Source organism: Gemmatimonadota bacterium, assembly GCA_009841265.1.
Classification (GTDB): Bacteria; JAAXHH01; JAAXHH01; order JAAXHH01; family JAAXHH01; genus JAAXHH01.
Genome location: VXMB01000007.1, coordinates 593,844 through 709,186 on the forward strand (window position 1 = coordinate 593,844; position 115,343 = coordinate 709,186).

General features: G+C 62.2%; 99 protein-coding genes, 2 tRNA genes, 1 other RNA gene and 4 pseudogenes (2 of these 106 cut by a window edge). 73 read left to right on the forward strand and 33 right to left on the reverse strand.

The features are described from left to right. Positions 1 to 335 carry the 5' portion of a hydroxyacid dehydrogenase gene (locus F4X08_04410; protein MYD25040.1) on the reverse strand. It extends 694 nt beyond the left edge of the window, so only the first 335 of its 1,029 coding nucleotides appear in the window; the start codon lies at positions 333 to 335; its stop codon lies off the left edge, out of view. 155 nt (positions 336 to 490) lie between these two features. Between F4X08_04410 and F4X08_04415 the strand changes: the two genes are divergently transcribed. From F4X08_04415 to acs, 23 genes and pseudogenes are all read left to right on the forward strand, one after another. Further along, entirely contained in the window at positions 491 to 925 is a 435-nt protein-coding gene (locus F4X08_04415) for a hypothetical protein (protein MYD25041.1), read from the forward strand. A gap of 133 nt (positions 926 to 1,058) precedes the next feature. Next, entirely contained in the window at positions 1,059 to 3,017 is a 1,959-nt protein-coding gene (locus tag F4X08_04420; protein MYD25042.1) for a hypothetical protein, read from the forward strand. Between the two features lie 93 nt (positions 3,018 to 3,110). Continuing rightward, positions 3,111 to 3,671: an HDIG domain-containing protein gene (locus tag F4X08_04425; GenBank protein ID MYD25043.1), complete on the forward strand. Its 561-nt coding sequence runs from the start codon at positions 3,111 to 3,113 to the stop codon at positions 3,669 to 3,671. Positions 3,672 to 3,868: 197 nt separating this feature from the next. Next, positions 3,869 to 4,114 carry a hypothetical protein gene (locus F4X08_04430; GenBank protein MYD25044.1) on the forward strand — a complete coding sequence of 82 codons (246 nt, stop codon included), beginning with the start codon at positions 3,869 to 3,871 and terminating at the stop codon, positions 4,112 to 4,114. Positions 4,115 to 4,155: 41 nt separating this feature from the next. Then, entirely contained in the window at positions 4,156 to 4,437 is a 282-nt protein-coding gene (locus F4X08_04435; protein MYD25045.1) for a hypothetical protein, read from the forward strand. A 133-nt stretch (positions 4,438 to 4,570) separates the two neighbouring features. Beyond that, positions 4,571 to 6,244, forward strand: coding sequence for a methylmalonyl-CoA mutase (locus F4X08_04440; GenBank protein MYD25046.1), 1,674 nt, complete (start codon positions 4,571 to 4,573; stop codon positions 6,242 to 6,244). Positions 6,245 to 6,422: 178 nt separating this feature from the next. Next, positions 6,423 to 6,869, forward strand: a complete 447-nt coding sequence (mce, locus tag F4X08_04445; GenBank protein MYD25047.1) for a methylmalonyl-CoA epimerase — start codon at positions 6,423 to 6,425, stop codon at positions 6,867 to 6,869. Between the two features lie 118 nt (positions 6,870 to 6,987). Beyond that, positions 6,988 to 7,251 carry a hypothetical protein gene (locus F4X08_04450; GenBank protein ID MYD25048.1) on the forward strand — a complete coding sequence of 88 codons (264 nt, stop codon included), beginning with the start codon at positions 6,988 to 6,990 and terminating at the stop codon, positions 7,249 to 7,251. Beyond that, positions 7,221 to 8,132, forward strand: a complete 912-nt coding sequence (locus F4X08_04455) for a hypothetical protein (protein MYD25049.1) — start codon at positions 7,221 to 7,223, stop codon at positions 8,130 to 8,132. Before F4X08_04450 ends, F4X08_04455 begins: the two co-directional genes overlap by 31 nt. Positions 8,133 to 8,165: 33 nt before the next feature. After that, positions 8,166 to 10,163, forward strand: coding sequence for a tetratricopeptide repeat protein (locus tag F4X08_04460; protein ID MYD25050.1), 1,998 nt, complete (start codon positions 8,166 to 8,168; stop codon positions 10,161 to 10,163). 274 nt (positions 10,164 to 10,437) lie between these two features. Further along, positions 10,438 to 11,154 carry a MotA/TolQ/ExbB proton channel family protein gene (locus tag F4X08_04465; protein ID MYD25051.1) on the forward strand — a complete coding sequence of 239 codons (717 nt, stop codon included), beginning with the start codon at positions 10,438 to 10,440 and terminating at the stop codon, positions 11,152 to 11,154. A gap of 34 nt (positions 11,155 to 11,188) precedes the next feature. After that, positions 11,189 to 11,674 carry a biopolymer transporter ExbD gene (locus F4X08_04470; GenBank protein MYD25052.1) on the forward strand — a complete coding sequence of 162 codons (486 nt, stop codon included), beginning with the start codon at positions 11,189 to 11,191 and terminating at the stop codon, positions 11,672 to 11,674. 6 nt (positions 11,675 to 11,680) lie between these two features. Then, the gene (locus F4X08_04475) at positions 11,681 to 12,199 is read left to right on the forward strand and encodes a biopolymer transporter ExbD (GenBank protein MYD25053.1); all 519 of its coding nucleotides are present in this window, start codon (positions 11,681 to 11,683) and stop codon (positions 12,197 to 12,199) included. Next, the gene (locus tag F4X08_04480) at positions 12,196 to 12,936 is read left to right on the forward strand and encodes an energy transducer TonB (GenBank protein ID MYD25054.1); all 741 of its coding nucleotides are present in this window, start codon (positions 12,196 to 12,198) and stop codon (positions 12,934 to 12,936) included. The genes F4X08_04475 and F4X08_04480 overlap by 4 nt, the downstream gene beginning before the upstream one ends. Before the next feature lie 143 nt (positions 12,937 to 13,079). After that, positions 13,080 to 15,242 (forward strand): sodium-translocating pyrophosphatase, encoded by a 2,163-nt coding sequence (locus F4X08_04485; protein MYD25055.1) that lies wholly within the window; start codon positions 13,080 to 13,082, stop codon positions 15,240 to 15,242. A 46-nt stretch (positions 15,243 to 15,288) separates the two neighbouring features. Further along, the gene (locus F4X08_04490; protein ID MYD25056.1) at positions 15,289 to 16,065 is read left to right on the forward strand and encodes an ABC transporter permease; all 777 of its coding nucleotides are present in this window, start codon (positions 15,289 to 15,291) and stop codon (positions 16,063 to 16,065) included. Between the two features lie 14 nt (positions 16,066 to 16,079). Continuing rightward, positions 16,080 to 17,009, forward strand: a complete 930-nt coding sequence (locus F4X08_04495) for an MCE family protein (protein ID MYD25057.1) — start codon at positions 16,080 to 16,082, stop codon at positions 17,007 to 17,009. 2 nt (positions 17,010 to 17,011) lie between these two features. Further along, entirely contained in the window at positions 17,012 to 17,665 is a 654-nt protein-coding gene (locus F4X08_04500) for an O-methyltransferase (GenBank protein ID MYD25058.1), read from the forward strand. A gap of 8 nt (positions 17,666 to 17,673) precedes the next feature. Then, entirely contained in the window at positions 17,674 to 18,648 is a 975-nt protein-coding gene (locus tag F4X08_04505; protein ID MYD25059.1) for a sugar kinase, read from the forward strand. 233 nt (positions 18,649 to 18,881) lie between these two features. Next, positions 18,882 to 18,986 (forward strand): annotated as a pseudogene (locus tag F4X08_04510) (2-oxoglutarate dehydrogenase E2). Between the two features lie 356 nt (positions 18,987 to 19,342). Beyond that, positions 19,343 to 20,176 (forward strand): methyltransferase domain-containing protein, encoded by an 834-nt coding sequence (locus tag F4X08_04515; GenBank protein ID MYD25060.1) that lies wholly within the window; start codon positions 19,343 to 19,345, stop codon positions 20,174 to 20,176. Beyond that, positions 20,167 to 20,952, forward strand: a complete 786-nt coding sequence (locus F4X08_04520; protein ID MYD25061.1) for an SAM-dependent chlorinase/fluorinase — start codon at positions 20,167 to 20,169, stop codon at positions 20,950 to 20,952. Before F4X08_04515 ends, F4X08_04520 begins: the two co-directional genes overlap by 10 nt. A gap of 64 nt (positions 20,953 to 21,016) precedes the next feature. Further along, positions 21,017 to 22,984, forward strand: coding sequence for an acetate--CoA ligase (gene acs / locus F4X08_04525; protein ID MYD25062.1), 1,968 nt, complete (start codon positions 21,017 to 21,019; stop codon positions 22,982 to 22,984). A 69-nt stretch (positions 22,985 to 23,053) separates the two neighbouring features. On the opposite strand, the gene F4X08_04530 is transcribed toward acs, so the two are convergent. From F4X08_04530 to F4X08_04550, 5 genes are all read right to left on the reverse strand, one after another. Beyond that, a complete protein-coding gene (locus F4X08_04530) occupies positions 23,054 to 23,911 on the reverse strand; it encodes a glucose 1-dehydrogenase (protein MYD25063.1) in 858 nt (285 codons plus the stop codon). Beyond that, positions 23,845 to 24,681 (reverse strand): phytanoyl-CoA dioxygenase family protein, encoded by an 837-nt coding sequence (locus F4X08_04535; protein ID MYD25064.1) that lies wholly within the window; start codon positions 24,679 to 24,681, stop codon positions 23,845 to 23,847. The genes F4X08_04530 and F4X08_04535 overlap by 67 nt, the downstream gene beginning before the upstream one ends. Before the next feature lie 75 nt (positions 24,682 to 24,756). Then, positions 24,757 to 25,791: a hypothetical protein gene (locus F4X08_04540; GenBank protein ID MYD25065.1), complete on the reverse strand. Its 1,035-nt coding sequence runs from the start codon at positions 25,789 to 25,791 to the stop codon at positions 24,757 to 24,759. A 237-nt stretch (positions 25,792 to 26,028) separates the two neighbouring features. Beyond that, positions 26,029 to 26,100: transfer RNA gene (locus F4X08_04545), tRNA-Cys, on the reverse strand. Positions 26,101 to 26,109: 9 nt separating this feature from the next. Continuing rightward, positions 26,110 to 26,181, reverse strand: a tRNA-Gly gene (locus tag F4X08_04550). Positions 26,182 to 26,433: 252 nt separating this feature from the next. On the opposite strand from F4X08_04550, the gene F4X08_04555 reads away from it, so the two are divergent. After that, on the forward strand, positions 26,434 to 26,709 hold the full coding sequence (locus F4X08_04555; protein MYD25066.1) for a hypothetical protein: 276 nt from the start codon (positions 26,434 to 26,436) through the stop codon (positions 26,707 to 26,709). Positions 26,710 to 26,745: 36 nt separating this feature from the next. Here F4X08_04555 and F4X08_04560 read toward each other — a convergent pair whose 3' ends face one another. Both F4X08_04560 and F4X08_04565 read right to left on the reverse strand, forming a co-directional pair. Beyond that, positions 26,746 to 29,322 carry a PBP1A family penicillin-binding protein gene (locus tag F4X08_04560; GenBank protein MYD25067.1) on the reverse strand — a complete coding sequence of 859 codons (2,577 nt, stop codon included), beginning with the start codon at positions 29,320 to 29,322 and terminating at the stop codon, positions 26,746 to 26,748. Positions 29,323 to 29,353: 31 nt separating this feature from the next. Beyond that, positions 29,354 to 30,313, reverse strand: a complete 960-nt coding sequence (locus F4X08_04565) for a hypothetical protein (protein MYD25068.1) — start codon at positions 30,311 to 30,313, stop codon at positions 29,354 to 29,356. Between the two features lie 187 nt (positions 30,314 to 30,500). On the opposite strand from F4X08_04565, the gene F4X08_04570 reads away from it, so the two are divergent. The 20 genes from F4X08_04570 (at position 30,501) to F4X08_04665 (ending at position 49,913) form a co-directional block, all read left to right on the forward strand. Further along, entirely contained in the window at positions 30,501 to 31,958 is a 1,458-nt protein-coding gene (locus tag F4X08_04570; protein MYD25069.1) for a magnesium chelatase, read from the forward strand. Positions 31,959 to 32,156: 198 nt separating this feature from the next. Next, positions 32,157 to 34,055 carry a threonine--tRNA ligase gene (gene thrS, locus F4X08_04575; GenBank protein ID MYD25070.1) on the forward strand — a complete coding sequence of 633 codons (1,899 nt, stop codon included), beginning with the start codon at positions 32,157 to 32,159 and terminating at the stop codon, positions 34,053 to 34,055. 61 nt (positions 34,056 to 34,116) lie between these two features. Next, the gene (locus F4X08_04580; GenBank protein MYD25071.1) at positions 34,117 to 34,599 is read left to right on the forward strand and encodes a translation initiation factor IF-3; all 483 of its coding nucleotides are present in this window, start codon (positions 34,117 to 34,119) and stop codon (positions 34,597 to 34,599) included. Between the two features lie 16 nt (positions 34,600 to 34,615). After that, positions 34,616 to 34,810 (forward strand): 50S ribosomal protein L35, encoded by a 195-nt coding sequence (rpmI, locus tag F4X08_04585; GenBank protein ID MYD25072.1) that lies wholly within the window; start codon positions 34,616 to 34,618, stop codon positions 34,808 to 34,810. 15 nt (positions 34,811 to 34,825) lie between these two features. Continuing rightward, positions 34,826 to 35,182, forward strand: coding sequence for a 50S ribosomal protein L20 (rplT, locus tag F4X08_04590; protein ID MYD25073.1), 357 nt, complete (start codon positions 34,826 to 34,828; stop codon positions 35,180 to 35,182). A 45-nt stretch (positions 35,183 to 35,227) separates the two neighbouring features. Next, the gene (pheS, locus tag F4X08_04595; protein MYD25074.1) at positions 35,228 to 36,238 is read left to right on the forward strand and encodes a phenylalanine--tRNA ligase subunit alpha; all 1,011 of its coding nucleotides are present in this window, start codon (positions 35,228 to 35,230) and stop codon (positions 36,236 to 36,238) included. A gap of 54 nt (positions 36,239 to 36,292) precedes the next feature. Beyond that, positions 36,293 to 38,713, forward strand: a complete 2,421-nt coding sequence (locus tag F4X08_04600; GenBank protein ID MYD25075.1) for a phenylalanine--tRNA ligase subunit beta — start codon at positions 36,293 to 36,295, stop codon at positions 38,711 to 38,713. A 42-nt stretch (positions 38,714 to 38,755) separates the two neighbouring features. After that, positions 38,756 to 39,019: a cell division protein ZapB gene (gene zapB / locus F4X08_04605; protein ID MYD25076.1), complete on the forward strand. Its 264-nt coding sequence runs from the start codon at positions 38,756 to 38,758 to the stop codon at positions 39,017 to 39,019. Positions 39,020 to 39,113: 94 nt separating this feature from the next. Further along, positions 39,114 to 39,464: a cell division protein ZapA gene (locus F4X08_04610; protein MYD25077.1), complete on the forward strand. Its 351-nt coding sequence runs from the start codon at positions 39,114 to 39,116 to the stop codon at positions 39,462 to 39,464. Between the two features lie 53 nt (positions 39,465 to 39,517). Next, on the forward strand, positions 39,518 to 41,074 hold the full coding sequence (gene rny, locus F4X08_04615) for a ribonuclease Y (GenBank protein ID MYD25078.1): 1,557 nt from the start codon (positions 39,518 to 39,520) through the stop codon (positions 41,072 to 41,074). 40 nt (positions 41,075 to 41,114) lie between these two features. Next, on the forward strand, positions 41,115 to 42,422 hold the full coding sequence (xseA, locus tag F4X08_04620; protein MYD25079.1) for an exodeoxyribonuclease VII large subunit: 1,308 nt from the start codon (positions 41,115 to 41,117) through the stop codon (positions 42,420 to 42,422). Positions 42,423 to 42,439: 17 nt separating this feature from the next. Continuing rightward, positions 42,440 to 42,706 carry an exodeoxyribonuclease VII small subunit gene (gene xseB / locus F4X08_04625; GenBank protein MYD25080.1) on the forward strand — a complete coding sequence of 89 codons (267 nt, stop codon included), beginning with the start codon at positions 42,440 to 42,442 and terminating at the stop codon, positions 42,704 to 42,706. A 47-nt stretch (positions 42,707 to 42,753) separates the two neighbouring features. After that, complete coding sequence (locus F4X08_04630) at positions 42,754 to 43,863, forward strand: polyprenyl synthetase family protein (protein MYD25081.1); 1,110 nt, start codon at positions 42,754 to 42,756, stop codon at positions 43,861 to 43,863. Next, positions 43,863 to 44,723 (forward strand): NAD(+) kinase, encoded by an 861-nt coding sequence (locus tag F4X08_04635; GenBank protein MYD25082.1) that lies wholly within the window; start codon positions 43,863 to 43,865, stop codon positions 44,721 to 44,723. Before F4X08_04630 ends, F4X08_04635 begins: the two co-directional genes overlap by 1 nt. Positions 44,724 to 44,755: 32 nt before the next feature. Continuing rightward, entirely contained in the window at positions 44,756 to 46,465 is a 1,710-nt protein-coding gene (gene recN, locus F4X08_04640; GenBank protein MYD25083.1) for a DNA repair protein RecN, read from the forward strand. A 28-nt stretch (positions 46,466 to 46,493) separates the two neighbouring features. Next, positions 46,494 to 47,054 (forward strand): CDP-alcohol phosphatidyltransferase family protein, encoded by a 561-nt coding sequence (locus F4X08_04645; protein ID MYD25084.1) that lies wholly within the window; start codon positions 46,494 to 46,496, stop codon positions 47,052 to 47,054. Continuing rightward, the gene (locus F4X08_04650; GenBank protein MYD25085.1) at positions 47,051 to 47,995 is read left to right on the forward strand and encodes a hypothetical protein; all 945 of its coding nucleotides are present in this window, start codon (positions 47,051 to 47,053) and stop codon (positions 47,993 to 47,995) included. Before F4X08_04645 ends, F4X08_04650 begins: the two co-directional genes overlap by 4 nt. A gap of 16 nt (positions 47,996 to 48,011) precedes the next feature. After that, complete coding sequence (locus F4X08_04655) at positions 48,012 to 48,407, forward strand: PqqD family protein (protein MYD25086.1); 396 nt, start codon at positions 48,012 to 48,014, stop codon at positions 48,405 to 48,407. Further along, positions 48,404 to 49,066, forward strand: coding sequence for an FtsX-like permease family protein (locus F4X08_04660; protein ID MYD25087.1), 663 nt, complete (start codon positions 48,404 to 48,406; stop codon positions 49,064 to 49,066). The genes F4X08_04655 and F4X08_04660 overlap by 4 nt, the downstream gene beginning before the upstream one ends. 94 nt (positions 49,067 to 49,160) lie before the next feature. Further along, positions 49,161 to 49,913, forward strand: coding sequence for an ABC transporter ATP-binding protein (locus F4X08_04665; protein MYD25088.1), 753 nt, complete (start codon positions 49,161 to 49,163; stop codon positions 49,911 to 49,913). 67 nt (positions 49,914 to 49,980) lie between these two features. On the opposite strand, the gene secA is transcribed toward F4X08_04665, so the two are convergent. Together secA and F4X08_04675 are read right to left on the reverse strand one after the other, a co-directional pair. Beyond that, positions 49,981 to 52,998, reverse strand: a complete 3,018-nt coding sequence (gene secA / locus F4X08_04670) for a preprotein translocase subunit SecA (GenBank protein MYD25089.1) — start codon at positions 52,996 to 52,998, stop codon at positions 49,981 to 49,983. Positions 52,999 to 53,210: 212 nt separating this feature from the next. Next, positions 53,211 to 54,011 (reverse strand): RNA polymerase sigma factor RpoD/SigA, encoded by an 801-nt coding sequence (locus F4X08_04675; protein MYD25090.1) that lies wholly within the window; start codon positions 54,009 to 54,011, stop codon positions 53,211 to 53,213. Positions 54,012 to 54,584: 573 nt separating this feature from the next. Between F4X08_04675 and purL the strand changes: the two are divergent. The 8 genes and pseudogenes from purL (at position 54,585) to F4X08_04715 (ending at position 64,231) form a co-directional block, all read left to right on the forward strand. Further along, positions 54,585 to 57,499: pseudogene (gene purL / locus F4X08_04680) on the forward strand (phosphoribosylformylglycinamidine synthase subunit PurL). Between the two features lie 121 nt (positions 57,500 to 57,620). Next, entirely contained in the window at positions 57,621 to 58,457 is an 837-nt protein-coding gene (locus F4X08_04685) for a phosphoribosylformylglycinamidine synthase subunit PurQ (GenBank protein MYD25091.1), read from the forward strand. A 22-nt stretch (positions 58,458 to 58,479) separates the two neighbouring features. After that, entirely contained in the window at positions 58,480 to 59,049 is a 570-nt protein-coding gene (locus F4X08_04690) for a hypothetical protein (protein MYD25092.1), read from the forward strand. Beyond that, entirely contained in the window at positions 59,046 to 61,118 is a 2,073-nt protein-coding gene (locus F4X08_04695) for a S8 family serine peptidase (protein ID MYD25093.1), read from the forward strand. The genes F4X08_04690 and F4X08_04695 overlap by 4 nt, the downstream gene beginning before the upstream one ends. Positions 61,119 to 61,331: 213 nt before the next feature. Beyond that, positions 61,332 to 61,655, forward strand: coding sequence for an iron-sulfur cluster insertion protein ErpA (gene erpA / locus F4X08_04700; protein MYD25094.1), 324 nt, complete (start codon positions 61,332 to 61,334; stop codon positions 61,653 to 61,655). A gap of 72 nt (positions 61,656 to 61,727) precedes the next feature. Beyond that, positions 61,728 to 62,552: an Mrp/NBP35 family ATP-binding protein gene (locus F4X08_04705; GenBank protein MYD25095.1), complete on the forward strand. Its 825-nt coding sequence runs from the start codon at positions 61,728 to 61,730 to the stop codon at positions 62,550 to 62,552. Continuing rightward, positions 62,552 to 63,085: a hypothetical protein gene (locus tag F4X08_04710; protein MYD25096.1), complete on the forward strand. Its 534-nt coding sequence runs from the start codon at positions 62,552 to 62,554 to the stop codon at positions 63,083 to 63,085. The genes F4X08_04705 and F4X08_04710 overlap by 1 nt, the downstream gene beginning before the upstream one ends. A gap of 21 nt (positions 63,086 to 63,106) precedes the next feature. Further along, complete coding sequence (locus F4X08_04715; GenBank protein ID MYD25097.1) at positions 63,107 to 64,231, forward strand: XdhC family protein; 1,125 nt, start codon at positions 63,107 to 63,109, stop codon at positions 64,229 to 64,231. Here F4X08_04715 and F4X08_04720 read toward each other — a convergent pair. The 7 genes from F4X08_04720 to F4X08_04750 form a co-directional block, all read right to left on the reverse strand. After that, on the reverse strand, positions 64,228 to 65,460 hold the full coding sequence (locus tag F4X08_04720; protein MYD25098.1) for a DegT/DnrJ/EryC1/StrS family aminotransferase: 1,233 nt from the start codon (positions 65,458 to 65,460) through the stop codon (positions 64,228 to 64,230). The genes F4X08_04715 and F4X08_04720 overlap by 4 nt on opposite strands. A gap of 15 nt (positions 65,461 to 65,475) precedes the next feature. Beyond that, a complete protein-coding gene (ftsY, locus tag F4X08_04725) occupies positions 65,476 to 66,384 on the reverse strand; it encodes a signal recognition particle-docking protein FtsY (protein ID MYD25099.1) in 909 nt (302 codons plus the stop codon). 173 nt (positions 66,385 to 66,557) lie between these two features. Then, a complete protein-coding gene (gene trxA, locus F4X08_04730; protein ID MYD25100.1) occupies positions 66,558 to 66,881 on the reverse strand; it encodes a thioredoxin in 324 nt (107 codons plus the stop codon). A gap of 106 nt (positions 66,882 to 66,987) precedes the next feature. Continuing rightward, positions 66,988 to 68,598 (reverse strand): sigma-54-dependent Fis family transcriptional regulator, encoded by a 1,611-nt coding sequence (locus tag F4X08_04735; GenBank protein MYD25101.1) that lies wholly within the window; start codon positions 68,596 to 68,598, stop codon positions 66,988 to 66,990. Between the two features lie 21 nt (positions 68,599 to 68,619). Then, positions 68,620 to 70,275, reverse strand: coding sequence for a sigma-54-dependent Fis family transcriptional regulator (locus F4X08_04740; GenBank protein MYD25102.1), 1,656 nt, complete (start codon positions 70,273 to 70,275; stop codon positions 68,620 to 68,622). A gap of 133 nt (positions 70,276 to 70,408) precedes the next feature. After that, positions 70,409 to 71,158: an SDR family oxidoreductase gene (locus tag F4X08_04745; protein MYD25103.1), complete on the reverse strand. Its 750-nt coding sequence runs from the start codon at positions 71,156 to 71,158 to the stop codon at positions 70,409 to 70,411. 32 nt (positions 71,159 to 71,190) lie between these two features. After that, positions 71,191 to 72,162, reverse strand: a complete 972-nt coding sequence (locus tag F4X08_04750; GenBank protein ID MYD25104.1) for an acetamidase — start codon at positions 72,160 to 72,162, stop codon at positions 71,191 to 71,193. Between the two features lie 224 nt (positions 72,163 to 72,386). On the opposite strand from F4X08_04750, the gene F4X08_04755 reads away from it, so the two are divergent. Both F4X08_04755 and F4X08_04760 read left to right on the forward strand, forming a co-directional pair. After that, the gene (locus F4X08_04755) at positions 72,387 to 72,677 is read left to right on the forward strand and encodes a hypothetical protein (protein ID MYD25105.1); all 291 of its coding nucleotides are present in this window, start codon (positions 72,387 to 72,389) and stop codon (positions 72,675 to 72,677) included. Between the two features lie 105 nt (positions 72,678 to 72,782). After that, positions 72,783 to 73,736 (forward strand): branched-chain amino acid transaminase, encoded by a 954-nt coding sequence (locus F4X08_04760; protein ID MYD25106.1) that lies wholly within the window; start codon positions 72,783 to 72,785, stop codon positions 73,734 to 73,736. Between the two features lie 123 nt (positions 73,737 to 73,859). Here F4X08_04760 and F4X08_04765 read toward each other — a convergent pair whose 3' ends face one another. Continuing rightward, positions 73,860 to 75,071, reverse strand: a complete 1,212-nt coding sequence (locus F4X08_04765; GenBank protein ID MYD25107.1) for a hypothetical protein — start codon at positions 75,069 to 75,071, stop codon at positions 73,860 to 73,862. Between the two features lie 96 nt (positions 75,072 to 75,167). Between F4X08_04765 and F4X08_04770 the strand changes: the two are divergent. Beyond that, a pseudogene (locus F4X08_04770) lies at positions 75,168 to 75,246 on the forward strand (chitin-binding protein). 809 nt (positions 75,247 to 76,055) lie between these two features. On the opposite strand, the pseudogene F4X08_04775 reads toward F4X08_04770, so the two are convergent. The 4 genes and pseudogenes from F4X08_04775 to F4X08_04790 all read right to left on the reverse strand — a co-directional run bounded on the left by F4X08_04775 (position 76,056) and on the right by F4X08_04790 (position 79,311). Next, positions 76,056 to 76,628 (reverse strand): annotated as a pseudogene (locus tag F4X08_04775) (PIG-L family deacetylase). A 48-nt stretch (positions 76,629 to 76,676) separates the two neighbouring features. Next, entirely contained in the window at positions 76,677 to 77,552 is an 876-nt protein-coding gene (locus F4X08_04780) for a hypothetical protein (protein ID MYD25108.1), read from the reverse strand. Continuing rightward, the gene (locus tag F4X08_04785; GenBank protein MYD25109.1) at positions 77,549 to 78,748 is read right to left on the reverse strand and encodes a cytochrome bc complex cytochrome b subunit; all 1,200 of its coding nucleotides are present in this window, start codon (positions 78,746 to 78,748) and stop codon (positions 77,549 to 77,551) included. The genes F4X08_04780 and F4X08_04785 overlap by 4 nt, the downstream gene beginning before the upstream one ends. A gap of 68 nt (positions 78,749 to 78,816) precedes the next feature. After that, on the reverse strand, positions 78,817 to 79,311 hold the full coding sequence (locus F4X08_04790) for a ubiquinol-cytochrome c reductase iron-sulfur subunit (protein MYD25110.1): 495 nt from the start codon (positions 79,309 to 79,311) through the stop codon (positions 78,817 to 78,819). Positions 79,312 to 79,464: 153 nt separating this feature from the next. Here F4X08_04790 and F4X08_04795 point away from each other — a divergent pair, with 153 nt between their 5' ends. Next, positions 79,465 to 80,466: a tetratricopeptide repeat protein gene (locus tag F4X08_04795; GenBank protein MYD25111.1), complete on the forward strand. Its 1,002-nt coding sequence runs from the start codon at positions 79,465 to 79,467 to the stop codon at positions 80,464 to 80,466. Between the two features lie 35 nt (positions 80,467 to 80,501). Here F4X08_04795 and F4X08_04800 read toward each other — a convergent pair whose 3' ends face one another. Then, positions 80,502 to 81,521: a Gfo/Idh/MocA family oxidoreductase gene (locus F4X08_04800; GenBank protein MYD25112.1), complete on the reverse strand. Its 1,020-nt coding sequence runs from the start codon at positions 81,519 to 81,521 to the stop codon at positions 80,502 to 80,504. 37 nt (positions 81,522 to 81,558) lie between these two features. After that, entirely contained in the window at positions 81,559 to 82,077 is a 519-nt protein-coding gene (locus F4X08_04805) for a hypothetical protein (GenBank protein MYD25113.1), read from the reverse strand. 248 nt (positions 82,078 to 82,325) lie between these two features. Between F4X08_04805 and F4X08_04810 the strand changes: the two genes are divergently transcribed. The 10 genes from F4X08_04810 (at position 82,326) to F4X08_04855 (ending at position 92,318) form a co-directional block, all read left to right on the forward strand. Next, entirely contained in the window at positions 82,326 to 83,042 is a 717-nt protein-coding gene (locus F4X08_04810) for a hypothetical protein (protein ID MYD25114.1), read from the forward strand. Between the two features lie 42 nt (positions 83,043 to 83,084). Beyond that, positions 83,085 to 83,461, forward strand: an RNA gene (gene rnpB / locus F4X08_04815) — RNase P RNA component class A. 48 nt (positions 83,462 to 83,509) lie between these two features. Continuing rightward, a complete protein-coding gene (recJ, locus tag F4X08_04820; protein ID MYD25115.1) occupies positions 83,510 to 85,219 on the forward strand; it encodes a single-stranded-DNA-specific exonuclease RecJ in 1,710 nt (569 codons plus the stop codon). 14 nt (positions 85,220 to 85,233) lie between these two features. Next, positions 85,234 to 86,172: a methylmalonyl Co-A mutase-associated GTPase MeaB gene (meaB, locus tag F4X08_04825; protein ID MYD25116.1), complete on the forward strand. Its 939-nt coding sequence runs from the start codon at positions 85,234 to 85,236 to the stop codon at positions 86,170 to 86,172. A gap of 84 nt (positions 86,173 to 86,256) precedes the next feature. Next, positions 86,257 to 86,673: a cobalamin B12-binding domain-containing protein gene (locus F4X08_04830; protein MYD25117.1), complete on the forward strand. Its 417-nt coding sequence runs from the start codon at positions 86,257 to 86,259 to the stop codon at positions 86,671 to 86,673. A gap of 74 nt (positions 86,674 to 86,747) precedes the next feature. Then, the gene (locus tag F4X08_04835; GenBank protein ID MYD25118.1) at positions 86,748 to 88,415 is read left to right on the forward strand and encodes an amidohydrolase; all 1,668 of its coding nucleotides are present in this window, start codon (positions 86,748 to 86,750) and stop codon (positions 88,413 to 88,415) included. A 248-nt stretch (positions 88,416 to 88,663) separates the two neighbouring features. Continuing rightward, complete coding sequence (locus F4X08_04840) at positions 88,664 to 89,395, forward strand: outer membrane lipoprotein carrier protein LolA (protein MYD25119.1); 732 nt, start codon at positions 88,664 to 88,666, stop codon at positions 89,393 to 89,395. Between the two features lie 30 nt (positions 89,396 to 89,425). Then, entirely contained in the window at positions 89,426 to 90,850 is a 1,425-nt protein-coding gene (rimO, locus tag F4X08_04845) for a 30S ribosomal protein S12 methylthiotransferase RimO (GenBank protein MYD25120.1), read from the forward strand. Further along, on the forward strand, positions 90,847 to 91,731 hold the full coding sequence (gene bamD / locus F4X08_04850) for an outer membrane protein assembly factor BamD (GenBank protein ID MYD25121.1): 885 nt from the start codon (positions 90,847 to 90,849) through the stop codon (positions 91,729 to 91,731). Before rimO ends, bamD begins: the two co-directional genes overlap by 4 nt. Further along, entirely contained in the window at positions 91,707 to 92,318 is a 612-nt protein-coding gene (locus F4X08_04855) for a nicotinate-nucleotide adenylyltransferase (protein ID MYD25122.1), read from the forward strand. The genes bamD and F4X08_04855 overlap by 25 nt, the downstream gene beginning before the upstream one ends. Before the next feature lie 104 nt (positions 92,319 to 92,422). On the opposite strand, the gene F4X08_04860 is transcribed toward F4X08_04855, so the two are convergent. Together F4X08_04860 and smc are read right to left on the reverse strand one after the other, a co-directional pair. Beyond that, the gene (locus tag F4X08_04860; protein MYD25123.1) at positions 92,423 to 93,013 is read right to left on the reverse strand and encodes a dephospho-CoA kinase; all 591 of its coding nucleotides are present in this window, start codon (positions 93,011 to 93,013) and stop codon (positions 92,423 to 92,425) included. Positions 93,014 to 93,020: 7 nt separating this feature from the next. Next, complete coding sequence (smc, locus tag F4X08_04865) at positions 93,021 to 96,659, reverse strand: chromosome segregation protein SMC (GenBank protein ID MYD25124.1); 3,639 nt, start codon at positions 96,657 to 96,659, stop codon at positions 93,021 to 93,023. Positions 96,660 to 96,885: 226 nt separating this feature from the next. On the opposite strand from smc, the gene F4X08_04870 reads away from it, so the two are divergent. Then, positions 96,886 to 97,587 carry a glycosyltransferase family 2 protein gene (locus F4X08_04870; GenBank protein MYD25125.1) on the forward strand — a complete coding sequence of 234 codons (702 nt, stop codon included), beginning with the start codon at positions 96,886 to 96,888 and terminating at the stop codon, positions 97,585 to 97,587. A 20-nt stretch (positions 97,588 to 97,607) separates the two neighbouring features. On the opposite strand, the gene F4X08_04875 is transcribed toward F4X08_04870, so the two are convergent. Beyond that, positions 97,608 to 98,780 (reverse strand): cysteine desulfurase, encoded by a 1,173-nt coding sequence (locus F4X08_04875; GenBank protein MYD25126.1) that lies wholly within the window; start codon positions 98,778 to 98,780, stop codon positions 97,608 to 97,610. A 225-nt stretch (positions 98,781 to 99,005) separates the two neighbouring features. On the opposite strand from F4X08_04875, the gene F4X08_04880 reads away from it, so the two are divergent. From F4X08_04880 to F4X08_04905, 6 genes are read left to right on the forward strand one after another with little or no spacing between them, the layout of a single operon-like run. After that, entirely contained in the window at positions 99,006 to 99,944 is a 939-nt protein-coding gene (locus F4X08_04880) for a DUF4007 family protein (GenBank protein MYD25127.1), read from the forward strand. 18 nt (positions 99,945 to 99,962) lie between these two features. Next, positions 99,963 to 103,349 (forward strand): ATP-binding protein, encoded by a 3,387-nt coding sequence (locus F4X08_04885; GenBank protein MYD25128.1) that lies wholly within the window; start codon positions 99,963 to 99,965, stop codon positions 103,347 to 103,349. Continuing rightward, on the forward strand, positions 103,346 to 104,188 hold the full coding sequence (locus tag F4X08_04890; GenBank protein MYD25129.1) for a phosphoadenosine phosphosulfate reductase family protein: 843 nt from the start codon (positions 103,346 to 103,348) through the stop codon (positions 104,186 to 104,188). The genes F4X08_04885 and F4X08_04890 overlap by 4 nt, the downstream gene beginning before the upstream one ends. Positions 104,189 to 104,228: 40 nt before the next feature. Then, a complete protein-coding gene (locus F4X08_04895) occupies positions 104,229 to 104,681 on the forward strand; it encodes a hypothetical protein (GenBank protein MYD25130.1) in 453 nt (150 codons plus the stop codon). A 16-nt stretch (positions 104,682 to 104,697) separates the two neighbouring features. After that, entirely contained in the window at positions 104,698 to 106,116 is a 1,419-nt protein-coding gene (locus tag F4X08_04900) for a DGQHR domain-containing protein (GenBank protein MYD25131.1), read from the forward strand. 55 nt (positions 106,117 to 106,171) lie between these two features. Continuing rightward, positions 106,172 to 107,860 carry a DEAD/DEAH box helicase gene (locus F4X08_04905; GenBank protein ID MYD25132.1) on the forward strand — a complete coding sequence of 563 codons (1,689 nt, stop codon included), beginning with the start codon at positions 106,172 to 106,174 and terminating at the stop codon, positions 107,858 to 107,860. Between the two features lie 79 nt (positions 107,861 to 107,939). Here F4X08_04905 and F4X08_04910 read toward each other — a convergent pair whose 3' ends face one another. The 6 genes from F4X08_04910 to F4X08_04935 all read right to left on the reverse strand — a co-directional run. Next, positions 107,940 to 108,791 (reverse strand): sulfurtransferase, encoded by an 852-nt coding sequence (locus F4X08_04910; GenBank protein MYD25133.1) that lies wholly within the window; start codon positions 108,789 to 108,791, stop codon positions 107,940 to 107,942. Between the two features lie 57 nt (positions 108,792 to 108,848). Then, the gene (locus F4X08_04915; GenBank protein MYD25134.1) at positions 108,849 to 110,954 is read right to left on the reverse strand and encodes a hypothetical protein; all 2,106 of its coding nucleotides are present in this window, start codon (positions 110,952 to 110,954) and stop codon (positions 108,849 to 108,851) included. Between the two features lie 174 nt (positions 110,955 to 111,128). Then, positions 111,129 to 111,569 carry a (2Fe-2S) ferredoxin domain-containing protein gene (locus tag F4X08_04920; protein MYD25135.1) on the reverse strand — a complete coding sequence of 147 codons (441 nt, stop codon included), beginning with the start codon at positions 111,567 to 111,569 and terminating at the stop codon, positions 111,129 to 111,131. Continuing rightward, on the reverse strand, positions 111,566 to 113,098 hold the full coding sequence (locus tag F4X08_04925) for a PepSY domain-containing protein (protein MYD25136.1): 1,533 nt from the start codon (positions 113,096 to 113,098) through the stop codon (positions 111,566 to 111,568). Before F4X08_04925 ends, F4X08_04920 begins: the two co-directional genes overlap by 4 nt. Further along, positions 113,095 to 114,141 (reverse strand): PQQ-binding-like beta-propeller repeat protein, encoded by a 1,047-nt coding sequence (locus F4X08_04930; GenBank protein MYD25137.1) that lies wholly within the window; start codon positions 114,139 to 114,141, stop codon positions 113,095 to 113,097. The genes F4X08_04925 and F4X08_04930 overlap by 4 nt, the downstream gene beginning before the upstream one ends. Continuing rightward, positions 114,129 to 115,343: the 3' portion of a GTP-binding protein gene (locus F4X08_04935; GenBank protein MYD25138.1), read on the reverse strand. It continues 132 nt past the right edge of the window; 1,215 of the gene's 1,347 nt are visible here — the last part of the coding sequence; its start codon lies off the right edge, out of view — the gene reads right to left on this strand; it ends in the stop codon at positions 114,129 to 114,131. The genes F4X08_04930 and F4X08_04935 overlap by 13 nt, the downstream gene beginning before the upstream one ends.

Here is a 115,343-nt window from a genome sequence, read left to right on the forward strand (position 1 = left end):
CTCGGATGGTCGTAGACGGCGACGCCGGCTTCGGTCAGGTACGTGCCGCATGCCTCGTCCAGCCCCCGGTCGTAGGCGGCTTGAAAAGTCGCTTCCTCCAGCGCACCGAACTTCCTTAGACATTCAATGGTCACCGCCATGCCGAGGGTGGCCAGCCGTGTCACGTTTCCCGCAAGTTCCGCAAATCCCGCGTCCGCCACGACCTCGCCCAGGGGCCGGTCGTCCCCGTGCGCCGGGCGTATGAGTTCGGCTTCGGGCCAGAGGGTATGGAAATGGTCCGCGGCAAAGGGCCATACCCCGTCGAAGTCTGGATGAACGACGATCAGATCGCCCATGTGGATATCCTCCGAGGTGAGAAAAACAAAATAAGTCACGAGAATGCGAAAATTACGGGCGACTAATCACTATATAGCCGGCATTCATCGAGGTGGCAACGGCAAGAGGATGACCAGCATGGTTATCCTTGAACAATCCACAACGGAGGTTTAAATTGAATAAACCACAAGTACCGGATCACACCGACGACTTCGATCACAGGATATCGGCCCTGGAGTCGGACATGGACACGATCAAATCGAATTTCGAGGGCCTGACCGCCACGCTGCAGAAATCGTTTGCCAAGGTCGAAGAAGATATTCAGGGTGTCCGGGATTTGATTGCAAAGGTAATCGTACATACCAATGAACGATTCAGATCCATGGACGACAAGATACAGTCCATGGATGCCAGGATACAATCCACTCGCGATGACCTGCAGAAAAGCTTCAGGGATGATCTGCGCGATTTCCGCAGGGAAATCAAAGAGGATGTACGAGAAATCAAAGAGGATGTTAAAGAGGATGTAAGGAACAGCGTCAACGGGTTACGGTGGACCGTTGGAATCATCGTTGCACTCGCTGTAGCGGTGATGAAATTGTTGCCGTAAGCAGATTTGGAATTTTCGACGCTGGTGATGCCCGCTCGACTCGGGTGTCGCCCGTTCGATCCGGTTTCGCTCGTCCGATTCGAGTACCGCCCGTTCGAACCGGGTACGCCCGTTTTCTCAGATGTGACATGAAATGATGCGTGACCTTTGCATACTTGCGGGAAGATGGCTTGTCTTCGCCCTGCTTCCCCTGACGCTGTCCGGATCAGTCTTCGCACAGCCCATTGAACAGATGCGATCCGACCACTTGCTGAAAGTAGACCTGCTCTACATAGGCGCCCATCCCGATGATGAAAGCGGGGTCACGGCCACTTTCGCGCGCGAGGTCCTCGACGGCGGCGCGAAGGCGGGTATCGTGCTCATCACGCGCGGCGAGGGTGGCGGCAACGCCATCGGCCGGGAGCTCGGACCCTCGCTGGGCATACTTCGCGAGGCCGAGATCCGACGGTCCGCCGCCGAGTACGGAGTGGACCTGGTCTACTTCCTGGACAAGACCGATTTCTTCTACACGCTTAGCGACCAGGCCACCTTCGACGTGTGGGGCTACGAGGACACGCTGGGCAGGGTCGTGCGGATGGTCCGCCTGCTCCGTCCGGAAGTCATCGTGACCATGTGGCCCGGCCCGGGCACCCACGGCCATCACCAGGTGGCGGCCCGGCTTGCCACGGAGGCCTTCACCGCCGCGGCCGATCCCGAACAGTTTCCGGCGCAGATCGAGGACGAGTATCTGCGCACGTGGCAGCCGGCGAAACTGTACTACAATGCCCGGCGGCTTGGTGCCGTCTTCATACCCACGGGCGACATCTCGCCCAGCCGCTTCATGAGCTACGCGGAGATCAAGTCCCTGGCCCTGCGCAACTTCCGGTCGCAGGGTTTCGACCGAAGAGCCACGGTGCCGCCGCGCGGTGCCGGGGCGGAGGCGTTCATGCTGGTCAAGTCTCTCGTGCCGCCTTCGCCGAAAGGCCTCAAGACCCTCCTTGGCGGTCTGGAGGGCCCGCGCGATCCCGGCATCGCTCTGGGTCCGCCGCCTTCGACGGAACCGCTGTCCATTGGCATGGTGCCCCGTTCGGACATCGTCCGCTACCGCCGCTGGGCCGAAGCACACCAGGTATCATGGGTCGCGGACCTGTTGCCCGCCGCGCTGTCCATCGGATCGGGCATGACCGGTGCCCTGGAGGCGAGGGTCGTCAGCCGGATCCCCGAAGGCGCATCGGGCCGGGTAAGGCTCGATCTTCCCGAAGGGTGGGCGGGCGGCCCCCTGCAGGCGGACTACGAGGTACCGGGACGCGGCGAGACGACGGTCTCCTTCACCGTACGCGTGCCGGATGATGTCGTGCAGGGCAGCTACCCGGTGCGGCTGTCGGCCGACCAGGCGGAAGGTTCGGGTCCGGCCGGCCAGACCGTTGACGGCAGCGGCATGATCGACGTGCTGCCGGTCATGGATCTCGCGCCCGCGGCGGGTCCCGTGGAGATCGACGGTGATCTCGCAGACTGGGCGGGGATCGAGCCCCATGCCATCCCGTCGGACCACATCTGGTCGGGTTCCCTGCCGGGTGGCGACGACGACTGCAGCGCGGTCTTCCGCGCAGCCTACGACCAGACGAACCTGTACGTCGCCGTGGACGTGCGGGACGACGCGGTGGTCTGCAACATCGCGCCGGACGACATCAAGGGCCACTGGCGGTCCGATGCTGTGGAAATCTGCGTCGACCCCTCCGGCCGGAGCGACAACACGCTGTCGGTCTTCAAGGCGGGCATCTTTCCCGGCACCACGGCGGGACGCGAACCCAGGGCGGCAAGGGACGCCGACGCGCATCAGGGTGTGATCGAGAAGACGGCGCCGGGCATGCGGGTGGCGTCCAGGTTCGCCGCGACCGGCTACGTGATCGAGACCGCCATCCCCTGGGCCGACATGCCGGGTGGCGCGCCGCCGCAGATTGGCGAGACCATCGGCTTCAACGTGGTGATCTACGACGGCGACGAGACCGATGCCGGTCCCGGGGCCAACATCGGCAAGGCCCGCCTGGCCTGGTCCTACCGACCGTCCGCCCAGGCCCTGCCTTACTACTACGGCCGGGCCGTGGTCCGGTAGGCCGCCCATTCGACTGGCCGCCCATTCGACTGGGCGCCCATTCGACAGGCCGCCCATTCGATTGGCCGCCCGCCCACCGAGAAGGGAATCGCATTGAACCGCGACGACGCGCTCGCATTGCTGCACGAACACACGAAGACGGACAGCCTGCGGAAGCACGCCCTGGGCGTGGAGGCCGCCATGCGCCACTACGCCAGGAAGTACGTCGAGGACGAGGAGAAATGGGGCATCGTGGGCCTGCTGCACGACTTCGACTACGAAGCCACGCCCGACCCCGAGGACCATCCCATGCGCGGGGCGAAAATCCTGGAGGAGCAGGGCTATCCCGAGGACGTCATCTACGCCATCAAGTCCCACGCCACCTACCTCGGCCTCGAACGGCGCAGCCTGATGGACAAGACGCTCTTCGCCGTGGATGAACTCGTGGGGTTCATCACCGCGGTCGCCCTCGTGCGTCCCTCCGGAAGCGTGCACGAGGTGAGGGTGAAATCCGTGCGCAAGAAGATGAAGGCCATCGCCTTCGCCCGGGCCGTTTCCCGCGAGGACATCGTCGAAGGGGCCGAAAGTCTCGGCCTCGATCTGGGCGATCACATCGCCAACGTCATCGAGGCCATGCAGGGCGAAGCCGCCGCGCTGGGTCTCGCCGGTTCCTAGCCGGCTTCCGGCCTGCTCCTAGCCTGCCGTGGACCGTTCCTCTCCAGCCGGTCAGACTGCCCATATACCCACAATAGTTTTTTTCTTACGAGATATCCGAACTCGATTTCGGCTATTCATTATACAAGGGGTCTGCAACCTGAGGGATTGTACACCCGGTTCTTCAGTCTATTTACCGTCACCATCATGGAGAAACGATGGAACGTAAGGATTGGGTAATGCTCGGTGGTTTTGTCGGAACGATTTTGACGATCATTGTCGTCTTCTTCGCTGGATTGCAGACCATGAACAGTCGTTTCGAGGCGGTAGATCGTCGTTTCGAGGCGGTAGATCGTCGTTTCGTGGCGATTGAAAACCGACTGTTATCTATTGAGGAACATCTCAGGGGTTCCGATGCTTCCATTGATGACGCCGCATCGGCCAATAGGGAGTCAATACCGTAGTTTCATCCTGTTGAACAAGATCGTAGACCTGGAGGCTAAAATTGACTGCAACATCCCGTGACAACTGGACATTCGGCGCACAGATTGCAACCGCAGTCGGGATGTTCCTGGTGACACTCGGAATCCTCTTTATCGCGACGCTCACTTACCTGGATCGGGAAGACAAGGAGTTCAGGGATGAGGTAAGATCGGAGCTGAAGGAGATGCGCACCGAGTTTGTCGCTCTGCGTACCGAGTTCTCATCCATGAGATCCGAGATACATGATATGAATACGCGTCTCGGACGGGTTGAAGGTTACCTGAGGGTGTCCGGAGGGGATTGATTCGATCCCCTGATTGGCCATCCACACCGTGGGGCCACTGCCCCAAACCCGTTGACGTCCGGGTGATTTAGGTGTAGTTTTCAGGGTCCGTTCAGCCACCCTTCTACCCGTTTGTAACGCGGACTTACCGGTCATGGATGCTGGCAAGGAATCCCTTGAAACGGCCCGGAAAGCATGGGAAGAGCAGAAGTTGAAGCCGGCGCTGGAGCGGCTGCCCGAACGCAGCGACCGTTTCGAGACCGGCTCCGGCATTCCCGTGAAGCGGCTGTACACGCCCGAGGACACGGCAAACATCGATCCGGATGCCGATATCGGAATGCCGGGGGAGTATCCCTTTACGCGGGGCATCCGCCCGACCATGTACCGCGGTCGGCTCTGGACGATGCGGCAATACGCGGGATTCGGTTCGGCCGAAGAGACCAACGCCCGTTACCGGTACCTCCTGTCCCAGGGCCAGACCGGGCTTTCCGTGGCCTTCGACCTGCCCACCCAGATCGGCTATGATTCCGATCATCCCGTGGTGGCCGGGGAGGTTGGCCGCACGGGCGTGGCGATATCCACGATCGACGACATGCGGACCCTCTTCGATGAAATCCCGCAGGAGTCGGTCAGCACTTCACTCACCATCAACGCCACGGCCACGGTGCTTGTGGCGCTCTACGCGGCCGTGGCCGAAGAGCGCGGCGTACCGCTGGAGCGGCTCGCGGGTACGGTCCAGAACGACATCCTGAAGGAATACATCGCGCGGGGCACCTTCATCTACCCGCCTGGTCCCTCCCTGCGCCTGGCCACCGACCTGATCCGGTTCTGCGCCGGCAGCATGCCGAAATGGAACCCTATCAGCATCAGCGGGTACCACATAAGGGAAGCGGGCGCCACGGCCGTGCAGGAGGTCGCCTTCACCCTCGCCAACGGGCTGGGGTACGTGAAGGCGGTCACGGACGCCGGGATGGACGTGGACGCCTTCGCGCCCCAGCTCTCCTTCTTCTTCAACGCCCACAACCAGTTCTTCGAAGAGGTGGCCAAGTTCCGCGCGGCCCGGCGGCTCTGGGCCCGGCTCATGCGGGAAAGGGTGGGGGCGAAGAACCCCCGGTCCTGGCAGCTCAGGTTTCACACACAGACCGGCGGATCGACGCTGACCGCGCAGCAGCCGGAGAACAACGTCGTGCGGGTGGCGCTGCAGGCCCTGGCGGCGGTGTGCGGCGGCACACAGTCCCTCCATACCAACAGTCTCGACGAAGCGCTCGCCCTGCCCTCCGAATCGGCGGCGACCCTGGCCCTGAGGACGCAGCAGGTCATCGCCCACGAGACCGGGGCGGCCGACACGGTGGACCCCTTTGCCGGGTCCTATTTCGTGGAAGCGCTGACCGGCGAGATCGAGGCGGCGGCGAGGGCGCATCTGGAACGCATCGACGGTTACGGCGGCGCCCTGGGGGCCATCGAGGCGGGTTATCCCCAGGAGGAGATCAGCCGCAGCGCCTATGCCTGCCAGATGGCCGTCGAACGGGAAGAACAAGTCATCGTGGGGGTGAACCGCTTTACCGGCGATGATGAGGAGGGGCCGGCGCCTTTTCCAATCGATCCCGCCATCGAAGCACGCCAGGTGGAACGGGTGCGCGCTTTCAGGAAGGAGCGGGACGGGCGGGCCTCGGCACGGGCGCTCGAGGCGCTCGAATCGTCGGCCCGCACGCAGGACAACCTGATGCCGCTGATCATCGATGCCGTGCGCGGGCGGGCCACCCTGGGCGAGATCTGCGATACGCTCCGCGACGTCTTCGGAGAATACCGGCGCCCAGAGCGGTTTTGAGCCACGGCCGTGTCGCGACGCCGGCGCGTCCCGAGCGGTTTTGAGCCACGGCCGTGTCGCGACGCCGGCGCGTCCCGAGCGGTTTTTAGCCACGGCCGTGTCGCGACGCCGGCGCGTCCCGAGCGGTTTTAAGGCGGCCCGCTACACTGCCGGCCACATGAAGGAGATGTCGAATACCATGTCGAAGGACCTGCCTGAAAAGTCCGCCCGCGTCGCCCACATCGGGATCGCCGTGCGCGATCTGGACGAAGCGCTTCGCCTGTACCACGAGGCCCTCGGGCTGCCGCTGCTCGGCCGGGAGTCCGTGGAGAGCGACGGCGTCAACGTGGCCTTCCTTCCCGCTGGAGACACCGAGCTGGAGCTCTTGGAGGCGACGGCCCCGGAGAGTCCGGTGGCCCGTTTCATCGAGAAGCACGGGGAGGGCATCCACCATATCGCCCTGGAAGTCGACGACGTGGCGGAATCGCTGAAGAACTTGCGCGACCGCGGGTACCGGCTGATCGACGAGGAACCGCGCATCGGGGCGGGAGGCGTCCGGGTCGCCTTCGTGCATCCACGGAGCACAAGCGGCGTACTGATCGAACTGTGTGAGAAGGGCGGGGACGGCAGGCCGCGACAGCCGTAACTTTTACTTGACAACGTGCGACAGCCTTTCTTATTTAGTTAGAATTGAAACTACAGGTTGAAGTTATGTACAACAATGTCCGTTAGCGCCCGCTCGGTGGATTCCGTTTCACCCGCGTATGATCCGTATTACGTCATTTCGGCAGGCACTCGGCTACGTGGTCGCGCTGGCGATGTGCGTATCCGGCGTACTGGTCCTGACCGGCACTATCCTGCGGGTGTTCATTCAGACGGAACAATTGAGACTGGTTTTCGGCAGCGTGCTCATTCTCTATGGGATCTTCCGGTTCGTGTCCGCCTATTTCACGGATAAGCGGAACGAGGAGACCCGCTCCATCCTTGAGGACGATTCATGGCGAGGTTCGGGGTCCACTTCCGGTTAGCGTTTTCCGGTGCGGCCCTGTTGTTTTTCATGACGGGCTGCGGCCAACCCGACGAAACGGCCACCCGGGGTTACCTCAAGGTGTCCAGCGCCGAGGTCGCCTTCCCGTACATCGAGAGTTCTGCGGTCAAGTACGCGCAGGTCTACAACGAAGCCTTCGTCGATGTGGGCAAGACGACCTCCCGTGAAGCGCTGGTCGACCTTTCCGAGGGACGAAGCCGCCTGGCGGTGTTATCCCGTGAACCCAACGAATCCGAGGTCGAAGCGCTCTCGGCCGGCGAAGCGGACTTCATTACACGGACCGTCGCCCACGACGCGCTGGCGGTTATCGTCCACGGCGACAATCCCGTCGAAGACCTGACGGTGGGGCAGTTGCGGGACATCTACACCGGGAAGATCACCAACTGGCGTGAACTGGGGGGGAAGGACATGGCGATCCGCCCCCTGGTCCGCGATCGGAATTCCGGCACGTACGAGGTCTTCGAGGACGTGGTGCTCGAAGGCGCGGAATACGGCGCCAACGTGTATCCCTGCAGCACGATGGCCGCTCTGGCAAGCATCGCGGGCGCCTATCCCGGCACGATCGGGATCACGGGGCTTCTGATCACGAACGACGTCCAGACGATGGCCTATTACAAGACGATCCGGATCGCCGAGGATGAAGGCGGTCCCTATCTGCTGCCCACGCAGCATAAGTTGCTTCAGGAGTTGTATCCGCTCCGGCGGCCCCTGGTGCTGTGCTACTTCAAGCGGTCGTCGCTGGAAGTCAACCTGGTATCTGGATTCGTAACCTTTCTCACGGCGGTCAAGGGACAGCAGATCGCCATAGACGAAGGCGTCGTGCCGGCGACCATGCCGGTCCGGACGGTCAAACTGCAGTAACAAGGCTCGCAAGAGCATCGGGAGGTATCCAACATGTGGATCGCAGGTGTGAACCGCAGGATAGGCAAAAGCGCTCTGTTCGTACTCGGCGCGCTGCTGCTGGCCGGCCTGGCCGGTACGCCGGCCGTGGCAGGCGCGCAGAGCGTGGATGCCGCCCGGGCGGTCTACGACAGCGGGAATTACGACGATACCGTTGCCATACTCCGGGACGTACTCAGCAACGGGAAGAAGAACACGGACGCCCACTACCTGCTCGGCCTGGCGCTCAAGCGGCAGGGCCACCTCGACGAGGCGTACTCCGAATTCCTGATCGCCGTCGACCAGCAGAAGAAGAACCACGACGCCCGCTTCGAACTGAGCCTGCAGGAGATCCGCACGGGCCGGTTCGAGGACGCGCAGAAGTCGATCGAGGAAGGCCTGAAGCGCACCAAGGATAAGGACGCGCGGTTCTTCTACGCCCAGGGCCAACTTGCCATCGCGCAGGAGGATCTGCGTACCGCCGAGGTGCAATTTACCAGGGCGCGCAGCATCGATGCGCAGAACCCGCTGTACGTACGGGGATTGGGTGACGTCTACGAGGCGCGGAACGTCTGGGGACTGGCGATTACCAACTACCGGCAGGCCCTCGCCATGCAGCCCGATTCCCCGGACGCCGCCATGATCCACTACCGGATCGGCCAGTTGCACTTCAAGGCGCGCCAGTGGAACGAATCCTACGCCGCATTCCAGCAAGCGACGGAATTCGATCCCAATCTGGAAGACGCCTGGTACCAGCAGGGGTACATCCAGTACGTGGCTGAACGCTATCCCCTCGTCGTCGAACCGATGGAGAGATTCGTGGCGCTGGACCAGACCAATGCCGAAGCCTATTACATGCTGGCCGAGTCCTTCAACAAGACGCAGCGGATCAAGATGGCCGTGCCCCACTACATGAAGACCATCGAGCTGGACCCGGACCGGATCGAAGCCTATCTGCCGATGGGGGACGGGCTGGTCGCCGACGGCCGGTACATGGAGGCGGTAAACGCCTACAAGGAAGCCGTGATGCAGAACGCGGACAACGCGGAGCTGCATTTCAGCCTGGGCTGGGTACAGACGCAGCCGGAGGTCGGACAGTACGACGAGGGCATAGTCAACCTGAAGAAGTCCATTGAACTGGACGGCTCGTCGGAGAAGCCCTACATCCAGCTGGCGCTGGTCTATTTCGACCAGGAAAAGTACGAGGAGGCCATTCCGGTCCTCGAAGAGGCCATCAAGGTCAATCCCACCGACCAGAACCCCTATGCGTACTACGGACGCTCTTACATCGCGCAGGGACAGTACGCGCAAGCCGTGACGGCCGTCAAAGCCGTGCTGGAACCGGCGATTCAGGCGGTGGAGGACGAACGGACCCGGATAACGCTGAGTAACGTGTACTACAACCTCGGCAGGGAGATCTATGGCGCCTCCCGCGAGGCAGAGCGCGACCAGAGACCGGCGATCTACGCGGCTTCGCTGGATATGTACCGGGCCAAGGTCGCCCACGACAACACGGACTATTTCGCCTTTCTGAACATGGGTATCACGGGCCTGGTGGCCCAGGACGGCGCGGTGGCCCGGGACGCCCTGCTCCAGGCCCTGGACCTGCGGACCGCAGAGGCCGAGGAGGATCCGACGACCATTCTGCAGCCGCTGAAATACCTGGGAACGGCCTATCTCATCCTGGAGGATTACGGCAACGCGCGCACGACGTTCCAACGCGTGCTTGAAATCGATCCCACGGATCACGAGGCCTACTATCGGCTGGGGTTCGACCGGGTACTGAACGAGGACTGGGGCGGCGCCATCGGCCGACTCCGGAAGGCCATCGAGTTAAAACCGGACGAGGCGTCCTATCATCTTTTGCTCGCCCAGGCCTACACGAACTCGCAGCAGCTCGCTCCGGCGATCCGTCATTACCGGGAGTGCCTAAAGCTGGATCCGAACAATGGAAGGGCGCGCGAGCAGTTGAACACCGTGCAGGCGATTTACGAGCAGTTGCAGGGAGATTGACGGACCGGAATTGTCAAGCCATCTATATTCGACGAATCGAGACGGAGAATCCGGACAACGACATTTGAGAAGACAAGCCTGTTTTCAAGGCGACACTCAGGACACGGATTGAAAGGTGGTGGTGAAGGAAGGCGTTTGTCCCGCCTACGCAAGAGGACGCGTTACGACACAATAGTTTCTTGGTTTATTCGGCAGGGATTATATCACACTTGAGATGATTGTTTCGCTGCTACGTTCACGATCGCAACTGTACAAAGTCTAAGGAGAATCTGATATGCGGCCAGGCGCCTTTATCATGATCATCATCGTCCTTTGCTTTATTGTTTCATGGATTATCTTCGAGTACTTTCTGCCACAGTTCGTAAAGGACGGCGGACCCGTGGTCATCGGCCTCATGGTGCTCACCATGCTGGACATCACCTTCATCATCGAGCGTTCGCTGACGCTGAAGAAAGCCCGCGGTAAGCGGCCGCAGGTGGCTTTTCTCAAGGACGCCATGGGCGCGATCCGCAACAACGACATCAAGCGTGCGGTCAACCTGTGCAACTCGCAGCAGGGCACCATGGCCAACGTGCTGCGCGCCGGTCTCGAGCGTTTCGATTCCATCGCCGAAGAGAACCTGACCAGCGATCGGCAGGTGCAGGAGATCAAGCGGGCCTTCGACGAAGCCAACGCTCTCGAGACCCCGCTGCTCGAACGCAACCTGATCGCGCTGCAGACCATCGCGACCATCGCCACCCTGGTGGGGCTGCTCGGAACGACGATCGGTATGATCCGGGCCTTCGCCGCCATGGCCAACGAAGGCGCGCCGGACGCCATTCAGCTCGCGCTGGGTATCTCCGAAGCGCTGATCAATACGGCGGGCGGGCTGGCCGCGGCCATCATGGGTATCGTAGCGTACAACTACTTCGTCAACAAGGTGGACATGTTCACCTACGCCGTGGACGAAGTGGCACAGGAAGTCCTGGCCATTCTTACCGGCCGGGCCTAATCCAACGGCTTTATGGCGTTAAGGAGTCTTTGATATGGCGCACGCAAAACACAAGCCGGTCATGATCGACATGACGCCGATGGTGGATATCGCCTTCCTGCTGCTCATCTTCTTCATGGCCACGACGCAGTTCAAGGCCCCCGAATCGATTCCCATCCTGCTTCCGGAGTCCCATTCGGCCATCAAGCTGCCCGAATCGGACGTGGTGATCCTGACCGTCGGACCGAAGCCGGAGAATGCGTTGTTCTGGCGGCTGGAACCCCAGCCCGAAGTAGGGATCGAGATGTCGGAAATGGAGAATGCGCTGGTGGAGGCGCGTATCAGGAACCCCCGTCTGCGTATAGCCATCAAGGCGCACAAGGACGCCGAGTTCGGCGTCATCAGCGACATGATGGAGATCCTTCAGAAAACGAACAACACCCGGTTCAACCTGGTCACGAACTTCGAGGACGATACGGAATCCTCGGGCGACGAGCCGACCAGCCTCAGGCCGGTGAACCACGACATGGTAAGGAGGTGATGACACATGGCAGCCGTCCAGGGCACTCAGAAAGCCAGCGACAGGAAGAAGGAAGGTGCTAAGAAGAAAAAGCCTCGCAACCAGGTTTTCATCGACATGACGCCCATGGTGGACATCGCATTCCTCCTGCTCATCTTCTTCATGGTCACCACGGTATTCAGGGCGCCGCAGACCATGGAGCTCAACATTCCGCCCGACAAGGACGACAAGGTCGAGATCGCGGAATCGAACGTGCTGCTGATCTACATGCTGGACGACGACCGCATGTTCTGGCAGATCGGCCGGGACATGACGCCGGAGGAGTTGACGCTGGATGACGTCCAGGAATTCATCAAGGAGAAGGAAGTGGATAACGCCGATATGCACGACGGCGAATCCAAGCTGGTCACCCTCGTGTTGATCCAGCGCACGAGTCCCTACGAGCAGATGGTGAACGTCATGGACGAACTTCAGTTGGGCGCCATCGACCGTTTCAGTATCACGGTTCTGGAGCAGGATAGGTACGAGGAGGTGTTTGGCTCATGATGGGATCGCTGCTCAGCGTCGACCATTTTCCCCTGAAGAAAGAATCCCCCATCAAGTTCTTCTACCAACGGAATGCCAAACGGGGCATTCTGGCGGCCGTGATCATCCACGCGCTGGCCCTGGGGACCTACTGGGGCGTCTGGTGGTACCAGGAGCAGAGCCGGGTCTACGCGACGCGGATCCTGGATTACGCCGATCTGGGACCTCCGCCGGCGCTGACCGATGCGCCGGAAATGCCCGAAGTACCGGTGGAAGCGCCTTCCCAGCCGGTGATCGGCATACCAGAACCCGTGGATGACGCCGAGGTGTCCGCCGAGATGACGATCGCCACTCAGACCGAGATGAGCCAGCAGATCGCCCCGGTGATCCAGGACATCGAGGAGGAGAACATCATCATCGAGGCGCCGCAGGAAGAGAACATCGTCATCGAGGACGAGGCACTGCCTCCGCCCGACGCGTTCACGCCCTACGAGACGCCTCCGGCACCGGTGTACCAGGTTCAGCCCGAGTATCCTGAACTGGCCCGTAAGGCGGGGATAGAGGGAAGAGTCTATATCAAGATCCTGGTCGACAGGGAAGGCAGGGTCCGCGACGCCATACTGTTGCGGGGCGTCGGCGCGGGTCTTGATGAATCGGCACTCGAGGCCGTGCGGCAATGGGTGTATACTCCGGCCATTCAGAACAACCGGCCGGTAGCCGTATGGGTAGCGCAGCCGGTCGATTTCAAGCTTCGCTGATCTCGTGATACCGCGGACCGGCCGGGGCTGGCTGCCGCGGTACAGAACTGTTGAATGTTAACTGCAGAGGGCGGGTTCCTGACCCGCCCTCTGTGTGTGTGGTCATCAGGGCAGACTGGTTTCAAGGGAGAAGGTAAAGGAACATGATCGAGAACGATTTGATGTACGGTGTGATCGTCGCGGGGCTGCTGGGATTGATCTACGCCATCTGGAGAGCGGCCTGGGTCAACGGGCAGGATGAGGGGACGGACAGGATGAAAGCCATCGGCGCCAGCATTTCCGAAGGCGCCATGGCCTTCCTCAAAGCGGAGTACCGGGTCCTGTCGATCTTCGTCGTGGTCGTGGCCGTGCTGCTGGCCATGGCGAACATGGGCAAGGTCGAGTCCAGCGCCCTCATCGCCCTGTCCTTCGTCACCGGCGCCCTGGCATCGGGCCTGGCCGGATTCCTGGGCATGCGCGTGGCCGTACGGGCCAATACGCGGACGACCCACGCGGCGCGGACCGGCCTGGCACAGGCGCTGCACGTGGCCTTCGCCGGCGGGTCGGTCATGGGCCTGAACGTGGTGGGTCTGGGCGTCCTGGGTCTCGGCGGCCTGTTCATCCTCTACACGGGGCTTTTCGGGATCGACGAGTCGGGTATCGGCCGGGTGCTGAACGTCATCTCCGGCTTCTCGCTGGGCGCTTCGTCCATCGCCCTCTTCGCCCGCGTGGGCGGGGGCATCTACACCAAGGCGGCCGATGTGGGCGCCGACCTGGTGGGCAAGGTGGAGGCCGGGATTCCCGAGGACCATCCCCTCAATCCCGCCTCCATCGCCGACAACGTGGGCGACAACGTGGGCGACGTGGCGGGTATGGGCGCCGACCTCTTCGAATCCTACGTGGGCTCCATTCTCGGTTCCATGGTGCTGGGAGCCGGCATCCTCGTGGCGGGCGTATACGATCCGATCTTCATCACCCTGCCCCTCATCATCGCGGGCGCCGGCATCATCATCTCGATCCTCGGCACCTTCATGGTCTCGGTCAAGGAAGGCGGCAATCCCCAGTCCGGCCTGAACAAGGGCGAATTCGGCTCCTCCGCCATCATGGTCGCCGTCATGTACCTGCTCATCGACTACCTCCTGCCCGGCGACTTCACCCTGGGCGGCGTGACCTATACCAGCCTGGGCGTCTTCATCGCGGCTACGATCGGCCTGCTGGCCGGTCTCGGCATCGGCCTGATCACCGAACACTACACGGGAACCCATACGGGTCCGGTTACGTCTATTTCAAGACAGTCCGTGACGGGCACCGCGACCAACATCATCGCCGGCCTGGGCATCGGCATGCGGTCCACGGCCATCCCCATCCTGATCATCGCCGCCGGCATCATGGGCGCCTATTACTTTGCCGGGCTCTACGGGATCGCCATGGCGGCCCTGGGCATGCTGTCCAACACGGGCATCCAGCTGGCGGTGGACGCCTACGGTCCCATTTCGGACAACGCGGGCGGCGTGGCCGAGATGGCGGAGCTGCCCCCCGAGGTCCGGCAGCGGACCGACAAGCTCGACGCGGTGGGCAACACGACCGCGGCCATCGGCAAGGGATTCGCCATCGGCTCCGCGGCCCTGACCGCGCTGGCGCTCTTCGCGGCCTACATGGTGCAGGTGGGCATTTCGAGCATCGACATCGCCAATCCCCGCGTCATGGCGGGGCTCTTCGTGGGCGGCATGCTGCCCTTCCTCTTCTCCGCCCTCGCCATGAACGCCGTGGGACAGGCGGCCATGGCCATGATCGAGGAGGTCCGGCGCCAATTCAACGCCATCCCGGAACTCAAGGCCGCGCTGTCGGTGATGAAGAAGAACGACGGGGTGGACGAAGGGGACTGGTCCCGGGAGGACCGGGTCGTCTTCGAGGCGGCGAGCGGCAAGCCGGAGTACGCCCGTTGCGTGGAGATATCCACCAAGGCGGCCATCCGGCGGATGGTCCTTCCCGGCCTGCTGGCCGTATTGACACCCGTCGTCGTGGGATTCGTCTTCGGCCCGGAGACCCTGGGCGGCCTGCTGGCCGGCGTCACCGTGTCCGGCGTGCTGATGGCGATCTTCCAGGCCAACGCGGGCGGCGCTTGGGACAACGCGAAGAAGATGATCGAAGAGGGATTGACCATCGACGGCGTGCGCTACGAGAAGGGATCGGAGGCCCACAAGGCCGCCGTCGTGGGAGACACGGTCGGCGATCCCTTCAAGGACACGTCCGGCCCGTCGCTGAACATCCTGATCAAGTTGATGTCGGTGGTTTCCCTGGTCATCGCCCCGCTCATCGCGCTCTAGCCGCGTTACTTCGATGTCCTGTAGCCGCGTGGCCCTATAGCCGACTATGACTGCTTTCCTCTCCTTCCTTGGCAGGCGCGTCCTCTGGGCGCTGACGAACATCGGCGACTTCGGCATGATGATGGTCGAAGTCGTCCGGAACCTGCCCCGCATCCGGACATACTGGGGACTGATGGTCCACCAAATGTTCGCGATCGGCATCCACTCCATGCCGATCGTCCTGATCATCGCCTTCTTCGCCGGGCTGGTGACCGCGGTGCAGACCGGGTACCAGTTCCAGGGATACGTGCCCGCCTACCTGGTGGGCAGCGTCGTGCTGTCGTCGGTGGTCCTCGAACTCGCGCCGGTCCTGGGCGCCCTGGTGCTGTCGGGACGGGTGGGCGCCACCATCGCGGCGGAACTCGGTACGATGCGGGTGACCGAACAGATCGACGCCTACGAGGTGATGGCCATGAACCCCATCGTCTACCTGGCGATCCCCCGCATCATCGCCGGAATGTTCATGCTGCCGGTCCTCGTGGTCTTCGCCGACCTGATCGGCACGCTTTCCGGCATGGTCGCGGCGATCGACCGGATGGGGGTGAGCATTCCGGATTTCGAGCGGGGGATGCGGGAGTTCTTCCGGACCCAGGATGCCTTCTTCGGGCTGTCCAAGGCCTTCTGCTTCGGGATAACGATCACCACGGTCGCCTGTTACCAGGGTTTCAAGGTGAAGCCGGGTTCGGGTGCCGAAGGTGTGGGCAAGGCGACCACCAACACCGTGGTGGTCTCGTGCATTCTGATCCTGTGCCTGGATTACCTGCTGGCCAGGACGATACTGTAAACCGGGGGTGTGACGTGACGTACTCAAAAAACAGCCTGCTGCCCGACGAGGCGAAACTGGGCATGGTCTTCCTCCTGGCGATCATCATATTCGTTTGGGGCCTCTTCTATCTGAAAGAATGGCGGGTAACGGGAGATACCTACCTCGTCGACGTGCGTCTGAGCAGCGCCGTCGGGGTCAAGTCCTCCGATCCGATCCTCGTGGGCGGCGTGCGCATCGGCAAGGTGGAGGCTGTGACGCTCGACGACATGTCGCCCATCGTCACCCTGCGTGTCGACGAGCCCTTCGAGATCCCCGAGGACTCCCAGGTGGAGGTGATCTCGCGCAGCGTCATGGGCGAGAAATCCATCAACATCCGCAAGGGCGTCAGCACGGTGATGGTGCCCCCGGGCGGCACGATCGAGGGCACGGCCGCGCCTGGGATTTCCGATATGTTCACGCAGGTCGATTCCGTCACTGTGAACATGCGCAACCTGCTCAAGAACGCCAACATCCTCCTGGACCCCGAGCGGGACAAGTCGATCAAGAGCAGTCTGACCGGCATGCATGACCTGATCATCGAGGTACGGCAGGCGCTGAAACGCGAGAGTGCGCAGTTCAACCGGGTCGTGTCGAACATGGATTCGCTCGTGGTCAACGCGAAGAACCTGAGCGAGACCGAACGGGAAAAGGTATCCAGCATGCTGGACAACCTGGAAAGCACGTCGGGTCGGCTGAGTACTATGGTGGATGATCTGCAGACCACGTCCACGGCGCTCGGCAATATACTCACGCGGCTTGACCGCGGCGAAGGCACGATGGGGAAGCTGCTTCAGGATGACAGGCTCTACGAAGACGCGGTCCGCGTGGCCGGTAAGATGGACCAGTTGGTTACGAGTCTCGACGAACTCGTTGTTGATTTGAAATCCAATCCCGGCCGGTACGTGACGGTCGAGATATTTTAAATATGGAAAACAGGAGCAACAACCCCATGCCCAACGTACTATCGGAAGCGCTGGACGGCTACCTGACGGAGTTGATGCCTGACAGGGACGAGGTCCTGACCGAGATGGAAGAGAAGGCGCAGGCGGAGCGGATCCCGATCGTCGGCCCGCTGGTTGGCCGTGTCCTGCACCAGATGGCCGTGCTGAGCGGCGCGAAACGCGTGTTCGAAATGGGCTCGGCCATCGGCTATTCGACCATCTGGCTCGCCCGGGCCGTGGGTCCGGAAGGTCGGGTTTACTACTCCGATGGCAGCGAGCAGAACGCCGCGCAAGCCCGGAAGTTCATCGAGCGTGCCGGCGTGGCGGACCGCGTCGAGATCCAGGTGGGCGACGCGCTGGAACTGCTGGAGCAGACCGAGGGCAGCTTCGACCTGATTTTCAACGACGTGGACAAGCACGACTATCCCCGCGTATTCGACCTGGCGCTGCCGCGCGTCCGGCCGGGCGGCCTGCTGGTCACCGACAACGTGCTCTGGAGCGGACGCGTGACCGAGCCGTCCGAAGACCGCTGGACCTCGGCTATCCAGGAATACAACCGGAAGGCCTACGGCACCGGCGAGGTCTGGACGACGATCATCCCCTTAAGGGACGGCGTGGCCGTAAGCCTGAAGAGGTAGGGTCCGCCGTGCGGATATCCGAAAGGCCGTCTGGCCCGCTTGAACTGGACATCATCTCGATCGGCGAGTGCATGATCGAGATGTTCTGCGAAGGCCCCCTCGCCACCACCGACACCTACACCCGCACCTTCGCCGGCGACACGATGAACATGCTCGTGGCGGCCTCCCGCCTCGGCGCGAAGACCGGGTACGTCACCCACGTGGGCAACGACCCTTTCCAGGACTTCCTGACCGAAGCGTGGCGGTCGGAGGGCGTCGACCTGCGTTGCGCCACGCCCCTCGATCGGCCCAACGGGCTCTACTTCATCTCTATCCTTCCCGGCGGCGAAAGGGAGTTCACCTACTACCGGGCGGGCAGCGCCGCGAGCTTCCTCGAACCGGCCGACATCGACCCGGATTATATCGCCAGCGCGAAAGTCGTCTATGCCAGCGGCATCACCCAGGCCATATCGAAGAGCAGCCGGGCGGCCGTCCTGGAGGCCTTCCGGATCGCGCGCGAGCACAACGTCACGACCGCCTTCGATACCAACCTGAGGCTCGGCCTGTGGTCCCTGGAGGAAGCCCGGGAGGCCCTGGACGAGATCCTCCCCCACGTGGATATCCTCCTGCCCAGTGCGCCCGAGGAGAGCGCGTCGCTCTTCGGAACGGAGGACGCCCGCTCGGTGATCGAACGGGCTCGTGATCGGGGCGTGGCCATGGTCGCGGTGAAGTGCGGTGCGGAAGGCGCCGTGTTGGGGCTGGACGACTGGATCCACGAAATCCCGGCCTACATACCGGAGCGCGTGTCCGACACCTCGGGGGCCGGGGACGTGTTCAACGGCGGCCTGCTGTACGGAATGACCCAGGGCATGGGCGCCGTAGAATCCGCACGGCTGGGCACCGTCATGGCGGGCCTCAAGGTCCGCGGCCGCGGGGCGACCTACTCGATTCCGTCGCGGGAAGAGGCCTTCGGCGTGTACGAGGGGTTACGCGAAGCCACGTGAGCTTTTGCGGACGAGCCGGTGGAATCACGTAGCATCCGGATCTCCATCCTCATCGGTTGCTTCCCCGGCTGCATCGGTGTCCGCGTCCATGGCGAGATCTTTATCGTCGTCTTCGTTCACCTTCTCTACCTCGACATGGGCCTCGCCCGAGTTGTGACCCGCTTCGTCGTGCCCGTTTACTGATATGTCGCCCGATTCCTCACTCGAGGCGGCATCATGCGCTTCGCCGTCTGCGGCGCTGCCCTCGTCCACCGCGACGCCGTCCACTTCCTCGTCCGACGAGGCGCCGTCTACTTCCTCGTCCGCCGGAACATCGTTCTCCCGCATCTCGTCGATGAGGTGATTTACCTTCGCACGCAGGGCGTCGGCCTGACGTCCCAGCTCGTCCATCTCGTCGAGCAGCTTTTCGAATTCCGCGTCGTCCGCCGCGGAACCGTTTGCCCGCTTGTCTTTGTCTGCCATGTCATGCTCCGGTCAGGGCCGGGCCGGAGTACCTGGCGCCACGGCCGTGAGTCGACGTGGTAAAACTAAACGTATGAGTACCTGTTGTCAATAGAAAGCGCTACAGTACGGGGCGGACCGGGCGAACCGGGCGGACCATGCGGCACGGGGCGGACCGGCATTCCCGGATTGACGGGAACCCGCTGTGCTGTATATTGAAAACTCGTCGATTCAGGAACACGAAAACCCGTGGATGGATATGGCTACTCAACACCGTCCGGCGTCCGACTGGTACAAGACCGCCTTTCGTTACGACTACCTACGGGTTTATCCCCACAGGAACGACGAGGAGGCGCGCCGGCAGGTCGACTTCCTCGTGGACAGACTGGACGTGCCTCCATCGTGCGAGGTGCTGGACCTGGGTTGCGGCGACGGCCGGCACAGCCTGGAACTCGCCCGGCGCGGCTTCAGGGTAACCGGGCTTGACCTGTCGGAGGAACTGCTTGAACGGGCGCGGCGCCGTACCGCGGACGAGGGACTGGACATCACGTTCATCCGGGGCGACATGCGCGATCCGCCCGCGGTCCGCGCATACGACCTCGTGGTCAACTTCTTCACCAGTTTCGGCTATTTCCGGGAAGACGGCGAGAATGCCCGGGTCCTCAAAGCCATATCGCGAGCGCTGCGTCCCGGCGGAAGTTTCCTCATGGACTACCTTAACCGAGAATACGTGATCTCCACGCTCGTTCCGTCGGACCGCCGTACCGTGGAAGGCATGGAAGTCGAGCAACGCCGCTGGATTACGGGGGACCCGTCGAAAGCGGGCGGGCACGTGCGTATCAACAAGCAGGTGCGGATCAGGGAAGACGGAGCGGAGAGAAGCTACGACGAGTCCGTGCGGATGTATACCCTGGAAGAGCTTAAGGCCCTGATGGACCGGGCCGGACTGAAGGTCACGCAGACTTACGGCGATTTTGACGGCCGTCCGGTCGGCGGCGACGCCCCCCGGAATATCCTGGTGGGCCGATCGGAATCGTACGCGGACGCCGCATCCCGCGACGAGAAACCAGCTACGCCATGTCCGTGATCACGCTGCTAACCGATTTCGGCCAACGCGACGCCTTCGTGGGCACCATGAAGGGGGTCATCCTGGGAATCTCCCCGGAGGCCCGGATCGTGGACCTGTCCCATGAGATTACGCCCCAGCAGATCGCAGAAGGCGCTTTCGTCCTGCGCACCGCTTATGCCTACTTCCCGGAGGGGACGGTGCACGTGGCCGTCGTCGATCCGGGCGTAGGCGGAGCGCGGCGGGCCCTGATCGTGGAAACGCCCGGTTACCGGTTCGTGGGACCGGACAACGGCCTTTTCGCCCACGTGTACGCGAAGGAGACGGATCTCCGGGTCGTTTCAGTGACCGAGTCCCGTTTCATGCTGCCGGAAATCAGCAACACGTTCCATGGCCGGGACGTCTTCGCGCCCGTGGCCGCCCATCTCGCCCTCGGCGCGCCCGTTTCGGAATTCGGTCCCGAGATCGCCGACTACGAAACCGGGACAGTTACCGAACCTGCGGCCCATGAGGGCGGGATCACCGGTCGCGTATTGCATATCGACCGATATGGCAATATAATAACGGATATCGGCGATTCCCTCTTCTTGGAGAAGACCCGGGATAAGCGGTTCCGGATCCGGCTGGCCGACCTGGCGCTGGACCGCGTCAGCCCATCCTACGACGAAGCCGCCACCGGCGCGTCCCTGGCGATTCTGGACAGCGCGGGACTGCTCGAGATCGCCGTCAACGGCGGCAACGCGGCCGAGACGCTGGGCGTGTCGACCGGAGACCGCGTGGACGTGGAAGTGGAGTAAGTAGTCAACGATTCCAGACAACAGGCATCACCCGCAAGCATAAACTGAAGACCGGAGACCGAACATGTCCGACCTGTATCAGCCCAATGAAACTTTTCGCAACAAGGCGCACCTGAAGAGCCTGGACGAATACCGGCGGGAATACGAGCGTTCCGTCGCCGACCCGGAGGCCTTCTGGGCCGAGAAGGCGGAATCGTTCCACTGGTTCAGGAAATGGGACCGTATCCGGTCCTATAACTACGATATGCGGAAGGGCCCCGTGTCCATCAAGTGGTTCGAAGGCGGCAAGACCAACATCGTGCATAACTGCATCGACCGCCATCTCGAGACGCGCGGCGACCAGACGGCCATCATCTGGGAAGGCAACGAGCCGGGCGAGGACGCGCGCCTCACCTACCGCGAACTGCACGAGCAGGTCTGCAAGTTCGCCAACGTGCTCAAGTCGCGGGGTGTCGGGAAGGGCGACCGGGTTTCCATCTACCTGCCCATGATCCCCGAACTGGCCGTCGCCATGCTGGCCTGCGCCCGGATCGGCGCAGTCCATTCCATCGTGTTCGGCGGGTTCTCGGCCGATTCGCTGTCGGACCGCATCGTGGATTCGACCTGCACGACGGTCATCACCGCCAACGGGACCCATCGCGGCGACAAGCCGGTCTTCATGAAGCCGGTGGCGGACGAAGCCATGGCCTCGGCGGAGAAGGAGATGGGCGAACCGGTCACCACCTGCATCGTGGTCGACCGGGTCAAGGACGATCCAGACTTTCAGTTTCCCATGGCTGAAGGCCGGGACTTCTGGTGGCATGACCTCATGGCCGGGGCCGACGCCGACTGTCCGTGCGAGGAGATGGACGCCGAGGATCCCCTGTTCATACTCTACACCTCCGGTTCCACGGGCAAGCCGAAGGGCGTTCAGCATACCGTCGGCGGATACATGGTGTATACCGGCGTCACCCACCGCTACGTATTTGATTACCATGAGGGCGACATCTATTTCTGCGGCGCGGACATCGGCTGGGTCACGGGACATTCCTACATCATCTACGGCCCCCTGGGCAACGGCGCCACGACGATCATGTTCGAGGGCATTCCGACCTATCCGGCGCCCGACCGGTGCTGGGAGATCATCGAGAAGTACGGCGTCAACCAGTTCTACACGGCGCCGACCGCCATCCGGGCGCTGGCACGGGAAGGCGAAGACTGGCCGGCGCGGCATCCCATGCCCACGCTCCAGCTCCTGGGCACGGTAGGCGAGCCGATCAATCCCGAGGCCTGGCGGTGGTACCACGTCAACGTGGGCAAGGAGCGGTGCCCGATCGTGGACACGTGGTGGCAGACGGAGACCGGCGGGATCATGATCTCCCCGCTGCCGGGCGCCATCCCCACCAAGCCGGGTTCCGCCACCCTGCCCTTCTTCGGCGTGAAGCCCGTGCTGCTGGACGGCGAGAGCGGAAGAGAACTCGAGGGTAACGGCATTATGGGCGTGCTGGCCATCCGGGAGCCCTGGCCCGGGCAGATGCGGACGGTGTACGGAGACCACCAGCGGTTCGAGGAGACCTACTTTCAGCAGTACAAGGGGTATTACTTCACCGGGGACGGCTGCCGAAGGGACGAGGACGGATACTACTGGATCACGGGCCGGGTGGACGACGTCATCAACGTCTCCGGCCACCGGATGGGCACGGCCGAGGTGGAAAGCGCCCTGGTGGCCCACGGCTCGGTGGCCGAAGCGGCCGTGGTCGGGTTCCCCCACGAGATCAAGGGACAGGGGATCTACGCCTACGTAACCCTCAACGTGGGCGAGGAATACACGGAAGACCTGCGCGGCGACCTGAAGAAGCAGGTGCGTTCGATCATCGGCCCCATCGCCACGCCCGACGTGATCCACTGGGCGCCGGCCCTGCCGAAGACGCGTTCCGGAAAGATCATGCGCCGAATCCTGCGGAAGATCGCCACCAACGAGCTGGACCAGATCGGCGATACGACCACGCTGGCGGACCCCGCCGTGGTGGACCAGTTGATCGAGAACAGGTAGGGGACGGCAACGCCGGCGCTTCCGGCCACGGGCCGAGGTAGGGGCGGCGGCGCGCTGGTTACGGGCCGCTCAGCTTCGCCCGCCGCAGGCCGTGACGGTCTGGCCGGTCACGAAGCTGGAGTCTTCCGAGAGCAGGAACCGGATCACCGAGGCCATTTCCCCGGGCTGGGCTATGCGGCCCATGGGCGTGGAAGCGATGAGCCGGTCGATCATGCCCGGGTTGCCTGACCCGGCCAGGTCGGTATCGGTCAGGCCCGGGGCCACGCAGTTCACGCGGACGTTATGGGGCGCGAAAGCCTCCGCGCAGTGCCGCGTGAGGGAAATCACCGCCGCCTTGGTCGTGGCGTAGTGGATCATGTCCTTCTTCAGGATGATGCCCGCGAGCGAAGCCACGTTGACGATGCGACCGAATCCACGTTCGATCATCTCGTCCTTCACCGCCCAGGTCGCCAGGAACACCCCGTCCACGTTCACCTCGAACATGCGTTTCCAGTCCGCGAAGGCGAGTTCCGAATGGGGCTGGTTCTTCGCGATCCCCGCGTTATTCACCAGCAGGTCGACCGGTCCCAGGCGCGCCCTCACTTCCGCGGCCATCCGGTTCACGTCGGCTTCCGATGATACGTCTGCCTGTACGATCATGCCTTCCGTGCCGGTCTCCTCCACCATGGCGAGAGCCGCTTTCGCCGCTTCCTCGTTGCGCGCGTAGTTGATCGCCACCCGGGCGCCGTGTTCCGCCAGCATGCGGCACGTGGATCGGCCGATCCCACGGGAACCGCCGGTCACCAGGGCGGTGCGGCCCGCAAACTCCGCGGTCTGTTCGTACTGATCGGGTTTTTCGGACCCTGTCGATGCGTCAGCCATCAGCCGTACGCTCCCTTGCTGTGCCGGCCCAGCATGCGCTGCAGGCGGGGCGACGCCTCGGCCCATACGTGGCCGGGCATGCGATAGTCGATGAAGGGGTGGAATTTCTGTGCGATGAACCGCTTGCTGTAGGTGACGCCGGCCATCAGCCTGGCGCGGTCCGACGCGTTCGGCGCCCCGCGGTGCCAGACCTGGTTGTTGAACATGTAGGCGTCACCCTTCCGGACGAGGAAGGAGTGGGGCCCCCGGCCGTCGAATGTGGGCCGATCCTGCTCATGGGGCAGATGGGGCTGGCGTCCCGCGAAATGGCTGCCGGGAACGACCTGTGTGGGACCGTAGCGCACCGCTTCCACGTCGGTCAGTGGCGTGAAGATCTGCATGACGAAACAGGGCGGGGGTACGGCGGAGTCGTGGCGCGGCACGCCATCCGGCAGGGGGAAATGGACCAGGTCGTCCAGGTGCCATCCGCCCGGGCCGTCTGGGGCCGCCTTAGGATTGGGCGGTGTGTAGAGCGCGTTCTGGGACATGCAGTGGCAGTCGTCGCCGAGAATGGCCTCCGCCAGACTCGCGAAAGGCTCGCGCACGATGAGGTCGCGGAAAGCATAGGAATACTCGAACATGCGCATCAGGCTGGTGCCGCGGATCTGGTCCCGCGCCGGTTCGTGCATGCGGGGATCGTCCCACTTGCGCTGCATATCCGTCCGCAGAGCCTCCACCTCTTCGTCTTCCATCAACCGGCCGAAGGCATAGTAGCCATCCCGCTGAAAGCAGCGGCGGATATGCTCGGTCTCCTCGCCGGTGAACCGCTCGCCGGTCTGAATAGCGCTCAGTGCCATGGCAACTCCTGATTTGTTTCCAGGGACGTGAGCCGGGGCTCTTGCCGGGGCTCAAGGATAGGGCCCGGACCCGCCCTACAGCCTGACCTTGGCCAGGTAAATGTTCGACGGATAGAGAAAGTGCTGCTCGCCCGTCTCCACCTCGTGCTGCGAGTAGTAACTGAGCAGCAGTGCGCCGTCCTCATGGTGTACGGCGCCTGCGTAGGACGTGTCGCCGCCCGAGGGCAGGTCGAGGACATGGACCACGCCGTCCTCCTCCACCCGCCAGATGCTGGTGCGCCGTTCGACGATCGGTCCGAGGTCATCCGCATCGCCCGGTCCATCCGCACCGCCCTGCTGGCTCGGCTTGCCCGGTCCGCTTGGCTCGCGCACGTGCTGCCGGCCGATGACGTATTCCCGTCCGCCGGCCACCACGAGCAGGGGCGCGGGGATCACGTACCCCATGTCCTGAAGCCGCCAGTCCGTGTACGGGGGTTCCGAGGAAGCCAGGGTGAACCGGTTATCGTCGCCGCCGCGGATGGCGATTCGCATGGTGTCGGCGTCGGTGATGCGGAAGGTGGCTTCGCTCCCGTTCCGCGTGACCACGGACACCCGTTCCCATTCCAGCCCGTCCGCAGACTGCAACAGGTGAAGCTCGGTCGGTTTCCTGTCCCATTCCGCCGGTTCGTTTCCATAAGCGAGCCCGTAGAACCGGTTGTTCCCTCGCCCGATGCCCCAGAGCCAGTACCCGTCCCGGTACACCTGCCGGGGTTCCGTCCACGTTTCGCCGTCCTCGCTGAATGAACAGACGGACCGTATGAGGCGCGGCCCCTCATCGCCGTGCTGCACCGGGTCGGGCCGGGTGACGTTTCCGGCATAGACGAACAGCCGGTCTTCCGTCGCGACCATATGGGGGTCCCGGTCGTCGCCCGTGGTGTTGACCGGCACGCCCGTGCGTCGCCAGTCAACCAGGTCATTGCTGGAGATCACGACCGCCTTCCCGTCGGGACTCACGTGGGAAAGGCCGTTGCGGAAGCAGATGTAATACCGGCCCTTGAAGAACTGGAAATCCGTAAAGGCGTTGTGCCAGCCGTCTTCGTAGACGCGCCGGACCCATTCGATTTTCGCCATGGTTCCCGTGCCTTGATTCTAGTTGTGTTGGTCGGTTCGAAGGTGCGTTCGATGGCTATTATACTGCGGTGATTCGGGGGGTGCAAGAAGGAATGACAGACCCGGCGGCGCCTTTGGCGCGGTACGGGCGTACCGCGTGAAAGCACGCAAGTCGATGACCGAAAACGAGGTGTTTCCGGGAAGCCTGGCCACGATCGATTGCAGATTGGATTGGGGAGTTGGAAGCTGGAAGTCGCAAGGCGGCAGCCGGATTCGAACCGGCGATCGAGGATTTGCAGTCCCGTGCCTTAGCCACTTGGCTATGCCGCCACGTCCGAAGGCGGGAGACGGGGCTTGAACCCGCGACCCTCACCTTGGCAAGGTGATGCTCTACCGCTGAGCTACTCCCGCTGATAACACGCAAACCTTCGAAGACTGTGTAGCAAACTTCCCCGAAAATATCATTATCGGACCGCCCGGTGTCAAGTGTTTTGTTCCCCCACGGCGGGACATCGAGCCTTGACCCGTGACGGCGATCGATATATGTTACAACTCATAAAAGCGTCCTGTAACAGCGACGTGCGAGTCGGATTCCGATCCGCGGCTTCCGGGAGTTTTCAGGACCGGCGGGCTAGAGCGGATCGTCTTGCCTTCGTGTGCGCCATGGACAGTACGACCCTTTTGCAGGAATTCGAAGACCTGGCGGAACGGATGTCGATCCGGGTCCGCTACGGGAAGCTGGACGGCGACGGCGGGCTGTGCCGATACCGCGGCAGGTACCATATCGTCATCAACAAGCGGCTCGACACCGACGGCCGGATCAACCTCCTCGGCCGCGCTTTCTCCGAGTTTCCCCTGGAAAACGTCTTCCTGATTCCCGCGGTCCGGGAAGCGATAGACCGGAACCGGTCCGGGCCTGAGCACCCGTACGGGAACTGATCCTCCGTGTAGTCCCACGACCTCTCAACATCAGCCCTACTGATCGACCGGACCGCCTGGTACGCCCGGTAAGCCTGATCCCATCTCTTCGGTTCCGGTCCGGTCCGCTGGCTTCAGCAAACCAGTCTCTTCAGGTGCGGCCCCGTCCGCTGGCCCGCCTGGCCCCAGCAATCCGGTCTCTTCGGATGCGGCCCCGTCCGGCGGGATCATCTCCGTCCTTACCCTGGGATTCGTGCCCCGGACGGTCACGACCAGCGAGCGCTCCAGGTCCTGAGACAGCCGGCCCGTGCGGAAGTCGACGCGGATCTTCTCGATGCCCAGCGGCATGGGGAAAGCCGGTGGCGGTTTCGCTTCCTCGTCCACGGTCTTTTCGACCCCGGCTTCCGGTCCGCTATCCTCACCGCCGACGCCTTCCGCCGGAAGAACGGCCAGCCGTCCGCCCGCGGAATCGGCCGCCGCCATCGTCGCCTGGACTTCACGCTGTTCCTGCAGCGCCGCGGCCTGTTTCATGAAGGGCGCCCAGACGGGTATGGCGCCCGAAGCGCCGGTAATCTCTTCGTCTTCCACGATGGACAGGAGGGGCCGGGCATCGTCGTATCCCACCCAGACGGATGTCGCGAGGTCCTTCGTAAAACCGTTGAACCAGACGTCCCTGGATTCGCTTGAAGTCCCCGTTTTCCCGCCGCTCGGGGCCGTGAAACCATACCTGTAGCGTGCGCCGACCCCTGTGCCGCCGCTCATGACGCCACGCAGGAGGTCGAGCATCAGGTACGCGGACTGCTCGCTGATCACGCGACGCGATTCCGGTTCGGTTTCCTCGATCACCCTGCCCTCGGAATCTTCCACGCGGGTTATGACGTAGGGCCTGTGGTAGATCCCGCCGGTGGCGAACACGGAGTAGGCGGAAGCCATCTCCAGGGGAGAAACGCCGTTGGTGCCCAACGCCAGGGAGAGTATGGGCTCCAGCGGGCTGGATATGCCCAGCCGGCGGGCGTACTCGATGACCGTCGAGGGACCGACTTCGCTGACCAGTTTAGCGGAGACCACGTTGATCGACCGCATGAAGGCGCGCTTGAGGATGACGGGCCCCTCGTACTCCCGGGTGAAGTTCTGCGGTTCCCAGAGATCTCCCAGTTCGGTGGTATAGGCCACGGGCTCGTCCACCACGACTGTTTTGGCAGAATAACCCAGGTGGTCCAGCGCCGCAAGGTAGACGACCGGCTTGAAACCGGACCCCGGTTGCCGGTTGCTCTCGACAGCCCGGTTGAATTCGCTTGCCGTGTAGTCGCGGCCCCCGGCCAGGGCCCGTACCGCCCCGGTGCGCGTGTCGACGGCGACCAACGCCGCCTCGAGCGCCTGTTTACGTTCTTCCGTCGTGGCCGTATCGTAGGCCGGATCGCCGACCAGGGAATCCACGTAAGTCATCCGGGTGCTGATGGTCTCCTCGGCGAGTTCCTGCAAGTCCAGGTCCATGGCGATGTGCACGGTGAGCCCGCCGTTGAAGACCAGGTTGCTGCCGAAGCGCCGGATCAGCAGGTCTTCGACATAATCGAGGTAGTACGGTCCCCTGGCCGGACCGATGCTCGTTCCTTTGAGCGTGATCTCTTCCTCCCGGGCCAGCGCGGCGTCTTCTTCCGTGATGTACCCGTTGTCCATCATGCGGCGGAACACGGTCTCTCTGCGGCTGAGCGCACGGTCCATGCGGTAGTAGGGGTTGTAGTCGCTCGGCCGCTGGACCAGCCCGGCGAGCAGCGCGGATTCGCCCAGCGTGAGCTCGCTCGCGCGCTTGCTGAAGAACCGTTGCGCGGCCTCTTCCACGCCGTAGGCGTCGGCGCCGAAATACATATTGTTGCAGTACGCGGACAGGATCTCGTCTTTGGTGAACCTCGCCTCGATCTGCATGGAGGCCATGGCTTCGCGGATCTTGCGGATCCATACCTTCTCACGGGTGAAGAAGAGGTGGCGCGCCAGCTGCTGGGTGATCGTGCTCGCGCCCTGACCCAGGATCTGGCCCTCGCGGAGATTGGTCACGAAGGCTCGGACGATGCCGGGCTTGTCCACGCCCCGGTGATGGTAGAAATCGGCGTCCTCGGTGGCGATGATCGCGTCCCGGAACACCGGCGCGATCTCTTCCAGCGCGACCCGGCGATGGCCGCCCAGGGTATGCACCAGGCGGGGATTGCCCTCCTGGTCTTCGGCATAGATCCGGGTCATCTGTCCGAAGATGTCGTTCAAGTCGTCCGGAAGGCGGGGAATGGAGGGCACGGTGAGGTAGAACATCACCACGGCCACGAGCGCACCGAACATCAACGCGGCCGATCCTGCGTATACCATGCGCCTGATAAATCTGAATGACCGCGCGATGGGGGTTTCCCGGACTTTTACCGCTGAGGCGTGGGCACCTTCCACTCCCGGGCCGCGATGGCCGGCGTTACCTGGTGCCGCGAAGCCGTGGTCTCCCGCACTGCGCCGTCCGCCGTCCGCCGCGCCGCGAGCGCGCATCCGCGGGAAACTTCTCAGGATGCGCTGCAGGATGTTTCCCAGGAATCTCCCGAGGCGATTCATCCAGTCATTGTCGGGGAGTCTATCCCGGAGGTCTCGTAAGAAGTCCATCGCCTTTCCCGGTCCGTCCGCAGTGGACGGATCAAAGCGCTCCGAGCGCCACGTACAGTTCCACGAACAGGTCCGCGGACACCGGTATGGTGACCACGGCGATCTGGCCGTCGACCAGCCGTTCGATCTGGATGATCCGCTGGTTCTCCGATACGCCTACCCGCTGCGCGGTCTCTTCCAGGTCACTGAACCTGATCGGATCGATGATTTCGTCCCGCATTTCCATGTCCAGGCTTCGCAGCGTGTCGAAGAACACACCGGCCTCGTACACGTGCTCCATGTCTTCGTGCATCCGTCCTTCGGACGCCGATGCGTATGCGTCGATGAGATCGAATTGCCCGGCCGATATGGGGATTCGGTGCAGGATGTAGTTGTCGTCGTCCACCATGTAGACTTCGCCCTGTCGAATCCACCCCGGGCGAATGACGACCGTGCGCGTCCAGGCTGCAAGGGAATCGGGTTCGAAGGCTGACGGTGGCAGGGAAAGTGAATCCGCTCTCGTGGCAACGGGCGCGTCGGCGGGTGTGTCGGCCGGCTCATCTGGCCCCGCGGCAACGGGCGTGACCACCGGCTCATACGGCCTGAAGCCGGCCCGGTCCGCGGTGCGCGTCCCGGAAGGGTAGGCGGCGCCGGTCAGCCATTCGGGCATGGCCAGGAACCGGTCCCGGGTCATGATCAGCTTGTGCCCGCGTTCCAGCCGGACGACGTCGGACGGGGGGGCGAACTCGATGTCCGGCCGGCCGGAATCCGCTACCTCGTCCAGCGCGACCATGCTGCGCTGCTCGATCAATTCGTTCGCCTTCTCCAGCGCCTGGTTGGTCCGGCTCTCCTGGTCGACGAACCGCTCCAGCCGGTCGCGGGAATCGTTGCGGGCGTCCATGTACGCGCCGGCGAACCGTTCGATGACATGCCAGCGCAATTCGACCAGGAACACGGCAACCAGCGCGATGGCCAGCAACGCGATGAGCACTGCGTGAATCACGTTCTTCATGACCTTACAACATAGCCAACAAGCCCTCCCAAGTCAAAGAAAAAGGCGGTGCGCCGGCCCCCGGGAGAAGCCAAAAAAGGGTTGACAGGACGGGCCTCGCGGGATAGAATCCGTCGACTGTCGGAAGGGAAATCCACGCCACGGATCCTCCCCTCGAATCCATCCCTTTTCGGACGCCCGGGAGCACATGGACTACACCGCTGCCACGACCATCGGTGCGCTGCGCGGAATGGGATATCCGCAACGGACCGTCAAGGACGAGATGCGGGACAACCTGATCGTCAAGCTTGCCCGCGGCGAGCAGGTCTTTCCCGGCATCGTCGGATACGACAAGACCGTCATCCCCGAACTGGTCAACGCGATCCTGTCCCGGCACGACTTCATTCTCCTCGGGCTGCGGGGACAGGCGAAGACCCGCATCCTGAGAGCCCTGGTCACACTGCTCGACGAATACCTGCCCGTGATCGCGGGCTGCGAGATCAACAGTTCGCCCTACGCGCCCGTCAGCCGGCGCGCCCGGGACCTCGTGTCCGAACACGGGGACGACACCCCCATCGAATGGATCGGCCGGTCGCGGCGTTACGGCGAGAAGCTCGCCACGCCCGACGTGACCATTTCCGACCTGATCGGCGACATCGATCCCATCAAGGCGGCCTCCCAGCGGCTTCACTACGCCCACGAGGGCGTGATCCACTTCGGCATCATCCCGAGGATGAACCGGGGCGTTTTCGCCGTGAACGAACTGCCCGATCTACAGCCTCGCATCCAGGTCGGCCTGCTGAACATCATGGAGGAGAAGGACATCCAGATCCGGGGATTCCCGGTGCGGATCCCCCTGGACGTGATGATCGTCTTCTCCGCGAACCCGGAAGACTATACCAATCGCGGGACCATCATCACTCCGCTCAAGGACCGGATCGATTCGCAGATCCTGACCCACTATCCCGTCAGCCGCGAATACGCCATGGCCATTACCGACCAGGAGGCCTGGACCGAGCGGTCCGGCGGCGTGCGGGTCGACATGCCGTCCTTCCTGCGCGAAACGGTGGAGGAGATCGCCTTTCAGGCCCGGAGCAGCGAGTTCATCGACCAGACCTCCGGCGTAAGCACGCGCATGACCATCGCCGCCATGGAGAACCTGGTCAGCCAGGTCGAGAAGCGATGCATCCTGCAGGGCAAGCGGTCCGTCGTGCCCCGCATGTGCGACCTGTCCGCCGTGATCCCGGCGATGACGGGCAAGCTGGAACTCGTTTACGAGGGCGAGCAGGAAGGCGAGGTTAAAGTAGCCGAGGCGCTGATCGGCCGGGCCGTGAAGGAAGTCTTCGGACACTATTTCCCCGCAGCCTTCGGCGAAGATGAGGAACGCGACGCGTGCTACCAGGAAGTCCTCGCCTGGTTTGAAGAAGGACAGACGGTCGAGATTTCAGACACCATGGACGACAAATCCTATTATGGCGCGCTGAACGGCGTCGACGGGTTGCGGAAGCTGGCCGGCCGGCACGTCCGGACGGAAAACCGGGCGGAACTGTCCGTTGCAATGGAGTTCCTGCTCGAGGGCCTGCACCAGCATTCGAGGATCAGCAAGAACGTCGCCGACGGCCGGCGATCCTACAGCGATATGATGGGCAGTCTGTTCGAAGGCTGAGCGGGATATTCGGGGCAGGTAAATCTATTGACAAATCCCCGCGCGCGCATTATTTTTTTCTGTTTGTCCGGTAGGTAGAAAGGCCTTGTGGAATCGGGTGGTACAGCCTTGAATAGCACTGACATAGCACTGGATCAACGCAGGAGTCAGTCATTGAAAAACGTCAGGATCACGCTTCCCGACGGCGGCCAGATCGAAATGGAACTGGGATCGACGGTCATGGACGCGGTGGCGCGCATTGGTCCCGGTCTGGGCAAGGCGGCGCTCGCGGCCAAGATCGACGGCGCCCAGGTCGACCTGGACCATCGGCTGGACGGGGACGCCTCCCTCGAGGTGCTGACCTTCAGCAATCCCGAGGGCCGGGAGGTCTACTGGCACAGCACGACGCACCTGATGGCCCAGGCCACCAAGGAGCTGTTCCCCGAAGCGCAGCTGACCATCGGTCCGCCGATCGACGAGGGATTCTACTACGACTTCGACAAGCCGGAGCCATTCACGACCGATGATCTCGAGCGCATCGAGGGCCGCATGGTCGAGCTGTCCCGGGCGGACATGCCCATCCGGCGCCGCGAGCTCACCCGGGAGGATGCCCGCGCCCTGTTCACCGAGCGGGGCGAGTCCTACAAGGTCGAGATGATCGACGACCTCGAGGCCGACGAGGTGATCAGCATCTACGAGCAGGGGGATTTCATCGACCTCTGCCGGGGCCCGCACATCCCGTCGACAGGCAAGATCAAGGCCTTCAAGCTGCTCAGCGTCGCGGCCGCCTACTGGCACGGGGACGAGAACAACCAGAGTCTGCAGCGGATATACGGCGTATCCTATCCCCGAAGAAAGGACCTGGACGAGTACCTGGAACGGCGCGCAGAGGCCGAGCGGCGGGACCACCGCAAGCTGGGCCGGCAACTCGGGCTGTTCATGTTCCATCCCTATGCGCCGGCGTCGCCCTTCTTCTTCCCGAAAGGCGCCCGGGTCTACAACACCCTGACCGACTACGTGCGCGATCTATACAAGAAGCACGGGTACGACGAAGTCATCACTCCGCTGATCTACGAAGCCGGTCTGTGGAAGACCTCCGGCCACTACGAGCATTTCTGGGACGAGATGTTCACCATAAACGCCGACGACCGGGAATACGCGCCCAAGCCGATGAACTGTCCCAGCCACTGCCTCATGTACGCGGCGGGGCACCATTCCTACCGCGATCTGCCCATCCGGTACGCCGATTTCGCCCGGCTGCACCGGCACGAGCGTTCTGGGGTGACGGCCGGCCTGATGCGGGTGCGCTCCTTCTCACAGGACGACGCCCACATCTTCTGTCGCCCCGATCAGATCCGGGACGAAGTCGACGATTTCATCAAGATGCTGTCGGACGCCTACACTACGCTGGGGTTCGAGGACACTGTCATCCACCTGTCCACGCGATCGGAAAAGCGCGCCGGTTCCGACGAGCTCTGGGACCAGGCGGAGGAGACCCTCGCCCGCGTGCTGGACGACCTGGGGGTCGATTACGAGGTGTCGCCCGGCGAGGCGGCCTTCTACGGACCGAAAGTGGATTTTTTCGTGAAGGACGCCCTCCAGCGCCCCTGGCAGCTGGGCACATGCCAGCTTGACTTCAACATGCCGGAGCTTTTCGACCTGGAATACATCACCGAATCCGGCAGGCCCGCCCGGCCCGTCATGATCCACCGCGCCATCCTCGGAAGCCTGGAACGGTTCCTCGGCGTGTACATCGAGCACTGCGCCGGCGCGTTCCCGACCTGGCTGGCGCCGGTCCAGGCCGTCGTGATCGGCATATCGGAACATCAGACCCATTATGTCCACGGCGTGGCGCGCAGGCTCGAAGACGCGGGGATCCGGGTCGAGATAGACGTGAGAAACCAGAAAGTTGGATACAAGATCCGCGAGGCGGAGACGAAGAAGATCCCCTTCATGGCCATTGCCGGGGCCCGCGAGATGGAGGCCGGCGACGTGTCCGTGCGCCGTCACGGCCAGGGCAACCTGGGGAATATGCCGGTGGAAGCCCTGATCGGCGCGGTGAGAGAAGAAATCGACCGGACCGTCCGGACAAGCCGGACCGTCCAGGCGGCGGAATAAACCGAATTCACAAGGATCCGGGAGGAAAGCCATTCAAAAGAGAACCGTCAGAGTCAACGGAATGATTCGCGTGCCCCAGGTGCGGGTGATCAGCGCGGAAGGCGAGCAGGTCGGCATCATGGAGACCAGGGAGGCCATGCAGCTTGCGTCCGGCGCCGACCTCGACCTCGTGGAAGTGTCGCCCGATGCCCGCCCGCCCGTCTGCAAGATCATGGACTTTGGCAAGTACAAGTACGAGCAGAGCAAGCGGGTAAAGGAATCGCGCAAGAAGCAGCACGTGACGCAACTGAAGGAGATCCGCTTCAAGACGCCCAAGATCAGCGAACACGACCTGGAGTACCGGGCCGAACAGGCCCGCGATTTCCTGAAGCACGGGAACAAGGTCAAGGTGTCCGTGCGGTTCTGGGGCCGTGAAATGACGCACGTGGAACTGGGCCAGCGGAAACTGGAGCACATGGCGCAGATACTGGAAGACGTGGGCACCATCGAACAGCGGCCCAGGCTGGAAGGCCGCAGCATGTCGCTGGTCCTCATGCCGAGGTAGAAACCAGGAGTAGATCATGCCGAAAATCAAGACGTTGAAAGCGGCGGCGAAACGCTTCAAGCGGGTAGCCTCCGGCAAGTTCAAACGCAGCCATTCCCACGCGACCCACAATAAGTTGTCCAAGAACGGCAAGCGCACGAGAAGCCTTCGCGGTACCGCCATGGCGAGCAAGGCCGACACCCCGCGCCTCAAGCGGATGATGCCGAACTAAATTAAGGAATAAGACATGCCACGCGCCACGAACGCCACCGCCTCGCACAGGCGGCGCAAGAAAACCATCAAGCTGGCCAGGGGATACTGGGGCCGCCGCAACCGGCTTTACCGGACAGCCCGCGAAGCCGTCAACCGGGGCTGGGCCTACGCGTACCGCGACCGCCGCCGGCGCCGTCGCGATTTCCGCCGTCTGTGGATCACCCGGATCAACGCGGCGGCAAGGCTTAACGGCCTGACGTACGGTCAACTCATACACGGCTTGAAGCTGGCCCGGATCGAAATCGACCGGAAACTCCTTGCCGAACTCGCCGTCAACGATCCGCCCGCCTTCGCCGTGGTGGCAGACGCAGCCAAAGCGCAGGTCTCCTGACGCTAAACCACCGTAGACCGCTGAAGGACCGGGACCGGACCATCCATGGTACAGGAAGCAGAAGCGATTGAAGCCCGGGCGCTGGAGGAAATCGCCCGCGCCGCCGACCCGTCGGACCTGGAAGATATCCGCATCAGGTACATGGGGAAGAACGGCGACCTGACCCGCGTCCTGCGGTCCGTGGGCAAGGCGGAACCCCGGGACCGCCCCCGCATCGGCCAACGGGTCAACCAGGCCAAGAAGACCATCGGCGAAGCCCTGGAAGCGCGCAGGGCGGCGTGCGAAGCGGGTGGGGAAACCGCGGCAGGCGTCCTGGACGTCACGCTGCCGGGACGCCCCCCGCCCCTGGGAAGCAAGCATCCCCTGACCCTGATCCGCGAGGAAGTCACCGAGATCTTCCGGGACATGGGTTTCTCGGTGGTGGACGGTCCCGAGGTGGAGTGGGACTACTACAACTTCGAAGCGCTGAACATCCCGCGCGACCACCCGGCCCGGGATACCCAGGACACCTTCTACCTCGGCAGCGACATCGTGCTGCGGACCCATACCTCGCCGGTGCAGGTCCGGGTCATGGAACAGCAGAAGCCCCCGGTGCGCGTGATCGTGCCGGGACGCACCTACCGCCACGAGAACCCCGACGCCACCCACGCCTTCACTTTCCACCAGTGCGAGGGCCTGTACGTGGACAAAGGGGTCACGATGGCGCAGCTCAAGGGCGACATGACCTACTTCGCCCAGCGGCTCTTCGGCGGGAAGGTCAAGGTGCGATTCCTCCCCGATTTCTTCCCCTTCACCGAACCCAGCGTACAGTACGACTTCTCCTGCGTCGCGTGCGGCGGCGGCGGTTGCCGGATCTGCAAGTATTCGGGTTGGCTGGAGATCTCGGGCGCCGGCATGGTCGACCCGGCCGTCTTCGGATTCGTGGACTACGATCCGGAAGTATACACCGGCTACGCCTTCGGCATGGGGCTGGACCGCCTCGCCATGTTCAAGTACGGGATCGACAGCATCCATATGTTCCTGGAGAACGACCTGCGCCAGCTCGAAGGCGACTGAGCGCGGTGCGTCCGGCAAGGAGCCAGGTGTTTCCGGCAAGGAGCCAAGCGTCCCATGGTGATTAAAGTACCCCTTTCGTGGCTGCAAGCGTACTGCGACATCCCGTGGCCCGTCGAAGAACTGGTGGACCGGCTGGTCATGTCCGGCCTGGAAGTCGACGGCGTCGATACAGTCGGCAGCGACTTAGAGGGGTTCGTCGTCGGACACGTGAAGCGCGTGGATCGCCATCCCAACGCCGACCGGCTTTCACTTTGCACCGTGGACGTGGGGGGCGAGTCCCTGCAGGTCATCTGCGGGGCGCCGAACGTGGCCGCCGGCCAGAAGGTGCCGGTCGCGCGGGTCGGCGCGGTGCTGCCCGGCGGCATGGAGATCCGGAAAGCGAAGATCCGCGGGGTGGAGTCCTTCGGGATGATCTGCTCCGAGGCCGAACTGAACCTGTCCGACGACCACGAAGGCATCATGGTGCTCAATGCCGGCGTCGAACCCGGACAGCCCCTGAAGGACATCGTGGGCGGACTGGAAACGGTGCTGAGCATCGACGTGGGCACCAACCGCCCCGACTGCCTCTCGCTCATCGGCGTGGCCCGGGAGATCACCGCCCTGTCCGGCGGCGAACTGCGCCTGCCGTCCGGCGGCGTCGAGGAAGCGGGTACTCCCGTCGATACCCTGGCCAGCGTCCGCGTCGACGCCCCCGATGACTGCCCCCGGTTCGTGGGCCGCGTGATCACCGGCGTCCGGATCGGGCCTTCGCCGGACTGGCTGAAGAGCCGGATCGAAGCCGCCGGTATCCGGTCCATCAGCAACGTGGTCGACGTGACGAACTATGTCATGCTCGAAATGGGACAGCCGCTGCACGCCTACGACCTGGACCGGCTGGCGGGACGGGGGATCGTCGTTCGCCGCGCCGGGGAGGAGGAGGCCTTCACCACCCTGGACGGGGTGGACCGTACCCTCGACGGCGAGGTGCTGATGATCGCCGACCACGAAACGGGCATCGGCATCGGCGGCGTGATGGGCGGACTGGATACCGAGATCACCCCGGAAACCGACAGGGTCTTCCTGGAAGGCGCCTGTTTCGACGCGGTGCGGGTGCGGCGGGGTTCGAAGGCGCTGCAGTTACAGACGGACGCGTCGCGCCGGTTCGAACGGGGCATGGACCCGGAACTGCAGGGCGAGGCCGTGGGCAGGGCCGCGGGACTGATCGCCGAGGTGGCCGGGGGCGTGGTGGCGGAAGGCATGATCGACGTCCGGACCCCGGCCGGGCCCGATCCGGCGATCCGGTTGCGCACGAGCCGCGTAAACGGGTTGCTGGGCACTGGCCTGGACCGCGACGAGATCGTCGCGTTGCTGCGGCGGCTGCGGTTCGACGTGCGGACCGACGGCGCGGATCTCGAGGTCGGCGTGCCGTCGTTCAGGCGGGACGTGGTTCGCGAAGTGGATCTGATCGAGGAGGTCGCCCGCCTCTATGGTTACGACAGGATCGAACCGGTGGCTTCGGCGCCGCCCCGCGACGATACGGCCGAAGCCCGGGAACGTGAGGAGGCCCTCCGCGGCAAGCAGGACGACCAGCGGCGCCTGCGCGACGCGATGGCCGGGTTCGGCTTCACGGAGGTGGTCACTCACAGTCTACTGCACCCGGACCTGAACCGGCTCATAGATCCAGACCGCCCCAGCGTCATGATCGACAATCCCCTGAGTCCCGAACTCTCCGCCATGCGCACGAGCCTGGCGGCCTCGGTGCTGGGCATCGTGCGTTGGAACGCCAATCGCAAGGTACGAGACATCCGCATATTCGAGGCCGGGCGCGTTTTCTGGTCGAAAGAAGAAGGCCTTCCCGACGAACCCGAACACCTCTGTTTCGCCGTCACGGGGCAGCGCCACAGCCCGCACTGGGACGGCCCTCCGGGGGCCTTCGATTTCTACGATTTGAAGGGTCTGGCCGAGGCACTGCTCGGCCGGTTAGGACTTGACAGGTTCGAAACCGTCCCGTATGATAAGATCGATCCTCTGTTCGATGCAGACCGGACCGGCGAACTGCTCGCGGACGGGGTGCGGACCGGCCGTTTCGGCGCGGTGTCGCACCGGGTTCTCGACCATTACGAGATCCGGGAACCCGTATGGATGGGGGTGATCGACTGCGGCGTCCTCTTCGACCAGGCGTCCGATAGAAGGACCTATCGTGCGCCGCCCAAGTACCCCGCGGTCGAGAGAGACCTGGCTATTGTCGTACCCGAAGAGGTTACTCATCGGGACATACTGAATGAAATCCGCGCGTGTAGCGGCGACCTCCTGGAATCGGTCGAACTGTTCGACGTGTACCGGGGGACGCAGATCGCGGCCCAAAGCAAGAGCATGGCGTACGCCATGCGGTTCAGGTCCGGAGAACGGACGCTGACGGACGCTGAAGTCACGCGGCTTCAGGACAAGGTGCTGCGGCGGTTGGTGAGCCGGTACCGGGCGGAACTTCGCTCCTAGCGTCGTCGAGGCGCGCTGGAATACACCTTTGCGGAGGGATTCATGCAAGAACAATCCATAGAGCTGTTGCTGGGCCGGATCGAATCGATGATCGACATGATCCAGCGCCTGAAGGACGAAAACGCGGATCTGCGCGGCCGGAACCAGAACCTCGAGACGCAGGTCCAGGAACTGCAGCAGCAGCAGGAGCAGTCGGTTACCTCGAAAGAAGAACTGGAACAGGAAAACCAGGCGCTGCGCGTCAAGCAGGACGACATCAAGGCACGTATAGACACGATGCTGTCGCGCCTGGACGTCATCGAGTAAGATCAGTCCGGCTCAGTCCCTGTTTTGACCGTCGCAGTTCGCCTGGCCCCCGGCATGCGTTTGCTGGCCGGTTGCTCACCGGGATGGACCCATTATGGATGACGAGAAAGTCACCGTACGCGTCAACATCTGCGGGACCGAATATCCGATCCAGGCGGAAGAGGAAGCCGAGTACATCCAGCGGATCGCCGCCTACGTGGACGAGCGCATGCGCGAGGTGCCCGTCAGCGTGACCATGCAATCCCTCACCAGCGTGGCGGTCCTCACGGCGATCAGGATAGCCGACGAACTGCACAAGGAACGTGAAAAACAGCAGAACCAGGTCGAATCGGAGTCCATGCATCACGATCGGATCGCGGAACTGATCCGGCGCATGGACGAGTTGATGGAGCACCAGGTTCCTGAACAGGATGAAGAGAAGGAAGACCATGACCGATCTTGTTGAGGAACGGACCATGTCCGGAACAACCGTAGTAATTGAAGAAGGTGGTTGCCACTATGCTTGTGACGATCAGTCTCTACGCAGGCACCGCCCTGATCATGTTTCTCTTCGGATGGTTCATTCGAAAGCGTGTCGAAAAACGTAAGACGGACAGTATGGAGCGCTTGGCAGAGAGCATCCTCGCAGAGGCGGTGGAAGAAGCTGAAACGATAAAGAACACGGCCAGGATCGAAATGGAGGAGGAATCCTACCAGGCCAAGGCAAAATTCGAGCGAGAAAGTAACCAGTCCCGCCAGGACATCCAACGCGTCGAAAAACGGATCTCGATCAGGGAGCAGAACCTGGAGCGCAAGGCCGACTACGTGGCCAAGCGCGAAAAAGGCATTCAGAAGCAATTCCAGTCGCTGGAGGAGCGGGACGAGAAACTGGTGGAATCCGAAGAGCGGCTGGACCAGCTGATCCAGCGGCAGACCGAACAACTCGAGCAATCCGCCGGCATGACGACGGAGGAGGCGAGAAAGGCGCTGCTCAGCAATATCGACGCCCGGATACGCGCCGAAGCCGGCCAGCAAGCCCGCAGCATCATCGAAGAAGCCCGCCAGAACGCGGAGGTCGAAGCCCGGGAAATTATCACGCACGCGATGCAGAAGTACACGCTGGATCACGTGACGGAAACGACGACGTCGGTCATATCCCTCCCCGATAACGAAATGAAGGGACGCATCATCGGGCGCGACGGACGCAACATCCAGGCGTTCGAAATGTCAACGGGGATCGACGTCATCGTCGACGACACCCCCAATGCCGTCGTCCTATCCGGGTTCAACCCCATGCGCCGCGAAATCGCGAAGCTCTCCATGGAGAAGCTCATCCAGGACGGGAGAATCCATCCCGGATTCATCGAGCAGGTCGTCTCCAAGACCCAGGAAGAAATCAGCGATCTGATCCAGGATACGGGCGACCAGGTGCTCTTCGACCTGGGCATTACCGGCGTCCGTCCAGAGTTGGCCATGCTGCTCGGGCAACTGAAGTACCGGATGACCGGCGGTCAGAACGCGCTGCATCACTGCCGCGAAGTGGCCGAGCTGGCGGGAATCATGGCGCAGGAACTGGACCTGGACGTGACCCTGGCCAGGCGCTGCGGACTGCTGCACGACATCGGAAAGGCCGTGGAAGGCGGCCCGGAAGGCGCGCACGGGGAACTGGGAAGATCGGTTGCCGAGAAGTACGGAGAACCGTCCGAAGTGCTGGAATGCATTGACGCCATCCACGGAAATCCGGAAGAGACCACCCCCATGGCCGTCGTGGTCAGAACCGCCGACAGCCTCTCCATGTCCAGGCCCGGCGCGCTCAGGGAACCGCTGGAAAAGTACGTCCGCCGGCTCCGGGAGATGGAACGGCTGGTGAGCTCCTTCGACGGCGTATCCAGGGCCTTCGTCATGAAGGCGGGAAAAGAAGTGCGGGTCATGATCGATCACGAGGAAGTCGACGACCTCCGCGCGGTCCAGCTCGCCACGGAGATCGCCCGCAAGATCCAGGCCCGGATGGAATACTCGGGCCAGATCAAGGTGACGGTCATCCGGCAGACCCGGGCGGTCGAAATCGCCAGGTAGGGGTGTTGCCGGAACAGGCGAGGGAGGAAGGCCAGGCTTGGTGAACGAGGGCGACAACGGCGTACTGACCGTTACCGAACTGACCGCGGGGATCAAGACGCTCCTCGAGGAAGCGTTTCCCTACGTGTCGGTATACGGTGAAATCTCCAACTACAAGCGGCACTCGTCCGGTCATGCCTACTTCTCGCTGAAGGACGACCGCAGCCAGCTGCGTTGCGTCATGTGGCGGTCGGCGAACCGCAAACTGACCTTCGAACCCGAAGACGGCATGGAGGTCCTGGCGCGGGGCGCCCTTTCCGTCTACGACGTGCAGGGGCAGTACCAGCTCGTCGCCCAGCAATTGAAGCCCGTGGGCGCGGGCGTGCTCCAGGCGGCCTTCGAGCGGTTGAAGGCCAAGCTCGAGAAAGAGGGCCTGTTCCGCGAGGAACACAAGCAGGCGCTTCCTTCCTTCCCGGAGCGGGTGGGCGTGGTCACCTCCGCTTCCGGCGCCGCGATCCGGGACATCATCCAGGTCCTGCGCCGACGCGCGCCGTGGGTCTCGATCATACTCCGGCCGGCGCCCGTGCAGGGCGAAGGCGCCGCGGCGGAAATCGCGGCCGCCATCGAAGAGATGAACGATTACGGCGAGGTGGACGTACTGATCGTCGGCCGGGGAGGCGGATCGGTGGAGGACCTGTGGGCGTTCAACGAAGAGGCGGTGGTCCGGGCGGTCTACCAGTCCCGGATCCCGGTGGTCTCCGCCGTGGGACATGAAACGGACTACACGCTGACCGACTTCGCGGCCGATCTCCGGGCGCCCACGCCGTCGGGCGCGGCCGAAATCGTCGTCCGCGACCTGCGGGAATTGAAGGACCGGTCGGAGGCCGTGTTGAGACGGCTTTGCGGAAGCATGACGGGGTACCTGGACCGGTCCCGCCAGCGCGTTGTCACGGCACTGACCAGTTACGGACTCAGGCGGCCCGTCGACCAGATCGGCCAGTACGCCCAGTTTACCGATGAACTGACCCGCCGCCTGGCCGACCGGTGCTTCCACGACCACGAAACACGCGTCCAGCTGGTCGGCGGACTGGCCGGACGGCTCCAGGCCCTCAGCCCGCTCTCCGTCCTGGAACGCGGATACGCCGTGTGCCAGCGCGCGTCGGACGGGCGCATCGTCCGCGACGCGGATGAACTCAGCGTCGACGACCGCGTGAACGTACGCCTGCGCAAGGGCGAAGCGTTCTGCCGGGTCGAGCACCTCCATGACGGGGCGGAACCGACTGAGCCCGCCGCCCGGGGGAAACGGCGCGAGGAAGCGCCGGCCACATTCGGCCTGTTCGATGAATCGAATACCACCGAAACTGCCTGACCGACGGGATACCGAGGATGAACGAGAAGGAAAAACCGACTTTCGAGGAGGCGCTGAAGCGCCTCGAGCACATCGTCGAACGCATGGAACAGGGCGATCTCCCGCTGGATGAATCACTCGCCCTCTTCCAGGAGGGCATCGAGCTTTCCCGGATCTGCACCCGGCAGCTGAACGCGGCGGACGAACACGTGCGCAAGCTGGTGCGCGTGGAGAACGGCCGGTTCGTCATCGAGCCCTTCGAACCGGAATCGCCGCCCAGCCAGGGCAACGACCTGCAGTTCTAGATTCCGGCGACCCCCATCGAGCGTTCCGACAGGACCGCACCAGATGAATGGCGTCGTATATGACCGATACCCCGGGGAAGCAGGACTTCCTCGACGCGCTGGCCGTACGAAAGGAATGGGTGCGCGAGTACCTGGAGGCTGACCGCCGTAAAGTCCTGTTCGTTCCGGAGGACATACACGACGGGGTGTTCAGCTACCTGAAGGCGTCCGGCAAGGTGCTTCGTCCCTGCGTGCTCTACTTCTCCTGCGGTGCCGTGGGCGGCAGGGAGCGGTCCGCAACGCCCGCGGCGGTCGCGGTGGAACTGTTCCACACCTGGACCATCGTGCATGACGACATCATGGACCGGGACGCGCTGCGGCGCGGCACGCCCACCGTCCACGAGGAGTTCCGGCGACGGGCGCTGGCCGGCGGGGCTTTCGACGAAAGAGAAGCCGCCCACTACGGCCTGTCCATCGGGATCATGACCGGCGAGGTCCAGCACGGGTGGGCTACCGGACTCCTGACCGAACTGTACGACGCGAACGCGGACAACGGCGAGGTGGTGATCGAACTCATCCGCTACCTGGAGACGGAAGTTCTCCTGGCCCTCGTAGGCGGACAGGCACTGGACATTCAGTACGCCAAGGCGCCCATGGACAGCCTGGACGAAGCGTCCGTGATCGACATGTTCTGGAGAAAAACCGGCGCGCTCTACGCCTTCGCGGGCGCGGCCGGCGCGATGATCGGCCTGAATACGCCGGACCGGAACCACCCCATGGTGCGGGCGATTTCATCGTTCACCGGGGAATGCGGCGTGGCCTTCCAGTTGCAGGACGACATCCTGGGCCTCACGGCCGACGAGGCCACGCTGGGGAAACCGGTGTGCTCCGACCTCCGGGAAGGGAAGCGCACCCTGCTGCTCGTCCACACCTACCACAAGGCTTCGCCCGCCGAGCGGCGGTTTCTGCTCGACGTCGTCGGAAAACCGGGGGCTACCGACGAGCAGATCGCGGAGGTCCGCGACCTCATCCTGGCACACGGCGGTCTCGACCACGCCCGGACGCTCATGGAACAGCGCGTGGCCGATGCCATTCGAAATCTCGATGCGATTCCCGACTCTTCTTATAAGGGGTACCTGGTCAATTGGGCGGAGTACCTGATCGGAAGGACCTTCTGATGCATCGCGTGGGCATCATCGCCAATCCGGCACGGCCTGTAGTCGCCGGACTGATTCCGGAACTCGTTCGAATGGTCACGTCGCGGTCCGGAAAGCCAACGCTCGCGGCCGACCTGGCGGCCACGGCCGGCGAGGCAGTGGCCCGCCGGGAGTGCGTGGTCGTGGATTCGGACGAACGCGCGGTGGAAGACGTCGACTGGGTCATCGCCATCGGGGGGGACGGCACGCTGCTCAAGACCGCGCGCCTGGTGGGCGCTTCCGGCACCCCCATTCTCGGCATCAATTCCGGAAAGCTCGGATTCATGATGCAGACGACGCCCGGCGATCTCGACGACGCCCTCGAACGCGTCTTCGACGGGCGGTACACGCTGGACAAGCGACTGGTCCTGCAGGGACGGATAGCGAACGGGTCATTTTCGGCGCTGAACGATATCGTAATCGACAAGGGCGCGATCTGCCGGGTCATCGAACTGGGCATCTATATCAATGACGAATACGTCAACGACGTCATGGCCGACGGTCTGATCGTGTCGACCCCGACCGGTTCCACGGCCTATTCGCTGGCGGCGGGAGGCCCGATTCTGGCGCCCGACATGGAAGCGATCGTCGTGTCGCCTATCTGTCCGCATACGCTTTCCAACCGCGCCATGGTGCTCGCCGCGCGGGACCGCATCCGGATCGAAGTCCGGGCGGACCATCCCGATCTCCTGCTCACCGTGGACGGCCAGGAGAACGTGGTGATCCAGCCGGGCAACACGGTCGAGCTTTACCGGGCTGACCACACCATACACCTGATCAGGTTCACGGATCGTTCCTTTTACGATGTCCTGCGCACGAAGCTGAAATGGGGGGAACGCTGAACAACCCGGTCCAGCCGTTCATGTTGTAGCCTATGCTCGCGAACCTGAGGGTCACAAACTACGCGCTCCTGGACAAGGTGGACATCGAGTTCACCCCCGGACTGAACGTGCTCACGGGTGAAACCGGCTCCGGGAAGTCCATCCTGATCGGCGCGCTGGGACTCATTCTCGGCGGCCGGGCCGCGTCGGACACCATACGGGGCGGTGCGAAGTCCGCGATCGTCGAGGGGCTGTTCGAAGGAGAGCGCGACCCGCAACTGCGGGACCTGCTGTCTGAGATCGGCGTGGACCCGGAGGAGGATGGGCTGATCATCCGGCGGGAGGTCAGCCGCGACGGGCGCAACCGGTGCACGATCAACGGCAGCCTGGTCACCGTTTCCGTCCTCAGGAGACTGGGCGTCCTGTTGGTCGACCTGCACGGACAGCACGATCACCAGACGCTGCTGAACCCGCGGACGCACCGGGACTTCCTGGACGGTTTCGAGGACGTACGAACGCCGAAGCAGTACGTCGCCGAAGCCTACCGCCAGTTCACCGAACGGTCAGGGGCCCTTCGGCTGTTGGAGGAGGAACTCGCCGCCACCCGGGAACGGGAGGAACTCTACCGCTTCCAGCTCGACGAGCTCGAGCAGGCGGACCTTTCGCCGGGGGAGGACGAGGAACTGGAGAGGGAGCGGGCTGTCCTGGAGCACGCGGAACAGTTGATCCGGGTCGCTTCCGAAGCTTCCGAGGCGCTCTCCGAGGGCGAGGGTGCCTTCGTCGACGGACTGGTCCGCGTCATCCGCGCGCTGGAGGAAGCGGAGCGCATCGACCCCTCGCTCGGCGGGGCCCTCGAAAGCGTGCGCACCGCGCGCTACCAGCTCGACGACTGCACCGATTTCCTGCGGCGCTACCGCGACCGCGTCGAATACGACCCGGCGCGCCTGGAAGAGGTGCTGGACAGGCTGGATCTCATCGGGCGGCTCAAGCGGAAATACGGCGCGACGCTCGAGGAGGTCGCGGCCCACCGTGCACGGATCGCCGGAGAACTGGAGCGGATGGACACGGCCGACGAACGCCGGAACCGACTGAGCGAGGAAGTGGAAGCGGCCCGGCGTGACCTTGCCGAAAGGGCGAAGGCCCTGTCGGACCGGCGCAAACTGGTTGCCCGCAAGCTGGAAGGCAGGGTCGTGGCGGAACTGGCGGAGCTGGGCATGGGGAAGACGGGCTTCCAGGTCGGGATCGCGTGGCAGGAGTCCGATGACGGACCGTTGCGGATCGACGGACGCGGTTTCCGCGTGGACGCCCACGGGATGGACCGGATAGAATTCCTGATATCGCCCAATGCCGGGGAGGACCTGAAGCCGCTGGCGAGCATCGCATCCGGCGGCGAGATCTCCCGCATCATGCTGGCACTGAAGGTGATCCTGGCCGAATCCGACCGCATGCCGACGCTGATATTCGACGAACTGGACATTGGGATCGGAGGCCGCATCGCCGAATCGGTCGGTCATCGCCTGAAGCTGCTTTCCAGGGACCACCAGGTGCTGTGCATCACCCATCTTCACCAGGTGGCCTGCTGGGGCCGTACGCATTTCACCGTGCAAAAGCAATCGGCCCGCGGCAGGTCGGTCACGCTGGTCGACCACCTGGACGAGGACGGACGGGTCAGGGAAATCGCGCGCATGCTGGCCGGGGAGACGGTGGACGCCATGGCCCTTTCCCACGCCCGCGAGATGCTGCGTCGCACGGCGGTCGTGTGAACCGATTGATCCCGCGAAGGACGGCGGCATGAGTCCGGATTCCGAAGGGAACGGAAGCACGAGACGGTTCTGGACACCGCCCAATGTGCTGTCCCTTTCGCGCATCGCCGCCGTTCCGTTCATTTACTGGAGTTTCGCCGGGGATGCGCGCCTGGCCCTGTACGGACTCGTTGGGTGCGCCTTTCTGACGGACGCGGCCGACGGTTACCTGGCGCGCCGCTTCCACTGGGCATCCCGATGGGGGCTGGTACTCGACCCGTTGGCCGACAAGATCCTGGTCGGCAGCCTGTCGGTCTTTCTGGTCCTGTTCCGGGAATTCCCGCTGTGGGCGGCCGCGCTGATCATCGCCCGCGACCTGTCCATTCTGATTGCGGGCGCGTACCTGTATCTCAAGCCCGGGAACGTGGTCCTGCCAGCCGACCGGGTCGGCAAGCTGACCACCCTGGCCATGGGCGTCGCGCTGGTCCTCTACGTTGTAGAGTGGCAGCCGTACGGAACGTGGGCCCTCTGGGCGGCCCTCTGCTGCGTGGTCGGATCGGGCCTGCACTACATCCTGGAATTCGCGCGGCGGGAAAGAACGGTCACATGAATCGCGGGGCATCGAAATGGGCAGTCACCGGTTGGCATCACCTGTCGTTCGAACGGCCCGAAGACTGGAGCATCGGCGCGGTATCGGGCGATTTTACGACGGGCTATCTGCGGCTCGACGACACGGAGATGCCCCGTTTCGAGCTGAGGTGGGAGCGCACGCGCGGCCGGGAAGCGCCCGATCAGGTGGTCGCGAGGTATCTCAAGAACCTCACCGGAAAGGGCGGGAAGAAGGCGCCGCCCGTCAAGATCCGGCGCGACCTGGCGCTCATCAAGGACGAATCCGTACTGGCGGAACGGACGGTGGAGGGGTTTCACTGGCGGACGGAAGGACCCGAGCCCCTGCAGGCCTACGGCTGCCTGTGGATGTGCGAAACCTGCGGCCGCACGGTCTTCGCCCAGGTCCTCGGACGGGGGGGAGAGTCCATGATGACCCGGGCCTCGAGACTGCTGAGCACCCTGGACGACCACGCGCGCGGCGACACCGCCACCTGGGCCGTGTACGGGCTGCGCATCGAGCTGCCGTCCGACTACGTCCTGAAGCAACACTCCTTCATGACGGGCCGTATCGAGTTGACTTTCCAGCGCGGCGGCGCCAGATTGGAACTGTTACGGATGAGCCTTGCCGAAATGCACCTGGAGGGCCGGACGTTCCCGGACTGGTTCCAGGACACCTATAGCAGCGAAATCGACGTCTGGATCGACGACGCCGGTCCCACGGGCGGACATCCGTCCATCGGAGGGACGGGCCAGGGCGTGGATCCCGAGACGGTGCACAGCCGCATGGCGTGGCTGCCGTGGCGGCGACCGCAAAAAAAACCATTGAGTTGTCGCGGCTGGCATTGTATCGATGGCAATAGGATATATGTGCTGCGACACCAGGATGAATCGCACCGGCCCGAGTTTCTGGATGAAATAGCCGGTACGGTGGTCTGCCACTGATCTCGGGGTCGTAACCATGCAATTGTTTCGAAAGAAGCCGCCCCCGCTGCCCCGAAGGGAGTTGTTGCGCGCGAAGCCGGTTCGCAATGAGAAGCTGACCTGCGAGGAGAACTCCGACGGGGAGATCGTGCTGGGCATTCCGAGGCGCAAGACCTGGTGGATCAACACCATGTCCCGGATGTTCTACGTGCCGAGCCGGCGGACGGTGGTGCTGGACCGGATCGGTTCGTTCCTTTGGGGGTTGTGTGACGGGCAGAATACGGTAGACCACGTCATATCGACGATCCGGACCGAATACAAACTGGAACGCAAGGAAGCGGAGATCTCCACGCTGACGTACCTGAAACAACTCACGGAGAAGGGGTTGATCGGACTGGCCGTGGCAAACAGAAAAGGAGAAAGGAACGCATGACGACGGAATCGGCCGCGACGGCCGGCACGACGGAGAAACAGATATCGCTGCCCCTGTCCAAGGCGATCGAAATCAGCTTCCGCAGCCTGAGGATCCGGTTCTGGCGGTCGCTGATAACGATCGGAGGCATCTTCTTCGGCATCGCCTTTCTCATGTCCATCCTGACCAGCGCCTCCATCAACGAAGCGCTCGTGGAAGGCGGTTCCCCCCAGGTCCGGGCATTGCTGGAACAGAAGGGCGCGGACGGCGATTCCGCGACGCAGCAGGTATGGCTTGTTTCCCTCTCTCTGCTCGTGTGCGTCGTCGGCATCACCAACGCCATGCTGATGTCGGTGACCGAAAGGTACCGTGAAATCGGAACCATGAAGTGCCTGGGGGCCCTGGACAAGTTCATCATTCAACTTTTCGTGCTGGAGTCCACCTTCCAGGGACTGGTCGGATCGGTAGGCGGGGTCATCATGGGCTGCCTGTTCATGCTGATCTCGATGATGACCTCCTATGGATGGGATCCCCTGGTGCTCTTCCCGGTATTTGAGGTGGCCCAAAGCGGCCTGTATTCGCTGGGGGCCGGACTGGGGCTCGCCATCATCGGAGCGCTGTACCCCGCGTACCGGGCATCCCAGATGCCGCCGGCCGACGCCATGCGTACGGAAGTCTGACGAGGGAATACCACCGGAACACTTTGCTGGATGGCATCAAACCGGAAAGTCGACCTGAAAGGGGCGGGAAATGACTGAAGAGCAGACCGCGGTAATGGACGCGCCGGATACCGAAACCCAGAATATCGTGCGCACCCGCGGGGTCAAGCGGGTGTACCAGATGGGCAAGCTCTCCCTGGAGGCGCTCAAGGGCATCGACATGGAGGTCCAGCGCGGGGAGTACATCTCCATCATGGGCCCGTCGGGCTCGGGCAAGTCCACCCTGTTCAACATGATCGGCGCGCTGGACAAGCCCACGGAGGGCAAGGTCTATATCGACGAGGTCGACGTCGCCCAGCTGGACGCCTACGAACTGGCCTGGCTGCGGTGCCGAAAGATCGGCTACATCTTTCAGACCTTCAACCTGATTCCGGTCATGACCGCCCTGGAGAACGTCACCTTGCCGATGATTTTCGCCGGCCTGGCGACGGACGAGGCCATCGACAAGGGCGTCGATCTGCTGACGCTGGTGGGACTCGGCGAACGGGTCCAGCACAAGCCGCTGGAACTGTCCGGCGGGCAGCAACAGCGTGTCGCCGTGGCCCGCGCACTGGCCAACGATCCGGCCATCGTCCTCGCGGACGAGCCCACGGGCAACCTGGACCGGAAGACGGGACGGGAGATCATCGAGCTGTTGCGGGAACTGAACCAGGAAAAGCAGGTGACGATCATTTCGGCGACCCACGATCTGAAGATGCTGGACGTTTCAGACCGCATCCTGTGGGTGCAGGACGGCAGGATCACCAAGAATCAGCGGCGCGAGGAACTGGATCTGGACCTGGGCCAGATCGGCGCCGAAGAGGAATAATCCGACATTTCCGCGAGCCGAACGCGCGAGCCGGACGTAAGGTCGCCTCGACTCGGGCCCGCCGGTATCAGGCGACGCCGGCTCCGCAGCACTTCTTGTACTTCTTCCCACTGCCGCAGGGACAGGGCGCGTTGCGGCCGATTTTCTGTTCGACCCTGACCGGACGGGACGGGTCCCTGTCGGAATGGCCGCCGCGACGTCCGGACCGACCTGACCGTCCGGACCGTCCGCGTTGCTGGACGCCGGCTTCCGCATCGGGATCTTCCGTGGCCGTGCCGGCCATGCCGGCCATGGCCGGGGCTTCCTGGTGAATCGCCCGCATATTGGTCGGGGTTTCCTGGCGCGGCATCCGCGTTTCGGCCAGTTCGGCATTGAAGACGGTCTTGACGATCTCTTCATCCAGCCGGTCCCACAACTCCTCGAACATGGCGTAGGCTTCCTTCTTGTACTGGATCAGGGGATCCAGCTGGCCGTACGCGCGCAGGCCGATGCCCTCCCGCATCCGGTCGATTTCGTACAGGTGCTCCTGCCAGGCGTTGTCGATGACGTGCAGGGTGGCGAAGCGCTCCAGGTCGCGCATCAGTTCCGGCGAAGGCGCCAGGGCCGTTTCCTTCCGCTCGTAGGACTCGAGCATCTTCTCGTTGGCCAGTTCCACCAGTGATTCCACGTTAAGATCCGCCATTTCCTCCTCGGCCACGGCCACGGCCACATGGAAATTCCGGGCCAGGTCGCCGCTCAGCCCGTCCAGGTCCCAGTCCTCGGGATAGGTCTTGGGATCGGTGTATTCCTCCACCTTCCTTTCCGCCAAGCCGCGGATCATCTCGACGACGTCTTCCCTGAGGTTCTTGCGCTCCAGGGCGAGCAGGCGGCGGTCGTACACGGCTTCGCGCTGCTGGTTCATGACGTTGTCGTATTCGAGCACGTGCTTCCGCATGTCGAAATGCTGGGCTTCCACCCGCTTCTGGGCCCGTTCGATGGACCGGGTCACCATGGAGTGCTCGATCACTTCTCCGTCCGGTATCTTCAGGCGGTCCATGACGGAGGCGATGCGCTCGGAGCCGAAGAGCCGCATCAGGTCGTCCTCGAGCGAGAGGTAGAACCGCGACGAACCCGGGTCCCCCTGGCGTCCGGAACGCCCGCGGAGCTGGCGGTCGATGCGCCGGGCTTCGTGGCGTTCGGTTCCGATGATGTGGAGGCCGCCGAGATCGACTACGCCGGTGCCGAGCTTGATGTCGGTGCCCCGGCCCGCCATGTTCGTAGCGATGGTCACCGAACCGGGCTGGCCTGCCTTCGCGATGATCTCGGACTCCTGCTGATGGAACTTGGCGTTCAGCACGTTGTGCTTGATACCCCGGCGCTTCAGCATGCGGCTCAGCGTTTCAGAGGCGTCGACGGAGGTGGTCCCGATCAGGATGGGCTGGCGCTTTTCGTTCAATTCCTCGATTTCATCGATGACGGCGTTATACTTCTCACGGCGGGTGCGAAAGACCACGTCGTCGTGGTCGGTGCGACGGATCGGTTGATTGGTCGGGATCTCCACCACGTCCATCTTGTAGATCGCGAAGAACTCGCTCGCCTCCGTAACGGCCGTGCCGGTCATCCCCGCCAGCTTGTCGTACATGCGGAAGTAATTCTGTATGGTGATGGACGCGACCGTGCGCGTTTCCTGCTCGATCTTCACGCCTTCCTTGGCCTCGATGGCCTGGTGCAGGCCCTCGGCCAGCCGCCTGCCGTACATCAGCCGGCCCGTGAAGGTGTCCACCAGGACGACCTTCCCGTTCTCAATGACGTAATCGATGTCTTTTTCGTAGATCGCGTAGGCCTGGAGCAGCTGGTGCATGTTGTGGATGCGTTCGCTGCGTTCGGCGTAGAGTTTCTCCAGTTCGGCTTTACGTTCGCCCTGCTGCTCCTCGCTCAGACTGGCGTCCGACTCGATTTCCACGATGCCTTCGCCTAGGTCGGGTATGATGAAGAGTTCCTGTTCGCCCGGCGAAAGGAGCTCCCGGCCCTTCTCGTTGATTTCGGTATGGCGGGTCTTCTCGTCGACCGTGAAGAAGAGCTCGTCGTCCAGAACCGGCATCTTCTTCTCCCGGATAAAGTCCCCCTCTACCTGCTGGATCAGCTTCTTGATGCCGGGTTCCTGCTGCAGCTTCAGGAGTTTCTTGTTCTTCGGCATGCCCCGCTGTGCCTGCAGCAGCTTGATCCCGGCGTCGTAGTCGTCCTCCTCGTTTTCCAGCATCGCTTCCGCCTCCGAAACGATCTTCGCCGCGAAACGGGTCTGGGCCCGCACGAGTTTCTGGACGTCCGGCAGGGATTCGGCGTACTTGCCGGTGTTCGACTCGCTCACCTGGCCCGCGATGATGAGAGGCGTGCGCGCTTCATCGATCAGGATGGAATCCACCTCGTCCACGATCGCGTAAGGGTGGCCCCGCTGCACGCGGTCCTCAAGGCGCCACTTCATGTTGTCCCGGAGGTAGTCGAAGCCGAATTCGTTGGTGGTCCCGTAGGTCACGTCCGCCTGGTAGCCTGCTTTCTTCCGCTCCACATCGGGATCGTTGTTCTGCAGACACTCGACTGTGAGCCCAAGGAACTCGAAGACCGGTCCCATCCAGGCCCGGTCGCGCTTGGCGAGGAACTCGTTGTGCGTCACCAGGTGGGCGCCGCGTCCGGTAAGTCCGTTGAGATACATGGGGAAAAGGGCCACGAGCGTCTTGCCCTCTCCCGTTGCCATCTCGGCGATCTTGCCTTCGTGGAGCACGATCCCGCCGATGATCTGCACGTCGTAGGGCGTCATGTCCCACACCATGTCGCCCTGGCCGGGGACGAACCACGACCTGCCGATCATGCGCCTGCAGGCTTCCTTGACCAGGCCGAAGGCTTCGGGAAGGATGTCGTCCAGTTCCTCGCCGTCCTCCCACCGGGCTCGGAACTCCCGCGTTTTATCGGGAAACTGGGCTTCGTCGAGCGCCTGGTATTCGTCGGCCCATTCATTGACGGCCTCGACGAGCGGTTCCATCCGCTTGACGTCCCGGTCGTGCTTGGTCCCGAAAGCGCTGGCGATCAGGTTCTTGATCGGGGTGATCATGGTCTTAAGGTCCTTGGTTCAGCGTCCCGCCGGCACGCTATACCGGCCTGTACTCCAACCATGAAACTTAAGGGAGCGGCCGGATGGGGACAACTCTTTTCTTCGCACCGGAACGGTCGGTTCCGGGCTGCTGCCGCCCATGAAAAAACCCCGGCGGGCAGGCGTGCGCGCCGGGGTTGCGTGCGGTATTCAAGCGGCAGGACATGCCCCTGTCAGTCGTCGTCCCGGAGGTAGGGACTGAGCTTGCCGCTACGGGTCGCGTGACGCAGACGCTGCAGCGCCCGTTCCTTGATCTGGCGGATCCGCTCACGCGTCAGGCCGAAACGGATGCCGATCTCCTCGAGCGTGTGGGCCCTTTCCGAACCCACGCCGAAGTACAGGCGGATCACTTCCGCTTCGCGGGGCGGCAGGGTGTCCAGCACCTTACCGACGTCCGACTTCAGGAACTGCAGCATGGTGCTCTCGTCCGGCGCCGTCTGCATTTCATCGGGCAGGAGGTCGAGCAGGCTGCGGTCGTCGTCGTGATTGAAGGGTACGTCCAGGGAAATGCAGTGGCTGAACGAACTGAGAGCCTCGTTGATCTCTTCGACCGAAATATCCATTTCCTCGGCGATTTCATCGATATCGGGCTTGCGGCCGAGTTCGTGCTGCAAGTGCTTTGAGGTCTGCTTGATGCGGCGAAGTTCTTCGGAGCGGTTGACGGGGACGCGAACGGTCCTCGACTGATTGGCTATGGACTGTATGATGGCCTGGCGTATCCACCAGACGGCATAGGAGATGAACTTGTAGCCCCTGGTTTCGTCGAATTTCTTGGCGGCCCGCATGAGACCCATGTTGCCCTCGTTGATCATGTCCAGCAGGGGCAGGCCGTAGTTCTGGTACTGGCGGGCCACGCTGACGACGAACCTGAGATTGGCCTTCACCAGCTTGTCCAGCGCATTCTGGTCGCCCTGCTTGATCAAACGGGCCAGCCGCACTTCCTCCTCGGCCGTGATCAAGGGATACTTGGACATTTCGGCCAGGTAGCGGTACAGCGCCTGTTCGTACCTGGCCCCATTTCCATAGGATTCCTGGTATGATGTGCCGATCTTCCCTCACCTCCCCCTCGCGACATGCGCACTGCGCTTCTGTCCCGTCCGCTCCGGCCTATGCGGGCCCGTTACCCGTTACCCCGTGATCGATTGTGGTGTGAACGGTGTGCTGAACGATGCGTGCCATACAGGGTCCTGTAAAAGCTGTCCAGAATATGCGAGCGGCAAAGACGCCATCGTCAGACAGACGGAAAGGACATTCCGGCGGGTGCGCGTTCGAAATCGAAACTGCGTCGTTGCTTAATCCAGTGGGAACCGGAAAGGACCGCCGTCGAATACGACCGCAATCCAACATGCACGGACCATGCGGACCATCGACAAGGACTGGCCCGGACGAACGGCCCCAGCGTAAACAAATTACACCGAAACGCCCGTCAAGTCAAGTGTTTTCCCTTTAAGATTGACAGGCGCGGGGCCGGTGGATAGATTGGGCACGCTCAAAACCGGACGCCGACCCACGAACGGAGATCCTTCCCGCCTAGGAAACCACAGCGGATGACCGCGGAATCGAAGACCCGGCGTATTGCCGTCGTGAACAGGAAAGACGTGGTGGACGCCGTAGGCGAAGGGCTCCGCGGCGATATCCTCGACCTGGGCATCGGGGGCGTCGAGGCCGTTCGGCACGTCCGGCTCTACGCGCTCCACGGCGCCATGTCGGCCGCCGAACTGGACCGGATCACCACCGGTCTGCTCGCCGATCCGGTCACCCAGGAACATCTCGAAATCGCCGTCGCGGGCCTGCCGGTCGCTCCCGGAGAGTGGGGCGTGGAAGTGTGGTTCAGGCCCGGGGTAACCGACGCCGTGGGCGAAACGGCGCTGAAAGGCAGCCGCGACCTGGGCGTCGCGGAGATAGATTCGGTGGACACCGGGCGGGGCTACATCCTGGCGGGTCCGCTCATCCGGTCGCAGGTCGACACCATATGCCGTCGGCTGCTGGCCAACGACGTGATCGAAAGATACGCATGTTACGAAGGGGGCCAATGACCTTCGAGGCCGACCACACGGTCGAGACCTTCTCCCTGCTGAAGGCGACCGACGATGAAATGACGCAGCTGAGCCGGGACGGCATGCTGGCGCTCAACCTGGAGGAAATGCGGTCGATCCGGCACCATTTCAACGCGCTCGGCCGCGACCCGACAGACGTCGAAATGGAGACGCTGGCCCAGACCTGGTCCGAGCACTGCAAGCACAAGGTCTTCAACGGGGTCATCGACTACGTATCGGGCCGTAAGACGGAGCGCATCGACAACCTCTTCGCCCGCACTATCAGGAAGGCGACCGAAGACATCCGCCGGGCCCAGGGGCCGAACGACCGCTGTGTATCCGTGTTCGTCGACAACGCCGGGATCATCGAATTCGACGACGACTATCATCTCGTCTTCAAGGTAGAAACGCATAACCATCCTTCGGCGCTGGATCCCTACGGCGGCGCCAACACGGGAATCGGCGGGGTCATTCGCGATCCGCTCGGGACGGGCCTGGGCGGCAAGCCCATATTCAACACGGACGTCTTCTGCTTTGCGCCGCCCGACTTCCCCTACGACGATCTGCCGGAAGGCGTCCTGCATCCAAAGCGCGTCTTCAAGGGCGTCGTGGCCGGCGTCCGGGACTACGGCAACCGCATGGGCATACCGACCGTCAACGGGGCCATCCTGTTCGACGAGCGGTACCTGGGCAACCCGCTGGTGTACTGCGGCACCGCGGCCATCATTCCGGTCGACCGGTGCGAGAAATCGGCCGAACCGGGCGATCTCGTCGTCACCATCGGCGGGCGGACCGGCAGAGACGGGATCCACGGGGCCACGTTCTCGTCCATCGAGCTGACCGACGCTTCGGAATCTACCGCCACGCAGGCCGTTCAAATCGGGAATCCCATCGAGGAGAAGAAGATCCTCGACGTCCTGATGCAGGCGCGGGACCGCAGGCTCTACCGGAACATCACCGACTGCGGCGCCGGCGGGTTCTCGTCGGCCATCGGCGAGATGGGAGAGGATACGGGCGCGGAAGTGCACCTGGAGAAGGCGCCCCTGAAGTACGGCGGCCTGAAACCGTGGGAGATCTTCCTCTCGGAATCCCAGGAACGCATGATCCTGGCCGTTCCCCCCGAGCACATCGAGGCCCTGCGGGACCTCTGCGCGAGTGAAGACGTGGAGGCCTCGGTGATCGGCGAGTTCACCGGCGACCGGCGGCTCCGGGTCACCCATAAGCCCGATGCGGGAGAAAGCCGGATCACCGTCGCGGACCTGGACATGGAGTTCCTGCACAGTGGGGTACCGCGCATCGTCCGGACAGCCCGGTGGGATCCGCCGGACCATCCCGAGCCGCCCGCGACCGGCCGTCCCGGTCCCGCGCAGAGCCTGATCCGGCTGCTGTCATCCTGGAACGTGGCGAGCAAGGAGTGGGTCGTCCGCCAGTACGATCACGAAGTACAGGGCGGAAGCGTGCTGAAGCCGCTTCAGGGCGCTCGCAACGACGGCCCGGGCGACGCCGCCGTCGTGCGCCCCGTGCTCTCGTCGGACCGGGGTGTCATCGTCGCCAACGGCATCAACCCCTCCTATGGCGATGTAGATCCGTACTGGATGGCGGCATCCGCCATCGACGAAGCTCTCCGCCAGATCACCTGCGTCGGGGGCCGTATCGACCGGACCGCGCTGCTGGACAACTTCTGCTGGGGCAATCCGGACAAGCCGGACCGTCTCGCCGCGCTGGTCCGCGCGGCCAAGGCCTGTTACGACGTCGCGGTAGCCTACGGCACGCCTTTCATCTCGGGGAAGGACAGCTTCTACAACGAGTTCTCCGACGGCGAACGGACCATCGCCATCCCGCCCACGCTGCTCATCTCGGCCATCTGCGTGATGGACGACGTGCGCAAGGCGGTCAGCATGGACGTCAAGGCGCCTGGAAACAGCATCTACGTCGTAGGACGCACGCGCGATGAACTGGGCGGTTCCCGGTACTACCGCATGCTCGGATTCGTCGGGCGGAACGCGCCGACCGTGGACGCCGCCGCCGGGAGCGGGACCATGAACCGGTTGCACGCGGCCATTTCGCAAGGCATCGTGGCCGCCTGTCACGACTGCTCCGAGGGCGGTCTCGCCGTGGCCGCAGCGGAAATGGCCTTCGCGGGCGGATACGGCATGGCCCTGGACTTGGACGCCGTGCCCCGGGATCCGGAAGCGGACCGCGACGACACGGTCCTGTTTTCCGAATCGAACAGCCGCTTCGTGGTGGAGGTACCCGAGGGCCGGGAAGCCGACTTCGATGCCATAATGGAAGGAAGCCCGTTCGGCCGCGCGGGGACCGTGACCGGGGAGGACCGCTTCCTCGTGCGCGGACTGGGCGGCGATGAGATCGTTTCTACGGAATTGTCCATATTGAAGGAAGCATGGCAGCGGCCCCTGCGGTGGTGACGCCGCGCGGCGGTCCGTCCGGTAGCTCGACGGTTGGAGGCCTGGGTGCCAGCTGCCCGTCCGACAGCAGTCCGGCGACTGCCGGCCTTCCATGCCGTTCCTATATGACCCAGGAGCATCCATGTCCAAAGTCTCGGTCCTGATACTGCGCGCCGCGGGGATCAACTGCGACGAGGAAACGGCCCACGCCTTCCGCCTCGCCGGCGCGGAGCGGGTCGATCCCGTCCACATCAATGCCTTCATCCAGGGTCGCCGGCACCTGTCCGAGTACGACGTGCTGGTCCTGTCCGGTGGGTTCTCCTACGGTGACGATCTCTCCGGCGGCAAAGTGCTCGCCAACGAGATGCAGTGCAAGCTGATGGAGGACGTGGAAACGTTCATCGGGGAAGGCAAACTCATCCTCGGCATCTGCAACGGATTCCAGGTGCTGGTCAAGATGGGGCTGCTGCCCCAGACGGAACGGGGGGGCAGGCGGCAGGAAGCGACGGTGTTCTACAACGATTCCGGCAAGTTCGAGTGCCGCTGGGTCTACCTGCGCAGGAACCCCGATAGTCCCTGCGTCTTCACTCGGGACATGCCGGAGACCATCTACATTCCGGTCGCGAACGGGGAAGGCAAGGTCATGCTGGCGTCGGAGGATGTACGGGCGCGGCTGGGACCGGGCGGTCACGTCGCGTTGCAGTACGTCAATCCGCCCTGGGTGTCCGCCGGGGAGGCCACTAAAGAGGAAACCGGGGTGGCCGCCGGGGAGACGGCCTATCCCTGGAGTCCCAACGGCTCGGTGGACGCCATCGCCGGGATCTGCGACGCCACGGGACGGATCTTCGGGCTCATGCCCCATCCGGAGCGCTACACCCACCCGACCCATCATCCCCGGTGGACCCGGGAGGGAAGCCGGGAGCCGGACGGACTGCATATCTTCCGGAACGCCGTAAACTATGTCCGCGGGGCCCAGTAGCTGCCGATGGGAGCGCAATTAAATGAGCTTCCCTCCCTTCACCCGAGCCATCGAACGTCGCATGTACGTGATCGGGATCCTCCTGGTTCCCGTCGCGCTCTTCGTGCTGCTCAGTCTCGTCACCCACGCAGAAACCGACTACCCCAATTCGAGCCGGAGTCCGGGTGAAGTCACCAACCTGGGCGGCCTTCCCGGCGCCCTGGTATCCTACGGCGTGACGCTCGCCCTGGGATACGGAGGATACGTTGTCCCCGTCCTTATTGGAATGCTGGCCTGGAACCGGATCCGGGGGCAGCATCCAGTGAGACTGCTCTTGCAAGCCGTCTGGCTCCTCGTGCTGGTAGTAGCAGGGATTTCCACGGGGAGCCTGATTCCGGTCCTTCCCGAGTCCCTCAGATTCAGGATCGGCGGCGTGCTGGGGTTCTACCTGGGCGGTCAGATGGCGGGTGCGCTGGGCGTGGACCGATCACTGGTACTGGGCGGCTCCTTGTTCCTGGTTGTCCTGGTGGCCATGTTGTACTTTTACCTGATCAGACGAAGAAGACAAAGAGCCGTCCGGCTCCGTTCCCGCCAACCGGGAAGTCCTCCATGAAGCGATGCTTGCCGTTCCTGTTCGTCCTCGTTGCTTCCTATGCTTACGGCAGCCCACCGCCCGGTCAGCAGCCGGTGCGGGGGACGGTCCCCGGTATTGAACCGGGAATTTCCGACCGCCTTTGGAACGAGCTCGCTACGCGGCCGTCCGATGAGACGCTGAAGGTATGGGTCTACCTGGCGGACAAAGGACTCGACCCGGGGGCCGGATTCGATGCCGCGCTGGCGGTCGCCGAGGACCGCCTGGCGCCCCGTACCCGTTGGCGGCTTTCGACAAGAAGCGACCGGCTGGCGGGGTGGGAGGATATCCCCGTCCACGTCCCGTACATTGAGCGCATCGAAGCGTTGGGGGGCAGGATCCTCCAGGTGTCCCGCTGGCTGAACGCGGCGAGCGTGTCCATCCCGGCCGGGGATATCGAAGACCTGGCCGGTCAGCCCTTCGTGCTCAGCATCGACGCGGTCGCCCGTCTCCGTCATCCGCGCCCCGTCCCGTCGCAACGTCCCGGCCGCCTGGAAACGGACGCAAGGCTTCGGGCGGTCCAGCCCAACCGCCTCGACTACGGTTCTTCGTTCATCCAGCTGAACCAAATACACGTGCCGGAACTCCATGACCTGGGACTTACCGGAAAAGGCGTGCTCGTAGCGCTCTTCGATACGGGATTCAGTCTGGATCACGTGGCCTTCGACAGCCTGAGAACCCGGGTGGAAGCCCGACGCAACTTCCTTCGCGACGAATCCGGGTTTACCGACCTGGAGGACACCGGTCACGGCACGGCGGTGCTCGGTACGATTGGCGGATATGCGCCGGGTGAGTTGATCGGTCCGGCTTACGGCGCCCGCTACCTGCTCGCAAGCACGGAGGTTGTGGCCTTCGAGAGAGAAGTCGAGGAAGACTTCTGGGTGGCCGCCATGGAATGGGCCGACAGTCTGGGCGCGGACATCATCAGCAGTTCACTCGGATACCTTGACTGGTACACTTATGCCGACATGGACGGAGAGACGGCCGTCATCACGCGGGCGGCGGAGATGGCGGTACGCCGTGGCATCGTGGTCGTGAACAGCATGGGCAACGAGGGCGACACCCCCTATGAGAAGATGGCGGCGCCCGCCGACGCGGATGGCGTGATTTCCGTGGGCGCCGTCGATGGCGCGAGCAGTCGCGCGGCGTTCTCCTCCATCGGCCCCACCTTCGACGGCCGTATCAAGCCGGATGTGATGGCCATGGGGGAAGACACTTACACGGTACATCCGTTCATCATCGATGATTACCTGCGCCTCAACGGCACATCCTTCTCTGCGCCCCTGGTGGCGGGGGTCGCCGCGCTTTTGCTGGAAGCCTACCCCCACTGGACGCCCGGGAAGGTGCAAAGCGTACTCCGCCGGACGGCCGGCCAGGCCGCCGCTCCGGATACGCTCAACGGGTATGGCATCGTCCACGCGCTGAACGCCCTGATGACCGAATCGCGGGGGGTCGTGCGGTCCTTCACGGCCGAGGTCGGACTGAGCGGTGTTTTTCTTGCCTGGACCGCGGGGCTGGAAATCAACCTGCAATCCTACCGGATCGAACGCCGGGACTACCCCGATGGGTCATTCGAAGTGCTGACCTCGGTACCGGTGACCCGATCCATGGACCCTTCTCAGCGTTCGAATACCTACAGTTTCACGGATACGTCCGCGCAACCGGGAACGTCCTACGAGTACCGGTTGCAGCCCGTGGGCCGCGCGGGACTGGCGTTGACGGCGGAACCTGTCACGGTGCGCATTGATCACATTTCCAGCCTGTCCGACGGACTGGTAGCGGTCCTCTACCCGAACGCGCCGAATCCCTTTGCCTCCAGCACGCGTATACGCTTCGAATTGTCGGAGCCGGTCTATGTCACCTTGACGATATACAACCTGCTCGGGAGGAAGATTCGGGTGCTGGTCGATGAAACCCACGGACCGGGCAGATACGCGCCGACCTGGAATGGCATGGACGGCGACGGCCGTGCCGTGCCCAGCGGCGTGTACCTGTACCGCATGACCGCGGGCGGGATCGAGCAGAATGGCAAGATGCTGCTGCTGCGTTAGGGAAGCGTGCTGCTGCGCCAGGTGCGGCGTGCAGCCGGGTCGCGACACACGATTTCGGCTTGGCGAGCTTCGATAAAGAGGTTGACATCCAGGCGGGTTCTGGTTTATATAGCCTTAGCGACAAAAGGTACATGTTTCGGGTCGTGCAAGACGGATACAAGTCAGCGCAAACAAAGCAACTTACGCCATTCATTCGCAAGGGGGTTGGACATCATGGTCACCGTGACGGACGTTGCCGCCGACAAGATCAAAACCATGATCGAGGACCAGGAAAATCCGGATCTCGGACTGCGCGTCATGATCTCCGGCGGGGGATGTTCCGGATTTCAGTACAAGCTTGCTTTCGACAAGAACGCGACCGACAACGACCAGATCATCGAGCAGAACGGCATCAAGGTTTTCGTCGACAACAAGAGCGCCATCTATCTGATGGGTGCGGAACTGGACTATGTGGAAGGGCTGATGGGCGCAGGGTTCAAAGTCAGCAATCCCAATGCCAAGGGCACCTGCGGCTGCGGCGAGTCGTTTTACGTATAAGTCCGACAGGCGCGGGAACGGAATCGCGCATGCCGGACAGCCCAGGCAGTCCGTAAACGCGGATCGAGCACTTTGGCTGCGGAAACCGAAATCCCCCGTGACGCGCTGACCGGTATCCGTCACGTCATCGCCGTGGCCAGCGGCAAGGGCGGCGTGGGCAAGTCGACGGTAAGCGTTAACCTGTCCCTCGCCCTCGCGGAAGCGGGCCATGAGGTCGGCCTGCTCGACGCGGATATTTACGGCCCGAACGTGCCCCAGATGATGGGCGTATCCGGGTCCCTCGAGAAAGATCCTTCCGGCAGCATCCAACCCATTGTCAAGCATGGTATCCGGCTGGTCTCTGTCGGTTTCGTCGCGGGGCCGTCCGACGCGGTGATCTACCGGGGCCCCCTGGTGGGCAAGATGGTGAAGAGTTTCCTCGGAAACGTTTCCTGGGGGGAACTGGACTACCTGGTGGTCGATCTGCCGCCCGGCACCGGCGACGCATCGCTGACCCTTGCCCAGTCGGTCGAACTCACCGGGGCCGTCATCGTCACGACCCCCCAGCAGGTCGCCCTGTCGGACGTGCGCAAGGCGATCGCCATGTTCCAGCGGTTGCGGGTCCCCGTACTGGGCATCGTCGAAAACATGAGTTACTTTCTCAACGCCGCGACGGGTGAACGGACCCACATCTTCGGCCGGGGCGGCGGTGCTGCGTTGAGCGATGAACTGGGCCTGCCCTTCCTGGGTGAGATTCCCCTATCGCCGGCCGTATGCGCGGGAGGAGACGCAGGAAAACCCATCTTCCTCGAGCCCGGGAACGCCGTCGAAACGGAGGCCTTTAAGGGTGTCCGGGCGGCCGTCGAGGCCGAGATCGAGAACCAGCCGGCGCCGCTGCCCGGTCCGGTCCGGACCTGATGCTGCGACTTCCCCGGACCGTCTACGAAGGCATGGCGGACCATGCCGTGGCGGAGTATCCACGGGAGTGCTGCGGGTTCCTCACCGGTACAGACGGTCTGGACGGTCCAGACCGCCCGGATGAACCGACCGAGCCGGTGGACCCGGTAGGCCAGGTCGAATCAATAGACCCGGAGTCCTGGCGGGTGCACCGGTGCAGGAACATCCAGGACGAGTTGCACGCGAAAGACCCGGCGGAACATCCCCGGGACGCCCGGACCGCATACGCCTTCAGCCGGGCGGACATGGAGCGGCTGTTCTTCGGGGAGTTCGATCCTCCGGGCGCGCGGGTCCAGGGATTCTATCATTCCCATCCGGACGCGCCGGCGTATTTCTCGGAGAAGGATCGGATGGATGCCATGACCGGCTGGCTGGACCCGGAACCCGGCTACCTGGTCCTTTCCGTCACGAAGGATGCCGTAAGCGATATCAAGATGTTCCGATGGGTAGACGATGAGACGGGTTTCGAGGAATTGCCCGTGGAACTGGTTTAATCCTCTAGCAGGGATAGACGCATGAAAGAGGTTTTCGACGAGGTCGTGAACGTCCTGTCGCGGGGCGAGAAGGCGGCGCTTTCCACCATCGTGTCGAGCAAGGGATCGCTGCCGATGAGCAAGAAGGCGAAAATGCTCGTCAAGTGGGACGGCTCGTTCACCGGCACGGTGGGCGGCGGTTGCCTGGAAGCCGACGTCTGGGCCGAGGCCCGCGAAGTCATGGACCGTTCCGCCCCCAGGCTGCAGCACTTCATCCTGACCGAGAAGCACGCCGGCGACGAGGGACTGAACTGCGGCGGCAACGTGGAGATCTTCACGGAACCGATCCGGACGGGCCCCATGCAGGAGATCTTCGAGGCGATCCGCGGGCTTCACAACGCGCGGGGCATCGGGCTCCTGGCCACGCTGGTGTCGGGAAGAGCCGGGACGGAAGCCGGCAAGATGCTGCTCACCGATACCGGCGAGACCGTCGGCACACTCGGAGACCCCGCCCTGGACGACCAGATCCGGCTGGATGCGGACCTGGAAATCACCGAGAACCTGTTGCGGGTGGTCACGCTGGAACACGAAGGCGTGGAGACCCGGATCTTCCTGGAGTCCATCTGGCCGGCGCCGCAGTTGTTCCTTTTCGGCGGCGGCCACGTGGCCAGGGCCATTGCCCGGGTCGCCGATACCGTCGGGTTCCGCATCATCGTAGTGGACGACCGGCCGGCCTTCGCGAACCATGAGCGGTTTCCCGAAGCCGACGAGGTGGTCGTGGACGCCTTCGACGAGGTCGTGGGCAAGCTGCCTATCGACGGTTCGTCCTACCTGGTCGCGGTGACCCGCGGACACCAGTGGGACCAGCCCGTCATCGAGCAGGCGGTGTGGACCGACGCCGCCTATATCGGCATGATCGGCAGCCGGCGCAAAATCGCCCTGATGTGGAAGAACCTGGAAGGAAAAGGCGTGCCCCGGCACCTGCTCGAGCAGGTGCACGCGCCGATCGGCAAGGAGATCGGCGCCGATACCCCCGAAGAGATCGCTGTAAGTATCATGGCCGAGTTGATCGAATTCCGGAGGTCCGGCGGAAAGCCGGCCCACCTGGTTTCCACAGTGAAGGACGCGGCCGGAACGGCGGGTGCGGCGCTTCGCCGCGCTGACTAAGCTTCCCCCAGCTCGTCGCGATGTTCCCCGATCCTCGCGACCGCCCGGACGATGTCATCCATGTCGTCCCGGTCCCCCAGCAGCACATTCTGCGAGAACCATACGGCCTCCGAACGGCAGGCCCGTTCCGTTACCGGCAGATTCATCGCGCCATAGTCAACGGCGGACAGCGCCTGGCTCCGGTATATGCCATAGTTCCGTTCCGTGAAAACCGGTTGTTTGTACAGGGGGATGGAGTAGCCCGGACTGGCGGGGATTCCCTCGGCGCGCAGGGCCTCAATGAACCGTGTCTTCGGGACGCCTCCGAAGGATGCTTCGTTGTACCTGAACATGTAGATGTGCCGCGCGTGGCGGTCGGCCTTCGCGGGCCTGGCCACCGGTGATATGCCCGGAATCGCCCCGAGGCGTTCGGTCAGATACTCGCCGTTCGCGTGACGCTGCTCGGCCTGGGCCTCCAGGTGATCCATCTGGACCATGAGCAGGGCGCCCTGTACCTCGGTCATCCGGTTGTTGCCGGCTATGCGGAAGTGGTTGTAACGGGGTCCCGGCGCGACGTGCCCGCAGTCGGCGAGGGACCGCGCCGCCGCCGCCAGCTCGTCGTCGTTGGTGAGCATGATGCCCCCCTCGCCGGCGTTGAGGTTCTTGGAGGACTGGAAGCTGAAGGCGCCGATCGAACCGATGGCGCCCACGCCCCGGCCTCCCCACCGCGCACCGTGAGCCTGTGCCGCGTCCTCGATCACCGCAAGGCCGTGGCGGCCGGCGATTTCACCGAGCCGGTCCATGTCCGCGGGCAGGCCCGCGAAATGCACCGCCACGATGGCCCGGGTCCGCGGCGTGACCGCTTCCTCGACCCGGTCGGGGTCCAGGTTGTAGGTAAGGGGATCGATGTCGACGAACACGGGCACGGCGTTCGACATCACGATCGAGCTGGCCGATGCGATGAAGGTATAGGCCGGTACGATGACCTCGTCACCGGGTTCGATACCGACCGCCTGCAGCGCGAGGCAGAGGGCCGTGGTGCCGTTGCAGACGGCAATGCCGTGGGCGGCGTGCTGGAAGGATGCGAAGCGCTGTTCGAGGTTGCGCACCTGCTCGCCCTGGATGCTTCCCCATCGGCCGGAGCGCACGGTTTCGCCAGCGGCGCGGGCGCTCTCTTCCAGGTTCATGGGCCAGGCCGGAAAGGGTTCGGTCCGTACCGGCACCGCGCCGTTTATCGCCAATCGGGGCATGACATTCTCCCGTAATCAGTTGAAGAGGGCGTCCACGAAGGCCGGCGCGTCGAAGTCCTGCAGGTCCTCGATCTGTTCGCCCACGCCGATGAGTTTGACGGGGATCCCCAGGTGCACGCCGATGGCGAACACGATGCCGCCCCGCGCGGTCCCGTCCAGCTTCGTCAGTGCGATACCCGTCAGGCCGCCCAGGGCTTCGCTGAAGACGCGGGCCTGGGAGAGGGCGTTCTGGCCCGTGGTCCCGTCGAGCACGAGGAGCACCTCGTGGGGCGCGCCGTCCATCTGCTTGCCCGCGGTGCGCTTGATCTTCTTCAGTTCTTCCATCAGGTTGTCCTTGGTATGCAGCCGGCCCGCCGTGTCGATGATCACCACATCCGCATCCCGGGCTGCTGCGGCCTGCATGGCGTCGTAGACCACGGCCGAGGGGTCGGATCCGTGCTGGTGCCGGATGAAGTCCGCCTCCGCGCGGCGCGCCCAGACCTCCAGCTGGTCGATGGCCGCCGCCCGAAAGGTATCTGCCGCGGCGATCAGGACCTTCTTCCCCTCCCCGGCGTAACGGGCCGCCATCTTCCCGGCGGTCGTAGTCTTGCCCGAACCATTGACCCCCACGATCATGATGACCCGGGGCCGCTGGTCTGATACGGGTGCCGGCGCATCGCCCAAAATGTCCGTCATCTCCTCGCGGAGCAGACCCATGAGGTCATCGGGATTCCGGGTCCGTTGGTCGACCGCGCGGTCCCGCAGTCCGTCGATGATCCGCAGGGTCGTTTCCACGCCCACGTCGGTCTGCAGCAGGATGGCTTCGATCTCCTCCAGCAGTTCCTCGTCGATCCGGTCATACCGGCCCACGGCCTGGTGGATCCTGCGCGAAAGCCCGTCCCGCGTCCTGGTCAACCCGTCTCTCAGTCTGCGTACTACTCCCAGCATGCCCTGGTCTCCGAATTCCTCTTGTGTTGACCGGCTGCCCGGCCGGACCGCATACAAAAAACCGGGAGTGCGTCGATCGGCCTTCCCGGCTTTCGTTGAATATCCGTCCTACGTTTATCGAGCCGGGCCTGGCTGCATCGGCCGCGCCTGGCTGCATCGGCCGCGCTTGATTACAGGTGGCCGTCGATCTTTTCGGCGAGTTGCTGCTTGGGGAGCGCGCCGATGATCCGATCCACCTCGGCGCCGTCCTTGAAGATCAGGAGGCTCGGTATGCTCCGAATGCCGAAACGGGTGGCCGCTTCCCGGTTCTCGTCCACGTCGACCTTGACGACTTTCAGGCGTCCGTCGTAATCGCCCGCGAGTTCCACCAGCGTGGGGGCGACGGCCTTGCAGGGCCCGCACCACTCCGCCCAGAAATCGACCAGTACGGGCGTGCTGCTTTCAATGACCTCGGATTCGAATTGATCGTCCGTTATTGCTGTTGGCTGTGCCACTTTCGCTGCTCCTTTCACGGTGATGTATGTAAATCGCTCCCAGCCAAATTCGGTGTTTCAAGGGCGATTTGTCAAGCATTTTCGCACCGCGAATCACCGGATGGGATCAGGCGTATTCGTCCAGGCCGTAGTCCCTGATCTTGCGGTAGATGGACCGCTCGCTGATGCCGAGCTCCCGCGCGGCCCGGCCCCGGTGCCCCTCGTTTCGCTCGAGCGCGCGGCGTATGGCCTCCCGCTCCCAGTCTTCCATGGAACGCAACCGGTCCAGTCCGGCATCGGCCGGCACGGCCTCGGCCGGGACCACCTCGGCCGGCCGTTCGAAACCAGACTCCGCGTCGTCGTGAGACGGTTCGACGTACTGTTCTGCTCCCGAAGGGGGTTTTCCGAGTTCCTGCTCCGCTTCCGCGGGGGGCGGCAACTGAAAACGTTCGGGAAGCTGTTCCGGACCCCGGCCGAGGGCCGTGGAGATCTTGGCCGGGAGTTCGTGGATGGCGGTCAGGATCTGCCAGAGGATCTTGTAGAACATCTCGCGGTCCATGTCCTGCGGGTCGCGGTTCTGGGGGACCGGCAGGGTCCGGTTCGCCATGGGCGGCGTGTAGATGCTGTCCGGCAGGTCTTCCGCGTCGATCCTGGCCTTGCCGGAAGTCACCACCAGTGATTCGACGAGGTGTCGCAGTTCCCGTATGTTGCCCGGCCATTCGTAGTCGGAGAGGGCCGCCAGGGCTTCCTCCGTGAAGACGGGAGGGGGCGCGCCGGGCTTCCCGGGGGCGTGCCGCATGAAGTGGCCGATCAGCCTGGGGATGTCGTCGCGGCGCTCCCGCAGGGCGGGCAGATGGATATGCACGGCGTTGAGCCGGTAGTACAGGTCCTGGCGGAACGTTCCGTCGTGGATGTCCCCGGAGAGGTCCCGGTTGGTCGACGCGATGAGGCGGACGTCGGTCTTCACCGGCGTCGAGCCGCCAACGCGGATGAACTCCTGCTGCTCCAGGACGCGCAACAGCTTTACCTGGGTCGAACGGGGCATGTCGCCGATTTCATCGAGGAGCAGCGTGCCGCCGTGCGCCTGTTCGAAGTACCCCTTCCGTTGGCCCTTGGCGTCCGTAAATGCGCCTTTTTCGTGACCGAACAGTTCGCTTTCCAGCACCCCTTCGGCGATGGCGCCGCAGTTGATGGGAATGAAAGGGCCGTCAGGCCGGTCGCTGTAATGATGGATCGCCCGGGCGAATCCCTCCTTGCCGGTGCCGCTTTCTCCCGTGAGCAGGACCTGGATCCCCGTGGGCGCCACCTGGAGCACCGAATCCATGGCGGCGATGAAGCGCTCATTCTTGCCAAGGAGCTGGAACCGTTGGTGGAACTCCCGCCGGAGGTCCAGCATGCGCATTTTCGTGAGCAGTTCTTCGGCGTCGACGGGCTTCTCGATATAGTCGCTGACGTCCAGTTGGCGGAACTGCCGGGGAGGCTCATGCTGCCGGGTGGTGAGCATGATATCGGTGTCGGGGTGCTTCGCCGAAAGGGTGCGTATCAGCTGCTCCGGATCGGCGTCGCTCAGGGCGAGATCGACGAAGACGACATCCGGCGGGTCCGTCCTCGCCGCGCGCAACGCCTCGGCCGCGGCGCCGGTCTCCAGCACGTCGTAACCCGCATTGCGCAGGATGCTCGCCGCGTGACGCCGGCTGTCCGTTTCACCGTCGACGATCAGTATCGACCGACCTTCCAAACCGGAACTCCTTGGCTGACGCTACTCCAGGTGATAGGCCTTTATTTTCCGAAAGAGGGTGCGCTGTCCGATTCGCAGGACCCGGGCGGTCCGCGCCTTGTTCCGTCCGCAGGCGGCCAGGGTCGCGGCGATCAGTCTCCGTTCGCCTTCCTTCATCGTCATGCCTACCCGGATGTCCACACCGTCTTCGTCCTCGCCTTCCGCGGCGGATTGGCCGGACCGTTCGGGCAGGAATTCCGCCGGGATATCCTCCACGTCCAGCCCGTCCCCGTCGGCGAGCAATATCATGGTTTCCAGGCACCGTCTCAGCGACGCGCCGTCCGCCGACCAGTCGACGGCGGCCAGTACGGCCAGGGCCCGGTCGGTGACAGGCCGGACGGGCACGTGGCGCTGTTCGGCGATTTTCCCGGCCAGGTAGCGGATGAAGTCCGGCGACAGGTCGTCCGGCCGGTCCGGTACTTCGTTCAGCGGGACCGCCGTCGATTCCGGCTGGGTATGCCGTATGAATTCCGGGACGTCCGCCACGGTCAGGGTCTTTCCCGTACCCATGACGATCATGCCCTCAATGCAGTTCTCCAGTTGACGCACGTTCCCGGGCCAGTGGTAGGTGGACAGCAGTTCCAGGGCCTGCGGGTCGATACGCTCGATCGGCTTATTCTCCCGTTCGCCGAACCGGCGGATGCAGTGGTCGATCAGCAGCGGGAGATCCTCTTTCCGTTCCCGCAGGGGCGGCAGGGAAAGGGTCACCACGCGCAGCCGGTAATAGAGGTCTTCCCGGAAGCGTCCGCTTTCTATCTCGGCTTCGAGGTCGCGGTTCGTCGCCGCGATGACCCGGGTGTCCGTCTTTAGCCAGTTTCCGCTGCCCACCCGCTGGAACTTGCGTTCCTGGAGGACGCGCAGCAGCTTCACCTGGGTGGAAGGCGCGAGTTCACCCACCTCGTCGAGGAAGAGTGTGCCTCCGTCGGCCAGTTCGAACCGGCCCCTGTAGGTCTTGACCGCGTTCGTGAAAGCGCCTTTCTCGTGGCCGAACAGTTCGCTCTCGATCACCCCTTCCGACAGGGCGTTGCAGAAGACGGGCACGAAGGACCTGTTCCTCCGGGAACTCGCGCGGTGGAGGGCGTGGGCCACCAGTTCCTTGCCCGTGCCGCTCTCGCCGAAGATGAGTACCGTGGACTGGGTATCGGCGATCTGGAGGATCTGCTCCCGTATACGCTGCATGGACGCGGACCGCCCCACGATGTTCTCGAATCCGTACCGGGTGTCGAGCTGGTGTAACAACTCCTGATTTTCCTGCACGATGCGCTGGCGGTCCAGGATCTTCTCGATTTCCGCCGCGAGCTTCTCCACGTACACGGGTTTTTCGAGTACGTCGTACGCCCCCTCCTTCATGGCGGCCACGGCCAGGCCCATAGATCCGGGGTCCGTCATCAGGATAACGCCCACCTCGGGATTCCTGCCCAAGGCGACGCCCATCAGGCGCAGTCCTTCGATTCCGGGGGCGTTCAGGTCCGAGATGATGACGTTCGGGGATTCCGCCGCCAGGACGTTGAGCGCCTGGTCGCTGTTCTCCACGGCGATTACGCGGTGATCCAGCTGGGTCAGGCCGTAGTGTTTCTCGTCCCGGTTACGGGAGGAACCTTCAACCAGCAGGATGACCGATTCTGTCGGACTGTTCATGGTATCTGGATCGGGAGGAAAAGGTCAGGTTGACGGGGCTTCAAGCCGGGCGGCCGCTTCCGATTCGGCGTCCACTCGAAATTAAGCCAGGGCCCGGTCGCTGTCAAACGTTAAACCGGGCGTCCGGGCGGCGTCAGGGAAGCGGTTGGGCCGATACCTGGTAGGCGGGCATGACCCACATTTCGGGTATGACCACGCGGGCAGGCTGGCACAGCACGAAAACGACGGTGTCCGCGATGTCTTCGGGGGTGAGCATCAGGGACAGGCGCTTCTCCGACACGGGTTGGGGCCGGTTCTTGAGAATGGGCGTTTTCACCTCGCCGGGCAGGATGGCGCTGGCGCGAAGCCCGAATTCGGCGGCTTCCAGGTTGATCGAATGGGTCAGCGACACCATGCCGTGCTTGGACGCGCAGTAGGCGGCCCCGCCGAGGAGGGACACCTGGCGTCCGGCCATGGACGCGACATTGATGACGGTGCCTTCACCCCGTGCCTTCATGGGTTCGTAGACCGCGCGGAAACAGTTGAACGCGCCCGTGAGATTGATGTCGACCACGCGGTCCCAGTCTTCCACCGACATTTCGGTTGCCGTGCGCAGGGGCGTATTGACGCCCGCGTTGTTCACCAGGATCGACACGGTGCTTAGCTGATCAACCGCCCGGGATATCGCCGTGTCGATCTGATCCCGGTCAGTCACGTCCATGGGGGCGATGACCGCACGCCGCCCCGCGGCCTCCACCTCTTCGGCGACGGACGCAAGGGGCTCGCTCCGCCGGCTGGAAAGGATCACGTCCGAGCCTTCCCGGGCCAGGGCCAGCGCGATGCCGCGTCCGATGCCGGAACCCGCGCCGGTGATCCAGGCCACCTGTCCCTCGAGTCTGTTCATGATACGCTCCGTTCTATGCGCTCTGCAGTCGGTCAGGCTTCGTCGAGTTCGTCGTGTACCGACCGGGTGTCGATGTCCAGGCCGCGAAGCAGGTCTTTCCTGACCTTGCACACCATGGTATAGGCGGGATCGAACACATTCCCCATGTCGTACTCGACGCACTGGCCGAGCAGCGTGTGCGCCGCCCTGGGATCGAGACCGTAGTCGGCCTGCAGCCAGCGCAGCATTTCGGTGGTCGCGTGCTGGACGCACTGGTCGAGTGGCCGGGCGTTGCCCGCCGTGAAAAGGTATTCCGCGTTCTCGCCACGGGGCCAGGCGCTTTGCTTTCCCTTGAGCACCCTGAAGGTGAACTGCACGTCGAAGGAGATCTCGACGCCCGTGCCGACGATCTCTCCGTCGCCCTGCACCGCGTGGCCGTCGCCGATGTGGAACAGGGCGCCGGGCGCGAACACGGGAAAGTACGCGGTGACGCCTTCCACAAATCCCCGGTAGTCCATGTTTCCCCCGTGGCTGGCGGACGTGGCCGTCGAGATCGCCTGTCCCTTGTCCGGCGCCACGCCGAAACATCCCGTCATGGGCGCCAGGGGCAGGGACATCCGTCCGAGCCGGGTGTCGTCCGGGTCGACCAGCGTGACCGTTCGCCGCTCCAGGTCGATTTCCCAGCGGCAGAGGTCGTCCCGGCTTTCGATCTCCCCTGCGGTCTCCCGCACGTAATCGGGATCGAGCACATTGGGCGCTACGAGCGGACGGGTCCAGCCGAAGGGGCGGTTGGGCGTCAGCCGGTCCAGGTGCACGGCGAGTGTGTCGCCCGGTTCGGCGCCTTCGACGTGAAAGGGGCCCGTCTGTGGATTGCCCGGAGGCGTCACGGGCTTGTCGGAGCGGTCCTTCCCCCGGGCGTCGACCGTCGACGTGACAACGGTATCCCCGTCCTTCACGCGCAGGACGGGTTCATGGGAACCCATGGTGGTATGGTAGCGGGCGGGCTCGAAGTGGTGGACCATGATCACTCCCGGATTTCTGTACTGCACGAAACGGTGTCTGAGGCCTGGTTCCGCCGGTTAGAATAACGATGGGCGGCGCGTACGGTCAAGGTGAATCCGGTTGTTTTCACGCTGCAGCTCCTCGACGGGATATCCCTTGACAGGACCGCGGCCGAAATCCATAAATAACACAGCGTTCAAGTACACAGCGCCCACGTCCGATTTGCACCGATTCCGGATCACCGAGCATGCCTATCCGCCCCTATGACGAGACCCTGGTCGGGCTGACGCCGGCGGGCGACAAGATCCATCACATCCTGCCCGAATTCCAGCGGACCCAGACGGGCTGCCCTCACGGCGTCGAGTTCTGGGTGGCCATACGCACAGTATCCCGGGATGACGAGCCGGTGATGCTGCAGTGGTGCATGTCGTGCCAGCAGGTGGAGGTCCTCGACCCGGAGGAATACGCCTGGCGGGCGCGCCTGGACGAGATGCGGAGTGCAGGGGTGCGGGACCGGCCTGGACCGGACCGGGTGTAGAGGTTGACGCGGCACACTGGACCGGTCGCGGGCATTAGCGGCGGGACGCGGCGCGCTGGACCGGATCACGAATCGATTGTTCGACCATTCATAGGGAGCACGGGCATGGCCAAGAAGACGAAAATGTGGGGCGAGGATCATTCAAAGTACATCTGGCTGGACGGGGAACAGGTCCCCTGGGACCAGGGTACGGTACACGTAACGCAGGGACATATATTCGCCCACGCCATTTTCGAGGGGATCCGGGCCTACTGGAACGACGACCAGGAAAAACTCTTCGTCTTCCGATTCAGGGAACACCTGGATCGCCTGTACCGGTCGATCAAGCTGATGCGCATGGAAACGCCTTACACGCTGGAGGACGTGTGGAACGGCTCCCTCGAACTGTGCCGGGTCCACGGGTACCGGGAGGACGTCTACATATTCCCGACCGTGTATTTCTCGCCGGACGTGTATCTCAACAAGATGGCGGGTCCGGCCCACGTCTACGTCCACACCTTTGCCTACGGCTCCAACCTGCGCAGAAAGGACGGCGCCCGGTGCTCGGTCAGCTCCTGGACGCGCATTTCGGACAACACGCTCCCGGCCCGCATCAAGTGCTGGGCCAACTACCGCAACAGCGCCATCGCGTGGACGGACGCCACGCTGAAGGGCTTCGACGAAACGATCATGCTGAACAACCGCGGCAAGGTCTGTGAGGCGCCCGGCGCCTGCCTGATGATGATCCAGGACGGCGTCCTCATCACGCCGCCGGTGACGGCCGATATCCTGGTGAGTGTCACCCGGGATACCATATTGAGGATCGGGCGAGACGTCCTTGAGATGCCGGTTGTGGAGCGGGAGATCGACCGCACGGAACTGTACACGGCCGACGAGGTTTTCCTGTGCGGGACGGGCGCGGAAGTCACGCCGGTCGCTTCGATCGACAATTACGACATCGGGGACGGATCCATTGGTCCGTGCACGCAGCAGTTCCGCGAGGCCTACAACGGTCTCATCCGGGGGATCGACGAACGCTTCCCCGAGTGGCGCACCGACGTGCCGCTGCAATCTGCGTAGGCCAAGTCGGCGCCGGCGAGATCTCGCGCGGCTGATCCGGCCCGATACCAGCGAGACGCCGTCCTTCCATCCCGCAGGCCACAGTTTCAACCTTCGCTGCCTGTCAGGGTTTAACGGGGCTTGCTAAGGGACCCGGTTTTCGGCCGCCAGGCCGATCAGGTTGGCGAAGAGTCGCACGGCGCCCGGCACGCCCGCGGGAAGTTGCCGGAACCACGCGTAGCCCGTGTAGATATAGCGTCCCTTGCCGTAACGGGCTTCCAGAAGCCCGCCGCCCCTGGGTGGCTCACCGGGGTCCCGCGAGGCCATGAGCGGCGTATAGCGGGGGTCCCATTCGCCCTGGAAGTACAGGCCGCGTTCCTGCACCCACCCTTCGAAGTCCGCGTCGGTGATCCGGTTGGGCCGGTTGAAGACGGGATGATCCGGTACCAGGATGTCCACCGGCGCGTCCTCCCGGGTCACCCGGTCATGGGGGCGGTTGATCTGGAAGGGGAAGGGTCCGTACTGATCGACGTTGAAGGCGTACTTGTTATACTGCACGATATAGACGCCTCCGTCCTCCACGTAGTCCAGGAGCCGCTGGTTCACGGCAATGAGATCATCGCGGACCTCGTAGGCGCGGATGCCCGCGATGATCAGGTCGAAGGCGTCCAGGTCGGCCGTGGCGAGATCCTCCCCCGTCATTAGCCGCACCTGCAGGCCCATCTGCTCCAGCACAAGCGGGACCTGGTCGCCCGATCCCATGATGTAACCCACACTCAGATCGTCCGGCAGATCGACCGGGGCCACCTGCACGACGGATGCCGACCCGCGGTACAGGTGCCTCGGTTCGATATGGGGATAGGCGATCACCTCGTATCCCTCGCGGTATTCGTTCCCGCCGGCCTTCGCCACCGCCCGTACATTGTAGGCCCCGTCGCGGGCATCTCGTGCCGGGACTACCGAGTAGTTGAACGTGGCGGCCTGTCCTCTTCCCGAGAACGACAGGGGAACTTCCCCGGGCGAGACTTCCCACCCGTCCGGCGCCTCGAGGGACAATCCGCCTTCGATCATGCCGTCCACGTTGCTGACCACGGACACGCTGAACCGCAGGGGGCTTTCCCGTCCCGACGGTGCGACCACCACCTGCGGGTCCATGGTGACCGACAGCGCCGGCACGACCTGGAGTTCGCGACGGATTTCACCGAAGGCCCGGTCGGCGAAGCGGTACTGCGCGGGCCGGCGGATTTCGATCTCGACGCCGTCCACGAGAAACCGGGCCCGTCCGATTACGGGCTGCGGGCGCCAGGGAAGCCCGATCAATGCCGTGTCGTCCACCACGACCCTCGGGTCGTTCAAGGAGCGGCGGTGCCAGTAGGGCCGGGTGAGGCCGGCGTCGGGCGGTACTTCGACCCGCCAGTTCTCCGCGGAGCTTTCGTTGTAGCCGATGTCTGAGGTTTGCCGGGACGGACCGGGCGGACCGGGTGATCCGGACGGACCGGGTGAACTGGGCGGTGCTGGTGGACCAGGTGGTCCAGTCAGTCCGAACCGTCCAGGCGTTCTGGACGGCCTGGCCGGAACCGGATCGGGAGCCGCGGTCCAACCCTCCGGAACGTCCAGCGCCAGGTTGATGACGCGGACGGGCCGCGCACTGCGGTTCAGCAACACCAGGTGGACGCCGAGCAGGTTGCCCGGGACGACCCGGTCGTTGCTGGTCAGCACCTCGAAGGCCATGCCGAGGGCCAGGACCGCCGCATTGGCGAAGTCTTCCTCCTTCTGATCAAGAATAAAGAGCATATCCGCGAGTACGTCGGCCGGCAGGCCGCCCTGTTCAAGGTCTTCCCGGAGCGCCCGGATCATACGCAGGCCCTCCAACACGGGGTCCAGCACGGCGGGAGGGTCGAGCGGGCGGTAGGCGTCCACGGCCTCGCGGGCCAACGCGTCCAGCCGCTCGAGCCGGACGGCGAATCCGGGGATCTTCCCGGCGTCCGGTCCAGCCATGGCATGGAACCGCATGAAAGTCGTGTCCAGGCCGTCGAACAGGTGGGCGTCTCCGTCCGCGTCCGCCATGCCCGCGCGCGCGACCAACTTGATCTTCGTGGTCGCCGGACCCTTCGGCTGCAGGGTCCCCATGTCCTGGGAGCGGTGCATGCTGCGGCCCGCCAGGCCGAGTTCGCGGTACGACCGGTCCAGCACGGGACTATAGGTGCCTACGTCGACCACCAGGGAGTCGATGCTGTCGAAAGAAGCCCGCGTGTTGTTGATGTACAGCTTGCGGGCCTGCCAGGGACGCAGGCCGTCCCGCAGGTGATCGGGAAAGCGTTCCGGATCGGCCGCGACGAAAAAGGCTTCGCGGGTGATCCTCCCGGCCGCCTGGTGATGCCCGTGGCCGTCGCGGGGAGAATCGGCAAAGACGGATACGATCACGTCGGGACGGAAGCGGCGGATGACGCGCACCACGTCCGAAAGCAGCATTTCATCATGATTCCAGTATTCCAGGGTTTCCTCGGCCGACTTGGAAAACCCGAAGTCGTAGGTCCGTGTGAAGAACTGCTCCGCGCCGTCGAATCGGCGGGCCGTCAGCAGCTCTTCCGTCCGGATTACGCCGATGGCGTCGTAGAGCTCGGGGCCGATGAGGTTCTGTCCGCCTTCGCCGCGGTTGAGCGAAAGGTAGGCGGTCCGCGCGTGCAATCCCCGGCTCACATAGGCGACCAAGGCGCTGTTCTCGTCATCGGGATGAGCGCCGGTGTGCAGCATGCTGGCCACGACGGGCAGGCGCAGCACGGCCTGGGCCAGGGTGGACGTCCCCTTGCCGTCGGGCACCGGACGGATGTCGCCGGCCGTGGCGGCTGTGCTGGCCGCGACAGTCGGCGCGGAGAAAACGAGCAGGAGACAGAGGAGTAATCGAGTGTACATGATGGGGCTCCGGTACGATCGGGCGTCCGGCAGCGACCGGCGTTTCGATCAGGCGCCCGGTAGCGACCGGCGGTATAGCCAGATGACGCCCGCCGCCACGAGAAAGAGTCCTATGAACATCCAGCCGAACCTGCGCCGGGTATCGACTTCGGTGCGTGCGGTTTCCACTTCTTTTCTGATGCTTGGGTAGACCTGTTCCAGCGAATCGACGACGGCGACCATTTTCTCGAGTACGAAGACGTGGGAGGCCCGCTCGACATAAGCGTTTCGTGCCAGGTTGGCCTGGTCCAGGATCAGGTCGACCGGGACCCCGGCCGAACGGATCTCCTCCGCGGCCTGCCGGAACTCGACGATGGGCTCGAGTCCCCGGTCGGTCAGGGCGATGTAATCGTCCATGATCGCCTGCTCGTGACAGTCCTCGCAGTTGTCGGGTATGGAGATCAGGGACGCCTGGGGTTGGACTATTTCGTGGTTTGAGTGGCAGTCCACGCAGTTGGGCCAGAAATCTCCCTCGAGGCCGTGGGGACTGGGCACGTAGTTGGTCATCTGGACCTGGTGGCACTCGCCGCACAGTTCATGGACGACGTAGGGGTCGGGCAGGCCCACAAAGTCCATTTCGACGTCGTGCGCTTCGTCTTCCACCATCGTAGCGGCGTTCCCGCCGTGACAATCCTGGCAGTAGATGTCCGCCGGAAGATGCGCGCTCCGCTGCCATTCGGCCACCGGCAGGCTCATGTCTTCGTCGTCCAGGCCGGCATGGCAGCTGACGCAGTTATTGGTCGCCGCGGACTGTTGCGCTTCCGCGGAATCTGTTGTCGTCCAGGAGAGGATCAGCAGCGGAAGGAGGAAGAAAGCAGTCCGCGCCTGGAGGGCCGCCCGCGCCCGGTTTGCCGTCCGTGTACGGTATGATGTCCGTCCGCTCATTCAGTTCCCTCGCCGCCCGTGTCCGGCAAAACAGCCGGTTCCTCGACCGTCCCGATGGCGTGGGGCCAGCCGTAGATGTCGAAGTGATACCTCGTGCCCATGAAGGTCATCTCCGTTTCCGAGATCTTGCCGAGCAGGGCGAGGGCGATGTTCAGCACGATGAACAGGATGCCGAGGGACGTCGCGAGGGGTCGCCGCGCGGGCGTGCGGGCCGGCGTACGGTCCCAGAAGGGCAGCAGCAAAATGGCCAGGACCACCAGGCCGGACCCGATGATGCCGATGGTTTTCGGGAGGTATTTCAGCGCCTGGTAGGAGGAAAGGAAATACCATTCCGGCTTGACGCCCACCGGCGTGTTGAAGGGATCGGCCTTTTCGTGGAGCGGCAGTGGGTAATAGATAATCATGAAGATCATTGACGCCAGGACCAGCAGGACCACGATGGCTTCTTTCATCACGTGCTGGGGGTAGAAAGGCTTGCCGCCGGCTTTCGTCAGTTCTTCCGGCGTCTTCTCCGGCACGTCCGTTCCTTCGAGCGGCGAGATGCCCTTGTAGCGTATGAGGACCAGGTGCACGGTCACCAGGGCGATGAAGGCCCACGGCAGCAGCACCACGTGCAGTACGAAGAAGCGGGTGAGGGTCACGTCGGAGATGATTTCGCCGCCCCGCATGAGAATCAGCAGATACTCCCCGATGAGCGGAGTCGCGGCGGCGATCTCCGTACCCACCGTCGTGCCCCAGTAGGAAAGCTGGTCCCAGGGCAGGAGATAGCCCGTAAAGCCGAAGCCCAGGGTCACGACCAGCAGGCCGAACCCGAAGAGCCAGGTAAGCTCCCGGGGTTTCTTGTAACCGCCGTAGAAGAACACGCGGACCGAGTGCAGCAGCAGGAAGGCGATCATGAAATTGGCGCCGTAGGTATGCACCTGGCGCATGAGCCAGCCGAAGCGCACCTGCTCCATGATGTACTTCACGCTCTCGTAGGCCGTATCGGCCGACGCTTCGTAGTAGATCATCAGGAAGACGCCCGAGACGGCCTGGGAAAGGAAGAACATCAGGGTGACCGTTCCGAAGGAGAACAGCCAGTTGAGATGGCGGGGCACGGGCTTGGTCAGCTGGCGGCGGCAGAAATCGATGATGACCGAGATTTCCGTACGATCATCGAGCCAGTTGTACACCTCGTTGGACAGGCGTCTGATCATGGTGGCTGGTTTCGTGCTCCGCGAAGAAAGGGCCGTCCGGGCACCGGCGGTTGTCCGGGCACCGGCGGTTACACGCCGACGATGATCTTGTCGTCGGTGACGGACAGTTCGACCGCGGTCAGGGGACCGGGAATCGGTCCGCCCTGGACGCTGCCGTCCGTGCCGAATATGCCGCCGTGACAGGGGCAGATCAGGCTCTGCGTTCCCCCCTGCCACTTGACGACGCAACCCAGGTGGGGACAAACGGCGTTGTAGGCGATGTAACCGTCGGAAGTGTTGACCACGATGGTCGGCCGGCCCCGGTAAATCACCGTCCTGGACGTGCCGGGAGGCAGGGACGCGCGGTCGATTTCAACCCGGTTGGCGCCTTCGGCTTCGGGGGGTGGTTCGATGTAACGGATGAGCGGATAGACGGCCATCAGGGAGCCGATGCCGCCCAGCGCGCCGAGGCATCTCTGCAGGAATCGGCGACGGCGGACCGGGTCGGGACGCGGCTTCCCGGGGGTCTTGCCGGACTTCTCGCCGGGTGTGGCAGGCCCGGGCGGCTTCTGAGACGAGGACATGTAAATTACCCGTAATGACGTGATTTCTGGTCATGCGTAGATTAAGGACCGCCGGTCCGGTTGTCAACCTCTTTCGGGGGGTTCCGGCGGACGCGCGACCGACCCGAATCGCCTTGACACACCGGGATAAAAGGGCGTACCTATGCAGGTACCATGGCCGCTTCATTCTACAGGACGGTCCTGCCGCTCCTTGCCGCGGCATTCCTGGCGCATGTCCCCGGATGCGCGGCTTCTACGCTCTCCGTCCGGTTCGATGTCTACCGATCGCCCCTGCTCGGCCTCCCCGGCGAAGAAGAATCGATCGCCCTGCTCGGTTTCAACGGCACCGACCTGGCCCTGAACAACCTGACCGGGTTCCTGTTCGCCCGCGCCCTCGTTTCGGATTCCACGCTGACGGCCATCGAAATGAGACCGGTACTCCGGACGCTGTCCCGCCACCCGCACGAGGCCGGCCGGATCCCCGATTCTCTCGCGTTGATCGTCGGAAGGGAAATAAACGCCGATATCACGCTCGTCGGCGATCTCGAAAGGGCTTACACGGAAGCGTACGGGGAGGTAAAGGTCTTTCGGGAGGAGGAAGCCATGGAGGTGGGACTCGGCCGAACCGATATCAAGATCGTAAACAAGTCCTATATCGTGCCGCATATAGATCAGACGGCGGTCATGACGGCTACGCTCAAGGCCTACGACGTCGGTTCGAACGAACTGCTCGGGAGCTTTTCCGTTACGGAAACCGAATCCTACCGCACGGTGCTGCCCGATCCCGTCGAGTCGCCGCCGGAGGGGGCCGTCTCCGTCGAGATCGTTTCGCCGCTGCTGACCGAGGTGATCGCCAGACGCATCGTGGGCCGCCTGATGGCCTCCATCGTCCGGGAGGAAATCCAGGTCACGCGACGGCTGGTCCCTGCCGGGAATCGTGGGGGGATTTCGGCGGCAAGGGAAGGAAACTGGTCCAGGGCCGTGGCGATCTGGGAACGCCTCGTGGAAGTGGACCCGAACAACGCGGAAGCGTGGAACAACCTGGCGATTGCCTACGAAAGGTCCGGCCGCCTGACCGATGCCGCGGCCGCCTACCGAAGCGCCCTCTCATCGAGGCCCGTAAACCGCACGATCCAGGTCAACAGCCGGGCATTCGGACTCCCCGATGCCCACTAGACTCTGCCAATCGAGCTGGCCCATCCGAATGTCCACTAGTCGATCCGGACCATCCGGTTGCCCGCGGCCGATTCGTAGATCCCATCCAGGATCTGCATGATCTCGACGCCCTGCTCGCCCGTGGACATGGGCGTGCGGCGGGTCCGGATGCAGTCCACGAAATGGGCGATCTCGGCCGCGATGCAGTCCGACCATTCCCGCGGCGCGTAGGCGGGCGTGATATCCACCTGTTCGCCGTGCAGGTCGGTATAGACGGTCAAGTCGTTGCCCGTGATCTCAGCGCCGCCCCGGGTGCCCATGAGCTTGACGTAGGAGCCTTCCGAAGGCACGTGGGAGGCCCAGCTCGTCTCCGCTACGAGCGTGGCATCGCCCTCGAACCGGATGAAGGCCGCGGCGAGGTCTTCCACGTCGAAGACGCCTTCCACCGAATCGCTCAGCCGGGCGTAGGTGGCGCCCACCACGGACACGGGCCGCGGATTGCCCATCAGCCAGCGCGTCAGATCGATCATGTGAACGCCCAGGTCGATCAAGGGTCCACCGCCGGCCTGGGCCTTGCGCGTAAACCAGGTCCCGGCGCCCGGAATGCCGCTTCGCCTCAACCACCCGGTCTTCGCGTAGTAGATCTCGCCCAGCACGTCCTCCTCGACCAGCTTCCTCAGGATCTGCGTCTCGGTGCGGAACCGGTTGTTCAGGGCGATCATGAGGTAGCGGCCGTTGCGCCGGGCGGCGGCGGCCATGTCGCGCGCCTGGGCCGCGTTCAGCGCCATGGGCTTCTCACACAACACGTGGACGCCGGCGTCCAGGCCGTCGATAGTCACGGGCGCGTGCAGGAAATTCGGAAGGCAGACGCTGACGAGGTCGGGGCCCAGGGCGAGCAGGTCCCGGTAGGCGGAAAACGCGTGGGGCACGCCGTGTTCCGACGCGGTCCGCTCGGCCAGCCCAACGTCCAGGTCGGCCAGTCCGACGACTTCCACCCGTTCGTCCGCGAGATAACCGGCGAGATGGGCCCGTCCCAGCCCCAGTCCGATCACGCCGGCGGTCGTTTTCTCGTTCATTCGCCTCTGTTGGAATGATCCGGCGACTACTTGCCGACTACTTGCCGCCGCGGTAGGCGATCAGGTCGATCTCGATGCCGGCGTTCAGCACGACACCGGACTGTATGGTGGACCGGGCCGGCGGATCGCCCGTGTAGTAGGACCGGTACACTTCGTTCATGGCGGAAAAGTCATTCAGGTCGTTGAGAAACACCGTGGCCTTGACGACGTCGTCCATCGTCAAATCGGACTTGGCCAGGGCTCTCTGCAAGTTGTCCATGACCATTTTCGTTTCCGCCTCGATCCCGCCGGGGATGATCCGGCCCCGGACGGCCGCGATCTTTCCGGACAGGAACACGAAATCGCCCGCCTCGATGGCCTCGCTGTAGTTAGGGCCCGGGTTGACCGCCTTGCGCCCCCGGTCGTCCTGCGACTGGGCGGGCATGACGGCGTACCCCAGCGAAACGGCGGCGACGAGCAGCGCCGTGAGGCCGGCGAACAGCCACCTGGAAATCACGATGTTCAACTCGAAGCTTTCTTCCTTTCTACCGCCCCGGATTCGTATGGTCGAGCCCATGATAACCTCCCTGATTTTGGTTGACACTACATGCCTTCGGCATTATCTTTATCGACTATGATCAAAAAATCAAGTAGTATTGGGAAAAGGATGGATAGGTCTTCGTGCCCGATTGTCTGTCTGGTCCGACTGCAGTTGCCTCTTCGGACCCGGGGCGCGGTAAAACCAGATTGAAGCGAAGGGAAATGCACGGTCAGCGTGCATTTTTTTTTGTCCGCCTTTTCATCTCCATGGAGGGCTGAGGCCGCATGCAGGAGAGCTTGAGAGCGCTGTTGGAATTGCAGAAGACGGATCAGGACTTGCACGAACTCGAACAGTACAAGGTAGACATACCCAATCAGCTCAAGTCGATGGAATCCGCCCAGTCCGAGGCGGAAACCAGGCTCTCGGACCAGGAAACGAAGGTCGAGGACATCGAGAAGGACCGGCGTCAGCACGAACGGGACCTGCAGGCTGCGCAGGAACAGGTCAAGAAGTACCAGGGCCAGCTCTACAGCGTGAAGACCAACAAGGAGTATGACGCCCTCCAGGCGGAGATCCAGGCGCAGAAGAACCGCATCTCCGAACTCGAAGACGCGATTCTGCAATTGATTTCCGAGGCCGAGACCGAGCAGGAGACGCTGGAGACCATACGCGGCGAGACCCAATCGCTCATCGAACGCTTCAGCGAGGAGCGCACGGCGCTCGAGTCCAGGCTTTCGGCGGTGGACGAGGACGTCGCCGTCAAAATGGACGAGCGGAAGCGGATGGCCATGCGCGTGGAGAACCCAGTCCTGAAGGTATACGACCGGATCCGGCGTAACTTGCGGGGGATGACCGTCGTACCGCTGAAGAAGGGGGCCTGCTCCGGCTGTTTCCACATTATCCCGCTCCAGGTCATCATGCAGATCCGCCAGGGGCGGAGGCTGGTATCCTGTGAGAGCTGCGGCCGGATCCTGATCCTCGAAGAAGGGCTGGAGTATTGAACCGCGCCGCGTCCTGTGTTATATTGTACAGGTAAAGCGTCCCAAGTCGACCAGGCGATCGCGTTCGCCGTCCAGGCGGACGAGGAAAGTCCGAGCACCGCAGGGCGGGATGCCTGCTAACGGCAGGGGGCAGTGATGCCACGGAAAGTGTCACAGAAAATACACGGCCGATCCCTTCGGGGAGGCAAAGGTGAAAAGGCGAGGTAAGAGCTCACCGCGGTCCGGGTAACCGGGCCGGCAGGACAAACCCCATCTGGTGCAAGACCGAATAGGAGAGGAGAGACGGCCCGTCTCGACCGCCGGGAAACCGGAGACTCTCGGGTTAGGTCGCACGAGGCGGCTGGCGACAGCCGTCCCAGATAGATGATCGCCACCTTCACTGCGAAGGCACAGAACTCGGCTTACGGTCGGCTTGGACGTTTTACAGTACCTGGCAATACGATCACCCTCAATATCCGACATTTTACATGAACAGCCGCTGGGTCCTACTAGACGAACATCCCCAGGTTCCCCAGATGATGGAGTTGATCAACGTCCCGCGCGTGATCGCGCAGATCCTGCTCAACCGGGGCGTTTCGACTTTTGACGACGCCCGTTATTTCCTGAAGCCCACCCTCGAAGACCTGCACAGCCCCTTTCTCATGGCGGACATGGACCTGGCCGTGGAACGGATCCACGACGCCATCCAGGGCGGGGAACACATCATGGTCTTCGGCGACTACGACGTGGACGGTACGACGGCGACCACGCTGCTGTACCTGACGATCAAGTTGCTGACGGAACGGATCTCCTCCTACATACCCAACCGCATGACCGACGGTTACGGACTGTCCATCGAAGGCCTGGAGGAAGCCAAGAGCCGCGGCGTAACGCTGATCCTGGCCGTCGACTGCGGGATAACCGCGAACGCCGAGGTGGAACAGGCCCGTGAAATGGGCATCGACGTCGTCATCATCGATCACCATGTTCCGGGCGATACCCTTCCGAACAGCGTGGCCATTCTGAATCCGAAGCGGGACGACTGCGACTACCCCTTCAAGGAGCTCTGCGGCGTCGGCCTGGCGTACAAAGTGGCACAGGCGCTGGCCGAGCACGTGGGACTGCCGGAGAACACGGTGTATACGCATATGGACCTCGTGGCCCTGGGTACCACGGCGGACATCGTCCCCCTGCGAGACGAGAACCGGGTGCTGACCAAGTACGGCCTGGACATGATGCAGCAGACGCACAAATCGGGTCTGCAGGCCCTGCTGGACGTGGCGGGGCTGCGGGAGAAGGAACTGTCCACGGGCCACATGCTCTTCCTGCTGGCGCCCCGGATTAACGCCGCCGGCCGCATGGGCGACGCCACGCGCGTGGTCGATCTCCTGATCACCGAAGACCAGACAAAAGCGGCGCAACTGGCCGAAGAGTTGAACGTGGAGAACAAGCGGCGGCGCAAAGAGGATACGCTCACTTTCGAAGCGGCCCGGGACATCGTGGAGAAGGATCCGGTCCTCAGGGAGTCGAAAGGCCTCGTACTCGCTTCGGACACCTGGCATCCCGGCATCATCGGCATCGTGGCGTCCCGCATGGTGGAAGCCTTCAACCGGCCGGTCGTGATGATCTCGACCACGGGGGAGAAGGGACGCGGCTCGGCGCGGACCGTGGGCGATTTCCACCTGTACAACGCCATCAAGGAGTGCTCCGACCTGCTGATCCAGTTCGGCGGCCACCACCACGCGGCGGGCCTGTCCATCGAAAAGGACCGCATCGACGAATTCCGGCAGCGTTTCAACGAGGTGGTCGCGGCGCGCGCGACGCCGGCCGATTTCATCCCCAAGCTCGAAATCGACTCGGAAATCGAACTCGACGAGGTGACCCCGCGCATGGTCAAGCTCATGAAAATGATCGGGCCCTTCGGTCCGGCGAACCACCACCCCGTACTCGTGTCCCGCAACCTGAGCGTCGTCGGAAAACTCCGGACCATCGGGATGGAAAAGAAACACCTGAGGTTCAGGGTCAGGCAGAAGGGCCGCACCATGGACGCGATCGGTTTCGGCATGGCGCATTTCGCCGATCGCCTGAACGATAGCCGGGACCGCCTGGACCTGGCCTACACCCTCGAGGAAAACACCTTTCGAGGCGAAACCAGCCTCCAGATGAGAATAAAAGACATACAACTCGGCACGGTATAGCCTCAAATCCCGCTATGAAACTACTCGACCGTTTCCTTGCCGGCGACCGTACCGCCCTGTCCCGCGTCATCACCCTCCTTGAAAACGACAGAGACCGGCGTTCCGCCATGCTGGACGTGCTGTATCCCCGTTCCGGCAAGGCCCGCCGCATCGGGATCACGGGCCCGCCCGGTTCCGGAAAGAGCACCCTTGCCGACCGTCTCACCGCCCGGCTTCGCAAAAGCGGCCGCACGGTAGGCATCATCGCCGTGGACCCGACCAGTCCCTTTACTGGCGGTGCGCTACTCGGCGACCGGCTCCGCATGCAGGGCTCGTGGGACGACCCGCAGGTTTTCATGCGTAGCCAGGCCGACCGGAGCCATACCGGCGGGCTTTCGGAGGCGACGCCCCACGCGATGACGGCCCTTGACGCCTTCGGCAAAGATGTTATCATTGTGGAGACCGTAGGCGTAGGCCAGTCCACCCTCGATGTCTCTGACGTCAGCGATACGACCGTCGTCCTGCTCACGCCGGAATCGGGCGACAGCATTCAGGCCATGAAGGCCGGCCTGATGGAGATCGCCGACGTGCTGGTTGTCAACAAGTCCGACCGCGAAGGCGCGGACCGGTTCGCCTCGGAATTGACGATGATCGTGGACATGGGGCGGTGGGAGGAAGGCTGGAAACCGCCCGTCCTCAGCGCAAGTGCGAGGGATGATACCGGTATCGACGACCTGTATGAGCGCCTGGAAGCCCACGGGGACTACCTCGCCGAAGAAGGCAGGTTGCAGGCGCGCCGGTTGCGCCAGGGGCGCTCGGCCATCGAGAAAGCGCTTGGCGAATGGTGGCAGGGCCGACTGACCGTGCTTCGGGACGCCGGAGACGCGATGGACCGCCTTTCCGAACGGGTAGCCCGCAGGGAGTTGAGCCCCCTGGCGGCCGCCCAGGAGATGATGGAAGGGATGGCGGATTGACGTCGCGGCGCCGACCCACGGTGGCGCGGATTGACTTTGCGGTGCCGTCCCGCGGTGGCGCGGATTGAGAAAGAACAGGCGATCATGGCGGAAAACATACGGGTGCTCGTCGCCAAACCGGGCCTGGACGGCCATGACCGCGGCGCCAAGGTGGTGGCCGCGGCCTTGCGCGACGCCGGCATGGAAGTGATCTACACCGGGCTCCGGCAGACGCCGGAAATGATCGTGGAAGCGGCCGTACAGGAGGACGTGGACGTGGTCGCGCTGAGCATCCTCTCGGGCGCCCACATGACCATCTTCCCCCGCGTCATGGACCTGCTGCGGGAACGGGGCGTCCACCACATGCTCCTCACCGGCGGCGGCATCATCCCGAAGTCCGACGGGGAGGAACTCGCAAAGATCGGCGTGGGGAAGCTGTTCGGCCCGGGCACTTCGACGCGGGACATCATCGCCTACATCAACGAGGAAGTGGGTCGACGGCGCGTGGCGGACGAGATTTAGACCGTAGCGCTAAGCCCGGTTATGAGGAGGTAAACATGCGAAAGTCAGTGATTGCAGCGATCATCGCGGGATTGATGTCCCTGGTATGGTCTGCTGGTGGAGAGGCCCAGATTCGCCGGTCCACCGCGGACCTGGTGCTTAAGAACGGCACGGTTTACACGATGGACGCCGATCGGCCCAAGGCGCAGGCCGTGGCCGTCATCGGCAACCGGATCGCCGTCGTGGGCGTCGATGCGGACGTGGAGCCCTTTATCGGTCCCGATACCCGGGTGATCGATCTCCAGGGCCAGACCCTCGTGCCCGGGTTGAAAGAGAGCCACGGCCACCTCATGGGCATCGGGATTGCCAAGATGACGGTCGACCTGGTGGGCATTTCGGGTTATGACGAACTCATCGAACGGGTGCTCGCGGCGGCCGAGGGTGTGGGGGAAGGCGAGTGGATCACCGGCCGCGGATGGCACGAGGAGAAGTGGACGGACCGCAGTTCGCTCACGGTCCGCGGGTTCATGACCCACCACAGACTGAGTGAGGCCGTGCCCGATATCCCGGTGTACGTGCGACGGGCCGACGGCCATGCCGCCTTTGCCAACGCCAAAGCCATGGAACTGATGGGGATCGACCGGAACACGCAGTCTCCCGAAGGCGGCGACATCATCAAGGACGCCGACGGCAACCCCTCGGGTATCCTGGTGGACAAGGCCATGGGACTGGTGAGCGTTCCCGGCTTCACCGAAAACCAGCGGCGGCAGGCCCTTGAACTCGGCATCCAGGAATGCCTGGCGAACGGCATCACCATGTTCGACGACGCCGGGGTCGGCGAGGACGGGATCGACCTGTACAAGGAGTACGCGGACGCGGGCAAGCTGGACATGCGCGTCTATGTGATGGCCTCGAATCTGCACACCATGGTCGCCCTGCAGAAACCGTGGTCTCACCCCGATGGGTTTCTCACCGTCCGGGCCGTCAAGATGTACGGAGACGGGGCGCTCGGTTCGCGGGGCGCCTGGCTGCTGGAGCCCTACGAAGACGATCCGGGGAATTCCGGTTTCCCCACGACCCCACCCGACATGATCTACGACGCCGCCCGTTTCGCCCTGGAGCATGGCTGGCAGGTGTGCACCCACGCCATCGGCGACCGCGGTAACCGCATGATGCTCGACATGTACGAGAAGGCGATGGCGGAATTCCCCCACGTGAAGGACCACCGGTTCCGCGACGAGCATACCCAGATCCTGGACGAGGCGGACATCCCCCGGTTCGCCCAGCTGGGCGTGATCGCTTCGATGCAGGGCATACACGCGACCTCGGATCTTCCCTGGGCGCCGGACCGGCTCGGTAACGCCCGCACGGCGGAGGGCGGCTATGTCTGGCAGAAGCTGCTGCAGCATGGCGTGAAGATCATCAACGGGACCGACGCGCCGGTGGAAGACGTCAGTCCCATCGCCTCCTTCTACGCCAGCGTAACCCGTGAGCGGCCCGACGGGACGCCCGAAGGCGGGATGTTCAGCGACCAGCGCATGTCGCGCCAGGAGGCGTTGCGGTCCTATACCCTGGACGCCGCCTACGGCTCGTTTCACGAAGACCTGCTCGGGTCCGTCGAGCAAGGCAAGCTCGCCGATTTCACAGTGCTGTCGAAGGACATCATGACCGTGCCCGAGAACGAAATTCTGGACACGGAAGTCGTGTATACCATCGTGGACGGGAAGGTTCGGTACGAGCGAGGGCGGCCCGCAATTCCGTGATGGGGCCGGCCGTAGTGCGCCAGGCAGCGCGCCGAGGTAGGACCTGGCAGCGCGCCGAGGTAGGCCAGCTGCGCGCCGAAGTACAACCGGCAGTGGAAGTAACGGGGAGGGAACCCACGGGGGCTTTCCCCGTTCTTTATATCAGGGAATCCATCAACTGCAGCACTTGACGCAGGCGCACTCAGGATGCATATTTCCAAGCTTGCGTAGGAAGAGATTCGCATGATTATTCCGCGAGAGGAGACGGCATGGCCGCGCATCTCTGTGTCGGCCTGTTGACCGGCCTGTTGGTGATGCAGGGCGTTGGAGCGCCGGGAAGCGTTGAAGCGCCGGGGGGCGTCCGGTCGCCGGAGGACGTCGGACCGCCGGAGCAGCTTCATACGGCGGAGACCGTCACCGGTAAGATGCGCCAGCGCCTCGACGCCGTGCAGTCGCTGGCGGCCCGGTATACCGTTACGACGTTTGCGGCCGTGCTCGAAAGCCGAAGCGAGACCGAGGGGAAGCTCTATTTGCAGCGGGACCGGAACCGCCTGCGCCTGGAAGAGGCCGGCCAGACCATCGTTTCAGACGGCGAGACGCTATGGACCTACGTGCCCGGCAACCGGCAGGTCATCGTGTCGCCGGCGGGGGAAGAGGGATCGGAATCCGTACCCGGGCGTACGGGCCGGCCAGGCCGACCGGACGACTTCATCTTCAACTACTCGAACCGTTACCTGTATGCGCTGGAGGGCAGGGAACCGGTCGATGGCATGCCGTGCTCCCGGCTCAGGCTCACCGCCGTCGAACCGGCCGACGGCCTACCGGATCTGCGCATCTGGGTGGACGAGGAAAACTGGCTTACGCGGAAAGTGACGTACAGGGACGACATGGGGTCCGAAACCACCCTGCGTTTCATGGATTACCGACTGAACGAGAAACTCGCCCCCGGGCTGTTCGAAATGACGGCGCCCGAGGGGGTCGAATGGGTCGACCTGCGCTGAAGAGCGTTGCGCAGCAAGCGGAGAAAGACAATGCCCAATATCAGTCTCGCCAGCCTGGGTTGTTCGAAGAACCTGGTGGATTCCGAAGTCATGCTGGGCCAGCTCACCCGGGCCGGATACAACGTAGTGGACGACCACGGTGACGCGGACGTCATCATCGTGAACACCTGCGCGTTCATCGGTCCCGCAAAAGAGGAGTCCATCGAGACCATCCTGGACCTCGCGCGGTTCAAGGAGGACGGCCGGTGCGATTCACTCGTCGTCACCGGATGCATGGCGCAGCGGTACGCCCACGGCCTGGTCGCCGAAATGCCGGAAGTGGACGCCGTGATCGGCGTGCATCAATACCCGCGCATCGTCCAGCTGCTGGACCGCCTGCGCGACCGGCACGAGACCCTGCGGGAGATTCGCAGGCAGCCCCTGCCCACCGACTATTCCTACCCGAGGGTCATTACCACGCCCCGCCATTCCGTCTACCTCAAGATCGCCGAGGGGTGCGACCGCCGGTGCACGTTCTGCATCATCCCCGCCATCCGGGGGGGCCAGCGGAGCCGCACCGTCGAATCACTCGTGGAAGAGGCTCGGACGCTGGCCGGCCAGGGCGCCGTCGAGCTGAACCTGATCTCGCAGGACACCACCTGGTACGGCAAGGACCTCCCGGAACCGGCCCGGCTGGAAGACCTGCTCGCCGCGCTGAACGGCGTGGAGGGCGTGCGCTGGATCCGGGCGCTTTACAATCACCCCGTTCGGTTCACCGACAGGCTGATCCATGCCTTCGCCGACCTGGAACGGGTCTGCAACTACATCGACATGCCGCTGCAGCACATATCGGACCCGATGCTCGACCGCATGAACCGCGAGACGACCTCTAAAGAGACGCGCGCGCTCCTGAAACGGATCCGCGACCGGATGCCGGACGCGACGCTGAGGACCACCTTCATCGTGGGCTTTCCGGGAGAGACCGAAGAGGATTTCCAAGAGCTTTACGACTTCGTCGAGGAGACGCGGTTCGACCGCATGGGCGTGTTCATGTATTCGCAGGAGGAGCAGACGCCGGCCGCCCGGTACGACGGCCAGATCCCCGAGCCCGTCAAGCAGGAGCGGCACGACCGGCTCATGGTGCTGCAGCGCGAGATATCACTCGAACGCAACCGGTCCTTCGTGGGAAAGACGGTCGACGTGTTGATCGACGAACTTGCCGATGAAGGGCACTACACCGGGCGGACCGCCGCGGATGCGCCGGAGGTCGACAACGAGGTACTGGTCACCGGCGAAGGCCTGGCCCCCGGAGATTTCGCCTCCGTGGACATTGTCGACGCCATGGAATACGACCTGGTCGGCGCGGTCTCGACTGGGGTCCCCGTACCCGGCGGACCGAACTCGCAGCGAGGGCCGAACCCGCAGCGAGGGCCAAACCCGCGGACGTTTCCCGCCCAATTCGGAACACCGGTATGACCATCCCGCTCTTACGCCGCTTCAGGATCCCCGTCATCGGGCTATTCCTCGCCCTGCTCGTGCTTCCGGCTTGCAGCCCGCCCGGTTTCGAGTCCGACTGGACCGCGGAGGAGCTCTATGACTACGCCATGGAGCGCATGGAGCAGGAGGACTGGCTGAATGCCCTGGACGCCTTCCGGGCCATCACCCTCGGCCATTCCGGCAGCGATATCGTGGACGACGCCCTGTACCACCAGGGGGAAATGCACATCAACATGGAGGAATACCCCCTGGCCACGCTCGTGTTCCGCCGGCTGATCAGCGATTTTCCCCAGAGCCCGTACAGCGACGAGAGCCAGTACAAGCTGGCCTATGCCACGTTTCTCCAGTCCAATCCGCCCCACCTCACGCAGGACAAGACCTTCGAAGCCATCCGCGAACTCCAGTTCTTCCTCCAGGAGTATCCCGACAGCGAATGGAGCGCGGAAGTCCACGAACTGCTGCAGCAGTGTTTCGACAAGGTGGCCGAGAAGGATTATCGGATCGGCAACCTCTACTACAAGTTGAAGGACTGGGAAGCGGCCCGTCTCTATTTCGGCGAACTACTGGAAACCTACCCCATGAGCAACTGGGCTTCCCGGGCGCAATTCGAAATCGCCGACAGCTACGCGAGGGAGGGGAAATACCGGGAAGCCATCGAGCAGTTCGAGATTTTCATCCAGAGCTATCCCGAAAACGAACGGTCGTCGGAGGCCGGAAAGCGTCTTTCCGAACTGAGAAACAGTTACGTAGCGCCATCCCTGGCCGAGGACGGCCCCATGGACGACACGTCTTACACGGACGAACCGGCTTCCACGGACGGATCCTCACCGGCTGAATCCGAGAGCGGCAACTCACCGTGAACATCCAACGGCTCGGTGTTTACGGGGGCACGTTTGACCCGATTCACACCGGCCACCTGGTCATTGCCCGGGGCGTGGTCGAACACTGCGCCCTCGACCGGCTCCTGTTCATCCCGTCCGCCCGCCCTCCGCACAAGCGGGGGCACGCCGTCGCCTCGCCGGATGACCGGTATCGCATGACGCAGCTGGCCGCGCGGAACGATCCCCGGTTCGAGGTATCGGACGCGGAGATCAACCGGCCCGGCCTATCCTATACCGTGGACACGCTGGACGCGCTGCGGGAGATCTACGGCGAGTCGTGTGCATTCCACCTCGTCATCGGGGCCGACAGCCTGCTCGAGATCGACACCTGGCATGCGCCGGACCGGGTATTCGAACTGGCGACGGTCGTGACGGTTCCCCGGCCCGGCAAGGACCTCTCCGGTCTGGGTCCCAGCTGGCGGGACCGGGTCGTCTCCCTCCAGCTTCCCGAGATCGACATCTCTTCCACGGATATCCGCCGTCGCGTCAAAGCAGGGCTTCCCATCACCCACCTTGTCCCGGCGGAAGTGGCGGGATATATCGAAGAACACGGTCTATACAGGTAACGGGGACTGTTTCGGTGTAGCGCGTCGCGCGCGAGGGATGGTCGGCGCCGACGGACCAGGCGGCCCCGGCCGATCGACGGCTCGGTGCGGGCAGACGCCCGGCTTCAGGAAACGAGGCGCTTCCAGAGCGCTTCGGCCTTCTCAATCAGTTCGTCCCGCGTACCGTCGTTTTCCAGGATAAAATCCGCCCACCGGGCCTGTTTCGCGTCGGGCTCCTGGGCGGCGATACGCGCTTCGGCCTCGGGTCCGGTCAGGCCGCGAAGGAGGATCCGTTCTTTCCGCGTGGAGGCGGGCGCGGTGACCAGGATGACCCGGTCGGCCAGGTCCGTGGGTCCGGTGTCGACCAGCAGGGGCGCGTCTACCACGACGACCCCGTCGTAGCCCTCGCTTCGGATCCCGGCGATCCGGTGGCGTATTTCAGCGCGTATGGCGGGCCGTACCAGGCGGTTCAGCCGCTGCCGGGCCTGCTCGTCGCCGAAGACCAGGCGTCCGAGGGCCCGCCGGTCCACGTCCCCCTCGGCGGTCAGGACATCCTCGCCGAAGGCCGACCGGATATCGTCGCGCATCCCCTCGGTCCGCAGCAGGTCGTGGCCGATTGCGTCGGCGTCCAGAACGCGGGCGCCGAGCCGCTCGAAAACCCGGGCCGCCGTGGACTTACCCGAGGCGATGCCGCCGGCTACTCCGATGACGATCAAGTCTCACCTATACCCCGACCGTTCCGGCGCCGTTGGCCTCCTCGCCCGGAGCGGCCGCGGGTTCCAGCGCCTCCGATTCGGCATCCTCGAGGCGCACGGAGACCATCTTGGACAGGCCGGGTTCTTCCATGGTAATGCCGTAGAGGTAATCGGCGGCTTCCATGGTCCGCTTGTTGTGGGTGACCACCAGGAACTGCGTGTCGCTGGTAAACTGGCGCAAGGCGCTGGCGAAACGCCGGACGTTGGCGTCGTCCAGCGGCGCGTCCACCTCGTCGAACACGCAGAAGGGGCTGGGCTTCACGAGGTAGATGGCGAAGAGCAGGGCGATGGCCGTGAGGGCCGTCTCGCCGCCGGACAGCAGGGCCAGGCTCTGCAGCCGCTTTCCTCCCGGCCGCGCCATGATCTCGATGCCCGCTTCGAGAGGGTCCCCTTCTTCGAGCATGAGGTCGGCCTCGCCGCCTTCGAACAGCGTCTGGAAGGTGGTCATGAAGTTGGTCCGGACCTCTTCGAAGGTGGTCATGAAGCGGGACCGGGCGGCCTTGTTCATCTTGATGATGGTCTTCTCCAGGTTGTCCTTGGCCTCGATGAGGTCGTTCTGCTGCTGCTGAAGGAAGTCGAGCCGCTCCTTGCCCGCGCGGTACTCTTCCACCGCCGCCATGTTGATGGGACCCAGATCGTCCACCTTGCGCTGGATGCTATCCCGCAGGGTCTGGGCGGCGTCGGGTGAGTATTCGTCCAGTTCCTCGATCCGCGGCAGTTCGTCCATGCCCTCGGGGTCGGTGTCATGCCGGTCCATCAGTTGCCGCCGGATCTCGTTGCTCTTCATGTACAACTCGGCGTCTTCCAGTTCCGCCTGGTGGACCTGCTCCTGCACCTGGGTCAGTGCGTTCCGGTTCTCGCCGAGGTGCTGCTGCAGCTGGCGTTCGGCTTCCTGCAGGTTCTGGTGCTCTTCGAGGACGGCGTCGCGGTCCACCGCGCGCTCCCGTCTGGACGCGTAGTGCGCCTCCAGTTGCTTCTCGTTCTTTTGCTGGGCCTTCTCCAGTTCCGTGGACTGGCTGCCGGCCTCCACCGCCTCGGTCTTTCGCTGCGTCAGGAGATTGGCCAGGCGCTCGTTCTCCTGGGTAAGGAATTCATCGGCGGTGCTCAGCTCGTTGCTCCGGCTTTCCATGGACACGAGGGCGACCCGCGCTTCGTTGGCCGCTTCGGCCAGGTGCTGGCGTTCCTCCTCCATCTCGTCCAGGGTCTGCTGGTTGGTCCGTTCTTCAGCTTCGGCCGATACCCGGTCGCGGGCCAGAGTCTCCATCGCTTTTTTGCGCTGCTCGCGCTCCCCGGCCGCAGCCTTCGCGTCCGCGGCCAGAGTATCCGCTTCACGCGCGAGTTCTTCGTCCTGTTCCGTCATCCGGGACCGCTCGAAATCCAACTGCCGTTCCCCGGACTCCGTTTCCATCAACTTGCGCCGGGACTCGCCAAGGACCTGCTCGACGGAGGCCTGCCGCTGCGCCAGCGCGGCCAGTTCCGTCTCCAGGCCTTCCAGTTCGCCGGCGACCTTATCCCGTTGCGCCCGGTCTTCCTCCAGTTCCCCTTCGATCTCTGCGATCCGCTCCACGCGGCGCAGGAGGTCCGACTCGCCTGCCTCGGACGATCCGGACGAACCACCGGTCAGTACCCCGGCCGGGTCCACGACCTCGCCGCCGACCGTCAGCAGTTTCCAATCCTGGTCGGTGTCGAACAAGGGGGAAAGGCGAAGGGCCGTTTCCACGTCCTTCACGAGCACGACCCTGGAGAGCAGGTGGGTCACCGCCGGAGCCAGCGCCTTGTCGGACTTGACCATGGTGCTCGCGCGGCCGATGATGCCGTCGTCCTCGAAGGGCAGGTCCGCGGGCGCTGGGCGGGACTTCATCCGATCCAGGAGGATGAAGGAAGCCCGGCCGGCCTCCTGCTCCCGGAGGTAGGCCAGGCCCGCCTCGGCATCTTTTGTGCGGCCGGCCACCACGTACTGCAGCATGTCGTCCAGGTAGGCCGCGATTACTGTTTCGTAGGCCTTGTCGATGGTGATCCCGTCCGCCAGCACGCCGCGGAGCCCATCGACGTCCGCGCCGTTGGTGAGCAGCGTCCGGACGCCTTGGCCGTATCCTTCGTACTGCCGGTGCATGCGATCGAGGAGCGTCCATTCCTTTTCCGCCGTCGCAATGGTCGTTTCGAGGCCGGACAGCTCGTCCCGGGCCGACTCGATGCACTGCTGCGCGTCCTGGACGGATTCCGTCAGGTTCGCGTGCAGGGCCGCGTTCTCTTCCACCACGCCACGGACGTCCCGCAGTTCCTTCTGCACGGTCTCGACGGCTGTCTTCTTCGATGCCAGTTCCTCGGCGAGTTTATTCCGGGCGGTCTCCACCTCGGCGATTCTTTCGCGAAGGGACGCTTCGCGGGCTTCAAGGGTACTGATGGCCGCCAGCTCGCTCGAGTGCTGCTGGATCGCCGCCATGCTGCGGTCCCGCAGCGCCTGGGTGGATTCTTTCTGCGCGGAGATCCGGCCGGCGTAGGTCCGGGACGCCTCGTCCCGCTCCGCAAAGGTAGCGCGCGCCTGTTCCAGCGCCGTCTCCAGCGTCTTGCGGTCGTCCCCGATCCGGGCGAGCTGGGACCGGATGTCTTCCAGTTCGGTCTCTGCCTGTTCGGCTTCCCCCGACGCGGAACGGGCCCGTTGCTCCAGGCCGGTACGGCGCTCCTTGCTCACCAGGAGTTCCTCTTCCAACGCCCTGATCTGGTCGTCGATCTGGTTGACGGCGTCCTGCCGCTGCTGGAGTTTTTCCTCCTTTTCCATCTGGACGGCCTTGCTCTTCTCGACCTCCGCCTCGGCGATCCGTATGCGCGTCTGAACGGCTTCCTTCCGCTCCGCAAACTGCCGGATCCGTTCGCGGACGGGCTCGGTCTGCCTCCGCAGGTCCTGGAACGCGTGACAGGCGACCACGATCTCCACGTCCTTCATCTGCTGCATCAGCCGCTCGTACCGCTCGTACTTGCGCACCTGCCGTCGCAGCGTGCTCACGCTGCGCTCGACCTCGTCCAGGAGGTCGGCGATGCGGATCAGGTCGTGCTCGGTGCCTTCCAGCTTCCGCTGTGCCAGGCGCCTCCGCGTCTTGTACTTGTTGATGCCGGCGGCCTCCTCGATGAGCTGGCGCCGTTCCAGGGGGCTGCCGTTCACCACCGACTCCACCATGCCCTGCTCGATGATGGAGTAGGCGTGGGCGCCCATGCCCGTGTCCAGCAGGAGGTTGGTGATGTCCTTGAGGCGACAGGGCACCTTGTTGATCTGGTACTCGCTCGCACCCGAGCGGAAATAGCGGCGCGTGATCGTGACTTCGCTGTATTCGACGGGCAGCATCTGCTCGCTGTTGTCGATCGTCAGCGAGACCTCCGCCATGCCGAGGGGTTTGCGGGCGGCCGTGCCGTTGAAGATGATGTCTTCCATCCGGTCGCCCCGCAGCGAAGTCGCGCGGTGCTCCCCCAGCGCCCAGCGAATGGCGTCGACGATATTGGACTTGCCGCAGCCGTTCGGACCGACCACGGCCGTGATGCCGTCGCTGAACTTCACCTTCAGCCGGGTGGAGAATGACTTGAAACCGATCATTTCAAGATGGGAGAGACGCATCGGAAACGGATCCTGATGGCGAATACAGCCGGTTTAGAAATACGGTAAAGTCTGATCGGGTTGAAAATGGGTTTCAGGAGACTATTAAGGGGATATATTAGTATATGTAGGGGCTTGTCAAGCGAATTATACATTATGTACGGCGGGCCCGGACCGCTGGAAACCACTGTAAACACGGATCGAAAGGGATTTTGAGGGGCCAGATATGGCGATGCCGGATAGGGCGATGCCGGTGGACGGTCGGACCATCGTGGTCATCATACCGGTCCTGAACGAGGAGGACTCGATCGGGCTGGTCCTGGCCCATATCCCGGCGGGGATGGCCGCGGCCGTGATCGTGGTGGACAACGGGTCGACGGACCGGACGGCAGCCGTGGCTTCGGAGGGTGGCGCCGTCGTCGTGAGCGAGCCCCGGCGCGGCTATGGCGCGGCCTGCCTGCGCGGCATGGCCGCGGCCGCCCGGTTCGCCCCGGACGTCATCGTGTTCCTGGACGGCGACTACAGTGACTACCCGGAAGAGATGGCGGACCTGGTGCGGCCGATCTTGGACAAAGGATACGACATGGTGATCGGATCGCGGATGCTGGGCCGCCGTGCGCAGGGATCCATGCCGGTCCAGGCCGTCATCGGGAACGTCCTCGTACCGCGAATTATCCGGTGGCTCTACGGCCATCGGTACACCGACCTCGGCCCGTTCCGGGCCATACGCTACGACCGGCTGCTCGAACTGGAAATGGCAGATCAGAACTTCGGCTGGACCGTCGAGATGCAGATCAAGGCGGCGCAGAAGGGATATCGGACTCTTGACGTGCCCGTCAGCTACCGGCGCAGGGTCGGCGTTTCGAAGATTACGGGCACGTTGTCCGGGGCGGTCCGGGCAGGCGTGAAGATCCTGTGGGTGACGTTCAGGTATGCGGTGGGAAAGTAGAGATTTCGGTTACTGCGACGTCAGGAGGCGTGGTCAATCGCGAGATTCGTAAGGGCATTTCCGACCATTTCAGTAGCCTTCTCTATTTCGTCATCGGTTGTGAAACGTCCGAAACTGAAGCGGATGGAGGCTTCGCTTTGTTCAGCGGTCAGGCCGAGAGCTCGAAGTACATGGGACGGTTCGGGAATGCCCGAAGAACATGCAGCACCAGTGGATGCGGCAAGTTTCGGTTGTAATGAAGCTAAGATATCACGGGCGTCGTATCCATCAAATCGAATGTTTGCATTGCCCGGATGTCTGTGGTCGGTCGAAGGGCCGTTTACTTCAATGGTGAGTCCAGATTCTTTCAGCAGTGCGATGAACAAATCTCGTTGGCGTGCAATTCGATTTCGTTCTTCACCTCCTTCGGCGACGATCAACTCCGCTGCCGCTGCCATGCCAACGCAAAGAGGTAATGGAACTGTTCCAGATCGAAGGCCATCTTGTTGCCCTCCACCATAAAACAAGGGTTCAATACGGTCATGTATGTCACGACGAATAAAGAGAGCCCCAATACCTTGAGGTCCGTACATCTTGTGACCAGAGAGGCTGATGAGGTCGGTGTATGTTGCTAAGTGCTCAAGATTCATCCCACAGGGTGCTTGTGCGGCATCGCAGTGATAAAAAGCACCATATGACTTTACTATATCGGAGATCGACTGAATGTCCTGGATCGTCCCCACTTCGTTGTTTACCGCCATTACAGAAACCAGGAGTACATCATTTGCTAAACGTTCCTCCAGTTCGGCGAGGTCGAGGTATCCATCATTGTCGACCGAAATGGTCTCTACGACGAATCCCTCATTCGAGGACAGTTCTCTTGCGGCACCTAAAACGCACTTGTGCTCTATCGCACTGACAAGAATTCGACGACGCGTATTTGCAGCGTGGCGTGCCAATCCCAACAGTGCAAGGTTGTTCGCTTCTGTCGCACCTGAGGTAAAGACGATTTCGTCGCCGTCGGATCCGACAATTGAAGCAATAGCACTCGTTGCGGCTTCGACCGCCGAATCGGCACGCCAACCAATGGCATGATCGCTAGAATGTGGATTACCGAAGGAATCGCCCCAAAACGGGGACATCCGTGCGAGGACCCGAGGATCAACCGGCGAGGAAGCTTGATAGTCTGCGTAGATGGTGTCGGAGTTTAGCATGTCAGATTACTACAATGAGTCAGAAAATCAACGACAAAACACAGCTTTATGAATCACCTATTCGGATTTAGATTGTCCGAGCAAATCAGCGGTGTATAATACTATATACTACAACACATATGTATTGTCAATTTGCTACGATTTCCCCACGAACTCGGTCCATCCAGGTAGTGTAGTCCTGAAAGGCCTTGATCAAACCAGAACACCGTTTTTCGGGAATAGCGCATGAATAGAGGCCCTCTCTACGACACCACTTATAGACCCCAACTGTCCGGGCACGAAACGTTCCCGCTACGGTACGGCTGGCTGAAGAAAGCCTACGATGCCGTCAAGATGGCCGAGGACACCGAAGATGATGTTTCGGTGTTCTCAGCAGATGACGCTATCGCCCGATTTGGAGTCGGTAAGAACATGGTGGCCTCAATGAGGCACTGGGCGATTGCAGCTAGGGTTATTGAAGAAAAATCGGGTCGTCAGGTCACTACATCACTCGGATACGTGCTGTTCGATGAATCCGATGGATTAGACCCCTATATGGAAAACCTCAATACATCATGGTTGATTCACTGGAAACTATGCAGTCACCCGGCTAAGACATCCTGGTATTGGGCGTTTAACTACTATCCTGCTCTAGATTTCCATCGCGACATTATTGCAAGGAACATTGCAACGCTCGCCAATGACCGTGGATGGTCCAGGGCTTCGCAGGCTACGATCAAGAACGACGTAGCGTGTTTTGTACGTACCTATGTTGCCCACACGCCAAAGGGAAATGCTAGCCACGAGGACAGTTTGGAATCGCCGCTTTCAGAACTTGGATTAATCAAGTCCCGTGAAGACCACCATGGTTTAAGGTTCGTTCGAGGTCGTAAACCGTCGCTTGGGCTCGGCGTATTCACATTTGCAGTCACCGAATTCTGGATAAGCCGCTCTCCTTCAGCGCGAACGCTCTCGTTTGAAGCGCTTGCCCACGAACCGGGCAGTCCAGGTCGGGTTTTTCAACTGGACGAAAATGACTTGGTGGAACGTTTGTATGCACTTGAGGACTCGAGTCAAGGTCGGTACACCTGGTCAGAAACAGCCGGATTGAAGCAGATCGTACGCGATTTTGAATTCGATGAGATCGACGAAACGGATTTTATCAGGTTAGACTATGGAACGTAGTTTAAAGGAAACTGATTAATGGCACTTGCCGATCATGTACATATCTCTCGCCGGTTTCAACGTTCGATCCGCATTGACACGGATATTGGCGATCCAGCGGCGTTAGAAGGATTCGTCTGCCCTAGATCGTATGCCGAAGTCTTAGAAACCATGGCAGAGCACATCGACGACAACGGTCAAGGTGCGTTCACATGGACTGGACCCTACGGCAGTGGAAAATCCAGTCTTGTGGTTGCACTTTCCGCTGCACTAAAGAGAAAGCAGCGTAACTCGGATCTTACGAATCAGATTCTTGGCGAGCGAACATATGAGAATATTCGTAGAACGTTAAAACCTCGGACCAGAGGCTGGCGTGTTTTGCCAGTCGTTGGTCGCCGAGATCGTCCGGCGCAGGTCATCGGAGAAGCGATTAGGTCAAGTAAACTGAGCACCGGTCCAAAGACGAAGAAATGGACCGATGGATCAGTCCTCGACACAATTGAAGAGATTGCCAACAGTGACCGACAAATTTACGGTGGCCTGCTTGTTTTCATCGATGAGATGGGGAAATTCCTTGAGGGCGCCGCGAACGACAATACCGATCTTTTCCTGTTTCAGGAACTTGCAGAACGGGCTTCCAGGAGTGGCAGACGGCTCATCGTCGTAGGGATCCTGCATCAAGCATTCGAGGAGTATGCCCACCGTCTTACCCGAGAAACGCGCGACGAGTGGTCGAAAATCCAGGGACGATTCGTAGACCTTGCGGTTAACGTTGACCGGGATGAACAAATAGACCTGATCAGTCGTGCGATCGTATGTGACCACAGGCCCGACACTGCGAGAATTGCTGCAGTAAATACAGCAGCCCTTGTAAAACGAGATACAGTACCTGACTTCGAACGGACGCTTGAGAAATGTTGGCCCCTGCACCCTATTGTCGCCTGTCTGTTAGGTCCCATATCACGCCGACGATTTGGTCAGAATCAACGCAGCATATTTGCGTTTCTCAATTCCGCCGAGCCGTTCGGTTTCCAGGATTTCCTGAGAATCGCTGAACATCAAGCAGTCTACGGACCCGACAGGCTTTGGGACTACCTACGGGTAAATCTTGAACCATCTATCTTGGCATCACCTGACGGACATCGTTGGGCCCTTGCTGCTGAGGTTATCGAGCGATGCGAAGCAGTAGGTGGCGACAACTTGCATCTACGTATCCTTAAAACACTGGCAGTAATCGGTATGTTCCAAGACCGGTCTGCATTGAGCGGAAGTCTTGATCTGCTGAAGCTTGTATACCCAGATGATACCGCTGAAATCGAGAACAAACTAGAGGATCTTGATAGATGGTCATTTGTCATCTATCGAAAGTTCTCGGACTCGTTCTCCATATACGAAGGAAGTGATTTCGAAATCGATACCGCTGTAGAGGCAGCTTTACAGAACATTGGAGAGATGAACGCGTCAGTATTCAGAAAACAGTTCGTATTTCAACCCATCATTGCGAAACGCCACTATCACGAGACTGGTGCCTTGCGCTGGTTCGACACGACAGTTTTGCCTTTGGCTGAAGCTGACCGAGCGGCTAGTGAGTACCAGCCCAGGAACGGCGCTATCGGATGTTTCATCCTGGCAGTCTCAACTCAATCAGAGTCAGAAGAGTTTGCAAAAAAGGTCTGTGAAGAGATCGTTCAACAATCAAGGGATTGTGACATCGTCGTAGGTCTTTCCCAGCACAGTGGTGAGATCCCTACACAGTTGCGCGAACTCGTGGCATTGGAATGGGTCCGGGACCAGATGCCCGAACTCCAGGGAGACCGGGTTGCACGGATGGAAGTTCAAGCGCATATTGACGAATTGCAGAATCGTTTGTCTGATACGTTTGATCAAGCATTTAGAGATGCACTGTGGTATCGTAATGGCGCTGCCCCAGTCGAGCTTCCGTACACCAGACTGAACATGGTCGCATCTAATCTAGCAGACAGTCGTTACAACAGTGCTCCTCGTATATTTAACGAGCTTCTTGGCCGGACGAAATCATCCAGCAGCGCTGTTGCCGCAAGAAATACTTTGATTCGGCTCATGGTAGCCAATGAAGGTAAAGCCCGACTAGGTATTGAAGGGTATCCTGCGGAAGGAGGGCTTTTTGCCTCGGTGTTGGCAGCTACCGGTTTGTACCATGAGACGGATGTTGGTTGGCGATTTGTGGCTCCTAGTAACGAGAGTGACGATCCGGCTCGGTTGTGGACGGCTTGGAATGCTGCGTTAGGTTTTTTGACGGCAAACTCTCATCGAGGAGTCACCGTGGAAGAGATTCATGAAGTGTGGCGACGACCTCCATTCGGTATAAAGGAAGGACTATTGCCGGTGCTTTCCGTCGCTTTCTACATTACGAATCAGCGTAACCTGGCATTCTATCGTGATGGGTTGTTTCAGGTCAGAATCTCCGAATTAGATGTGGATTTTCTGGTTAGGGATCCGGCAGACATCCAGCTACGATGGATGGAACTCTCAGATACTTCGCGCACCCTTCTTGCCGATTTGGCTCAGGTTGTTCGCGAATTGGATGAAGAAAACCCACTGACCCATCTTGAACCCCTGGATGTAGCTCGTGGCCTGGTAGCGATATATGATCAGTTACCTCCGTGGGTCGGTCGAACCCAGCAACTCTCATCCAACGCCAAACGCATAAGACAGTTGTTTAAGCTAGCTAATGACCCGAACAGGCTGATCTTCGACGACATTCCTAGCGTGAATGATGGAGATGATTCAGGTGAAGGTCACGCTGGACGGCAGACCGCGATTCTTGTGGGTGAGGGGTTGCGGGAGCTGAAGGTTGCGTATCCCACAATGCTGAATCGACTTCGAGATTTACTACTTGGCGAACTTCGCGTTCCCAATACCTCGGCGTCCATGCTCTCCGAATTACGCGATCGTGCCGAAAACATTCGTGAAGTCAGCGGAGATCACCGTTTGGAAGCCTTTATTATTCGACTCGCGAGATTCCATGGCAAGAATGCTGAGATAGAGGATCTCGCCGGGATGGCTGTCAATAAACCGACACGCAACTGGGTTGATTCCGATGTGGACAAAGCTGCGTTGCAACTTGCCGAATTGGCGGAGCAGTTCGTCCATACCGAGGCTTTTGCACGGGTTAAAGGCCGTCGGGACAAGAGACATTCAATGGCAGTGGTCGTTGACATCAGTCGCCGGGGGATGCCTCTTCATGATGAATTCGATGTCTCTGATATGGACGAGTCCGAAGTAGGGCAACTAATCGATCGCATCGATCACGTTCTAGATGAAAGCGGAGAGAAACGAAGGAATGTTATTCTTGCCGCACTTGCGAGTTTGATATCAAAACGGCTTGATCCCGGTGTTGAATCAAGACAATCGATGCAACCGAACGAAAGGAAAGAAGTGTCGTGAAGGCAGAATACGAAAATCGGCACGTACTCGGTCTTTCTGGTGGTCGGGATAGCGCTGCACTAGCCGTTTTTATGAGGCAGAACCTTCCGGATCTCGATATCGAGTACTTCTTCACCGATACAGGCAAGGAACTTCCCGAGGTTTATGAATTCCTGGTTAAACTTGAGGGGTTCCTGGGCAAGCCTATCGTTCGTTTAAATCCAGATCGTGACTTCGACTTTTGGCTCAAGCAATATAACGATTTCCTCCCGTCTCCTCAGACCCGCTGGTGTACCCGCCAGTTAAAGTTACGTCCTTTTGAGCAGTGGATAAAACCATCGCTAGACGCCGGCACGACGATTTACAGTTATGTTGCCATACGATCGGACGAACAATACCGGGACGGATACTCATCCAAACACGATAACCTGATCGTACAATTACCATTCAAAGATGCCGGTATAGATAAGTCAGGTGTATTGGAGATACTTGATGGCGTAGGGCTTGGACTACCCACATACTATGAGTGGAGGACACGCAGTGGGTGTACATTCTGTTTCTTCCAGCAGAAGATTGAGTGGGTACGACTCATGGAACGCCATCCTGAGTACTTTGAGGAAGCAAAGCGCTATGAAAAGACGGCGATGGACCACGGTTCACCGTTTACATGGAGTCAGGGCGAGTCGTTAGATGATCTGTCAAGACCAGAGCGTATCGCGCAGATCAAAGAAGACCACCAAAGGCGACTTGAACGAATGTGTGAAGTCCGCCAGGTAAATCCGCTCCGACCAGACGCAGAGCCAATAGACATTGATGATTTGTATGGGAAGTCCAAGGTGTGTCTAGCGTGTCATAAATAGTTTCTCACTATCGGCGACTGTAAACAAGAAGACAGGTGTTATGGAAAAGGGATGGTCAATTAACCAAGCTCACTGGAATGATCTGGATAAAGTCATTCCTAAATCTGAAGCGTGGACTTCCGTCCTACTTACTCCGATCGAAGATATCATGGTACCGGAAACTGCTGGAGTATACGCGATTTGTGTGCGTCCGCCTATTACCACCTTGACAGACTCAACGTCGTTTTTTAGTAGCCTTTCGACTCCCATATATATCGGTCAGTCGGGGATTAGCATTAAAAAACGATTCCTTCAACACTGTCAATCGCCAGCACCAACACTAAAGCTCGCTAAATATTGTTATGGAAAAGTGCAACTGATGTTTTGGTTCGTACCCTTGAGTAAAGAAAAAGTAAAGACCGTGGAGACGTTGTTGATCAGGTGTTTCGGTCCACCAGTCAATCAGGTTTCGGGAACGATTTCAGGATCTATTAAAAACCCGATTTCGGCATAAAGGAGTATAGACTCAGATGCAACTTTATCCTGCACTCAAAGCGCGTATGGGAAGTTGGAACTACTACATCGTAAAAATGCGAATGAGAGAAGTAGCTACCGAGGTCAAGTTTGGGTCGCAAGTACACAATGACTACACACTCGATGAAGCAATTCAACGCACGATAACGGAAAGTAGAGTGAAAAAGGAAATCGTCACGTATTTAAGAGGTCAAACTGACCGGTTTTTCTCATCACTTGTAGTCGCAGCTGTTGGAGGATCCCCCATGTTCTATCCAGTGAGCATAGCTGAGGATCCACGATTTCAGGTTTTCGCGGACGAGGAGAGCATTGAACAGTCTTTCGGAGTGTTGCGGTTCTCTGGAACTCAGGATTACTACGCTTTGGATGGACAACATAGATTAAAGGCAATAAAAACACTGTTGCAACCAGATGAAGACGAAACGGGATGGGTCGAACCTCCGGATGAGTTTGAAAATGAAGAAATCTCGGTATTGATGGTGATTCGTCCAGACTCAGCCGATGAAGCTGATTGGCTTGAGTCTTACCGTCGTCTGTTTTCAAGCCTGAATAGATATGCAAAACCTACCGATAATGATACCAATATCATCATGGATGAAGACGATCTATTCGCAATACTCACACGACGCCTAATTTCCACACATAACTTCTTTAAATCTAAAGGAAGGCATCAAGAATCAATTCGTATAAAGACTAAAGGGCGTCCACTCAGTGAAGGCACCCCTTACTTCACAAGTCTACAACAGCTTTACTTCCTAAATGAATTGTTACTTACAACCCAGATAAGGTACAATACCGGTTGGGGTCCTGGCCCTGAATCAGAAAGGGTAGAAAAAGTAAAAGAGTTTAAACGGTTTAAGCCTGAGGAAGAATACTTAGATGAGCTGTATTATGAACTAGTACTTTATTGGGACGCAATCATCGACACCATATCTGATCTTCGAACATTACATCCGATTGATGCCAGAAACCACCAAGCAGATGGATCGGGTGACGAGATTGCGGATAACGCACTTTTCTGGCCAAATGGCCAGGAAGTTCTGATTAAAGTTGCGAGAGCTTTGCTCGATCGACAACCATCTCCCGATGTACTTACTATTGAGAAAGCGAAATCCGCGCTAAATCCACTGGAAAAAGTGGACTGGAGGCTACACAACGTACCTTGGCGTGGACTGTTACTGGTATACGCATCTGATACAAAAAAATGGTCCATGAGGAGCGAAGATCGAAAGAATGCGATAGATACTGCGATTCTACTACTTCGCTGGATTACGGGAATCTCACAGCTAACCGAACAAGAAGAGAATCAAGTTAAAGAACAATGGAATGCAAGATTGGGGCCTCTACCTGAGACTGATAATACAGAGGCGTTGTGGGAGCAAATTCAGCAACAGTGTCAATTAGTAGCAGAATGATGTACGGATTCTGTCATAGATCACCTAATTGCAGTGGAAGCATGTGTGAGGAAGCATGGAAACTAGTACGGAGTTATTCAGATGGGAAGATCACAGTCTAATCGTTAATCATTTAAACGATGGTAGTCGGAGTACATTAGAAGTTTCGTTAGAATCGAACCAAGAATCGCTCCAACACGAACGTTCGGTCTCAGAGCCAGGAAAATTGAGTCGCGCCGCGAGCATATTGCTTACTTTAGACGCGAATCGTGCTAGGGGTGTAAAACAAGGAAAAGTCGTTAGGATAAGCGTAACGAAACCCCACACTCGGCAACCAACTAGGCTGAGTAGTGCAAAGCAAGCTTTGGCGTTACGTCCAACCGTTCAGGAATTAATCGCCCCACTCTTGTACGACCGAATTTCTCATTCAAAACTTAGGCCGTTTCAGGAAACTGGTGTTAATTGGTTATTAAATCACCGAGTTGGGATTCTTGCCGATGATATGGGGCTAGGTAAGACTGCTCAAGCGCTTGTTGCAGCAGAGCATTTAATCACCCAAGGTAATATACAAAGCGCCCTCGTTACATGTCCTAAATCACTACTTGCTAATTGGGAAGTAGAATGTGGAAGATGGGTACCCGGGCTAACAGTCTTACGTGTAATGCCACGTAAAGACCAATCAGACAAAGTCTGGTCTGCTATACTTGGAAGATCACATGTGATAGTAACAAGCTATGAGCAGTTACGCACATTACCTACCCCATTGTTATCAACGAAACTGGACCTGGTGATCGCGGATGAAGCCCACAGGCTAAGACGGTCACAAGCGAAACTTGTTAAATCATTTCGGTTAATGGTAATAGACCGCATGTGGGCATTAACGGGAACCCCTATTGAGCGACACGAGGTTGATTTAGCGACTCTACTTTCTCTGTTGGAACCAACGAGATTTTCGGCTCAGACTGCCAATTTTGGTCATACTGACCTTAGAGCTCAGGCGCGACCCTACATCCTTCGCAGGATGAAGAGGGATGTCCTTAGTGAATTACCACGAGTGATTGATACCAAGGAAATGTTGGAACTAACTCCCACGCAAAAACAAAAATACACGTCTGTGATGTCAAAACCACTGTCTTTGGATGTAAGTGAAGTTCTAAAAAGATTCACTGTTTTGCGCTCGATTTGTGATGTTGATCCTCGAACCGGTTCTAGTTCTAAACTAGATAGAATAGTTGAAATCCTGCATTCCGTGCGAGAAGCCGACGAAAAGGCAGTAGTTTTTTCTTATTTGTTACAACCATTGGAGATACTTGAGTCTCGAATTAAACGAATGAAATCTAAATTACAGGCAGTCGTTCTTACCGGGAAGCTCACAGCAGGAGACAGGGAACGTGTTCTTCGACAGTTTCGAAACGACAGCGATATTGTTGCCTTACTGTGTTCTAGTCGAGTTGGAGGGGAGGGTCTGACTTTAACAGAAGCCAATCATGTGTTGTTCATAAACGAGTGGTGGAATCCATCCGCAAACTCGCAAGCCCGGGATAGAGTCGTACGGTTAGGGCAGGAACGAATAGTTCACATTCATAGGTTTCGGTGCGAAGGTACCTTAGAGGAAGCACTTGAACAGATCCTCAAACGTAAGAGCGACGCATTCACTAATATCCTTGACGCACTCGTTGTTGGTGAGACTCCGACTTCTTCGAGACACTTAGAGATATTAGGAAAAGAACTAAGAGGGGAACTTTTAAAACACGGTACAATATAATGAAGTTTCCGTTTTTCAAGTCTCTAGTGCAGTCGTTTTGTATTAACTCACTGCCAGCACGAAAAAACAAATTTCGCGATCACCCCTCCCCCGCCCCGATCGGCCGGTCCTCGTCGGTAATCCATTCGCTCCAGGAACCGGGGTAAAGCACGGCGTCCCCCAGGCCCGCGTGGGCGATGGCGAGCAGGTTGTGGCAGGCCGATACGCCCGATCCGCAGTAGTTTATGGCGTGGTCGACCGGCACGCCGCCGAATAGCCCTTCAAATCTCCGTCTCAGTTCCTCCGGCGACCGAAAGCATCCATCTTCCCCCAGGTTAGCATCGAATGTCGCGCATGTGGCGCCCGGGATATGGCCGGCCACGGGATCAATGGGTTCCTGTTCGCCCCTGAAACGCTCCGGCGTGCGGGCGTCCAGGACGGCCCAGGTCTCGTCCTTCCGATGACGGTCGACGCCTTCCACGTCGGTGACCAGGTGTGCCCTAACGTTGGGCACGAAGGTGCGCGGCCCAACTCCCGGAACATCTCGCGTCACCGGTAGTCCCGCCCCGGTCCACGCCGGCCAGCCCCCGTCCAACACGGCGACGGCGTCGTGGCCCAGCCAGCGGAGCATCCACCACACCCTGGCGGCCACCGAACCACCCGCACCGTCGTAGACCGCGACCTGCATGCTTTCGTCGATCCCGAACTGCGAGAAAATCTCGGTGGCGCGCTCCACCGAAGGCAAGGGATGCCGGCCGGTCACTCCACGCACGATGGGACCGGAGAGGTCGTCATCCAGGTGAGCGTATACGGCTCCGGGCACATGGCCCTCGCCGTACTCACGGGCGCCCTGGCCAGCGTCGGCCAGGGAGAACCGGGCATCGATCACGCGCCAGTCCGGGTCCTGGTGATGCCGGTTCAGCGTGTGTACGTCGATGAGTGTGGTATGCATTTCCACCTCCGTTGGGCGGACTACGCCAGTCTTCTCACCTTCGATTCGCCGTATTAATCAGCTGCCGCCTGCCTGTTCCTCGTGCTCGTATACGATCCGGATCGCCCGGATGTTCGCGATCTTGAATGCGTGCACGTCGCCCTCGGGTATGCGGTGCGCCTCGATGAAGGGCGTGCCCCGGGTCCGTTCGATGCGGATGGGTTTGATCCGGTGCAGGAAGCTGCGGCTTCGGTTGCCCAGGTAGTATTCGATGACGGCCCGGTGGTTGTTTTTCACCGCCATTTCCAGGAGTTCTTCGGTCTGCCCGGGAGACAGGTACTGCAGGTTGGCGGCCTGCTCGATGTGCGAGGCGTTCCGGTCGGCCCCGCCCGATCCCCGGTGCAGTTTAAATCCGGGCAGGCAGTCCCCGAATCCGAGGACTGGTTTCCGTTCGGATTCAGGGGGTGTACGCTCCGTACCGTCCGTGGGTGGATCGTTTCGGTCGGAATGAACACTTCGGCCGGGATGAACGCTTCGGCCGGGTTGACCGTTCTGCTCCCGCGGTTCTTTCAGGTCTGTCCTCGGTCCGTTCCCGTTGCCGGACCGGGCACGCTTTACCGCATCTTCGGCGTTGGGACCCGAATCGGTCCCTGCGGGTCCGACGATCCCCGACCTCGGCATGTAGCCCTGTTTCTGCAGCAGGTCCATCAGCTCCCGGTACGTCTTGCGCTCCACGATGAGCGCGTCGGGCGCCACCTCGCCCTTGATATATGGCGCGAGCTCCCCGTGGGCCTTGATATGGCTGGCGATCTCGGCGCTGGCGGTCCGGAGGAGGAAAGTCTCCATGAAATACACCTGGCCGTACGCATCACCCCACGACTGGATCGAGTACGCAACGTTCTGCGGCACGTCCTTCTCGGAATGGTCCGCAAGGAAACCGTTGACGTCCGCGCCGGACATGTCCGTGTTGGCGGCCCGGTAGATGGTATCGCGGGTAACCCGGTAGGTCAGGGTGAGATCGACCGTCTCGAGGTCGGCGAAACGTTCGAGTTTTTCACGGATGTTCAAGTCCAGGTCCCGGGGCGCGATGATCTCGAAGGTGGGCTGGACGACGAACCGCGTGCTCCAGGCCTGCTCGTCTGGCCAGTCCTCCCCGCCGAACACGTGCCGTCCCGCCGGCGTGATCATAAGGCCGCCTCCGGCCCCGTTCTTGCCGTCATACTGACGCAGGAGACCGATCCATTCGAGCTCGCGCAGAGCCGCGAGAATCTCCGCTCTTTCCTCGTCACTGAAGGCATCCGTCCGCACGTGGGGAGATGAACAGGTCAGCACGCAGCGTAGTACCTGGTCCAGGTCCACCTGGGCGAACCCCACACACAGTTGAAGGATACCCGGTAGTGCGGATATCGCGGGGGAACGCGCCCGGTCCCGTGCGTGCCAGAAGGACAACAGGTTCGCCAGTTTATCGGTGGTGGGCAGCTCAAGCCAGGATTCGAATTCGCGGTCGGCGCGAAGGCGGCCGTCCTCTATGCGCGTCAGTCCGCGCCACTGCGCATAGTCCATGACGAAGCGCATCTGCCCGGTGATCTCCTCCGCTGAATCCGGCAGCCCGTTCATCGCGGCTTCCTGCCGTTCCACCATGGCATCGAGCGCCCGTTTGTACGGCAGGCCTCGGTCCGTGAGCCGCGCCGGGTTGTGCCGAAGCCCGTTTACGAGGGCGAAGACGTTTCGGACCGCGGTGAGATCCCGGCTTTCGTCGTCTTCCGATTTCCCTGCTTCCGTCGAGAAAAACCCCGCCAGCCGGTCCGTGAAATTGCGGATCAGCATGTCGCGGAGGTCTTCCGGAACGGTGAAGTCGACCGTGCGGTACGCTGGCCGCCGGCCGATTACGAGCCCCCGGTTCAGCAGTCCGTGGAGTTGTTCGATCAACCCGTCGTTGGAGGGTTTCCTCGTGTCGTAGACCTGTCCCGCCTCTCCGGCGGAAAGCACGGCCAGCAGGATCTCCCGGGCCTCTTCGCTCAGATCGTCCACGCACTGATCGATGTACCCCGGCTGGAAGATCTGGTCCATGATTTCGCGGATCAGCCGGGCGCGGGAGATCATGCCGGGCTGCACGCCGAGGGTGACGGCCATGGATTTAAGGTCGCCCATGGGCAGGGCAGCGAGGTAATCCTGGAGGATCAAGGGTTCATTCCCACTCGATGGCAAACGAGCGATGCTTGCACTGCGAATTCAGTGATTTACGTGCTTGTGGCCGGAGCGAACGGGGTCGAAAATCTGCCGTGGAAGGCCGCCGTAAAGTACCATGGCATCCGCAAAAGTGGCATTCCTATAGACACAGGAAGTTATACAAGTCCACTAAACCGGGTCAACTCCATTCTCATGGTATTGGGAAATGGCGAACCGTTCAAACCGGTGGAGGTTCATTTCGGCAGGCAATTCGAGCAACACACCCGCATCCCGGGAGGCTTTGGCCCATGCCAGGAGCAAGTCGTAATGCCTTTGTTCCTGGAGGCCGCCAAACCACTGCATCCCCTCAGGCGAGATGACGCAGAAGACATTGGCCAGATCGCACGGACCAAGGCATCCGGAGATCGTCAATTGCAACGACCTGTTCAGTTTTTCTTCTTTCCACTGCTGCTTGAGCCAGTCGCGGGGAAACGGCGGGAACCCCTTGTCTGTCTGACCGCAGCAACAGCCTACGCAGCACACGACCTGGCCAAGAACGCGACCTCGGCCCGTAGCCAATGCGTCGTGTCTGCGGAGTGATTCGCGGATGCGTTGGGTCTGAGCGTTCATGCTTTATTCCCGCGATAACGTTTACGGATGCGAAGCACACGTCGCCAGGACACGATGACTGCGGTTGAAGAGAACAGGAAACCGGCGCTGCACAGCACGATCACCACCGCATCCCAAACGGGGCGATTGTCGTTGAGAAAGCGGAAATCCAGGCTGTGCAGGCCGTTGTAAAGCCAGCGTTTCGCGCGTCCTGTTTCGGTGAGTTGATTAATCAGTTCACCGGTGGTGAGATCGACATGGAACCAGGTTGCGTTGGCATCATCGAAGCGCACCCGTAACACGGGCAGTGGACGCCAGCGCTGGTGATGGGAGTAATAGTAGTGATCGTAATCTGTAAGCCGTTCGATGGAGACGGTCCGGTGGCCTGCCATGACCCGCTTTATTTGTGCGAGGACGGATTTCTCGAGACTGCCCTGCTCCGATGGAGTCAGCCAATGACGTTGACCATCGCCGGTGACGGCATAGGCATAGGGTGAACCACCCAGCCATTCCCACACCAGTTCGCGCGTGTCTGTCGGGATATTCAGGCCTCGGCCGGGTGGCTTTTCCAGGCTGTGACCGAGTGAGGCGTAGACAGACCCCGTCAGGATGTCGCGGCCAACGGTGGCGCCGACGGTGGGCGTGTCTCTGTAGGCGGCGAGTCGATCGCCAAAAGGGATGTCATCGTCAAACACCCCCAAGGGGTTCATCGACAGAAGGCCGCTGAGCAGGAAGGTCGTCAGCGGTATCAGGAAAATCAACCCCAGCACATGGTGTAGTTTCAGCGTGCCCCGGTAGGGAGTCACATCTTTGCCGCGGTAACGCCTGCGAAACCTCAATCGCAGAAAGCCGATCACCGCACCGGTGACCATGGATACCAGGCCGGCGAGTGAGAGCACCACGACCACCCAGTGCCAGACAGAGACATGCTGGCGAAGCTGCACCGGGTAGATCCAGTGCAGGTTCGCCCCCAGCCAGTTCCAGCCGCGCTCCAGCGCATTAGTATCGCGTACCACTTCCCCGGTCACCGAAGAGACATACAGTTCAGTACCGGCCGGATCGTTCAATGCCACCGAGTGAAGCGGCCGATGAGGATGAAGGCTGCTGGACACGGACCACTGGTCCACGAGCAGGAGTGCCTGGTGCACCGGTTGTGTCGATGAGAGGCCGGTTGAGTGGGCATAAACGCGGCTTGCGTGAACGGCGTCTTCATCGTCTATCTCGCCGATCACACCGCCGTTGTCGGCAAACAGACCATGGTGGTTGCCATCGCCGGTACGCAGGAGCCAGGCGGGCCGTCCAAGTACGGTGGTAAGTCGCAGTTCCTCGATGGTCTGCGCCGGATCAAGGCACTGCAACAGTTCAGCAGGTCCGGTCCACAGTTTATCCGGTTCAAGTACCGGCAGCGCTGCGAGACGTTCCGCCCGTGTCAATTGCGGAAAACCTACATACATCATCACCACGCCGGAGAAGAACCACATGGCCACGAGCAGGCACATGCAGATCCCAAGCCAGCGGTGGCCGAGATAGAGCCAGCGTTTGTACTTCACCAGTTTTTCACTCGCCAGACCGTCACGCCGCCCTGCCCATCGAGCGCGGCGAGGGCACCCCCATCCGGCCGCCAGTACAATCCGGCGACGACATCCTCCACAACCCCCGACCCGATCAGATCGCCTTCTCCGTTTCGCTGAAGCGACCACGCAGCCACGGCCCCGTCGCGGCCTCCCGAGGCCAGGTGCATCGCGCCGGGAGCGAAGGAAAGTGACGTAATGAACTGAGCATGGTAGTCCAATACACCGGGCCGCGTGCCTTCCGGACCCCTTCCCTGGAAGCTCCAGACCGTCACCGCCTCCCCTCCGCCAGTGGCCAAAAGGGTGCCGGTGTCATCGAAGGCAAGGGCCGAAGGCTTGCCCGGATATCCGGACATCATGGAGTCCTTTCCCGTGTCGCGACGCCAGAAGTGCACCGAGTTGTCCTGGCTGCCGCAGACCACGATGCCCCCGTCCGGGCTCAATACCATCGACACCAGGGATCCCTGCCACTCCAGCTTCTGTTTAGGCTCGCCGGTGGTCGCGTCAAAGAACGTCACCCGACCGTAACAGGCCGTCGCCAGTTCCTCCGCGCTGGACCACGCGATCGCGCTGACGGTGCTGGGATGAGCGTCCGATCGCCAGACCTCCGTGCCTTCCACGGTATATACGTAAACCTGCCTTGAGCAGGAAACCGCCAGCCACTGGCCGTCCGGCGACCACGCCACGTTTTCCACCCAACTGTTACCGACGTCGATAGCCCGGCTTACCTGACTATCGGTGGCAGACCAGATTATGACTCGACCGTCCTGCCCGGCCGTAGCGAACGCGGTTCCGCCCGGGTGGATCGCCACCGCGAGCACACCGCCCTCATGGACCTCGTGGCTTGCCCACGCGGTCGCGCCGGACTTGCCGTCGAAGGCGTAGACGCTACCTGCGGTGTCGCCGACCACCAGCGCCTCACCGCGCAGTATCCAACCCCCGGCGATGGGGTAATCACCGACCGACGCAGACCAACCTCGGCGAATTACGCCGCCCGGGTTACCGTCGTTCAAACCAGACATGCATTGAACCCCTGTCGCATGTCCTGCTCATCGAGGTTGCGGCCGATAAAGACGAGTTGATTGTGGTGGGGATCATCCCCCCATTCTCGATCCGGCTGGCCGTCAAAGAGCATGTGAACTCCCTGGAAAACGAAGCGACGGGACTCGCCCGCGAGGCTGATGAAGCCCTTCATTCGGAAGATGTCCACCCCGCGTTCCATGAGCAGTGTACTAAGCCACTTGTTGAGCCTGTCGGGATCGACGTCGCCCTCCCGCTCGATGGCGATCGAACCTACTTCGTCGTCGTGCTCATGCTGCGCGACCCAGGTGCGCTCGACCTCCTGCGCGATGGTCACTCCGTCGGTGTTCCTCAGTTGGAGATCGAACTCTTCCGCGGTGTGCTGGGCGTAGAGGCCGACCCGCGCCGGCTTATCAACCTCCAGGATGAACGACTTGCGCCCCGTTGAATCGAGCTGGAGGTTCACATGCTTACCAATCGGTATTTCTTCGCCCGGGTCAATGTCCTCCGCAGGTTCGGCGTACCTTCGCACACACCACTCCGCGCCTTCGCGGAGGGCGGCGTCATCCGTGCCCTGGTCCGGCACGACGACGAGCGACATGGCCGGATCGGGTCCATCGGCCAGGCTGAGTTCGTACCGGCCGGTATCGAGCGAATAGACGCCGGACCATTCGAACGGGTATTCGGGCTCGAGGAAAGTGGGACGACGCTCGAGTACATCGTCCAGGTCGAAGGCTTCGAGGTTGAGTACCGTGTCGACGGGAACCTCCGCCCGCTCGCTGCGCACGACTTTGGCCATTCGGTTCATTTCCCGGAGACGGGTTTCGAGCCGGTCGAGTACCTCGTCGTCGACGAGGTCCGTCTTGTTGAGCACCAGGACGTCCGCGAAGGCGATTTGCTCGGTGCTTTCGTCGCTTCGACCGAGCTGTTGCTCGATGTGGGCGGCATCGACGAGCGTGACGATCCCGTCAAGGGCGTACTCGTCGCGGATTTCGTCGTCCATGAAAAAGGTCTGGGCCACCGGACCGGGATCGGCGAGCCCCGTGGTCTCCACCAGCACATAGTCGAACTTGTCGCGGCGCTTCATGAGATTGCTGAGTACGCGGATGAGATCTCCGCGCACCGTGCAGCAGATGCAGCCGTTCGACATCTCGAAGATTTCTTCGTCTGCGTCGATGACGAGCGCCTGATCGATGCCGACCTC

Coding starts and splice junctions, on each gene's coding strand:
- F4X08_04420 (MYD25042.1), top strand. CDS start 1,059: ATGATGCGTGACCTTTGCATACTTGCGGGAAGATGGCTTGTCTTCGCC.
- F4X08_04430 (MYD25044.1), top strand. CDS start 3,869: ATGGAACGTAAGGATTGGGTAATGCTCGGTGGTTTTGTCGGAACGATT.
- F4X08_04440 (MYD25046.1), top strand. CDS start 4,571: ATGGATGCTGGCAAGGAATCCCTTGAAACGGCCCGGAAAGCATGGGAA.
- mce (MYD25047.1), top strand. CDS start 6,423: ATGTCGAAGGACCTGCCTGAAAAGTCCGCCCGCGTCGCCCACATCGGG.
- F4X08_04450 (MYD25048.1), top strand. CDS start 6,988: ATGATCCGTATTACGTCATTTCGGCAGGCACTCGGCTACGTGGTCGCG.
- F4X08_04455 (MYD25049.1), top strand. CDS start 7,221: ATGGCGAGGTTCGGGGTCCACTTCCGGTTAGCGTTTTCCGGTGCGGCC.
- F4X08_04460 (MYD25050.1), top strand. CDS start 8,166: ATGTGGATCGCAGGTGTGAACCGCAGGATAGGCAAAAGCGCTCTGTTC.
- F4X08_04465 (MYD25051.1), top strand. CDS start 10,438: ATGCGGCCAGGCGCCTTTATCATGATCATCATCGTCCTTTGCTTTATT.
- F4X08_04470 (MYD25052.1), top strand. CDS start 11,189: ATGGCGCACGCAAAACACAAGCCGGTCATGATCGACATGACGCCGATG.
- F4X08_04475 (MYD25053.1), top strand. CDS start 11,681: ATGGCAGCCGTCCAGGGCACTCAGAAAGCCAGCGACAGGAAGAAGGAA.
- F4X08_04480 (MYD25054.1), top strand. CDS start 12,196: ATGATGGGATCGCTGCTCAGCGTCGACCATTTTCCCCTGAAGAAAGAA.
- F4X08_04485 (MYD25055.1), top strand. CDS start 13,080: ATGATCGAGAACGATTTGATGTACGGTGTGATCGTCGCGGGGCTGCTG.
- F4X08_04490 (MYD25056.1), top strand. CDS start 15,289: ATGACTGCTTTCCTCTCCTTCCTTGGCAGGCGCGTCCTCTGGGCGCTG.
- F4X08_04500 (MYD25058.1), top strand. CDS start 17,012: ATGGAAAACAGGAGCAACAACCCCATGCCCAACGTACTATCGGAAGCG.
- F4X08_04515 (MYD25060.1), top strand. CDS start 19,343: ATGGATATGGCTACTCAACACCGTCCGGCGTCCGACTGGTACAAGACC.
- F4X08_04520 (MYD25061.1), top strand. CDS start 20,167: ATGTCCGTGATCACGCTGCTAACCGATTTCGGCCAACGCGACGCCTTC.
- acs (MYD25062.1), top strand. CDS start 21,017: ATGTCCGACCTGTATCAGCCCAATGAAACTTTTCGCAACAAGGCGCAC.
- F4X08_04530 (MYD25063.1), bottom strand. CDS start 23,911: ATGGGCCGAGGCGTCGCCCCGCCTGCAGCGCATGCTGGGCCGGCACAG.
- F4X08_04535 (MYD25064.1), bottom strand. CDS start 24,681: ATGGCACTGAGCGCTATTCAGACCGGCGAGCGGTTCACCGGCGAGGAG.
- F4X08_04540 (MYD25065.1), bottom strand. CDS start 25,791: ATGGCGAAAATCGAATGGGTCCGGCGCGTCTACGAAGACGGCTGGCAC.
- F4X08_04555 (MYD25066.1), top strand. CDS start 26,434: ATGGACAGTACGACCCTTTTGCAGGAATTCGAAGACCTGGCGGAACGG.
- F4X08_04560 (MYD25067.1), bottom strand. CDS start 29,322: ATGGACTTCTTACGAGACCTCCGGGATAGACTCCCCGACAATGACTGG.
- F4X08_04565 (MYD25068.1), bottom strand. CDS start 30,313: ATGAAGAACGTGATTCACGCAGTGCTCATCGCGTTGCTGGCCATCGCG.
- F4X08_04570 (MYD25069.1), top strand. CDS start 30,501: ATGGACTACACCGCTGCCACGACCATCGGTGCGCTGCGCGGAATGGGA.
- thrS (MYD25070.1), top strand. CDS start 32,157: ATGGAACTGGGATCGACGGTCATGGACGCGGTGGCGCGCATTGGTCCC.
- F4X08_04580 (MYD25071.1), top strand. CDS start 34,117: ATGATTCGCGTGCCCCAGGTGCGGGTGATCAGCGCGGAAGGCGAGCAG.
- rpmI (MYD25072.1), top strand. CDS start 34,616: ATGCCGAAAATCAAGACGTTGAAAGCGGCGGCGAAACGCTTCAAGCGG.
- rplT (MYD25073.1), top strand. CDS start 34,826: ATGCCACGCGCCACGAACGCCACCGCCTCGCACAGGCGGCGCAAGAAA.
- pheS (MYD25074.1), top strand. CDS start 35,228: ATGGTACAGGAAGCAGAAGCGATTGAAGCCCGGGCGCTGGAGGAAATC.
- F4X08_04600 (MYD25075.1), top strand. CDS start 36,293: ATGGTGATTAAAGTACCCCTTTCGTGGCTGCAAGCGTACTGCGACATC.
- zapB (MYD25076.1), top strand. CDS start 38,756: ATGCAAGAACAATCCATAGAGCTGTTGCTGGGCCGGATCGAATCGATG.
- F4X08_04610 (MYD25077.1), top strand. CDS start 39,114: ATGGATGACGAGAAAGTCACCGTACGCGTCAACATCTGCGGGACCGAA.
- rny (MYD25078.1), top strand. CDS start 39,518: ATGCTTGTGACGATCAGTCTCTACGCAGGCACCGCCCTGATCATGTTT.
- xseB (MYD25080.1), top strand. CDS start 42,440: ATGAACGAGAAGGAAAAACCGACTTTCGAGGAGGCGCTGAAGCGCCTC.
- F4X08_04630 (MYD25081.1), top strand. CDS start 42,754: ATGGCGTCGTATATGACCGATACCCCGGGGAAGCAGGACTTCCTCGAC.
- F4X08_04635 (MYD25082.1), top strand. CDS start 43,863: ATGCATCGCGTGGGCATCATCGCCAATCCGGCACGGCCTGTAGTCGCC.
- recN (MYD25083.1), top strand. CDS start 44,756: ATGCTCGCGAACCTGAGGGTCACAAACTACGCGCTCCTGGACAAGGTG.
- F4X08_04645 (MYD25084.1), top strand. CDS start 46,494: ATGAGTCCGGATTCCGAAGGGAACGGAAGCACGAGACGGTTCTGGACA.
- F4X08_04650 (MYD25085.1), top strand. CDS start 47,051: ATGAATCGCGGGGCATCGAAATGGGCAGTCACCGGTTGGCATCACCTG.
- F4X08_04655 (MYD25086.1), top strand. CDS start 48,012: ATGCAATTGTTTCGAAAGAAGCCGCCCCCGCTGCCCCGAAGGGAGTTG.
- F4X08_04660 (MYD25087.1), top strand. CDS start 48,404: ATGACGACGGAATCGGCCGCGACGGCCGGCACGACGGAGAAACAGATA.
- F4X08_04665 (MYD25088.1), top strand. CDS start 49,161: ATGGACGCGCCGGATACCGAAACCCAGAATATCGTGCGCACCCGCGGG.
- secA (MYD25089.1), bottom strand. CDS start 52,998: ATGATCACCCCGATCAAGAACCTGATCGCCAGCGCTTTCGGGACCAAG.
- F4X08_04675 (MYD25090.1), bottom strand. CDS start 54,011: ATGTCCAAGTATCCCTTGATCACGGCCGAGGAGGAAGTGCGGCTGGCC.
- F4X08_04685 (MYD25091.1), top strand. CDS start 57,621: ATGTCCAAAGTCTCGGTCCTGATACTGCGCGCCGCGGGGATCAACTGC.
- F4X08_04690 (MYD25092.1), top strand. CDS start 58,480: ATGAGCTTCCCTCCCTTCACCCGAGCCATCGAACGTCGCATGTACGTG.
- F4X08_04695 (MYD25093.1), top strand. CDS start 59,046: ATGAAGCGATGCTTGCCGTTCCTGTTCGTCCTCGTTGCTTCCTATGCT.
- erpA (MYD25094.1), top strand. CDS start 61,332: ATGGTCACCGTGACGGACGTTGCCGCCGACAAGATCAAAACCATGATC.
- F4X08_04710 (MYD25096.1), top strand. CDS start 62,552: ATGCTGCGACTTCCCCGGACCGTCTACGAAGGCATGGCGGACCATGCC.
- F4X08_04715 (MYD25097.1), top strand. CDS start 63,107: ATGAAAGAGGTTTTCGACGAGGTCGTGAACGTCCTGTCGCGGGGCGAG.
- F4X08_04720 (MYD25098.1), bottom strand. CDS start 65,460: ATGCCCCGATTGGCGATAAACGGCGCGGTGCCGGTACGGACCGAACCC.
- F4X08_04740 (MYD25102.1), bottom strand. CDS start 70,275: ATGAACAGTCCGACAGAATCGGTCATCCTGCTGGTTGAAGGTTCCTCC.
- F4X08_04745 (MYD25103.1), bottom strand. CDS start 71,158: ATGAACAGACTCGAGGGACAGGTGGCCTGGATCACCGGCGCGGGTTCC.
- F4X08_04755 (MYD25105.1), top strand. CDS start 72,387: ATGCCTATCCGCCCCTATGACGAGACCCTGGTCGGGCTGACGCCGGCG.
- F4X08_04760 (MYD25106.1), top strand. CDS start 72,783: ATGGCCAAGAAGACGAAAATGTGGGGCGAGGATCATTCAAAGTACATC.
- F4X08_04780 (MYD25108.1), bottom strand. CDS start 77,552: ATGAGCGGACGGACATCATACCGTACACGGACGGCAAACCGGGCGCGG.
- F4X08_04785 (MYD25109.1), bottom strand. CDS start 78,748: ATGATCAGACGCCTGTCCAACGAGGTGTACAACTGGCTCGATGATCGT.
- F4X08_04790 (MYD25110.1), bottom strand. CDS start 79,311: ATGTCCTCGTCTCAGAAGCCGCCCGGGCCTGCCACACCCGGCGAGAAG.
- F4X08_04795 (MYD25111.1), top strand. CDS start 79,465: ATGGCCGCTTCATTCTACAGGACGGTCCTGCCGCTCCTTGCCGCGGCA.
- F4X08_04800 (MYD25112.1), bottom strand. CDS start 81,521: ATGAACGAGAAAACGACCGCCGGCGTGATCGGACTGGGGCTGGGACGG.
- F4X08_04805 (MYD25113.1), bottom strand. CDS start 82,077: ATGGGCTCGACCATACGAATCCGGGGCGGTAGAAAGGAAGAAAGCTTC.
- F4X08_04810 (MYD25114.1), top strand. CDS start 82,326: ATGCAGGAGAGCTTGAGAGCGCTGTTGGAATTGCAGAAGACGGATCAG.
- recJ (MYD25115.1), top strand. CDS start 83,510: ATGAACAGCCGCTGGGTCCTACTAGACGAACATCCCCAGGTTCCCCAG.
- meaB (MYD25116.1), top strand. CDS start 85,234: ATGAAACTACTCGACCGTTTCCTTGCCGGCGACCGTACCGCCCTGTCC.
- F4X08_04830 (MYD25117.1), top strand. CDS start 86,257: ATGGCGGAAAACATACGGGTGCTCGTCGCCAAACCGGGCCTGGACGGC.
- F4X08_04835 (MYD25118.1), top strand. CDS start 86,748: ATGTCCCTGGTATGGTCTGCTGGTGGAGAGGCCCAGATTCGCCGGTCC.
- F4X08_04840 (MYD25119.1), top strand. CDS start 88,664: ATGGCCGCGCATCTCTGTGTCGGCCTGTTGACCGGCCTGTTGGTGATG.
- rimO (MYD25120.1), top strand. CDS start 89,426: ATGCCCAATATCAGTCTCGCCAGCCTGGGTTGTTCGAAGAACCTGGTG.
- bamD (MYD25121.1), top strand. CDS start 90,847: ATGACCATCCCGCTCTTACGCCGCTTCAGGATCCCCGTCATCGGGCTA.
- smc (MYD25124.1), bottom strand. CDS start 96,659: ATGCGTCTCTCCCATCTTGAAATGATCGGTTTCAAGTCATTCTCCACC.
- F4X08_04870 (MYD25125.1), top strand. CDS start 96,886: ATGCCGGTGGACGGTCGGACCATCGTGGTCATCATACCGGTCCTGAAC.
- F4X08_04875 (MYD25126.1), bottom strand. CDS start 98,780: ATGCTAAACTCCGACACCATCTACGCAGACTATCAAGCTTCCTCGCCG.
- F4X08_04880 (MYD25127.1), top strand. CDS start 99,006: ATGAATAGAGGCCCTCTCTACGACACCACTTATAGACCCCAACTGTCC.
- F4X08_04885 (MYD25128.1), top strand. CDS start 99,963: ATGGCACTTGCCGATCATGTACATATCTCTCGCCGGTTTCAACGTTCG.
- F4X08_04895 (MYD25130.1), top strand. CDS start 104,229: ATGGAAAAGGGATGGTCAATTAACCAAGCTCACTGGAATGATCTGGAT.
- F4X08_04900 (MYD25131.1), top strand. CDS start 104,698: ATGCAACTTTATCCTGCACTCAAAGCGCGTATGGGAAGTTGGAACTAC.
- F4X08_04905 (MYD25132.1), top strand. CDS start 106,172: ATGGAAACTAGTACGGAGTTATTCAGATGGGAAGATCACAGTCTAATC.
- F4X08_04910 (MYD25133.1), bottom strand. CDS start 108,791: ATGCATACCACACTCATCGACGTACACACGCTGAACCGGCATCACCAG.
- F4X08_04920 (MYD25135.1), bottom strand. CDS start 111,569: ATGAACGCTCAGACCCAACGCATCCGCGAATCACTCCGCAGACACGAC.
- F4X08_04930 (MYD25137.1), bottom strand. CDS start 114,141: ATGTCTGGTTTGAACGACGGTAACCCGGGCGGCGTAATTCGCCGAGGT.